Genomic DNA, 109,720 nt, shown 5'->3' with positions numbered 1-109,720 from the left:
GCTCACCATTGGTGATGACGTGGCTGAAGGGTTCAGGGTGAATCTGATCCAGGCGGCCGCCGGCAAGGTCAACATCGCCGTATCAAGCAGCCATGTGATCTACAGCAATGCTGGGAGTCGCACACACACGCTCAACCCACTGGATGAGCTGGAAGTCAGTACCTTCCCATTCGGCCCGGTGTTCCTGGCCTTCCGGGTCAGACCTACTGCCTAACGATCCATTGCGCGCTGGCAGAGGTGGTTCTTACTGCCAGCGCCGTAATCACCGACAGTCCTGGCTCGCACTGCCGGCCAGCGGAATAGAAGAGGCAGGCTAGTTCGGGAAATTTCAGGGAGGAATGCCGCCCATCCTTCCAAGTATCTGCTGATCAACAAGCAGGGAAAAAGGATGACGAAGGGGATGCTGCGCTTGCGCTGGGACAAGGCACGAGAGATGGCTTGCGAGAAAGCTATCGAACAAGGAGATCCGACGCTCGCCGCGAAGATCGGCGGGTTTCAGTTGCGAGATATTCGACCCAAGGCGGCGTCGGAAATCGTGGATATCGGCGACGCAAGCCTGCTGCTGGGGCACAGCAATCAGGAAATCACAAAATGCGTTGACAGAAGGCTCGGCGCCACTACGAAGCCGTCAAAATAGAAAAGTTATGGAACGGTTCCGTAAAAATACAAGCCAGCCACAGCCGAACCCCAGAAACACAAAAGCCCCGCATAAGCCGGGCTTTTGTCTGAATCTTGGCGGGAAACCAGGGACTCGAACCCTGGGAGCGCTGTTAACGTTCGCCGACTTTCAAGACTGGTGATTTTTTTCTTTAAATTCAGCAAGTTAACCATTTTAGCGCTTTCGCATCCCTCCATATTTCGATACGCTGAAAGCCCCATAACTCAAGGGGTGCACATCAGGTTGCGGAAATGATTTACTCCCCGCCCCGACGTCCTGCCCACCAGCACACAAACTACCAAATTGCCCACGATTCGTGGCCTTTGTCCTATGGCCCCCCAGCGGCGTTTGTAAAAGGCAAAGGGGTAAATACGTCTGAAAGGTAGGGTTGATCGGTCAGTCAGCAAAATGAGGGTAAAAATCGCCTCATGAAACGCCCAAGGAGTTATCGCCTGGCCCTCCCGCACCACCTCTATGCATTTATTTTGTGAATAACGCTGCATTCCCCACGTTTTACGTAAAAAATCCTACAACTGATGTAGCAGACAGTTTAATGATGGCTCAACTGTGCAAGATCCCTGAGTTCACCGTTTGGCTAGGGGTATGGATTGTGTGTATTTCTACGTTAAGGATGTCGAGTGCCGAATCAGCCCTCAACCCAACGCCTGTGTTGTATCCAGAGCCTGGGCGTCGCCCTGCTCTGCCTGTGCGCGCTGCCGGCCGCCGCCGATGGGCGGCAAGCGGGCCAGGAAGCGCTGCGCTTGCAGCAGCAACAACAGCGCGACTTGCAGCAATTACACCTGGAGCAGCGCCAACGGCAGATGCAACGCGGTAGTTTCAGTACGCAAGCGGCCACGCCGGCCTTGCCAACAGACATAGCCAAAGACGAACGCTGCTGGCCGCTAAGTGGCACGCGCCTGGCCGGGGTCACGCTGTTCAGCAAGGCTGAGCTGAACCAACGCATCGAACCCTACGTGGCGCCGTGCATGGGCGTCACCCAGATCAACCGCCTGCTGGCCGAGATCACCCAGCTGTATGTGCAAGCCGGCTATATCGCCAGCCGCCCGTACCTGATCAGCCCGCCAGCGGCCGGGCAGTCGCTGGATATTCACGTCGAAGAGGGCTACCTCGAAGCCATCGAACTGGCCGACCAGAGCCTGCCGGTGTCGTTAGGCGGCGCGTTCCCCGGGATGCTCGGCAAGCCGCTGAACCTGCGCGATTTGGAACAAGGCCTGGACCAGCTCAACCGCCTGCGTTCGGTGGACCTCACCGCCGACATCGCCCCTGGCAGTGAAGCTGGCGCCTCGCGCATCATCCTGCGCTCGCGCAGCACGGCGTCACGCTGGGGGCTGGGGCTTGGAGTGGATAACCTCGGCAGCGCCGGCACGGGGCGTGATCGCAATGCCATCAACCTGAGCCTGGACAGCCCGCTCACGCTCAACGATTCGCTCAACCTGAGCTTCAGCGACACGCTCAATCACGGGCCGCGCTACAGCCGCAGCAACAGCCTGTTTTATTCCATCCCTTACGGGTACTGGACCTACAGCCTGTTCGCCAGCCACAACGAATACCGCTCGCCGTACAAGCTCAGCCGCGCCACGTTTTACAACAGCGGCCGTACCGACCAGGTCAGTTTGCGCACCGACCGCGTGCTGTGGCGCGACCAGGGCCATCAACTCAGCGCCAACCTGCAACTGGCCTACAAAGACGTCGACAGCTACCTGCAAAAGGTTCGCTTAGGCATCCAGAGCCCGACGCTGACAGTGGCCGAGGCTGGCCTGAATCTGTTCTGGCTCAACAGCGCAGTGTGGAACCTCGACGTCAATTACGCCCAAGGCCTGACATGGTTCGGCGCCGACCGTGATGCTGACCACACGCAAAAAAACCTGCCCCAGGCGCAATTCCATAAGTACCGCGCCAACCTCACCCAATGGCGCAACGGCCAATGGCTGGGGCAACCGTGGCAGTGGCAGAGCCAGCTGTCGGCGCAATACAGCCCGGATGCGTTGCCTGCCATCGAACAACTGCTGGGCACCGACGATTCGGCGGTGCGTGGCTACCGCGAAAACATCGCGTCCGGGGCCATCGGCGCGGTATGGCGCAACACCTTGCGCCTGCCGCTCACCAGCGACCTGCCGGTAACAATCACCCCGCGCCTGGGCCTGGACAACGGCTGGATCAAGCGCGAACACGGCGCTCAAAGCCAGCGCCTGAGCGGTGCCAGTGCAGGGCTCAACCTGAGCTGGAAAAACGTGCAACTGGACCTCGATTACCAACGCAACCTCAACACGCCCACAGGGTTTGGCCAGGAGCGGGAGGTCTGGCTGACGCGCCTTAGCGTGCAGATTTGAGCAACACCTGTTTAGCCTGAGTTTACCGCCGTACCTGACCACCACAGCAGCGTTGCAACGAACAACGCACGTCGCGGATCAGCCAACACAGAGCGAATTTATTTATGCCGACTGACACCCATACGTTTCACCTTTCACCCCAGGGCAAACTGCGCTGGGCCATCGCCAGCCTGTTCCTGCTACCGCAGCTGGTACTGGCCGGTGGCTTAACCGTCGTCGAAGGGCCTGGCGGTACGCCGCAGCTGCAAAACCAGGGCGGCGTGCCCATCGTCAACATCGTCGCGCCGAATGCCGGCGGCCTGTCCCATAACCAGTTCCTGGACTACAACGTTGACCGCCAGGGCGTGGTGTTGAACAACGCCTTGCAGGCTGGTCAATCGCAACTCGCCGGGCAGCTGGCGGCCAACCCGCAGTTCCAGGGCCAGGCGGCGAGCGTGATCCTCAACGAAGTGGTGAGCCGCAACGCCTCGGCCATCAACGGCGCTCAGGAGATTTTTGGCCGGGCTGCCGATTATGTGCTGGCCAACCCCAATGGCATTTCCGTCAACGGCGGCAGTTTCATCAACACCCCCAATGCCAACCTGGTAGTGGGCCGCCCTGAGCTCAACGACGGCAAGCTGCAAGGCTTGACCACTCGCGATGCAAGCGGCCAACTGACGGTGCAAGGCCAGGGCCTGCAAAACGGTGCGGGTTCGATCAACCTGATCGCGCCGCGTATCGACAGCGATGGGCGCCTCAGTGCGCGTGACCAATTGAACCTCGCGGTCGGCCGCAATCAGGTCGACTACGCCAGCGGCCAGGTGCGCCAGGTCGACCCGGCGAGCAAAGCCCAGGACCAGCGTATCGACGCCCGCCTGTTCGGGGCAATGCAGGCCGGCCGTATCAACATCATCAGCACCGCCGAAGGTGCCGGGGTGCGCGTGGGTGCGGTGCAAGTCGCGGGCCGTGATGGGGTGAAGGTCAGCTCGGCCGGCAACCTCGATATCAGCGGCCAGGTCTACGCCAACAGCCTCGACGCCACCCGCGCCGGTGTGCAGAGCCGCCAGGGCGATGTCGACTTGCACAGTGCCAAAGACTTGAGCCTCGCCGCCACCGACGTCGGCGGGCGCAACGTCAAGCTCGACGCCGGCCGCAACCTCACCCTCAGCAGCCTGGAAAGCAAAAAACTTCAGGAAAAACGTGAGCAGTGGAACAACAGCAACTTCCTGTTCACCTACGAAACCTATGACCGCACCACCACCGACAAGGACTCGCGTCAGCACGGCAACAACGTCGTCGCACAACAACAGGCCACGCTGTTGTCCGGCGCCAACACCCAGATCAAGGCCAGCAAGGTCGAAGTAGGCGACGCACTGCGCATCAACAGCGGCGCCGACCTGCAACTGAGCGCCGCCACCGAAACCCACGAAACCCGCGACCAGGGCAACCACCGCAAGCACCTGTGGAAAGCCAACTGGGACAATTCCAGCAGCGAACAGCGCAGCGTCACCAGCAGCCTCAAGGCCGGCAAAGCCCTGGAGCTGACCAGCCAGCAAAAACTGCAACTGCAAGGCGCCGAACTGAAATCTGCGGGCGACATTCAATTGGCCGCTCGGCAAGTCGACATCACCAGCGCCAGCCGTACCCAGCGCAGCAGCGACAACGCTTACTCCGGCGACCTGACTGGCGGCAGTTTCTTCGGCAAGAACGGCGATGGCGATAAGGGCAAGACCCTGAACACCGGCAGCAAGGTCAACGCCGATGGCAAGCTGATCGTCAAGGCGGACGACGTGCGCATCAATGGCAGCCAGGCGCGTGGTGGCCGACAGGCCAGCGTCATCAGCGACAAAGGCTCGCTGGTGATCGACGGCGTGCAAAACACCTCCCACGACAATAGCTACAGCAACGACAGCAAGTTCTTTGGTATCACCAAGGATGAAAGCCGCAAGAACCTCAAGGACAGCACCGTCGTCGCCAGCAACCTGCGCTCGGACAGCAACCTCAAACTGCAAAGTGCCAAAGACATCAGCGTCAGCGGCTCCAAGGTCTCTGCGGCAGGCGAACTGCAAGCGAATGCCAAGGGTGACATCAAAGTCGCGTCGGCTGAAAACACCTCTCACACCACTACCAGCACTCACACGCGGGGTTTCGATGGCTACGCCAAGGAGACCGCCGACGGCACGCGTCAGTACCGCGCGGGTGTGAACTATGCAGACCAGCAGCACGCCAGCAAGACCGACACCACCCAGCAGCAAGCTTCCAGCCTCAGCGGCGGCAGCCTGGCCGTCACGGCCGGTGGCGACGTTAGCATCAAGGGTTCCGAGCTGAAGGCGACCCAGGGCGATGCGACCGTGAGCGGCAAAAACGTCGAGCTATTGGCGACCGATGACAGCACCCGGAGCCAAACCGACACCACCACCACCGCTGGCGGCGTGTATTACACCGGCGGCCTGGACCGAGCCGGCAATGGTGCGCAGTTCAGCCACCAGAGCAGCAATGACACCAGCCACAAAACCACCGCGCAAACCAGCAGCGTGGCGTCGGCCGGCACGCTGACGATCAACGCCGGCAACACCCTGACCAGCCAGGGCGCGCAGGTGAAGGCCGGTTCTGAGTTGCAGGTCAACGCGGCGCAGGTCGATAACCAGGCGGCGCATAACACCGAGACCGGCACCCACAAAGAGAACGGTTGGACCGCCGACGTCGGCGCCAATGTTGAATACAAAGGCATCACCCGGCCGATCGAAAAAGCCGTCAACGGCGTGGCCCAGGCCAAATTCCATCAGCCCGGCCTGCTGGATGCCTTCGAGCAACCGAATGTCGGGCTCGATGTGGAAGTCGGCCATACCAACAAGACCCGCACACAGCAGGACAGTACCGCCGTGGTCAGCCAGTTCAGCGGTGGCACGGTGCAGGTCAATGTCGCCAACACCGTGAAAGATGAAGGCACCCAGTACCGCGCCAGTGAGGGCGGGCTGAAGATCAATGCCGGCGAGCACCTCGCCACGGCGGCCGCCAACACCCACACCAGCAGCGAGCAAAGCGTTGACGCCAAAGTGGGCGTGCGCGTCTACACCACCACCGGTGAAGACTTGAACGTGCGCGGCAATGGCGCAGGCGGCAGCAGCGATGTGCGCGAATCCAGCAGCACGGCGGTGGTCGGCAGCTACGCCGGGACCCAGGGTGTGAACATCGAGACCCAAGGCGACGCGCGTTATGAAGGCAGCCAGTTCAACGGCGGCCAGGCGGGCGTCAACCTCAAAGCCGGTGGCGAATTGGCGCTGAACCAGGCCAGCGATACCCAGAGCAGCACCAATACCAGCCTGCGTGGCAGCGGTTCATTGACCGTGGGCACGGCGCCGGGCAGCAACGGTACGAACGTCAACCTCGGTGCCGGTGTGCAACTGGACGACAAGCGCCTTAACACCCAGGACAGCCAGGCGCGTGTCGCGACGCTGCAGGGCAACGGCCCGATCCAGCTCAGCAGCGGTGGCGACATGACCCTGCAAGGCACCAAGGTCGGCAGCAGCACCGCGAAGACCGGTGACATCAGCCTCAACGCTGGCGGCAAGCTGAACCTGCAAGCAGCCACCGATACTCATGTGAGCAGCGGCAGCAACCTGGGCGGCGGCCTGACGGTCGGTGCCGGCAAGACCAGCAGCGCTGAAAGCAGCGGCACCACCGGCAGCCTGAGCGCCAACTTCAACATCGGCAAAGTCGCCGAAAACGACCAAGGCGTTAGCGTCGGGCAGTTGCACAGCAACGGCAAGGTGAGCCTCACCAGCGGCGCCAACGCGGCGGATGCGATCCACCTGCAGGGGACTCAGGTGGTGGCTGACAGCGTCAATCTGGATGCGCAAAACGGCGGCATTCTGCAAGAGTCGGCGCAATCGACCCAGGCGCATAACAGCTGGGGCGTGACCCTGGGCGCAGGCGGCAGCGGCGGCAAAACCACCCTGGCCGACGCCGGTGAACATGACACCCCCAAGACCCAGCACGGCATCAATGCGCGGGCCAAGGTCGACGTGGATCACCTGCAAGGCTCCACCCAGCACGACAGCCTGATCAAGGCGAATAAGGTGGTGATCAACAGTGCCGGTGACACCCATCTGGCCGGCGCGCGGATTGAAGCCGAGCAGGTCAGTGGCAATGTCGGCGGCGACCTCGTCATTGAGAGCCGCAAGGATCAAGTCAGCAGCACCCAAGTCAACGTCGACGCCAAGCTTGATGTCGAGAAAAACCAGCCCGGTGTGGTCAACAAACTGGCCAAGGCTAGCGGCCCGCTCAAGGACAAGGTGCAAGCCAAGGCCGAGGGCGCGTTTGACAAGCACCGCGAAAAGCTCGAGAACGCCGTGGACAAGGGCACCAAGCACCTGGCCTCGGCCAAGGACAGCGTGGTCAACAGCGTTGGTAACGCCAAGGAACGCCTGGGCGAAAAACTCACCCGCAGCGGTAGCTACGACGTGAACCCCGAGCCCCGCGGCGCCTTCGGTACGAGCGTGGACAAAGCCAAGGCTTACCTGGCGGACAAGAAGGATGCCGTGGGCACTCGCCTGTCCGACCTCAAGGAAAAGGCATGGCCAAAATCCACTGACAGCTACGCCGTCAGCGGCAAAAACACCACCGGCAGTTCGGTGGCCAATACCACCGAAAACGTGCTGTTCGGCGACAAGAGCGGCAACACGTCCTACACCCCGACGTTGAACCTGGACGTCAGCCATGTGGTGAAAGATAGCGTCACTCAAGCGTCGGGCATCCGCACGCAAGGCGTCAACCTGCAGGTGAGTGGCGAAACCCACCTGACTGGCGCCCGGATCAGCGCGGACCAGGGCAAGGTCGACCTGGGTGGTTCCAAGGTGACGGCAACGACGTTGGCCGGCAGCGATTACCGAGCGGATGTCGGGCTGAACCTGTCGAAGTCACCGGTCAACTTGGTGCTGGGCGCCAAGGACGAATTGACCCAGAAACAGGACGACGCCATACGTAAGGATCAAGCCTTCAACCTTGGACCGCTGAGAGTCGGCGGGCACAGTGATCGCCAGGCGTTACAGGCCGGGATTGATCAGCAAACCAATTAACTAGCAATCCACTCGTGGAAGCAGGAGGCTATCCTGCTTCCACTACTGATCGCGTAAACACCAAAATCCGTATGCGTGAATTAGAGTTTTTCTATGTTAACCAACCCTCGCTGAAATCCATCGACTTCCACGAAAAGCACATCTGCGCCATCATCAGCCTACGCTGTTCACTCAAAGGAGGAACACCGATGCCGAACGCTGACTTACTCCCTTCCCTGCTGTCCAAAATCAACGAAAACTAACTCGCCCTTGAAGCAGCCATCATGGAGCTTAAGAACTGGGTTGAGCAGCAAGGCGGCACCGAAATGGCCGACAACGTGCGTGGTGCACTGGATACCATCGACCGCAACGAAGAGTTCAACAAGCTGACCCTGGCGGTCCTTATGACGCCTGACTAATCAACAGAGACCGTTAGCTCTTAACGCCCCCACTCCCCGGTCAGAAAGGTGGGACTCTTTCGAGCGCAGCGCTGCGAGAAGCTCATTATCATCAGGAGGGTTGCTGACCTTCCGGGTCAGACCTACTGCCTAACGATCCATTGCGCGCTGGCAGAGGTGGATCTTACTGCCAGCGCCGTAATCACCGACAGTCCTGGCTCGCACTGCCGGCCAGCGGAATAGAAGAGGCAGGCTAGTTCGGGAAATTTCAGAGAGGAATGCCGCCCACCCTTCCAAGGATCTGCTGATCAAAAAGTATGGAAAAAGGATGACGAAGGGGATGTTGCGCTTGCGCTGGGACAAGGCACGAGAGATGGCTTGCGAGAAAACTATCGAACAAGGATATCCGACGCTCGCCGCGAAGATCGGCGGGTTTCAGTTGCAAGATATTCGACCCAAGGCGGCGTCGGAAATCGTGGATATCGGCAACGCAAGCCTGCTGCTGGGGCAGAGCAATCAGGAAATCACAAAGCGCGTTGACAGTAGGCTCGGCGCCACTACGAAGCCGTCAAAATAGAAAAGTTATGGAACGGTCCCATAATAGTTATGGAACACCGAGCAAATACAAGCCAGCCACAGCCGAACCCCAGAAACACGAAAGCCCCACATAAGCGGGGCTTTCGTATGAATCTTGGCGGGAAACCAGGGATTCGAACCCTGGGAACGCTATTAACGTTCGCCGGTTTTCAAGACCGCTATGCAAACTCCAGCGGGCTGTGGCTTTGAGGGCTCGCGGAGTTCCATTACTCAGCATTAGCGACCAGGCTGGAGGCCCCATTCTACAAGGGGTTAGTTTTTAGTTTAGGAACTGTTCTCGCCCCCATCCCCGGCGTCCTGCCGACCGAACACAAACTACCAAATTGCCCACGATTCGTGGCGCTTGTCGTATGGCCGCGTTCGGCCGCTAGCGGTCATGGCGTGCCTGTAAAAGGTGGGGCCATTTGTAGCCTCACTCGCGCTGAGGGAATACAAATCTTTGATGCAGACAAGAATCGAAATATTCCGTAATACATTATAGATGCTTTTCCCCCTAAGTTTTCTCCCTCCTCGTTTGTCCTGTATCTGACCGGGACCAAAAGTCACGACTGCTTGAATTGTGTGAATGAAAACTGTAACGCAGTGAAGCCAATTACGGCATTTCAACCAGAGGGATGCACGATGTCGGAGCATTATATTAGTGTAAGGGGTGAAGAGGGATTAACCACGATAACAAACCCTACCCCAGGATTTAACAGCTCACACCGATCTTCATTTACTATACATGCCGCAAAGTCAGGATCTAGTTACGGAAACAGTACAACTGAAACAGGTCATGTATTTTTAGAGATCAATACTCCGTCCTACAGAGGATCCATAGGATTTAGTCCTGGCGAGAGAACCGACACCTCACGAGACAACATTTCAACAACCGATCACTTACTATACACAGAAACAAGCTCTCACCGATTTGAAGTCCCTAACACACCTAGATTTCAAAGTATGATGGATAATCTGTCTGCGCAAGCCAACGGTTACGCAAACGGATCCGTAGACCCTGGAAACTACAATCTAGTATTTAACAATTGTATACATTTTGTAGAGCGCGTACTTTCAAAGGCCGGTGTAAGCATCGAACTTTCCGCAACACCAAATGGTGTTGCAAAAACAATAAAAAAATGCCCTGAGCCATTCAAAACACCACTTCTCATTGATTTGAGTGGTGAAGGCATAACTACTTTGTCAATCGAAGATGGTGTGAAGTTTGATTTCAAAGGAGAGTCAGACCCGATTCATACAGGGTGGGCGGGGAAGAACACTGGATTTCTGGTTATGGATAGAAACAATGACGGATTAATAAATGATGGCAGAGAGCTTTTCGGTGATCACACTCCTCTGCCGAATGGCGGTACAGCTTCAGATGGTGCAATTGCTCTCACCGCACTAGACAATAACCAAGATAGGCGGATCGACAGAAATGATACCGTGTGGGAGAATTTGAAAATTTGGCAAGACATCAATAGCAATGGAGCTTCAGAACACAATGAGTTGAAATCACTTATCGACATAGGGCTGAAAAGCATTAATCTTTCATTTGCGAAAGATTCATCATTAGATCAAAGTGGAAATATCCATGAGTTGAGCTCAACGGTAGAATGGCATGATGGTCGAGTAACTGACATAACAGATGTTCTATTTAGAACATCTGATTCGAGGCCAAATGATGATGCTGGAGCTTTTATTTTCCAAGATTCCTCTGTCGAGCTCGTCGGTTCAAGATACAGTGCAGATGAGGTATGGTCATGAGTAAATCAACCTACTCGTACCCTATTCAATTTGTTGCGCTTTTACTGTTGTCACTGTCAACGCCAGTAATCTCGGATGAAAATATGAAAACCACTAGCTCAACGTTGCCCCCAGCTATTTTTAAGCAACTCGACTATCCACCTGACTCAACACCAAACTATTACCCTAAAGATAGCGAAGAGTTTTCCAATCTACTAAATTTATCCAATGCAGGCTACGCACAATTTAACTATATTCTTGGTAAAATTTATAGTGACTATAGACTGACCGAGTCAGAAAAAGACTATAAGACCAGCTTATTTTATTACGAGAGAGCAATTAAATTATATGCGCGCCACGCGGACGCACTTACAGATCTAGGCTTTCTTTATCAGCGCGGATTAGGAACGACAAAAGATATCAACAAAGCAATTGCGCTGTATGAAACAGCCGGCGCAGCCGGATCAATTAGAGCCTACAACAACCTAAGTTCCATTTATATTGTAGGCGATGACATCCCACAAGATTTTTCAAAAGCAAAAATATACAATCAGTACGCCGCACACATGGGGCATGCGAACAGCATCGAAGTGCTGGAGCACTGGGATTACTTTGTCGAAATATCTTCAACGCAAGACGAAAAAGAAATGGCTAAAATTGTAGAAAAATACAAACAAATCGAACTGAAAAACATGCAAAAAAAATAAATGTGGCTTTATATAAAAAAATAGAAAAATTAGCCCCCTCATCAAAATAACGAGAGGGGGCTAACAAATAATTACAACTCCGGACTTGCTTGAGTCCTAGCTTGATTACTTGCCTGTAGGCTGACTGCTCTCGACAGATTCTGTTGAAAAAGTCGGCCTTGGTTTCCATGGCAGAAAAGTGCGCATCTGAGATTGAAATTCTTACTTTTGGCTGAGGCTTCCGGGCTCAGATTTCACGTAGCAGCGTGCAAAAATTGCGTTTTCCCGGTCATTTTCCGGGCAGTTTGAGCGGAGCGACTTTTTCAACACTATCGGCCGACTGCTGCCCTTCGCGAAGGACACCTTAGGGTCGAAAGTGGACACCCTTAGAGCAGCCGTACCGAACATCAACTGCTACGCTGTTCACTCCAAGGAGGAACACCGATGCCGAACTCTGACCTGCTCCCTTCCCTACTGTCCAAAATCAACGAGAACCAACTCGCCCTTGAGGCGGCCATCATGGAGCTTACGAACTGGGTTGAGCAGCAAGGCGGCACCGAAATCGCCGACAACGTTCGCGGCGCGCTGGACGCCATCGACCGGAACGAAGAGTTCATCAAGCTGACCCTGGCCGTTCTCAATGCTCCCTAACTGATCGTCGGGAACACCTGCAGTTCGTCGCCTCGCAAACTCAGTCCGCACAAATCTCGATTACTGTACATATATACAGATTCGGGTTACCCCTCCATGAACATCGACGAAGACACCTGCGAGTGGCTTGGATGCCCTACGCCTTTAGAAATGCACAAGCAACACGCCCTGCTCCTGGAGAACGAGATTCAGGAACTGCACCTGCTGCTTCGCAAAGCCCGAGAGGACATCTACGGCCTGGTACGAATGCACGCTGAGCTGTCTATCGAACGCGACAAGCTTCGGACAGAGCTCAAGGCCTCCGATAGCGCTCTTGCTAGTTGCAAAACTGACCTGAGCTTTGTCACAAGCAAGCTCAACTCACTTGAATGGGCGCTTGCGCGGGCTACAAACGGGGCCTGGGGAAGCAAACCCGTAGAAATTTTGCCGCGTGATCTAAGCTGAAATTTCTACCGAGGGCTTGCCGATGTGCGGAAGACTTTCACAGTACAGCGGAATTCATGACTTCGTTGCAGCACTGAGCATGCCCAACGCCCTGGCAAACTCAGTGGGTGAGGCTCCGCTTGAGCGGTACAACGTAGCACCAACCACCCAGGTCGCCCTGCTCCACCAGCAGGATGAAACGCTGCACGCAGACCTGGTGCGGTGGGGTTGGCGGCCGCACTGGGCCAAGGACCGTGCCGCGGCGATAAACGCTCGAGTCGAGAAAGTGGCCCACGGCCCATTCTTCCGAGCTATTTGGCCACACCGGGCAATCACGCCCGTGGACAACTGGTTTGAATGGGTTGATGAGGGCGGGCCGAAGAAACAGCCCTACCTGATCCGCCGCCGGGATGGCGCGCCTGTGCTGTGTGCGGCCATAGGCCAGCTACCCGACGCAGATGAAGGCCCAGGCGAGCATGACGGCTTTGTGATCATCACCGCCGACAGCGCCGGTGGCATGGTGGACATTCACGACCGGCGGCCCGTGGTGCTGACGCCCGAACTGGCCAGGGAATGGCTGGACCCGGCCACGCCCAAAGAGCGTGCCGAGCAGATGGTGTTTCACCAGGGTGAGCCGGCCGAGGCTTTCGAATGGTTCAAAGTCGGCACGGCAGTGGGAAATGTGCGAAACAACGGGCCTGAATTAATTGCACCAAGGCTCTAGTCACAACCTGATACTGCAACAGTATGTACTTGAGCAGCGCATAGGCCACACAGTGCTTGGCTTTGAGAGATTCGCTGTCTAAAACCTCAATCGCCCCGGGTTCCGTAGACACCTCTTTGCCTTAAACTGGACTGCCCCGACATCGTAGACATCTCCAGACTAGCTCGTCTGCTTACCGATACCACTTTGAGCCAACGCGGAAGGAGCCAGACTTTTGGCAATCACAGAAGCATTTTGATTGTTGAGCGTTTCCGCGGCCAACGTGGCCATATTTTCGGAGGTTTTCTTGATGTTCGTACTCATGGTGCATTTCCTTTGCGATGTAGGAATTTCCACCTGAGAAATCGTCGAGACCGAAAGATAATGCGTTCCATACAGGGAGCGCAATTCGCTACCTGTATGGAACGTTTTGGAAGTGTGTATGAAAAGCGTGACGGTCATGTAGTGCCCACTTCACACCGCTTCAAATCAGATTATTGCGCCTGGCAATGTCCGCCAAGTCCACCACCGACTTCACGTTCAGCTTCGCCAACAGACGCGCCTTGTAGCAACTCACCGTCTTGCTGCTGAGCAAAATATTCTGCGCAATGTCCTTATTGCTCATGCCTCGGGACAGTTGCTGAAACACCGACAGTTCGCGATTGGACAGCGAGGAAATAAGCTGCGCTTCATCCACTGCCAATTTGTGCTTCTTCGAAAACGCCACCACTGTTTCCGGGTAGTAGACGTAGCCCTTCATCACGGTTTTCATCGCTTGGGCGAGTACGCTCAACTCATCGGTCTTGCTGATAAAACCCGAGGCGCCGGTACCGATGCAACGCGTGGCGTACTGCTCTGAGCTGAGGGACGTGAGCACGATAATCCGGGTGTTCAACTCCAAGGCTCGGATCCTTTCGATCACCGAAATGCCGTCCAAGCGCGGCATGGTGATGTCCAGCAACACCAGGTCCGGGACCAGTTGACGCACCAGGCTGATGGCATCGACGCCGTTGTCGGTTTCGCCCACCACTTCATAGCCTTCCTCACTCACCAGCGTGCGCAGCGCGGTCCTGATAAAAGGGTGGTCATCGACTAGCAGGACTTTATACATCTGCAGCCTTCCTCGGTTTTTAGTAGTGCATCGTCGGCAATAATGGCGACAATGTACCATAATGCCTTAATGCCACTACTAACTTCCGGGCGAGTTACGCCCGAGACTACAATGGCGTTATGCTGATGCCACCATCGGTTTTCGACCTCTCTGCACCGCATTAAGGACCATTGATTTGAAGCTGTTCGCCGCCATGCTGTTGTTATGGACAAGCATTCACATGGTGTGGGCGGGTGATGCGCCAGTCACGTTAACGGTGCTGGGAAGATCCTCCCTACAAGACAGTCAACTGCCATTGAGCCCCGCCGATTTAAAGCTGCTGGGCGCTAAAAAAAAGCTGCGCGTGGGCACGTCCGCCCCCGACTATCCTCCGTTTGACATCACTAACCATAACCATGAGTTCGAGGGCATCAGTGCGGATTACCTGGCACTGATTGGCCAACTGCTGACGGTACGCATACAGGTACTGCGTTATCCCAATCGCACCGAGGTGATCCGGGCGCTCAAACATGGTGACATCGACTTGCTGGCGTCTGCCAATGGCTTTGAGGCCGCAGACCCGGACCTTCGGCTGTCGCAACCCTACACCCTGGATCAGCCGACGCTGGTGGCGCACAGCAACGATTCGCCGCTGGTCGACCCGACTCTGGCTGGCAAAACGGTTGCCATGGTGGATCACTATCTGCCCCTGAACACGGTGCAAGCGTTCTACCCCGACGCCACCTTCAAGCTGTACCCCTCGATTCTCAACGCGGTGGGCGCAGTGGCGTTTTCCAAAGCTGACCTTTACCTGGGCGACTCGGTGACGGCCAGCTATCTGATCAACAAGAGCTACCTGAACAACGTGCAGCTGGTGGACTTCTCGCGCATGGAGGTCAACAACTTCTCGTTCGCCGCGACGCGCGGCAACACGCAGCTGTTGCACCTCGTCAACACCGCCCTGCAAGCGATTCCCGCCAGTGAACAGATGACCATCGCGCGCCGCTGGAATGCCGGCGGCGTGAGTATTTCCGGTACCCATCAAGTGCAGTTCAGCGTCGAGGAACAGCGCTGGCTGGCGCAGCATCCCCGATTGAAAGTGGTCGTAAACGAAGACTTTCTGCCGTTTACCTTTTTTGATGAACATGAACGTTTCAGGGGCCTGAGTGCTGACGTGATCGCCAAAATCAGCCTGCGGACCGGGTTGAAATTCGACCCGCAAAAAGGCGCTTCGGTCGATGCGATGATTACCCGCGTCAAACAGGGCGAAGCCGATTTGCTGGCAGCACTGACGCCCAGCATCGACCGGGAACGCCGCGTCAGTTTCAGCCGCCCCTACCTGTCAACGCCCTTTGTACTGGTGACGCGCAACGTGCCCGAAAGCCCGAACAGCCTTCAGGACTTGTCGGGAAAGCGCCTAGCTATAATCAGTGGCAACGCCAGTCAGGAGATGATTGAACGCGAGTTTCCAGAGGTGCAGATCGTCGAGGCGAAGAATCTCGCCGATGCGTTTTCGCTGCTCGCCAAAGGTAGTGTGGATGCCAGTGTCAGTACGCTGATCAGCGCACGTTACCTGATTTCCCGAAATTACCCTGACCAACTCAAAATCAGCGCAACGGTCGGTGCTCGCGCAGCCCAACTGGCGTTTGCGGTTGATTACAACTCGCCGCTTCTGCTCTCGATCCTTAACAAGGCACTGCTCAGCATCTCGCCCGAGGAAATGGACGAATTGACCAATCGCTGGCGCAGCCCGGTGGTGCTCGACGACAGCTACTGGAGTAAACACCGCGCGGCAATCCTGAAGGGCTTTGCGTTGGCGGCCGTGCTATTGCTGAGCGCCTGTGTGTGGATTGTGTTGCTGCGACGCCAGGTGCTACGCCGCAAACGCGCCGAACGCGCACTCAGCGCCAGGCTGGAATTCGATCGTGTACTGATCAACGGCACGCCCCATCCCACCTATGTGCGGGACCGCGAGGGGCGCCTGCAGCTGTGCAACAAGGCTTACCGGCAGGTGTTTGGTGTCGAGGACGAGCGACAATTGCTGGGGACCACGGTGATGGAAAGCCTGCTCTCCGGCGAAGAGCAGGCCCGGGAATATCACCGCGACTACCTCGCCGTGATGGCCGCCGACGAACCGATGTTACGTGATCGCCTGATTGTCTTGCCAAGTGGCGAAGTGCTGACGATCTATCACTGGATCCTGCCATTTCGCGGCAGTGAAGGCCGTGTCGATGGCTTGATCGGCGGCTGGGTCGACGTCAGCGACCGCCAGCGCCTGGTGGAACAACTGCACGCGGCAAAGCAGGAAGCAGACAACGCCAATCGGGCCAAGACCACGTTTCTGGCGACCATGAGCCATGAGATCCGCACGCCGATGAATGCGGTACTGGGCATGCTCGAAATGGCCTCGCGCAAATCCGAACAAGGCATCTTCGACCGGGCCGCCATCGATGTTGCGTCGGGGGCCGCCAAGGAGCTGCTGGCGCTAATCGGTGACGTACTCGACATTGCTCGTATCGAATCCGGGCGACAGTGCCTGGCACCCGAGAGTGCAAACCCGCACCAGCTAGTGACCTCGGTGACGCGGGTGTTCGATGGCCTGGCACGCGAGAAGGCGATCGCACTGAAGCTGGAGATCGATCCAGCCCTAGACCGCAACGTACTGATCGATACGATGCGTTTCAAACAGATTATCGCCAACCTGCTGAGCAATGCGATCAAGTTTACCGCTGTAGGCGAAGTGCGTATCACCGCGCAAGCACGACAGGCTGAAGCCACTCAACCTATGCAGTTATCGGTGAGCATCGTCGACACCGGCGTGGGCATCTGCAAAGCCGATCAGCAGCAGTTGTTTTCGCCGTTCAGCCAGGCTGGCAAACAGCAACAGGGCTCGGGACTGGGGTTGGTCATCAGCCGGTCACTGATCGAAATGATGGGCGGCAGCCTGGAGTTGATCAGCACCCCAGCCACAGGCACGAGGGTCACCGTAACGCTGGTTCTGCCCGCTGCGGACGTACCGTCACCGCAGATCTGCGAACCGCTCGACAGTCTGCCGGGGATGCCGTTGAGCGTGTTGGTCGTCGATGACTACGCCGCCAACCGCCTGGTGCTTTCACAGCAACTCGCTTACTTGGGCCATGAGGTGCGGGAGGCTTGCGACGGCGCCCAAGCCTTGGCCTTGTGGAACGAGCAGCCTTACGATGTGGTGGTGACAGACTGCGATATGCCTGGCATGAACGGTTACCAATTGGCCCGGGCGATTCGACAGGCTGAGGAGGCGAGCGGTGAACCCAGCTGTTTACTGCTGGGCTTCACCGCCAACGCCGTCGCCGAAGAAAAACAGCGCTGCCTGGATGCCGGCATGAATGACTGTCTCTTCAAACCCATCAGCCTGGACCAATTGAGTGCACGGCTTCAGCAACTGCAAACGGACTACTTTAGCGACCAGACGAGCACCGAGCTGACGGGCGAATCACTCGACGCGCATTTGAAAGCGCTGACCCTGGGCAAGTTATCGGCGCTGCAGTCGTTGCGTGAAGAATTGGCGTCAAGCACCCATGCGGATCTGCAACAGCTCGCCGAGCTGCTTGCCCGCGATGACCGCCAAGGCTTGGCCCACTTCGCGCATCGAGTGAAAGGCGGGGCAAGGCTTATCCGCTATGAGCAACTGATCCTCACCTGCGAGAATCTTGAGGCTGATTGCGCAAAGGAAGCCGAGCGAACCGTACTGGTTGCCTCGACGACAGCAATGGAAAATTGCATGCAGCGGCTTCTGGATCTGCTGCAGGCGAGTGCCGGTGGAAAATCATCTTAAGAAATTTCTTGCAAAGACGTAAGGGATTTCGAGATTAAAAGGCGATCAGTCTTGGGCAAGCTAGCGCCTTAGCCTTTAGATGAGCCCTTCTAATGTCAATGTCCACACTTCGCGTCCTGGTGCTGGAGGACCAGCCAGTACAGCGTCGTTACGCAGTCGCGCTCCTCGCGCAGCTTGGTTGTACACGCATTCTGGAAGCCTCGGACGGTTGTGAGGCGCTGCAACTCCTGGAAACCAGTGGGCCGGTAGACATCGCATTTTGCGACATCTGCATGGATGGCATGGACGGCATTACCTTCATGCGACGAGCGAGCCAACGGCACGCACTCAAATCGGTGGTGATCACCAGCAGTATTGCCCCCGAGTTACGCCAGGCCATCAGCGGCATGGCGACATTGCTCGGCCTGCGCGTGCTTGGTCAGCTCTGCAAACCCTTGTACGAGCAGGATGTGAAAAGACTGGTCGGTAAGTACCTCGACCACAACCCGCGCAATCCCTACCCGCTGCACGTCGCCGATGAGAGCAACGAACACCAGGTGCTTAGCGCCTTGGAAAACGGCGAGCTGGAAGTTTATTTTCAGCCAAAATTCGATATTCGGACATTACAGGTTACCTCCGTAGAGGCACTTGCACGCTGGAACCATCCTGAGCGGGGCATCTTGGCGCCCACTGCATTTATCCCGGCGCTCGAACGCCATGGCCTGCTCGACAGCTTGCTCTATCGACAGGTGGACCAATGCCTGACGCTGCGCAAGGCCGCACTGGCCAAACAGCTGTCAATTACCTTCGCGGTGAACGTCAACGCAGGCCAGTTCGCCAACCCGCAGATGAGTGCGCACATAGCCCTGTTGCTCAAACGCTTCGACGCACCCGGTTCCAGCCTGTCATTTGAGATGACCGAGACCGGCACGCTCGATCCCGGCTCGCTCAGCGTGGAGAACATGGTGCGCCTGCGCATGATGGGCTGCGGGTTGTCCATCGACGATTTCGGTGGTGGGTATTCCTCCTTGCAACGCCTGTGCAGTTTGCCGTTCAACGAAATAAAAATAGAGGCTGAATTCATCCGCGACCTATCATCGGAACCGCGTAGCCGCGCGGCGATCTCCAGCGTTTTGTCACTGGCTCGCGAGCTGAACATCGGCGTGGTTATCGAAGGCATCGAAACCACTGAGCAACGCGACATCCTGCTCAACCTGGGGTGCGAAACCGGCCAGGGCTACCTGCTTGCTCGCCCCATGCCTGCATACCAACTGTTGCCATGGCTGATCGACAGAAACGTCGCCACACAGCGCTCGCCCATGACGCACAGCACTGGCCATAGCCCCTTACCGCATCATTAAAACAACCAAACCAACAGAGTGACGCACCCGTTGCCCCTGCGATTTCGCGCGGACAAACCAACACTGCGGCCACTTATTTTTCCTGTCACCGGGGGAGTTCATGAGTTTAAGAAAGATGAAAATAGCGTTGCGGTCGGCCTTTGGCTTTGGCCTGGTCGGACTGCTCGTGGTGTTACTGGGCTTGTTCTCTTTAAGCCAGATGCGCGACATGGCCAGCCAGTCGGATGAAGTCGACAAAAACTGGCTGCCAAGCATCTTGGCCCTGGGCGATCTGCAGACCACCATGTCCGAGATCCGTGTCGCAACCTACCGGGTCATGTTGCTTGACAGCCCGGAGCAGGTAAAGGCCAGCCAGCGCGTTTTTTCGCAACTGCGCGAGAAGGTTCAAGCAGACAACGCGCTGTACACCAGCAAACTCACAGTGGATGCCGAGCGGGATACGTTCGAACGTTTCAAGTCGGTCCAAGCGCAATACCTGCGGGTACAGCAACAGGTATTAGCCTTGGCCGCAGAAGGGGAGCGACCACAAGCACTCGCGCTGCTCAATGGCGAGCTGATCGCCCTGGGCGACAGGCTAGGGTCAGAGTTGGCGAGCCTGCTCGTCATCAACATCCAGGAAGCCGACGACGCGGCGACGAGCTCCGACGCAACGTACACCAGCGCAGTGAAATGGGTGTTCATCGCCATGCTGCTGGCAACACTGCTCACCGCCCTCCTCGCCACCCTGTTTACCCGCAGTATCGTGGTGCCGTTGCACCAAGCGGTAAGCATCGCCGAACAAGTGGCTAAGGGCGACCTCACCGTGCAGATTGTCGTCGAGGGCCAGGACGAACCTGCCCAGCTATTGCGCGCCCTGGAAACCATGCAATCGGACCTTCGCGAAACAATCCACCAGATAACCGACTCGTCCAATCAACTGGCATCGGCTGCAGAGGAGCTGTCGGCGGTGACCGAAGAGTCGACCCGTGCCTTGCACGAGCAGAACGGTGAAATCGAACAGGCCGCCACGGCGGTCAATCAGATGACCGCCGCGGTTGATGAAGTGGCGCGCAACGCAATCAGCACCGCCGACGCCTCCCGCGACGGTGACACCTTGGCAGGCAACGGCCGCAGTCATGTCATGGACACCGTGGCGTCGATCTCGTTGCTGGCAGAGGAAGTGACGACGGCAACCGGGGAAATCCAGAGCCTGGCCGACAGTGTCCAGGACATCACCAAGGTTCTAGATGTGATCCGCGCGATTGCCGAACAAACCAATCTGCTGGCCCTGAACGCCGCCATCGAAGCCGCTCGCGCCGGTGAAGCAGGGCGTGGTTTCGCCGTGGTAGCCGACGAAGTCCGCGCGCTGGCCCATCGAACCCAGCAATCGACCCAGGAAATCGAACAAATGGTCAGCGGCGTGCAAAAAGGCTCGACGCAGGCAGTCTCGGCGATGCACAGCAGCAATGAACGCGCACGCTCGACACTGACCGTGGCCCATAGTGCGGGAGAGTCCCTAGAGCAGATCACCCACGCAATAACCCGCATCACCGAAGGCAACCTGATCATCGCCAGCGCCTCCGAGGAACAGGCCCAAGTTGCCCGGGAGGTGGATCGCAACCTGACGAATATCCGCGACCTGTCGGCCCAAACCGCCGCTGGCGCAAACCAGACGACTGCCGCTAGCCAAGAGCTGTCGCGTTTGGCGGTGGACCTGAATACGATGATTGCGAAGTTTGTGGTTTAAAGCTTAAAGCCATTACATAGAAAAAGCCCCGCAGCTGAATAAGCTGCGGGGCTTTTTCTATGTAATGTCGAAGAGATAGGTAGCTACCTGCCAACTGCCCGACACTGATGAAGGCCCAGGCGAGCATGACGACTTCGTGATCATCACCGCCGACAGCGCCTGCGGCATGGTGGACATCCACGACCGGCGGCCCGTGGTGCTAGCGCCGGAGTTGGCCAGGGAATGGCTGGACCCGGCCACGCCCAAGGAGCGTGCCGAGCAGATGGTGTTGCACCAGGGCGAGCCGGCCGAGGCTTTCGAATGGTTTAAAGTCAATACGGCCGTGGGCAACGTTCGAAACAAGGGGCCAGAGCTGATACAGCTAACGTGATCATTTGCTGAAAACCCACATCACGAAGATCACAGAGGCAACCCAGCTAAGCGTGAGAAATAGTGAAAGACCTGCCAGCTGCTTGTCCATAAGAGCCTGTCAGTTTTAATGGAAAATTGTTGTCCTGAACATCCAAGCCAAAAGAGTAGCTCATCATCCTTAATGCACAATGGCTCTTACATACGCCTGGCACGCCCGCAGCGCGATCAATCCTTGGTCGCCGGCATCGGTGATGGCGACAATTCGTTGAGCATGCGCTGGGTCAAGTTGGGCTCTACGGGCTGCATGAACCAAGCCGACGGCGCCGGAGGCGGCAGGCACGTTGCAGCCACTGGCTGAATCCGTGGCGTCGAGAAGGACTGACAGCCGCAAATCAGTAGTAGCAAGGCGGTCACGCAGCAGAACCTGGTTGCGTTGAGCATCGGAAAGCTCTCGGGTGTGTTGTTGATCGGAGGTGGCCAGCGTCTGCTCCAGGGCCAGGCGCCTGCCCTGCTCGGCGCTCACCTGTTCGGCGGCGGCCGCGCTGACGGCAGCCAGTTCGCCCTGGTGCAGGCCGGCCTGCTCGGCCAGCATCTTGCCCATGCGCCATTCCTGCACCTGCCAGGTGACGCCGGCGGTGCTGGCCATCAGCACCAGGATCAGCACCACCAGCCCGGCCAACTTCTGGACGGGCGTCATCACGGAACATCCTTGAAAAAGACGTGGTGCCCGAGGCGCAACGTCTGCTTGGCCTTCGCCGCCCAGGCCGGGGCCTTGGGCATTGTGGTTGCATAGTAGTGCGTGGCCCCGCCGGTTGGATCCGGTACCGCGCCGGCCATCACCTGGTCAGCAGCACGCTGGGCCTGGGCGAGCTGCGCGGCCGGGATCGGCTTCGCACCGCTGAGGTAGGCGTAGTTCGGGTCGTTCTGGTTCCAGCAGCTGAACTGCCATGGCTTCAGGCACACACCGGCGTAGCCCTCGCCCCACCAGGACTTGGCCTTGCCGTCGAACACACGGTTGCGGATGGTCCATGCCACGGCTATCTGGCCGGCCAGACCTTCCCCGCGGGCCTCGCCCCACAGCGTGCGCGCTAGGATGTCCCGGTCTTTATCGGAAGTGGTCATGCTTTTCTCCAGGCAAAAATAAACCCGCTCGACGGCGGGTGTGGTCGACTGCGGCGCGACGCTATGGCGCGGCGGGCCAATCAATGGCGAGTGGGTACCCGTCCTGCTCGGGCACTCGGTTCAGGGCCACGCGGTATTTCTTCCAGGCCTTGAGGGTCGCCAACTCTGCCTCGGTCCCTTCGTCGATATCGACGGCGTCCTGAAGTGGCGCGATTGCGTAATCCGCCTCGGCTCGCAGGTGCACGATCTGGGTTTGTGCAGCCACCACAGGATCAAGCGCCGGCGGCGGCAGCTCTTCCTGTGGGGGAAGATCCGGCACCAGGATGTGCAGCGTGATCATGACCTTCAGATCGTACGGCTCGCCCTCTTTGGTCACGGTGACCGTGAGTAGGTCGCCCTCAAACGAGATGTTCACCTCGGCGGGATTGTCCGAGGGGTGGAGCCCGTAGCCCCAGCCCTGATCGATGGGCGGGAACGGGACCATGCCCTGGGTGCCGGTGACGCAGTAGACGCCAACGTCCTTGCGATAACAGGTCACATCCACCCCACCGAGCGAGACGAAATCAAACTTTTCACCCGCGCCGGTGATGTTAATTGCTGCTCTTGCCATGATCAGATCGCCCTTAGTGTGTTGTCGGCCATGCGGGTGGTGTTGCCGGTGTGGTACATCCGCACCCACGGAAGGAACCCGTTGAATGCCGAACGAAAGAGGAACTGGTTATCACCGTTGTAAATCATGATCTGAGCGCCAACGCGGCCAGAACGCCTCAAGGTGATACCTGTTGCGTTGATCGACTCCCCGGTGCCGCCGGGAAAGATCGCATTACCGGCGATAAGCGCGCCGCCAAGTTCATCGTAGGCGGCAGTCCAATCTGAAATCCCTACACAGTCTGCACCAAGGCCAAGGTCTCCATTTTTCAGCACTCGCCCTGGTGTGGTATCCGCATTGCCCACGGTCAGCGCCGCTGTTGCAGCAGTGCCCAGCCCCAGGCCTGAGCGCCCCTCAGCCGGGTTTCTGCCACCGGTACCGCCCATGGCCACCGGCACGACATCCTGAGTGGACACATCACCCAGGCCCGCGAGTGTTGCGCCCCACTGCTGAACAAATTGGTTCACCGCGTCGGCCAGGGCTTTGGGGTAGCCATTGACGGGCACGATCCCGTACCCGGCGCCGCCAACGGCCGGCCCACGGTACGCCGGCGAAATGGCAAGCGACGTATCGCTGGCTGGGTTGATCACTTGATAGATGCCCTGGTCAGGGCCGACGAACATATCCCCGGCACGGCAGTTCGAGAACTTGGTGCCGACGCCCGTTATTGTCGGGCTCCCGTTCTGCACGCTCACAGTCCCTTCTGAAAACCAAGAAGCCATAGGTTTCTCCAGTTGAGTGCCCACATCGGCACTTGAAATTAGTTGTAGTAGCGTTCTATTGGAAATTTACAGACGGGAATACTTAGGCAGAAGCCATCCGATCCTTGCCAGTAGAATCGCTCCAAGTAGTGCTTCTGATTGAAAATATGCAAAACCTGAACTCCGCCCTCTAAAATTGTGATGCCCGCATATTTCGAGGCGTTTGCAAACCACATGATTCCTCGATCAAGACTTGACACACTTATAAAATCATCAGCATCAACCGTTACATCGCTGTAGTAGATATCGACAAAAGTCCCTCTGCCAATAGTCCAGTTCTTTGAGAACTTCCCATAGCGAACCACCCTGTCGCTGGACACAAACATTATTCGATTTTGCGCATCGCGCACTTCAAGTCCGTATTCAGATGAACTGCTTTGGTCGGAATATTTGCAAGACACAAACTCCATTAAATAGTCTTGCAACACGCTTCCGCCCCGAACTGCTGATGTGACATGAAACCCGGTCCAGTTACCGGAAGATCCTTCAATGGAGGTATACAGTCCAAGGCTGGCGTGTGATGCCGATATCGTCCTCAAAAATATTTGGGGGGGTTCCACGGTGCGAATAGGTTTGGCAAAGGTAAACTGACCTTTGCCTTCCTTATCAGTGTAGCGAGACTGGATTCTGAACTGCCCTCGCTCGGAGAACACCAGAACTTTGTACACGCTGCTGATGCTGACAGATCCGTGATCGTTTACAGCGACAAAACCGTAGTCATCCATATCAATTTACCTTGACCACTTCTACGACGCTCTCCACAACATTGCGCGTCCACATCTCGCGGTTTTTCCCGCCGCCACCACCGTCCGGCTCGCGGTAATTGATTTGTGTGTAAATCGCAATTCTTGTCCCGCCCAAGTTTGTGTAAGTCGGTAAGCCACCCCAAGTATCAGGGTAACCACGCTGATCATACGGCGCGTAAACTTTGGGGGTGATCGTGACAAAGCAGGTGGCGGGGTCATAGCCTGGAACATCCATAAGGATGTACTCATAGTTAGAACCTCTTCCACCACCAGTTGCCGCCGGAACTATCAACACCGCCAACTTCTGTAGCGTGAAATCCTCCATACCTAATGTTTTAACGCCGTTAGCGTCAAACACACTTAAACCAAAGTCCATGCCCGCACCTCCCCTGCAACTTCAATCCAGTCAAAGTCTTAGATTGCCGGTCATTGTCCGACGTACGTCATTACCGTCATACACAGCAAGGCCGTTGTTATTGAGCAAGATCGAGCCGCCAGTACCATCGCCGCGCAGCACGAATGTGCCCGCCTTCACATTGATCTCCAGCAGCGGGCGCCCCCTGGAGTCGATGGCCTCAGATCGCAGCGTCATGCCCAGGATGATCTCCTGGATAAATGCCTTGTTGATCACCGCCTGGTTGATGAACACCTGGCCGCCGCTCACAACGAACGGCGTAATCAACTGCCCACTGACCTCGTCGACAATCGCAAAGCGCTGCGCAAACGCCAGGATCTCCGACGTTTCCCCGTCACTGCCCAGCGCCAGACCGGCCATCACCTTCTTGCCGTTGGCAATGGTTTGGGCCTTGATCGTCGTTTGGGCAGATACCTTGCCGTTGAGATCAACAACCGTCTCGCTCACTTGCTGAACCGAGGCGTTGGTCTCGCCGATACTCGACTGCAGGGTTTCCGATGTTCTGGCCAGCGCCTGATTAGCGGAAGCCTGCACCTTCTTCTCGACCTCAAAGCTGGTTGTCGACTCCCAGGCCTTAATCGCACCGGCAAGATCGCCGGAACCATCATCGCCGCGCACCGAGGCCCGCAGCGCCTCATTGCTGGACGCTTGAGATGTGACCTTGCCGTCGAGGTTGGTGACCTTGGTGTCGAGGCCGGTAATGGCCTGCGCATTCCCAGCGACCTTCCCTTCGGTCAACTCCAAGTCGCTTTTGAGCTGCGTCAGTTGGGTGGCTGCCGTCTGCTTGTTGTTGGCCACCACCTGCTCCAGCACGGTCAGCCCGGACTGGTTCGCCCCCACCCGCGCCTCCATCGTGGTGAGTTGCCGCGCCATTGCATCGCTTTCCGTGGCCCAGGTGCGCTTCTCAATCCCGAGATCAGCGGTCGATTGCCACCCTTTCACAGCGTCCGCCAGGTCACCCGCGCCATCATCACCACGGGCGGCCGAACGCAGCGCCTCTACCGATGTAGCCGTGGCCACCACCTGGCCCTCGATCTCCTCGATCATGCTGGTAACCAGTTGAACCTGCTGGGCCAGCGCGTTGGTGGTTTGCAGGATCGTGCCGATATCCTTCCAGTACAGCGGGTTTGGCGGCGCTTCGCCGGCGGGTACCGGGCCAGTCGCCTGGTACAGGTGCCCATCCTTTTGCGTGAATGCGCCAGCGGTGAAGTGCTCGTTCGGATTGTACGGCTCTGCCCCGGTGATCTGGCCCAGTAGCCCCTCCAGCTCTGCCTTGGCCTCTTTCAGCCGTTCGTTGACCGACCCGTCGCTGTCCCCCGAAATCAGCGCGATCTCTTCTCGCAGCCCTGGATACAGCGCACCCTTGCCGATCTTGTCGGCAAAGTACTTGTCGTACTCAGTCTGGTCCGAGCTGGCCTGGCCATTGACCGCGCCAGGGATCGGGAAGAACGGGCCAACGTTGCCAGTACGGTCCACCAAGCGCGCCCAGAAGAACAGGCTCGCACCTGCTAGCAGGCTGTGCATTTCATGCTTGGCCTGCGGATAGCTGAAGTCGCTCAGCTTCGCGGCCGTTGTCAGGTCCGGCGATTCGCTATACCAGACCTCCGTGCACTGGGTGTCCTCAGCACCTAGTGGAAAACCCCACTGGATGCCGATGCCGTAGACCAGGCTGGTGGTGGTCAGGAATGCCACCGCCGGCGGCAGGCCTACCTTACCTTCCAGGTTGGTCAGGTTTGAACTCTTCCAAATCGAAGATATCTCGAATGCACTCACCGAACGCACCCGGGCCAGATAGGCGCCCGAGTAGATTCCCGTAACGTCCACGCTGGTCGAACCAGTGCGCTGCAGCTTGATCCAGTTGCCGCTGTCCTTGCGCCACTCCACGTCATACGCGACAGCGCCAGCCACGGCAGGCCATGAGATGTTCATGGTGCTGATCGCCAGGCCCTGGTCAACGGAGTAGTTCGACGTGATGTCGACGCTCGCCGGCGCCGGAACCACGGTGATTGGCACAACGCTGATCGGCCGTTCTTCCAGGCGCGCGCCAGTGTCGATGTGCGCGAATTTGCTTGGGTCGTACTGCACGGCCGAGATTTCAAAGACGCCGGGCTCCGGCCGGGCCACGCTCACCACCCTGTACAGAGGGATTGCGAGGTCATCGGCATCCAGCGCCCACACCAGCTCAGGTTCCGGCACCACGGAGTAAGCAACAGTCACGGTGACCTCCCGGCCGCTGACCAACTGCACGGTGCGCCCCTCGCACTTGCCGTCGGGCAGGTTGAGGATCAATCGGTCACCGGGCTTGGCCTGGGTGTCGCGGTCCAACTTGATGACCTTGCCGTTCACCGCCGAGATGCGTCCGCCCACCGGGCGTCCAGCCAGAAGCTCGTCGGCGATCGGGATCACGTACCCAGGCAGCGGAATGCGCCCGTCGAGGCCGACCTTGAAGGTGACCGCCCGATCCTTGGAGTTTGTGAGCAGCGCCCATTTACCGCGGCGCTGGGCCTCCGACTCGCGGGTACACCCGATTGCACTGATCTCCAGCGGGTTGTCGCCGTAGCGCCGCTGTAGCTTCTGGTCAGTCACTGCTGTGACGTCGGTGTCGTAATTATTGAGCGGGTTGTCGTAGCTGATCAGCGCGCGGGTGTAACGGGTGCGCTCCGACGCACTGGAGTACGTGAACTTGCCGTCGATGACGTTTGCCCGGGTGTAAGCGAAGTCGAAGTCAGTAGCGCGCGGCATATCCGAAAGGGTGAACACCTGGCCCTGGGCCCAGTAAGTCATGCCCCGGTAAATCGCCGAAATGTCGCGCAGCAGCGACCAGGCATCAGCCTTGCTCTGCAGGTTCAGGTTGCAGATGAAGCGCGGCTCCTGACCGCCCTTCCCGTCCGGCACCAACTGGTCACAGTACTGCGAGATCCGGTACAACTCCCACTTGTCCACCATCCACGGTTTGATGCGTCGCCCCAGGCCGAAGCGACCGACCGTAGTGATCCCGTACGTGGCCCAGACCGGGTTATTGGTGTAGGCCTCTTTGAGCGTTCCGTCCCAGATGCCGTTGTATGTCCGCGACACTGGGTCGTAGTTGCTTGGTACCTGCCATTTGCGAGCCTTACAGCCAACGGTGACGGCCGGAATGCTGCGGAACTGCTCGGCCGAGAACTCGATGTAGAGCAGCGCGGTATTGGGATAACGGATCTTGGCGTCAATAACCTCGGTGAAACCCGCTATCTGCATGATGTCGGAGAACTTGCCCGGACTGTTCTGGTTGACGGTCAGTCGCGTTATCCGCATCAGCCAGCCGCTGGCTGCCTTGGGCAAATCAATACGTCGGGTTCGCTCGTAAAGATTGGTTGTCTTGCCGTCGACTACCTCACTCAGGACTTCCTGATAGGCCCCACCATCGGTTGCCAGTTCGACCTTGTACTGGATCCGGTAACCATTGATGTTGTTGTTCGCGTCCACGGACTGTAGCGCCGGCCAGGCGAAACGTACTCGCACGGCAGAAAGCTGGGTGTTGCTGATCGCTCGAACCCACGGTGTACCGCTACGCAGCTCGGTGCTGATCGTGGTTTCGTTCTCGATCGAGGGGATGCCCTGGATATAGGTCTGATCCACCGCCCCGGTGCGCCACTCCCACTTTACGTTCGGGAAGTTCATGTTGCCCTGAGGGTCTTGCAGCGGAGTGTTGTCGAGGTAGATGTCCCGCGCAGTAGGCGTGCCTTCGAACTCGCCCTCGCCGATAGCAATGAGCATTTTTGCGATAGCGACAGAGCGCAGGCTGTCCGGTGCTTCGGTTGGAGTCTTGGGCTTCTCGGAGCCGCCCTTCGCGCCATAGACATCAATCTTGCGTGCTGCGCCCATGCTTTCCTCCAGGCAATAAAAAACCGCCTCTGGGGCGGCTGCTGTAATTCGGGTGATAACTACATCTGGTCTTCGGCGTAGATCGCGGCGCTGATAATCGCCCCGCCCCAGCGGCGTTCGCCAATACAGAGCGGTACTGGGTTGCCGGAGGCGGTGGTGTTCTTTGCGCTGCCGAAGGCGTACCCAGGTGTGTTTTCAGGTGCTGCACTGGTCTTGAGGCCCCCTGCCTGCGGGCTGAGCATTTGGATCACGCCGCCAGCGACAAGGGCGATACCAGGCGCAGCGAGAACCTGAAAACCAGGGATGAAAGAAACAGCGATTAGGATCGCGCCGATGATCGTTTGAAGGATTCCGGCGCGCTTGCTGCCGGTGATGACTGGAGCTATTCGAATTTCACCATTACCGGCAAATCCAAGTTCCCCCTCCCCCAAAGCCTTCTTGCCCCGGAATACAGCGAACTCAATGCCTCTTGACTTCGCATTGGACAGAAACCGCTCGAAGCCTGGGATTTGCACGCAGAGCGCTTTTATTGCTTCCGCCGGCGACCGCACGGACAGCCTGAACGACCTTCCGAACTGCCTTAGCTGCCCGTACAGCAAAATCGTGGTCATGGGTTGGTAATTGATCGCGAGCGCTGACATTCTTTTCTCCAGGACAACAAAAAGCCCGCTAAAGCGGGCTGTATATTCGATTTAATTTACAGGCAGTTGCGGACTGCGGCCTCGATCGCTGTGCGGCCAACTCCTGGCGCCCATGCAGATCGTTGATAAAAAATTACTGAGCTGCCGCTGGAGGTCTTGTTGATCTCAAGTAGCTCATCGGTCAACTGCATCGCGCCGATCACGAGGCGGTAACCGTTCTCGGTTTCCGACATGGTCGCCTCTGATCTTGCATCCTGCCAGTGAGGAAATACGCACAGGGCATACTTCTTCGGTTCTTTTTTCGTCGTCGCGCTGACGGTAGGTGTGTTCGTACGCAGGTCGCTGGGTGACACGCACCCCGCCAGCATCGCCACCGCTACCGCCGCTATCAAAATCCGCATGTCGTTCCCTCTTTGGTTTGGCGGGACTGTAGTATTTCCGGCATCGAAATCTCTCAAGCAGTAACTTTGTCCAATGCGTCGTCGGTGCTGAAGGCTAGCGCTTCAGAGCATCACACTGCGCACGCAGGTCGCTGTCGGAGATAGAGCCGCAGCTACCGTTGTTGGTTTTGGCGTTACACAAATAGCGCTTATCACTGTCATCGATGCTATTGCAGCTCCCACCATTGGTTTCAGCATTGCAGGTATAGCGAAGGTCGCGGTCGGAGATCGAATTGCAGCTACCATGATTGGTCTTGGCATTGCAGTAATAGCGCTGGTCACTGTCGCTGATGCTATTGCAGCTACTCCCATTAGTTTCCGCGTTGCAGGTATAGCGCAGGTCGCTGGAGGAGATCGAATTACAACTACCACGGCCTTCCTTGGCTTTGCAGTAGGCGCGCTGGTCCGAATCACCAATGCTGTCGCAGCCGGCAAAGGCATAGCCGCTGATCATCATCAGCAATACAAAAAACACTCTCATCGCTTTCTTCCTTGGTTTGCCGGGAAACTACCCGCTATTCTCGGCCCGCTTTGGCGCGCCTCATTCATCGTAGACGCCGTGCACATCGCCAACTTAGCTACCGCTTCCGCTACTGCCATATCAAAATCGCATGTAGCTCCATTGGTTTGGCGGGACTGTAGCACTGAGGGGTAGGATGTAAAAAGCATCGCGCACAACCTCTGCGCATTACAACCGAGCAAGGGCACATGACTCAAACTCTTGAGCTGGAAATCAACGGCACACCTCCGGACATAACAGGCCTGGTATGCGACTCCTTCATCTGCGAATCATTTGCCTGTGACGGGAAAGTGATCGCCCCGGCGAACGTGAGTCACATTAGTTTCGGTGGTCGACGGTACCGGGCCTATTTTGATTGCGGCATTATCTTCTGGCGATCGTCCTCAACACCACCGGAACCGTGGAGCGATTCGGAAGAAGGTTGGGATTGCCCACATATCGATGTTGGTACGCTCGCAGGCGTTGTGGGCGTAGCGTTAAACGGATACGTCATGGCACCAACCGTCACCGGAAGCGTCATAGCATTTCACTTCGAAAATGGAGTGCAGATCAAGCTAGAAGATGTGAACGATGAAACCCATTTCAGCATCCTGTGAATGCTGTTCGCCGATTCAGGCGAATCACACTGAAAGCGCGAGTTTGGCCTGGCATCCACTTCATTGAGGGGCGGATGCAAAAAGCCCAGCGCGAGCTGGCTACAAATGGTCGAAACTCCATTTTTCTAGCGTAATTCATAAACCAAAACTGCTTCGGCTAGCTCGACGTCACTAACTGAGCTTGTTTCATTCTGAGTACGCAAAACTTCGAACGCAGCCTCCAGGCTCGCGCCTCTAATAACTCCATCACTCGCGACGAAAGCTGCGGCATCATTGCGAGCGGCAAGTATCTTTCGGTCCCCCCTCTTTGAACTATTCTGGCTACTTTCTTGACTGTCTTCGGTAAGCGTGACGGGGGAAAGAGTCACAGCAAGGCTCGATGAGACAATCGCTCCAAAGGCCGAAACCTTGACCGGCCTGCCATCACCAGCGATTACGGGAAAACTGCACGGAAAACCGAGCATAAGCACAACAATCAGTTTGCGCAAAATCCACTCCACGGGCGTTCATCATCCTTTGGAGCTGAATCTACAGTCTTCCTGTCTAGGCATCCAGTGTGGATGGAAAGCCAGTGGCGGATGCGCAGCGCAGCGTAGTAGCGTTATGCCTTCTTCAGCCAATGCCTCGCTGAGGAATATCGGACAACTAATCAAGGAACGAATATGCAATATCACAGCGAAGAGCATTTAGAGCGAAAGGCCGAATTTAATAGAGTTCTGATCATTGCCGCTCAAGGTGCTCAACAGCTTCTTATTGTTACACCAGACAAAATGGACACCTTGGAAGACTACCTCAAGGTTGCATTTGGCGAAAAACCGGCTAAAGAGCTGAGAAGTAAAAAGCTACTCAAGGTGAATGAAGGCCTCACCGTATTCCTTGAGGGGAAAAAAGACGCATCAGGTTTCTCGAAAGGGAATGTTTTTTTGCCTTGGGCATCGATGACCACAGTGGATCGGGCAGTTAAAGATTACCGTGCCACGAACACGTTTTTCATTCCGCACTCCGGCCCGGACTCAGGTCCAGGAACGAAAGACGAGCTAGCCCTGTACCTCAGTAACTATCCATCTTCACAGCCTGTTTGATGCTGAACGGTCCTAAGCCTGCCAGCCTAAGGACGGATTGCGCCAATTTCGGCGCGTTTATGACCTGGAGGTCAACGTGAGCAACGAAACCAACATTCAAGATATTCTGAATTACACAGGATCATCTCTCCTGAATCTGAACTGCATTCTTTCGGGACTCGCAAATCAGCTAAAGGAGACACAGGGCACTAGCGCTATCGAGGCCGCCCAAGCTTACGCCGTTGAATTAGCTAAGACCCATCCGGCCGGCCCCGTCAAACCCGATGTTGCGGCTATTGCAAAGTTCTTCAACGATCACAAATAGCATCAAATCCCAAGGCATCCTCCAGCCTTGAAAGCCGACGCTCAAACAGGTCGGCGTTTTCTTGGGGCCTCGCGGCAAGATCTTCTGGTAAACCCACGCCAACTCCAGCGAACCGGCCGGCATCAATAATTACACAATGCCGAAGGCTCGTTTTGCTGTCTCCTATTTCAAATGGCTGATTCATAACTTTCTCCTGCGGCCATGCCGCGTCATGTTGGTTGTATTGCGTCTTTATGCCTGAGGATCAAACATGTTCTGTCATGCCACGGGCCGCCGAAAACGATGATCTCGGACGGCCTTCCGTAAAGATGGTGCAACAGGAACGGCCCGGGGCCAAACGCGCCCGACTCTTCCCCTGGTAACGCCAGGTCGGTACCCAGATAAATCCCCGCGTGGTTGGGATGAGCAGTCCGCCCGACGTGCATGACGATCAGGTCGCCTCGTTCTGGCCGGTCGACGCGCACAAAGCCGGCAGCCTCGTAGTGCTGCTCGTACAGGCTGACGTTCTCCGCACTCTCCCACCAGCCATCGACGCGCTGGAAGGCTTCGAACTCAAGCCCCCATTCCCGCGCGTACCAGTCAGCGCAGACCTGCCAACAGTCCCAGGCGCCGTGCACGAACGGGCGCTTGAGCAGCGGAGTGCTGCCGGTCGGCGTGATCGTGCGCAGGTCGCCCTCTGGCCAGCTGAGTATGTGCCATGGCAGCGCCGTGGCCTCGCACATGGCCATGTCGTGCGGTGACGGCCTGCTGGTAGCGTCCGGGTGGGAGTGAACGATGCCAATCACCTCACCCATGTCTTCCGCCGCGGCGTAGTCCTCGGGGTCAAGCCTGAACTCTTCGTTCGGCTCCGTGGCGATGTTCTTGCACGGGAAGTACTTCTGCGCGCGGCCCAGGGCAAGCAACAGACCGCAGCACTCCTTGGGGTACTCGGCGGCCGCATGCGCCTGGATGGCCGCGATGATGTGCTTGCGCATAGTCAGCTCCGGGCAATCAAGGATACGGCGGGGAATCCACCGAATGAGAGTTCGTTGTTCTCGCCGAAGCGCAGTTTGCAGGACGATAGACAGCCCTTGCACTGATCCTTTGCAGGGTCATCCGTAGGGTTGTCCTCGTCGTCAAACATGGCTGCGCCGGTGTAGCCGCAGTCGGGCCCGCGATAACCGTTGGTCATGGCCCAGTGGCAGAAGGTCGTCATTTGCCGGCCGGGCAGCCCGTGGTTGTCGATCTCGCCCGGAGAGGACAGCTCCCAGACCACCGCCTCGCCGTCCTCACTAGTTTTCTGGTCGATGTACCAGATCTCCATCGCTTCCTGAGTAGGATCAGCAGTTGGGTTTCCCTCCGGGAAGTTCGCTGCATCCAGGTACTTGGCCAGCGTCTCGCGAACCGTCAGCTTGAACTTCAGCAGGTCCTCGAAGGCCAGGCAAAGCGCCGTGACGCGCCCATTGACGTTGCCGGCGGCGAAAGTCGGTCGAGAGGCGGCGCCGTCGCTGCTCGAGGAAATGCCCTCAATCTGCACTGGCCAGGCCGCATACTCCTCGCCCTGCCACCAAATCGACTTGGCCGGGAGCTCCTCATCGGAATGCTCGTAGGCCAGCAGTTCTTCGGATGTATGCGGAATAGCATGCCCATGGAAGCGCAGGTAATCGGCGCCGTACTCGGTCCCGTCAATTTCAAACAGGCGAATTTCGCCGCCGGGCTCCAGTTTCTGGATGTCCGTAATCAGTGCCATGGGCGGTTATCTCAGGGGTGAAAGGTTTGCTGAAAGGTGGCGGTGATGGCATAGACCTGGCCGCCGCGGTGCACAGGCTTGTAGCCGTTGCATTTGTAGAGGCCCAGATCCCCAAGGGGAGGCGTCCAGAGAAACGCCTTTGCCCCCTTGTGCCGATCAAGGAACGCCTTGATCAACATCACCCGAGGCTTGGCGCCAGTGAAGACGAGCGGCCAGGACTGGGACTGGTTGTTGAGGCCGTCCTCGACCGACTGCTCGTACCCGTCCCCGAACTGCTTGGTTCGGACGCGCTGGGCGACATCCCCTTCCGCGCCCTTCTCCGTCTCCCAGATGAATCGTTCGATGGCCATCAGCGCCCCTTGATTGCTTTGTTGATGACGCCGCCTTGGCCCATGTCCTTGTTGCGCATCTGTTGGTACTTCTGCTCAACGAACGCGGCCAACTCCTTGCCGAACAGGTCATAGCCGGGAGCATCAGCCGAGGACGAAGCGTTGCCCTCGCCATCGATGTGCACTTCGACGTTGATCTGCGTTACACCCGCCCCGCCGCCGCCCATGGCTATAACACCCAACTTGCCGCTGGAGGTTCTGGTCAGCGGCATAATTGCCTCTTCTCCAGCCTCCCCCATGACGCCGGTCTTGCCATTGACCATGCCAAAGGCCGTGGGCTTGCTGACGATGGAGTTGGTAAACGCGCCGCCGTCGGCGAACATCTGAACGCCGCCGGACCAGGCACCACCCTTTGCCTGGGTCACACCGGACCAGCCAGCCAATACTTCAGGGCTATACCCGGCAGCTGTCGACCCTGCTGATGTCGCGGCGCCGCCGCCAAAGTACGAGCCAGCAGCAGACACACCGAGCCCCACAAGGGAGCCGAGAAGACCAGAAGCTGCTTGACGTGTCGCGATGCGAGCCATATCCGCCAAAATCGACTTGGTGAAGTCAGCAAACGAGAGCTTCCCGGTCATGGCGAAGTTGACGATTGAATCCTCCATCGAGCTGAACGCGTTGCCGAACAGGCTCTTGGTCTGCCCGGCGATGTTTTGCGCCGAATCCAGGTAGTTGGCCCAGGCCGATGTTGCGCCCTTCGTCCAATCGCCCTGGGCGGCCTCCACATCAGCGTAGTTTTGCCGGATCTGATCGGTCGCCTTCTTATTCGCATCGGCGAGCGCCTGCGATTTTCGGGTGAACTCTTCGTCCGACATATTGCGCGATGGATCGGAGCGCTGGTTTTCCAGATCAAGCGACTGCTGTGCAAACCGATCTTGCTGACTGTTCAGCTCCCCGTTGAGCGCGTTTTGCCGATCTCCCTGGCCAACGCCGAGCACCGCACGCTGGCCGGCAAGCTCCAGGGCTCGCTGTTGCTGCCCTAGCGCCTGCACGTACGAGCTGACCGCCCGCTCCTGCTTGGCGAGTCGCCCGGTCTCATTGGTAGCCAACACTTCAAGTTGGCTATCGGCGTCCTTCTGCGCCTTTACCATCCCTGCTCGCGCGTCTGCGATCTTCTGGTCCAGCTGGATGCTCTGCGCGGCCGAGGTGGTCTTCTTGCCCTTGGCGGCCTCCAGCGCGGCGATCTCAGCCTCGTAAGCGGCCGTCACCTCGTCGCGTTCATTGCCGATCATGGCTTCGCGCTTCAAGGCGTAATCCGACTGCGATACCAAGCCAGCCTTCTGTGCGGCGTCCAGTTCCTTCTGGGCGTTTTTGTACTCTCCAAGGATCCCCGACAGGGTGTTCTTGGCATCGTTGAAGCCGGTCAGGTCGATTTGATTGCTGGCCGCTTTCGGATCTTTGAACTTGGCATTGATGTTGGAGATGTTTTTGTCGATCGCCACCTGGTTGAGCCGGGAGTCGTTCGGATTCTCCTTGCGGATATCGTCGAGCTGCTTCTTGTACTCCTTCAGGGCGTCCGTGCGTTTCTGCTCGCTGGTCCAGGAGGACTTGGTGAGAGCATCGACCTTTTCCATCGCTGTGACGGCGGCCTGCTGGGACTTTCTCCGCTCGCCGACATATTTTGTCTGCCGCTTTTCGATCTCGATGTACATTTCGAGCAAATCGAGCTGCTTTTGATCCTCGGCAGTATTTCGGGTTTCTATGCCCAGTGCCGCTGCCCTGCCTCCCCGCCCCTTGTTATTTGCGAGCCGTTCGCGAATCTCCTGGGCTTGCTGTTCAAGTGTTAGCTGGCGGCCAACAGAAAGAGTTGCGTCAAGAGCCTCTTTCGCTGCATCGCGGACGAAATTCCATCCTCGTTCAATCAGTCCAAGATTCTGGGTGATTTCTCCCGCACGAGTTTCAACCGCGCCGGCATAGGTGTCAGTCAGCAGCTTTACGGCGCCTACCGTATCGCCCTGCTCCTTCAGCGCGACAATTTGCGAATAGACCGATGCTGTAAGGAAGTGGTACTGGTCGTTCAGCTCTTTGGCAGCAGCTACTGGGTCCTTAGCGATCTTTTCGAACTCGGCAACCGTCTCGCTGACGGCCTTGCCTGTGGACTTCTGCATGGAGACCGCAGCCAGAGTGATATCGGCAAAGCTTTCGCCAGCGATTTTTCCATTGCCCGCCAGCAGAGCCAGAACCTCGGCTGCTTGCCCGGTCGTGCCAACAGTGGCACTCACCTGACGGGCCATATCGCCAAGCTGCCCAGCACTGATACCAGCGTAGTTACCGGTGAGGATCAGTGATTTGTTGTAGCGGTCCTGCTCATCGCTACCTTTGTAGTAGGCAACAGCTAGGCCGCCCACGGCTGCTGTGGCCAGGGCCAGCGGCCCCAGAATGGCAAGCAGCCCCGCGGCACCCGCCCCGGCGCCCGCGCCCAACTGAGCCACGGCGCGTACGCCGCTACCCCAGTCGCCAGAGGACAGCGCATTACCCAGCTGCACAACGTTTTCCTGCGCCTGACGGGTGCCGAGGCGCAGCTTGTCGAATCCCGTGGCGGTCTTTTCGAGCTTGGCGTAATCCTTGTCGATCTTGCCCAGGGCCTTGTTGTAGTCCTCCTGGCTCAGGCGCCCCTCGTCCAGGTGCTTGCCAAGTTGCTCGACCTGGGTATCCAGCTTCGCCAGAGCAGCGCGGGCGGGGTCGATTGCACCGAGAAGGCTGTTCAGGGCCTTCTGCTCATCAAGGGCAGACTTGGCCAGAGCCACCTGCTGCTTGTCGAGCTGCGCGGAGATCTTCGCCGCCTCGGCCTCGCCATAGGCGCCGGTCTTTGTGAGTTTGGCGAGTGCATTACGCTGCTTTGCCAGGTCCTGTGTGGTCTTGGCACTGGTGGAAAGCGATTTCTCCAGCGCCTGCATTTCGTTCATCAGCGAAACGGCGGACTGCTCGGCCCGGCCGCCGGCCTTCGCCATTTCATCCAGGCTCGTTTTTGCCTGGATCGCATCGGCCGAGTCGATCTTGACGCCGAGTTCTGCAATGTTCATCGACTCACCTTGAATAAGTGCCCGTGGTTACGGGCTGTTTTCCCTTTCCTCCGCCATGACGCGCAGGGCTTCGCCTTCCAGGACTTGAAGGTCAGGGAAGATTTCAGCGAGCTGCTTTTTTTTGATGCCGAGGAACCCGGCCACGTCGCGGATGCAGCTGTAGTCGAGACCGATCGCGCCGCCGGCGCCTGCTCGCCACTGAGTGGACATTCGGTTGAAAAGAAGGAATGCAGGCCAGTTACAGGGCCAGACCTCCACCTCCTCAACCAGATCTCCCGGGGCAAGGCCGAACATCCCGATAATCGCGTCGGGCACGCTCGGCGAGTACATCGCGCGGGCGGCGTCAGTCAGTTTCCCAGGCGGGCCTGGTTGTATGCGCCTTCATGGGCTTTAACGACCGCCTCAGCGGCGCCCTGGCAGGACTTCACGAATGCAACGATGTTGTCGTCGTTGTATTCGTCGTCGAAGCCCCAACCGACTACCAGGTCCTTGATTTGCTGGGTTTGCTGCTCGGTGTCCACGGCGACCACTTCCGACCAGGACGGTTTATCGCCAAGTGCGGTGCGTGCCTTGTCCCGCTTCTCGTTCCATCCATCGAACAAAGCGGCAAGCTCGGCGCGATCCCGGTACTTGAAGGTGAACTCAACCTTCTCAGGCGCGCTGCCGACGATTGGAATCAGTACTGGCGCAGTGAAGGTGGCGTTCTGCGCGATACGGATCTTGGCCATGGGTTACACCACCGCAGTCAGATAGCGAGTCGGCTCGGCCTGCAGCGCCAGGTTGACGGTGCGGGTCAGCAGGTTGTTACGGGACACCGCCGGCTGTTTGGAGAACGACGTGTAGGCGCCGTACAGCAGCGTGTCATTGCCCGGCAGGTTCAAACGTGCGGCCTCGACCTGCTTGCCCGCATCAGCCTTCATCAACACCTTGTTGAAGTCTTGAATCGGATCGTCGGCGAGGGTCAGTACCATGCTGGCAGCCGACTTATCGGTGGGAATCTGCTTGCCCTGGTCGTCTTCGAGAAAAACCACGTCGAGGTAGTTCTGCTCGCCACCGGAGAAGGCCACATCGGAGATTTGCGGGATTTGAACCCAGGTCAGCACCTTGCGCATGGTCCCGGCGCCACCACCGACAGGGAAGGCCTGGGTGTCGGTAGTGTCGATACTTTCCAGGGTGATTGCAGTAGCAGTCGCCGCCTTCACGCGCACGACCTTGCTATCCAGCTTGCTCCAGCCGGAAGTGAGCAGGACGATGTCGCCAGCAGCCAGGGTGCCGCCGACAACGGTGGCCAGGGCCTCAGCGGCGTTGGTGATAGTGGCAAATGCCAGCGCAGCGGCATAGGTCGCGGCGTGCTGGAAGGTGCCGCCGTTCGGGATTTTGTAGCCCATGGGTATTTCCTCTTTGCAGATATGAAAAAACCCGCTTAGTGGCGGGTTCGTGGGGTTGCCCAATGGGCGGTGATAGTGCTAATCCGATAACCTCGGAATGGGGCGCAAGGGAAAACCAAGATGACAGAGGCCACGCTACTCAATCTGCTTCAAAACTTGGAGGTCAGCTTGCATCAGGCGAGCGTGCGAAATGACCATGATCAGCTGGATATTCTATTGCACAAGGAATTTCATGAAATTGGTCGGTCGGGGACCTTCTATACAAAAGCCGATACGGTTGAAAGCTTGCCCCTCCAAGAGTCTCACCCTGAAATCCTAGCGCGAAATTTCAAACTGACCGTGATATCCAAGGATGCTTGCCTGCTGATATACGAAGCGGCCCAATCCACCCGTATCGGTGAGCCAACGCAATACGCGCGGAGATCGTCAATCTGGAAACTTGAGGATGGCGAGTGGAAAATGCTATTCCATCAAGGGACACCTACTCACCCCTTTGGTCCTGCCTAAATGGTGTCGGCTCGGTACGAAAACGAAACTGGAACGGTGTAGGTGGAGTCGCCGGCGATACCAGGCCCAGGATCTACCGGCGACATGGTCACCGCGGTGACCGCCCCCTTCGTGTCCCGCGCGTAAAGAGGGAACAGCTCGGTCAGTTCGGCTGCTATCGGGTTCGTCTTGGTCTTCCCGGTACCCGCCGGCGCGATGATGCTCACCTGGAAAACGCCGGTGAACAGCCGATGATCGCCGCCGAGCGTATTGCTCGCGGTGTCGCCCGGGATCGTGTACGCCCGCAGGTAGGTTTCGCCCGCCACCGGCGTGTAGGCTGTGTTCTCGAAGACGATCTTCAGCTTCTCCGGCCTGGCAGCGTTCCAGGCGATCAGCTTTGCCTCATAGATCGAGGTGATGATTGCATGGCTCATACTTGGTTGTTCCTGATGGCCTCCAGCACGATCTGCTGAAAGCGAGCCACGGTTACCCGAACCATGCCGCCGGGGGCCTGGGTCGAGTGGCCGAACTCCAGCGGGATCGCGTAGGGCAAGTTGTTGATGATGTAGGCCATCTGGCCCGCGGTGAAGTCGCTCATTGCGGCGACCAGTGCGGCAGTGGTTTCGGCGCCGCTCGGATCCACCTCGTCGAAGGTAACGCTCTCGACCACGCCCAGCGAGATGTGCCAGTTCGCGCGGAACCGGCCGCCGACGTAGCCTTCGGGCGCCTTGATGTCCATGCCGTCGTTGAGCTTGCGGCCCTTCTTCAGCCTGCCACCTTTCGTGAGGTTGGCCGGATCGCTGCGCAGCGCGCTGTTGTGGTCGTCGACGGCCTTGTTGTACTGGGTCGCTACGGCGTTCTGTGCCCATATCTCTGGGTTGCCCACAGGAGACATGCGGATCAGGCTGCTGCCAACCTCGATGATGATCTCACGTACGCTCGCGTCGATGGCTTCGCTGGCCTGGGTGGCGAATTCGGCCAGGCTCAAGGCGAAGCTGCCGGACTGTCCGGCGCCGGCCAGGCTCACGACCGTACCTGCAGTTCATACAGGATCGGAGTGCCAGCAGGGTTGACCTCTTTCAGCGGAGGGACGATTGACCAGGTGCGGCCCTGGGCCACAACTTTGTCGAGTAGGCCGGGGACCCAGGCCAAACCCTGCGCGGCGATCTTGAGCTTCTTGTCGCCCTGTTTGATCAGGCTGTTGTTCTGGAATTCGAGACCGGTGAAGTCGAGCAGGATACCCTGGGCGATTTGCTCGACAGTTGCTCCCGGCGCTTCGCCGCCCGTCTCCGGGTCGTACTCGCCCGGTTCAGTCTTGCTGATAGTCACAGGCTGGCCGAACTCTGTGATCATCTCCAGAGCCATCACGGCCATTTCGTCGTAGAAGGCCATGGTGGCTCCAGTAGGGCTTAAATGTTGAATGTGCCCAAGTGATATTCGGGTACCGGTTTACGCTTGCGACGCTCATCAATCATGTTGTCGGCGATGTTCGCTGCTTGTTTCAGCACCTCGGTCCATGACCCGGCGACATTATTTCCAGTCGCCTCACCCTCTGCCTTGGCAAGCGGAAGCGCAGCAGAGAAATAAACATCCCAAGCTTTCTGCTCATCATCGCTGTATTTGTCGGACATGTTCAAACTCCCTATAAGTGAGTCTTCACGCTATCACTAAGCCCTGACTGCGAACAGACCGCGCTTTTGTAGGTAGTCGGCAAACTGCGTAGCACTTGGCCGATCCGGTGCCGCTGGCAGTAGCCGGTTGCTGGTGCTTGGGATCGCCGCGTACTGCCGGGTCACCGCCCCTTCAACACGATCAAGCAGAACCGCGCCCTTGCGTTTTTCCACCGGGTCGATATCGTCCTGATGGATTTCGGCGGCCAGGGCCATCTGGCCGTACTGAATCCGCGCCGGCAGGTAGTTGTTCGGCTTGATCTCGTGATCAAGCAGCACTTCACGGCGCGGCCAGGACAAGCCCTGCTCGCTATTGGTCTTGCGCCCTTTCCAGGTCATGCCATCCATAGCCAAAGCGGCCCGGCGCAGCAACGCTTCCTGCGCTGGAACACCCTCAGGAATGACCGTGCCGAACTTCACGGCATACATGGCCAGGTCCTCGGCGCTCGCGTAGCTTTCAGCGTCAGGAAGTCCCTGTCCGGTCTCGATGATGAGTGTCATGCGTCAACTCGCTGGAATGGCTTGAAGATTAGCCGCCGGATAACCGACAGCCAGCAGTATTACTCCTTGGTCAGCTCAGCGACGAGCTTTTCCAGGGATTCTTTAGAAGCGTTGGCCCGGTACGGAACCTTGGCCTCATCGAGCTTTGCTTTCAGCGCGGCGATTTCACCAGCCTCTCCAGCCGGCGGCATGACGGCGGCCTCCTTCAGCGCTTCAACCTCATCACGCAGCCCGTCGACAGTAAGAAGCAGGCCGTCACGCTCGGCGGTCAGTTCGCCAACTGAGGCATGAATGGTGCCCAGTAATTCATACAAACGCACCGCCAGCTCGCCCGACTCGGGACGGTGAATCTCGCCAGCTTCCAGGCCGTCAACTAGGATCTGGATCGATCCATGTTCAGCCCGCAAAGCCGCGATGATTTTTTCCAGTTCGACCTGATTGGCGGCGCCAACAATCTGCACCCGCTTGGCCTCCTTCACCGACACGTCAATGCCGGCCGCTTCATACGCATCAACAACGCTCGGCCAATGGCCGATTACCAGCACACTGGTCACTCCCGCTTCTGGCTTGTCGAAGTGTTCCGGGTTGCGGTAACGCTTCTCCGGGTCGAAGCCGGAGAGTTGGTTGCTGTAAGTCAATTCCATGTGTTTCTCCAAGGCGGCCATCGCTGACCGCGCGTTGAGTTTCAGACTTAGTCGCCAGAGGCAGGAGGAGTCGCAGTGAGCTTGATCATCACGCCGGCGGTGACCTTGTTGCTGCCTGCGTGTTTTACCCAGTTGGCAGCGGAGCCGACGGCAGCCAGTGTTGGGTTGGATCCGCCAGTGGTGGCTTTCCAGCTGTAGCCCAGCACGTCGATGTTCACGGTGCCCTCCGCGCGGTAGCCAATGCTCAGGTTCTCTTCGTCGTTAACTTCGTACGAACGGAAGCCCGGAGCCTGCGACTCGGTGATTGTTACGGCATTCGGCAACAGACCGAAGATGACATCCGCCGGCGCGGTGTCGGTTACCAGTACAGGCTTGCCCAGGGTGCCAGGAAGGCCGCCGTAGATCACGACGCCCGCTTCTTCATAGATCTTGTTGGTGATCGCTTCGTCGACAATGTCGAAGTAGGCGCTGGAATGCATGACCCACAGGGCGATCCGGCCGAACTTGTCGCCGAACTTGCGCATGCCGCGAGTCAGGGTCTTCTTGCCGTCGGTTTCGATGTTGGCCGAAACCACCATGTCAGCGTTGGAGCCGATGGCGGCACGCAGACCAGCAGTTGCGTACTGGATGAAGCCTTCCAGGGTCGCGTCAGCAACATCGGCACCGACGATCTGGGAGAATTCCTCAACCGGACGACCGCGGCGCTTGAACGCCTCTTCGGTGGTCTGGTACGGGCCGTACTTCCAGGGAGCCTTGACGCCGACAGCTTCACCAGCGCTGATCTTCTTGGCAGTTACCTTGCCTTCGGAGTTGACGTCACGGTGTTCCAGGGAGCCGTTCAGCTTGTAGAGGGCGCGCTTGCGGAAGTCGCCCTCGATCAGTTCGTTGTCCAGCACCATCGCGCCATTGGAGGATGCGTTGAACACATCCAGGTTGTCCTGGACTCGCTCCAGGTATGCGGTCTGCGCCTCATCGTTGTAGATGATCAGGTCGCCGTTAACGGTTGTAGCCATGGGTTAATCCCCTTACTTGGGCAATTGCAGATATGCGGTCTGGCCGTGCTTGCGCTGAAAGTCGCGCTTCTGCTCGGAGGTCATTTCGGAGCGCTTGAATGCAGCCTTGCCGCCACCCCCGCCCGGGGCAAATGTCCCTGAAGCCCTTGGCCACAGGTGAGGTGCGCTTTCACGCAGAGATTCCGCCCATTCGAGCGGAGTCAGAGGGGTCTTGCCGTCTTTACCGAGGATGACCTGGCCGGATTCATCAACGGCGACCGCATCGCCATCTTCGTTAAGGGTGAACACGCCTTTGGCGCGCAGGATGATGTCGTCTGTTGCTTCGGGGAGAGCGCCGGCCTTCAGTGCTGCGCCGCGCACCGAGTCGCCCAGGACTTTGCCCTTGAACTTGGCGGCGAAGGATTCGGCCTTCTCGGCGCGCTCGCTGATGGCCTTCAACTGCTTGTCGTAGTCACCGCGCAGGCGCTCAGTGCGGCGGTTGAAGACCTCGTCCACCTTGCCCTCGGTCAGCAGCTTGGTTTCTTCGTCCTGGCCGGCACGACTGAGCAAGCCTTTGACGGCGTCGATGTCGATGCCTTCAAACTGGGTTTCGAACTGGGTCAGCTTGGTGGAGGTGTCCTTCAGCTTTCCCAGCAGCTCTGTATTCTTGGTTTTCAGCCCGGTAACAGAGGCTTCAACGGCAGTCGCGATAGCGGCCTTGATTGCCGGGTTTTCCAGGTCGATTTCGTTTTCTTCTGCCACGTTGATGCACCCCTTGGGTATGTTTCGCCCGTTTTGCAGGCATAAAAAAACCCGCCGAAGCGGGTTATATTCATAATCGTTTATTCTAAATACATCTCTAATGTCTCAAGTGTTTCATCATCTTGAGCGAACTCGCATATAAGGTCTGTGATCGCAATTAAGCTGCGTCGCGCCTCAACTTCCTCATTGCTACCAGAGAGGGCAAAAATAAAAGTGTGGGCTTGTTCGCGTACGTGCAATCTTAACCATCTATTATTCCGAATACTTGCCAGCACCAGCAAAATATCATCCTTATACTGGTGGGAATGGGCAAACACTTTAATGCAGAAAATAGCATTGCGTTGATTCCACAGCCGATCACCAAAACTATGAAATCCTGCTAACCCAAAAGCTCGCACAAAATCATTGAGAAGGTCTCCTTGCTCTTGTCCTTGGAGTTTACCCAGCATCCTAAACCTTCCTTGATATAGCGCTAAAACAATCAGATTAGCAGACCAGCCCTTTCAAATGATAACGGTTCTAGAGCGCGCATCTGTACCAGAGTCAACGGGGCGAAGTTGCGATCAAGCTGCAGCTCGGCGAAGCGCTCTACGGTCAGCCCGCCCTCCCGGAACAGCTTGGCCCGGACTGGGCCGATAGCAACGTCCTGGAACGAAGCTGGCTGCTGCTGGAGCCAGTGGTAGTAATCCAGGCTTGCACTGACCTGCTGGCCGCCATTGGCACCCACCGAAGCGCGGGTAGCTCCCTTGGCGAACATCTCGCTAAGTTTGGTTAGCAGAACGAACGTCGTACGGCAATTCGGGTGAAACGGCGGCCGTGGGCCTGAATCGACTGGAAACCGGCGTTTGTCCATCGAGCGACATAGCTGGCTGGTCTTGCTGTCCAGCGTGGCCACCATCTGGATCTCTTGCACGATATCCGTGTTGGCCTTGGCGACCTCCATGCGCGCCTGGGACGACACATGCTGAATCGCGGTGTGCACAACCGTGCTGGCATTGCGGTTGGTGGTGGCAAGAATACCGTCCTTGTAGCCGGCCGCCTTGGTACCGCGAATGTTGCGGATGATCTGGAAATTCGTCTGCCCTTCGAAGAAGCCCTGCCGGATGGTGCCGGTGACGCGCTCACGTTCGGCGCCAGTCCACCCCTTGATGAAGGCCTTGAGCAGCTTCCCGCCGCCGGTGCCGCGCACACTGAGCGGGTTCGTCAGCACTGCGGTGCGGATTGCAGCGGCCGTTGGGGCGACCACATCCAGCGACACGCCAACCGGCGCTGATCGGGCCAAGCTCGTCGCTTCGAACTGCGCTTCGTAGTTGGCGATGTCCACTAGGTCGAGGTTCAATTGCGCGCTGTAACGGTCGAAGATGCCCAGTAGCAGACTGTCGACCTCTTTCAGCAGCGCTTCCAGGCGCTTGACGTTGTACTCGGTCAGGTCCGACTGGATCAGCCGCTCACGGATAGACCGGTCAATCTCCTTGAGGAAGGGAGCGAACTTGCCCACCTCCCCAACCTTGAGCTTTTCGAGGAAGACTGCGTGCCGGATGGTCGCATCAAGTATCGCCTGGTTCACCGCCATCTACTTTGCCCTCGTCGTCCAGTCCCAGGCCATCGCCCTGTTCTTCCAGCTCGCCGTCGATCTGTTGGTCGGTGCGCTCTGGTGCGATCAGTCCAAGTTTGCGCAGATATGCTCGAAGATCCGCTTTCGCAAAGCCGCCGTTCTGCCACAGGCCCACCAAGGCCGTGATCATCTGCGGATCTGCCGTCAGCTCGACGAACTCTTGATTGACCTGGTAGGCGACCTTCTTGTCGGTGATGCCCATGTAGGCGCAGCACCACATGATTGCCCGGGTGTATGCCTCGCTGACGTTGGCCACGCAGCCGGCCAGCACCGAAGTAGACGCCGATTGATCGCCGCGGGACTCCGTAGCGGTCTTGGTAGCAAGTGACGCAACCACCATCCGGGCGCCCAGCTCGATCATCATCTGGTTCTTGTCGGCCATGGCCTCTTTGACCAGGGTGTTCGGAGCAGGCTGGGCATAGGCGAAGGCGCCGCCGGCAGGAAGCAGCATTGGCGCCCGGGACCCGACGTAAATGCCGTTTTTCTCCATGTGGTCACGCCATTGCTCATCGAGCCCAGAGATATAGGGCTGAGCCTGCCCACACCAGAAAACGCTATCTTCGTAGTCGGCACTGTTCCGGTAATGGCCCAGGTTGATCATGGCGATGTCGTAGAGCGGCGACTCGTCGATGCTTGGGTCGTTGTTCTGTGCGCCGACGAAGGTGAACGGGATCTCCTTGAGGCGACCGGTTACACCCTCGGGCTTGAACTCGTCGATGACTGCCAGTGGACCACCACCTTTCGGCCCAGACCGTCGCCAAACGCGGCAAACGAAACCGTCGTCTTCCAGCGCCAGCTCCCGGTACTGCTCAACCGTCTTGAAACCAAAGCCTTCAGGTATCTCGGGCGACTCGCGCAGCACCACCAGGGTCAACACGCTATGGCCGTTAACCATTCCCGTGCGCCAGTTGATGATGTCCTCGGCGCAGTAGGAAAGGATCACCGAGTGCCCGCCGACACCATTGTCCTGGTGATAGTCGACGTACAGACCGTGGCGACCAGCCTCAAGCACCTTCTCCAGAGTGCCCTGCGAGTGCTGGTAGATGCTCACGCCCGAGCCATTGGCGTTGTCCTGCAGGTACTCCAGCTTCTTGGATACCGTCAACGTTGGGTCTTTGTGGAAGGCCAGGCCGAGCAGCCCGTTACGGGTGTGCCCGGTGGCGTTCTTGAATACCGCACGCTCGCGATAGGCCTTGTTCCGGTCTACGTTCTCAGGCGACTTGTCGTGTGAGTTGATGTACGGCAGTCGGTCGACAACCCGGTGCTGACCGGCGCAGACGTCGCGAACGGTCGCCCAGCGATCCAGCACAGCTATGTATTCCGCCCGCTTGAAGGAGACGTCGTTGCTCATCGGGCGTATCCCATTTTGATGGAGGTGACGATTGCTTTGATCGGGTAACGCTTGGCGATGAAGTAGCCCGCCGCGTCGTTCATGTGGTCATGGCCCTTCTTCGGGTCTTTGTCAGGCTCACCCTTGTCGGTGTAGGTCTGTCGCTCCAGGCACAAGGTGAGCTGAGGGCACTGGTCGATATTGACCTTCAGTCGTCGCTCGCCGTAGGCGTTCAGGAACATGGCGTTCACCGAGTTCACGCGGTCTTTCACCCCAGGGTTTGTGGAGTCGACGATCACCGTGAATTTTGCTTTTTTCAGCAGCGACAAGTCGGACTCGCTCGCGTTTTTGCTGCTGGTGTTCTGCCCACTGGCGTCGGGATAGACCGCCACCGAGTGACCAGGGAACCGTGCCTGGATCTTCTCGATCATCTCAGGCGTATCCCGAACACCATGAAATTCATCCAGAGCCATCGGCAGATCGTTACGCACGACATAGACAACGGCCGCCATCTTCATGACGTTGAAGTCCATGCCAATGTGCAACGCCTCGCCCGGCTTGATTCGCTCGCTGGTTCGGCACTCATCTCGATTGAACGTGTAGTAGACGACGCCCGCATAGTTCTCGAAGCCGGCTTCGTACTCTTGCCGGAAGGTGCGCGGGTCCATCTTCCGGCGTGCCGCCTCAAGCTCTTCAGGAGGAACGTTGCCGCCTTGTAACGAGGTGTACTGCCAGCTCTTGTGGTCTGGCTCCCCGCCTGGCCTGCCGTCCAGATAAGTGTCGTAGCAGTGGTTGAAACCCTTCGGAGTGCCAATGCGTAGCGCATGGCCGCCCTTTCGCATGCCAACGCCTGGAATCTGGTACTGACAAGTCGATAGCATCGGCCGCAGCACTTCTTCCCACGCCGCCCACGGACAGTCTGCCCATTCATCCACCAGGACGAAGAACAGGCCGGAGCCGCGCAGGTTGTCATAGTTATCGAGCCCCACCACGCGCATAACGTGGCCGGACTTGAGGGTGATCGAGCATTCCGTCTCGTTCGGGCGGTGTGCACGCCATGCTTCGGGGATAGCTTGCTTCAGGCGACGCCAGAACACGCGCTTTGCCTGTTTGAACGTCGGCGCGCCGTACCAGATCTCGTCCTCAACGCTCACGCCCCACTCCGCAGCAAGGCGAGCGGCACGGCGCATTTCGGCCTTGCCCAGGAATGTCTTGCCGAACCGACGGCCACACACCGCATCGCGGAAGCGGGCCTCAGGCTGGAAGCCCCAGCAGTAAATGTTCGCCTGTTTGGGCGTCAGCTTCACCGGCGGGTCAAAGGTACGGGGTAGCGGGGACATTCTCATCAGGCTCCAAGGTGTACTCAGCAACGGCGTGCTGCTGGTCCGCTTGGGAGCCCAGAGGTTTCTCAGGTTCGAGGCGGCGATTCACGTAAACGTCGCCCACCTCCTTGGCGGCCTGCTCGTACAGCTGAGCGGTCAGCGCCAGGTTGCGCATGCTCTCGGCCTTCTCAGCCATTCGCCCCAGGCCACGAAGCCGATAGGCGCGGTTGGCGATGGGTATCTCGGCAGTCTCTTCGCGGAATCGCTTACGGGTGTCGTGGAACAGGGTCTCCCACTTCACCGCAAGCCCCTTCCCCGCAGCCTTGGTTGGGTCGTGCGTCTCCACCTGCTGGCGGCTCACCACAACCCCGTATTCGTTCTTGACGGCTTCCACCACCTGGGAAGGGGTGTCAAAGCACGCAAGCGCCTGAACGATGAAGCTCTTCACCTCATTTTTCAGGGCTGCCATAAATTCTCATCCGTCTAGAGCCTGTCAAGAATCAGGCCGATCTCAGCAGACAGGTTCCGCAGGCCCTCGCAATGTTCAAATTCCCCACCTCAGCGGGACTGTTTGCAGCATCCACCAACGCTTGAACGTTAGGGCTCGCACCATAGCGGCGGACCACACCGACGAACTCTTCCACGTCGTGGCCCTGCAGCTTGATCTTCGGTGCACCGTCTTGGGTGAATGCTGGTTGACCGTACTTGTCGGTCGCGTGAGCCAGGTGATAAAGCTCATGTTCGATCAGGGCGCAGAACTCAAGGTCGCTGCACTCGGCGCAGTAGTCAGCAGCAAGAGTGATGATGAAGGCCGGCACGTCGCCGAACCAATCACGCATCTGTTGTTCCATGCGAGCTTTCTGCCAACCACCGGCGCGGAACGCTACCTGCTCGGCCTGGCCCAGGACTGTACGGCCCTGTTTGGAGAAGCTCGACGACGCCCACATGATCCGGATGTCTGCATCCAGTAGGTGGGCATGGTCTTCGTTGTGAATGCTGCCTGTGTCGGCAACGATCTCAGTTTGCAGCCATTCCCACACCTCAGGCGCTGGAGTAAGGCGGATACCGAAGTCGGAGAGGTCAGACAGCTCAAGCAGTGACGATGGAGGGTATGGCCTGTCCATGAATCACCTTGAGCTTGAAATAGTGAAGCGTTGACGGTATTGGTGATGCAAATTAAAAAGTAAGGAAGCTCAATTCAATGTCCCGCACCAAATCCACTTGCGTTATTGCTATCACTGCTGCAGCTCTGTCCGGGTGTATTAGCACTCCAACATGGACCAATTTGGGACCAGTGGATCTGGATGTCTCAAATGGTCTGACCGCCTGCCATGTTGACGCCAACATTATCGATGGAGAGCGTATTGAGGGCATACTCTGCTCTACATACGAATCCGGTTTTTTTGGCGGTGGAGAACCAGAAATTTACTTCTCACCACAGAACCGAAAATTCATGCGAGAGCCGGTGAGCACAACCACCACCGGAGTTACTAAAGACTGGAAGGGGAAGAAAGCATTTTTACAATGCGCCCCTACTTTCGCCGTTGATGGCAAAACAGTTGAGAAGCGCTTTTGTAAGGTCACCATCAATGATCAATTGCTGGTAAGTGCGACCTTCAAATACGTGAAGTAAAGGCCTCCCCACCTCATAGCAACCCAGCGAGCACCTACGAGCTCCGGAACTGGGTTCACTCAAACGGCCCCAGCTGAAGGATACTGCCCCTAATGAAGTCAATCGTTAATGCTGCCGCCTTACTCTTGGTGGCTGGCCTGATCACAGCCTGCCAGAGCGGGCCGCACACACCACCGGCAGTGAAGACAGAAGTCCCCACTCATAAAATGAGCGTTGGCAACTTCATTTCACCGAAAGCGTGTACGAGTGGCAGCAATACGCTGAATGGCAAATTGATTGGGGCCAGCCTATGTATCCGATCGCAGAAATATGAAGTCTTCGGCGGCCCAGATATCACCCTGAGCTTCAATCGTGAGCTCGTTACGGTGCTTACCCCTGAGGAGGCAGTCAAAGGATTCACAGCTACAAAATACGGCATCACTGTTTCATTCAAGTGTGAAGATATTCCGAAAAAAGACACCGATGATGGGCGGTCGTATCATTGCTCCTACGATGCAAGCAATCTTCCTTTGATCAGGGCCGACATCACATTTCCATAGACGAGCATGAACTCCAATCTCGCGCCACGATTTAGCGCATTCGAAAACGTGGCGCGGATTAACTGGTAGAACCAAACACATACCCGCGCCTTGCCCAGGCATAAGCCACCACGCCAGCATGAAGCATCACGCCGAACGGGTTAACCCAATGCCACTGGATGGCGGTCACGAAGGCGCCAAACGCGCCAATCGCCACCAAATAGAAGGCCGTGCAAAGAAGTGGCTGATCGACCGGGCGAATCCGGCGAAGGTAGTCACACGCAGCCAGGGCCACCAATACGCACAGAAGCGCATCGAATACCCCTAGCGCTGAAACAAGGATGCTGTTCATGTCAGGCACCTCGCGCAGTCGGGAACGATCCCGCTACTGCTTTGATTGCCGGGATGATGTTCATCGCTGTCAACCCAAGCACGAATGCCACGCCACACAACAGATCTTCAGTCACTGCCATCTCAAGCTTTGGGGCGAGCCAGATCGTTACGGGCTGCGTCAGGTACACCGAGAACAGGAAGCCAGTGAGGACAGCTGAGGCCGCCTGCCACCGGGTCAAGTCCCTCAAGAAACCCAGGGACAGGATCGATGACCACGCCGTATTTGACCAGCACTACGCTGGCGGCAGTGCTCGCGGGTTCTGCCATTGCTGTTACTCCGTAAATTATTGTTCTCCCATGCAGGGAGCGAGGCCATCAAATGCCCGATGAATAAACAGGGACTTTCCGCAGTAAAAAACAGGAAATTTCCTACATCTTTTATGCAAAACGTATGCGATGAGTAGCATCTCTCTCGGTATAAAAGCCCAAAGAGAAAGACACGCACAGAGTGTGATGGTGACTTGATAGGAATGGACCGCCATGAAGCATGTAATTTTTCTCCTTGCAACCGTAATCCTTGGCGGCTGCTCTGCATTTAGCAAAGAGCAAAAAGCCATTGACACAGACTCAGAAGAGCCACCTGTCTTCTGCGATACCGCACCTATAAACCAGCCTGGCTGCTACCCGGGATCGTCAGGGCCCACTAAACGCTACCGTGTCGGACGCGCAGCAAGCTGAGCTAAGGATCACACCGGAAAAGGCCATAAGTAGCCCATCCCCCAAGAGGCCCACACGTGATATCCATCACTCGAAAAATAGGTCAATCCCTCCATATTGGCGATGAAGTTCTGATTAAGGTGACGAAGATCAACCGCAACTATGTGTCGTTGGGCATCGAGGCTCCGCGCCACATCAGAATTGAACGGGCAAACTCGTGCCAAGAAATTGAAAGCTTGGCCGGGGAGAAAAAGGACGAGAGCACTCTCGACTTGCTTAACTCCGTGGGACTTGTTTGAAATAGGTCAACCCCAGCAGCACTCCCAGCTCAGAGCGATGGGTGTGGCGGGGCCGAAAACGAGTAAGCCCAACACGATGACTGGGCTGACAATAAGTGGGCGGCGGTCGCCCACGAGGTATAACTCATCGCGAATTTTCAACGCGCTACGGACAGGTAAATGAAGGGATCAGAATATTTTGCAGTACTGTTGGCATTACTCTGCCTCCCATTGCATGCAAGTGAGAGCGACCACGAGATCATGTTCAAGATGCAACGATGCACGCTTGCCTATGCGTATGGCGTCCATTCCGATATGAAGGTTATCGACAAAGCTGGTATTGCAACTGCCATATACATGCGAGATCACGGCGTTAAGAGCTATTCAGAGATATCTGCCATTGGCGACAAAGCCACAAAAGAGATATTGGGCGCCCCCGGTTCCTCAGCTGAAGAGCGAGAGGAACGGGCCAAGGGAATCAACGAGTCAGAATTTTGCAAAAAATTCATGCGCAGCATTCAGTCGAATTAGGTGTGCGGTCTTTCCTGCCGTCCGCCGAAGACCTTCTCAGTGTCGACGCCCTAATGCACTGATCGCGCTGATCTGGTCTCGCGCTACCCTGGAAGCACAGTGAGGTCAGGGTGCGCGGGCTGCCGGTGTTCTTTCGTGACGCGTGACTTCCGGCGATACCGCGTCCAGGGGTTCCCGAAGGCTGTCCTGGCTACAGGTAAATTCATTTATTTCGCCCACAAAAAAGCCCGGCGCAGTGGCCGGGCTATTTCAGCAAACAAATATCAAGCCTCTCCTAAGCACCGCCAGCCTTCGCCTTATCCGCTCTGGACTTATCGCAAGCCAGCCTGAGCGCCTCATGAGCCCTTGGCGCCATCGGGGCAGTTGCCATGGATCTGTACGTTTCGCACTCGGGAGTATCTGAGACAGGCCCAACGTACTCGGCTGGCTTCTCAGATGATGCGCACCCTGCTAGAGCGGCCAACGCTACAGTTCCGATTAAAGTTCGCATGTGATCCCTCCAGCTAAAAATATGACTGTAGCACTGGAAGGTGACCAATAAAAAACCCGGCGCTTGGCCGGGCTCTTATTATTCAGTCCTACACACGCAGGAATGACAGGATGCGTGAATAATGGCTCACTGGATCAGTCGTCGTCAAGCGACTTCTGATATCACAAGGCCTTCCCGCTCAAGGATGTGCTGAGCCTCGACCAGGGCCAGGTCTACACAACTCTCCAGCGCCTTGCGAATATCCCGTCTCCACCGCTCCTGGGTCTTGATCGGGTGCGGCTCATTCGACCAGTTGTCCATCTCGTACCAGCCGGCCGGCAGGACGTTCGTTGAGCGCTTCCCGTCCACGCCTGGCAACCGGGGCAAGGCCCAGGTCACCACAGCGCAATGCAGGAACCGCTCCGGCGCGGGCGATCGCATCACACGGGTCAACTCAGCAATAGCCGCGTGTTTGCGCTCGGTGTGAGTGGAAAACTTCGCCACGAGTGCCCGCCAGTGCGCCGGGGCCAACGCCTTGTGCAGCCGCCCAAACACCCAGCAGTCGGTTAGGAATGCTGCCTCCTTGCCTACGATTTCCCCCTTCTGCTTGGCGCACTGCACCTTGGGCTCGAAATCGAAGCCACCGGCAGAACTGATGGTCTCGGCCGCGAGGGCTCGAACTACAGCTGAAACAACGTTGCGATAGGTCATGCTGCGAGCCCCTTCTTCAGTTCTCTGGTCTTTGCCCGGTAGTCGGCCTTGATGGCCTTAATTTCATCCACGGTGTACTTGCGAACGCTTTGGTCGGATTCCAAGGCGTCTACGGCCTCCTGGCCAATGCGCGCGATCAAGCCGATCCGATAGTCCACGGCATTCCCAGACAGGAACCGGTTGTCCTGCTTGCTCTGGGCATGGCAGTTGCGCTCATCAAAGCGCAGGTGCGGCGCAGAACCGACGCTGCGGTAATGGCCGGCATCTACTGCGTTGCCGCTCCAGTCCAATGGCTTGCCGCTGGATATGCATAGGTGGCCGGCGGCCTGGTCCCGGGTGCGGATGTACTCGTTGAATGCCTGCTGGGCCTCGCGCATGTGATCGCCGCGACTTTTCAGGGCCTCCTTGCGCACCTTGATGTCCCGGCGACCAACATCAGCTAGGGCCTTCTTGGCGCTCGCCTGCCCCTTCTCCGACTTGCCGTAAGCGATGGCGCACTCGATCTCGCCGCATACCGCCTGCGAATCGCGCGTTTTCGTGAACATTACTCGGCACACAGGGCAGCGCTTGCGGCGTGACCCACCGGACGTGAGCGGGGTTTTGCGTTGTAGTGGGGTGCGCTTCATGCGGCCTCCTTGAATGCTTCAAACTCTGCCATTTCGGTCAGGCGCTCTTCCGTGAGCGTCGGCCAGTCATGCAGCACCAGGTACGCACAGCACTGGCGCCAGAAGTCTTGGAATGTCTCCTCCCCCATCGAATCGTAGGAAAGGCTGCGGGGTGTCTTGCGGGTAAGTTGGCCCAGGCCAGGGATGTCGAACTGCTCCTCGTCGCAGTACACGCCCGACTCAAGTTGCAGTGCCTTGATTGCGTCGTGGGACTGCTTGCCAGAGAACCGATCGATGTTCTGGCTCAGTACCCGGCCCAGGCCGTGGACCAAGCCATTGAACCTTGGGTTGCGCGGCTGCTTCAGGTCGGCGCGGATCTTGGTATTGATCCGGAAATCACGCTCACGAAGGATCGACCGGTCAGCGTCGGAGGACGGCACAAACGCGGCCACCTCCCTGCCGGTGGCAGGATCAATCAGGCGGCGCAGCACCAGGTACACGGGCATAGGGCGAGGCTTAGCTGGCTTGGTCATTGCGCCGCCCTCTTCTCTTCCAGTTCCTGGACCTGTTTGATCAGCAGCGCCCGGCGATCCGCCAACTTGTTGGCCGCTGCAATCCGCATCTCATCCTTCCGTTCTGCGCTGGCCTTGCGCATTTCCAGCATCGAGCTCTTAACGATCTCAAGCTTTTCGCGAATAGCGGGTTCCGGCCGGGTGACGGTACCGGTGAGCAAGCCAGCGATCGCGCGACCGTCTTCGGTGACCGGCTCGACGCTCAGGTCTGCCAGGTACTTTTGGCCGTGCTCGCGGGGAATACGCTTCAGCTCCATGGCCTTGGTTACGGCCTGGATTCGACGGTTGGCGTCGAAGCCCACGGATACATGCCAGTTGACCGGCTTCGCATCCTCACGGGCCTGGCTGACGAACCGCTGGTAGGCGTCGATGAACGCCATGCGAGCACCGATCTTGTCGCCACCATCCAAGATGGGTTTCGCAACAGCCAGAGCCAGCTGAATTTCATCAGTCAGCACCACAGTTTCGAATTCATCGTTGGTCATCATGGCGATGGCCCAGGCCTCGTCCTTACCCGGACGTCCGTCGGCGGTCTGGACGCGCTGCAGGATGTCAGCCATAGCCAGCTTGCCCTTCACCTCGAAACGGCAGGCCTTCAGGGCGGCTTTTACGACGGGCACCGAGTAAGCGCAGAGGTCTTCAGCCATCATCGCGGCGGTACCGGGGTTCATTTCCTGGCTCATGGCCTCGGCCGTTGCGCAGATGGCAGCAGCCAGTCCGGCAACCTGCTGGTCGTTCATTTCAGAGGTATTCATTGCGGTCACCTGCTTGGCGTTTGGCCAAGACCATCTGGGCGGCCTGCTCCGCTGCGGAGTGGTTCGCATCTGTCCGTTCCATCTGCCGGGCGGTCGTGCCGTTGATGCGCTGCCCGGTCACCCACTGGGTGTGGTAGCTCTCGGCGTTGGCCAGTAGCTCGTTGAGGCTGTGGCATTTGCGCAGGACGGTGGCATCGCTGGTTTTCAGGTAATGCGCGGCGACGTGGTGGGCTACGTCGGCACCCAGTCTGTCGACGAGCAACGCCATCTGCTTGCCAGCCTTGGCGTTCCACACCGGCCAGGCGCTGTAGCGCTTGCGGTAGGCCATGGCGTAGTTCGCCCAGACCTTGAAGGTCTTGCAGGCCTGGTCCTTCGGCCCCGGCATGTCGGCAGGAATCTCAACTCGTGGTTGCTGCGGAACGAATTGCACGACCTGCCCCGTCACGACCTTAGCGGTAGCCTGGGGCGTAATTGGTTCAATGACCGGTTCCATGACTGGTTCAAGAGAGTTACTGATTCTGGGTGCAGCTCCTGCACTACCCCCTAGTGCAGGAGATTCACTAGGGGGTGAACCTGCTGCACTACCCTGATGAATTTGCTGCACTACCCCTGGTGCAGGAGGTGCACCACCTCCCTCAAGGGTGAGGAAGTAAACGTTCGACGAATTCCCCTTAGGTCCGCCCTTACGAATTTCCTTACGCAGCAACCCCGCATCACACAGGGCTGTGATGTGGTTCATGACAGAGCGCTTGCTGATCTCGCACTGATCGGCGATGTGCTGATAGGACGGCCAGCACTCGCCTACATCGCTGGCGTTGTCGGCAAGCTTGATCAGTACCAGCTTGCGCAATGGATTCCCGACGCGAAGCTTCATCGCGGCGACCATAAGGCCCATGCTCATGCTGCACCTCCGACAAAGGCAAACAGCAGGGCCTGCTGAGAATTCAGCCCCCACTCCAGCGCCTTCACCTGGCTAATCGTGACGGTGTATTGCATGTCAGGCCGACAGTCGAACTGAATACGAGCATTTGCGCGCCACGTTTTCAGACTGCGAAAAACGTGGCGCGAGATTGGTAGAGCTATTGATACATGGCTGGGTTTGCATATAATCGGCCTCACAAAGTGTTATCGAATTAGCCGACCTCGACCGTCGGCTTTTTTGTGCCTGTAATTCAGCGCCGAAGCACCAACCTCCCCACCCTGCTCCCCGCTTCGCCTCTCTTAAAACCCACTGGATAAAACTCCAGCGACTTCAGGTTTCTTACTTCGCAAGCCGTCTGAGCCGATACTGGGTACACAGATTTGCGGATAGATATCTCGCTTAGGCGGCCATCTCGGCCCAGGGAAACGACGGACAAAGGGACTCTTTTTTGAAAGCACCTCCGGTCACCGCCTCTGCTCGCTTGGCAACCACTGGAGACATGCCGTGCTTCCCGCGAACCCAACCGGAAACGGTGCTTTGATCAACCTTGAGCTTTTCAGCGGTGACCTCCTGAGTACCAATGAAGGCAACGAGGTCCTTGTAAATACTGTTCATATCGCCCCTCCATACGGGAATACCCATATAGTAGGTTATGGGAATACCGATTTGCAAGGATATGGGAGCACCCGTAATACTCGCGGAATGGAATTCAAAGACCGTTTAAAGACAGCGCGCCGGCACGCCAAGCTCAATCAGGGCGAATTGGCCGCTAAAGCTGGTATCACGCAGACGTCGATTTCTGACCTTGAGCGTGGAAAATCGAAAGCCACCGCGCACGTCGTGAAGATCGCCGATGCATGCGGGGTGAGCGCCAAATGGCTTTCCGATGAGATCGGGCCAATGCTGGCCCCGGAGTCGAGTGCAGGCTCTGCTGAATCGAACATCTCCCCCGCTGCCCAGCCCACCAAATCATTCCGTTACCCAGTAATCAGCTGGGTTGCTGCTGGCGCCTGGGCGGAGGCCGTCGAGCCCTACCCGGCCGGTTTCTCGGACACCTACGAGTTCTCAGAGTACGACTCCAAGGGCACAGCTTTTTGGCTGAAGGTGAAAGGTGACTCGATGACAGCGCCCGCCGGCCAGAGCATCACCGAGGGCACTCTGATCCTGGTGGACACAGAGGCTGAAGTTGCACCAGGTAAGCTGGTGGTGGCCAAGCTCCCGGACAGCAATGAAGCCACATTCAAGAAGCTGGTCAGCGACGGCGGCCGACTATTCCTGAAACCGCTGAACCCGAGCTACCCGATCGAGGCAGTAGACGAGAACTGCCGGATCGTGGGCGTGGTTGTTCAGGCGCTGCAGAAGTTTTACTGATCAAGGGATTTGATTCAATTTTGCAGAACATCTGAAAAGGAAATCGAGATGCGAATGCCCGCAGTTCTAATCCTGATAGCAGCGCTTTCTGGCTGCGCCGACTCCCATCAATGGCTACCAAGTCAGTCTGGCTCTACTCAGCAGCTCAATCGAACAGACAAGATAATCATCGCTACTCCGGTAGATGGTGAATACGGCGACAACGTCTACAAAGGCTCCGGTCGTAACACAGCGCAAATCCTCTACGCGGCTTTTGCGCGGCGGTCGGCAGCAGTAACGGTGGATTCAGAAGCCTCGAGCTATGATCTGGCCTTGGAAAAAGCGAAGCGCACCGGGCAAGACATCCTAATTCTTCCGACCATCCTGCATTGGGAAGATCGCGCAACTGAATGGTCGATGATCCCTGACCAGGTAGAGGTCAAGATAAGCGTAATTCAGGTTTCTTCAGGGGCTGTAATCAGCTCCGGGATCGCGTCCGGTGAAAGCGGTATTGCAACATTTGGAGGGGATCACCCACAGGATTTGCTGCCCGAGCCGATTGAGGCTTTCGTCTCATCTTTATACTGAGCAGGCGCCAATATCCAGCGCCTATCACCTCGGAGGTCTCCATGCCCCTCACCAAGCCCAACCAGCAACTGCGCCGCGATCTCAAGGCGATCGCCTCAAACCTTGAGGAGTCCTGTATCGACCTGAGCAAGCTCGCAGAAAAACTCAGCGATGCAGACGCCATAGCCCTGATGGGGTTAGTAGGTACGCTTTATGAGGAAGCTGACAGGCTAGTGGGTTACGCGGATGAGGTGAAGACCGGCCTGATAAGCCGGGCTTCGAAACAGACAAAATGACTGCATGGCGAGAGCAGTCCTTCTGGAGCAAGGTTGGGGTCATTGCTTGCCTGGCTTTCCTTATGATGCTCCCAGGCTATTCCGACGTCGCTGGACTGGGCGGAGACTCATCCGGCCGCAAGCGAGTGTTCAGCCCTAATTTCATTGCTCTGTGCGTTTTCGTGGCGGTGATTGAGCTGATAGCGCTGAACCACTTCTACGGCAGCGGATGAGGTGAAGGGGGGAAGGTTTGAAGGCCTTCACAAGAGTACTTTTTTCGCATGAAAACATAGAGTCTTCTGTTTTTTTAACATCAAATGATGTATAAAAAGCGGAACACCCCTAGCTTTGGCGGTCACCATGCAAACAAACCAGCTTTCCTCGATTCCTCATTTACCCCCGGAGCAGGCGATTGAGCTCCTTCTGGGTGTGAGCATGAGTGATCTTTACGCTACCGCTACCCAGTACTATCAAAAGGTACTTTCCGCAGGGAAACTGCAACCAAACGGGTCAGGTGGCACCTTGGGATGGATTTATGGCACTGAGGCTATTCGGGCTCATCTGATCGGTAAGGGCTGGACGCCAAGTGACCCAAGCAATCAGCCACGAGTCGTCTCGCCAGATGGGAAACACGCTATTACCGTGATGCGCGGTGACATTCACACGGGTAATCCACATCGCACACCGTTGACTCGCAATAAGCGGGGCAACCGCACGGTTAAAAGCGTCCACTTTAACTCCCGTCAACAGGATATGTTCCCTGTCAGCCGTAATGAGCGACAAGCGTTAGTAGAGGCGACGGAGCAAACACTTTGGGTTCTTCTATTTCATGCTGACATCAAAAACAAAGTTGTTAACTACGAACTATCTCGACCAGTAAATATGGGCACCAATGGAAAAGTAGACGACTGGAAACCGAGATTTATTTTGCCACAGATCAACTTTAATGCACCTATTGACGACCTAGTACCAGAACCAAGTCCAGATCTAGACATTATGGTTACACCAAAAGCATGAGCAACACAGAAAACTTCAACCCTGCAAGGCTATTAATGGCTCGACAGAGACGTGGCTGGTCAAAAAAAGTCCTCGCTGATCTTTCCGGACTAACAAGTAAAACTCTTTCATCGTATGAGAGCTCAAACTCAACACCGACTGAAGAAAGTCTTGAAAGACTAGCCAATGCATTAGGATTCCCAGTCAGCTTTTTTAGTGGGGATGATGTAGAAGCGCCTACAGATCAAAATGCAAGCTTCAGATCTTTTTCGCGAATGACGGCAAGTCAAAGAGACGCTGCACTGGCAGCAGGCGGCATTGCATATCTTTTGAGCGACTGGATAGACAGCAAATTCAATTTGCCGGCACCAAGTGTGCCTGACTGTACGGGATTGAGCCCCGAAATGGCTGCCGAGGCAGTTCGGGCGGAGTGGGGTCTAACTCAGGCCCCTATAAAAAATATGATTCACCTTTTAGAGTCAAAAGGTGTACGTGTTTTCTCCTTGGCGGAAGAAACAAGCCAGGTTAACGCCTTTTCTTGCTGGAGACGTGGCACAACACCCTTCGTATTTCTGAACACAAAGAAGTCTTCCGAATCTAGTCGATTTGATGCTGCACATGAGTTAGGACACCTTGTTCTTCATCGGCACGGCGAAAATAAGGGAAAAGAGGTTGAGGGCGAAGCAAATGCATTTGCATCAGCACTGCTTATGCCCAAAGAAAGCATTCTCTCTAATGGCTGGAGATGTCGTTCTACTGAGGACATTATAAAGTTTAAAAAAATCTGGAACGTTTCAGCTATGGCGCTGGCATACAGGCTTCATAGCACGGGAATTCTTACCGAATGGCTATATCGTAGTATCTGTATAGATTTATCTACCCGCGGAGCGAGAACAAGAGAGATCGATCCCGCACCAAAAGAAACATCTCAGATACTCCAGAAAGTGTTTGGAATATTAAGGGATCAGGGTAAATCGATGCGCGCTATCGCAGATGAGTTGAATGTCGGCGGCGATGATTTGACACCGATTATTTTTGGACTAGCACCAGTCTCAATTTCCAATACGTCCAGCTTGCCTCCAACTGCAAAAAAAGGAGCTCTCCGCCTCGTTCAATGATTTCTCAGATTGCATTTCGATGCCCGGCCCAGCGCCGGGCTTCTGATATCTACCCTTCCACACTCCCTCTATTGTCATATATGATTGCTCTGCGCTCCCGGAAAGCACGCCGTCCGCAATGGCAAAGCTCACGCATCCGGTCCTTTCTCAGAAACTCATAACCCTTGGAATGCTTCGATTGCGGACGTCTAGCTAAGAACCTAGGAGTTATGCATGAATACCGTCTCATTCCAGCTGGAAGCCAATCGCCGCAATGAGTTCATCGACGAACTCAAGCGATCGATAAAGACCCTGCGCAAAAAGTCTGATAACGGCCTGTCGCTCACCCAGTATCAAAATTTAATAGCCCGGAGCCTGGGCTACCCTGCCTTTAACCTTCTGGCAGCGGATATCCCTTCCTGCAAGCAGGAGACGTTCTGGAGGGTGCTAGACATGGCCAGGCTGAAGGGCTTAGTCAGCGAAGACGTGGAAGATGAGCTCGATTTTTTCGACGATTATTGGTTTGATGCTTCTGGCGATTAATATGATCGTGAGCTACACACAATAGCCCGGCAAAACGCCGGGCTTCTTGTTTCTGGTAAGCGCCCTGCTCTGCTAAGGTGGCCCCCCCTGGTCGCAATGGAAGCATCGAAGAATGGACTCATGGAAGGCTCTGGCCATCGCCCTATTGGCATCGGTCAGCACGCAGGCCGTATCAGGTGATGGCGCCAACCCTATCGCTGCCGCGATATTTCTCACAATTTCCGCGCCAACCATTTTAATTGGGGCGACCACATCCCTCACGACCGAGCCGCCTGAGATTTTCAAGTCAGCCAAGACTGACGCCCTGGCGTTCATAGGTTCGGACGGCGAAATTCGCGGCGCCCAGTTTGAGCAAGTCTCCAGGTACTACCGCTCGACCAGCCCGCCGCCGCTGATGTCAGACACTCAACTGGCCCGGGCAATCGCGACGTCCTACTGAGCGCAATATTTCACATCCCTTTCACAGTCGGGCATTTATGGTTACCCCAGCTCCTAAAGAACATCCCTTTAAGCCCGCTACTCCCCATCGCGGGCTTTTCTTTGCCTGCGATTTGGAGGGCCGACTCTCGCCCTCCCCGACTTACCCGACGACGGCTATACACCCCCACCTTCAAAATGACACGATAACCCCTCGCCTTCGTAAGTAGGAATATAGGATGTTCAGTCACGTAACCGTTGGGACAAACGATCTTGATAAGGCATCTACCTTCTATGACGCGGTGCTGATCCCCCTGGGGCTCTGTCGCAGGCCTGTGACGCCTGATGGCGGACCACCTGCGGCATGCTGGATTAAGCCAGATAGCGTTCTCCCTCGCTTTTATGTGTACAGCCCTTATGACCGCAATGACGCCGGAGCAGGGAATGGAAGCATGGTGGCTTTCACCGCACCATCTCCAAATGCGGTAGACAGCGCCTATGCAGCTGGGCTTCTTGCGGGCGGATCTGATGACGGTGAACCGGGCCAACGTCCCCACTATGGTGACGGTTACTACGGTGCGTACCTACGTGATCCAGATGGCAACAAGGTACATATCGCTCATCGTGGTGATTTGGACTTGGCGCGGTAGCTGCCGCTCACCGTATTTGCTTGAAGCCCGCCCAACGCGGGCTTTTTCATGCCTGCCGGAAAGCACTCATCATAAAATATGCATTTATGCATGAAACTTCTTGCTGCCCTCTTGCCAATACATGACAGCATCAATACTGTGTATGCATACAGTACTCGCAAGGAGCGACGCATGATCCAGTCACCCTACTCCACACCGAAACCGAGAAATTCCTACGAGCTTGTTGGTCACCGCCTGCAACGCATAATTGCCTCCCCCAGAGTGCAGAGGATTCAGTTGGTTGAGGTGTCCAGGCGCGACGACGAAAGCCCTGAAGCCTGGCATCAGGTCATCCAAGACATCGGCGACACAGCCGGAATAAGGATTGAACATTTGGATGATGGCACCGTCCGGATCGGCTGGCGCGAGTACTGCGACACTTAGAAGAACCCGCCAGTGAGCGGGCTTTTTATTGTCCCCAATAAATAATATGGGAATACCCATTGACGAAAAATATGGGATTGCCTATATTTGCATCCAGGCCAGCAACAAACATCGCCGGTCAGTAGCGAAAGCTGCGCCGCTCTTTAACAGTCAGCGAAATACAGAAATACCAACAGACCGCATTGCCTCTACCGGCGACCGGCGATCAGACGGGTCAGATAGCCCGCCCACGACAGGAACACCCTGTACGGCTGATCGAGAGCGAAACGCTCGAACCGTGCGAATGACCTGGCAAGCAATGCGCCCCGCGAATCCCAGCGGAAGAAGGGAGATTCAACTGAACAGAATTAGCGGTCCCGATAGCCACGGCTGGGAACGCCGGACCTCATGCACCCTGCCCCACTCAACCAGGGCATTCAGAGCTGTAGCGTGCATGTTGTAAGGACCTGTGATCCACGGCGAACAGGTGCTGTTTGACGCCGTGAGGAGGAAGCTCGACGCCCACCCACGAAGACGACCGGCCAGCCCTGCAATCAGCAGCGGGCAACGAGCCACACCGCTGACGCAACAACCCCGGCCTGTCGCCAGTAGCGAGGCCGGGGGTTTCACCGATAGTCCTTGGCAACAGGGCCTAACGGGAAACCAACTGGGAGAAATGTATGGCCAAGAAAGTTGGCAGAACGACCAAGACAGAGCCGATCGGGGCCCGGGGCAACCCACGAACGCGGTACCTCATGGATGTAATGGGGCGAATTCAACGGCGATCTTTGACGGCGGTCATCGAAGCGGCTGTAGAGAGCTACGCGACAGAGGCGGAAAGCTCGCTAGCCGCCCACACCTGGTCAACCGATGAAGGCGAGCGCCTGCTTAATTTGTACTCGAAGGCACCGCACCTCTGCTCATTTGACGAGGAGATTGATGCCAAAGCAGCCCTAGCCGCGCGCAGCGAGTAATCGGAAATTTTCACTTCTGCCACCGCCTCGGTGGCAGCGGGAAACCAACCGAGGGTTACAACGATGGAAGCAACAATCATCAACGGTTCATGGAAAGGCCACCTCGGACGTGGCCTGGCGCCGCGAGAACTTCAGTTCCTGCTTTGGATTGCCCAGGGCTTCACCTCGAAAGAGATCGCCCGGGAAGCAGGGATTGAGGCAGGCACCGTCAAGAAGCGCCTGACCAATGCGATGTTCAAACTGGGTGTGACGAAGCGCACGGCCTTGGTAGCAGAGGCCATGAAGCGCCAGATCATCACGCCGGTGTGCTTTGTGCTGGCGGCGCTGATCGCCATGCACTCGATGGTCAGTGACGACTCCCTGCGTCGTGATCGCCGGGTGCCGGAAAGGCGAATGGCCCAGGTGCGGATGGTGCGCCGGGCTGAGTGCGCAAAACTGGCTGTGTGAAGACCATTATCGACGAGCGTCTTCATCTGTGTATGGCTTCTCCAACATCGATGTTTTTGCTTCCGCACCTACAGACAGGCACGAGTGCATCGGATCTTTTCCGATAGTACTCGTAGTCATTTGCGGGAGTGGTATCAAAGCCTTCCCACCACTCTTCGGTACGCCCCCAGTCATCTGAGCTCCTGACCTGAACACCCTCATGACCACAAGCACTGCAAGTTGCTTTGTACCTGCTTTCATCCCTGCTCATTTCGCTCTCCTTTGCGCCGAACACCTGGATCAAATATAGCAGCGATATTCCTGCACCCTTCCCCTCCTCTATTACGTCAGCACTCCTCCCCCGCGCCCATCGGCAACCAGCGGGAGGCATGAGTGTTGACGAATACAGGTGAACAACCCGCCACCTTGGAGGCGACCATGTCAGCACTACGTAAGGCTCAGTTTGAGCACGACGAACAACTGCCGCCTCCGGTGAGCGAAACCTCTCAGCAATTGGCCCGCAGCGAATGGCTGTACAACGCAGCCGAAGAGCTGGCCAGAGGTGGCAGTGTGGTGTTCAAGCGACACCTACACCCACAGCAAGGCGTCACGGCCTACCAGTTCGCACTGGCTGTCGATGAGTACGCCAACAACCTACTTGCCGACTGCGGCGTCGACGCTCCAGCCCTGGGCTACTTGCTGATCGCTGGGATGGCGGGCTCAAGGGTGAAGCCGGAGGCACTGGAGCTACTCGGCCGGAGCGACCACCCACTTGGGAAGCTCGGCGAGATTGCCGAACGCCTACTTCTGCCTTTGGCTGATGACGCACTGATCGCCCAGGGCGAGGACAACGAACTGTGAGCCCATACGTTGAGATCGATAAAGCGCTGTTTGCGCTTGAAGATCCAGATAAGCCCGCCATCGAAGAGATCTTGGCCGAGGGTTTGATCGTGCGCCACTTCACCTCGGGCGCCATCAACGCAGAAGAATTTCATTGGTATAGCGCACGCCTCCTGGATGTCAGCCGGCGGCGCAAGGAGAAGGCATGACTACCGCACCGGTTAAATCACTGATCGACGAGCAGCTCGAAGATATCAGCGCTCATAACCTTCGCGAGGCCTACAGCCTGGCCGAACGCCGCGGCTTCTTCGGTGCGCCAGTTGAGCAGTACGCAGAACCTGGTTACGACGGTCGAGTGCTTCAGGTACTTCGCTATCGGGTTCAGCAGCAGCGCTGACCTTACGCCCACCCCCTTCAATTCCCCCACCCACTCAGTCACTTTGAACGCTGCGATCAACGCGGCAAGGACTCCTCATGTCGACGAACATGCAGATTTGGGAAAAGGTCTGCACGACCGATACCCGCTATACAAAACCTGCCGAGGTTGGCGGTCAGAAGATCACCAGTCTGAACGGTACCGCGATGATCATGAAGGCAACCGAAGTGTTCGGTCCTGTAGGGATCGGGTTCGGCTGGTCAGTCATCGAGGAGCGCTTCGACGAAGGCGCTGAAATGGTCAGCGGTGAAGGAGACAAGCGCCTGGTACTGGGTCGCGAACTGAACCACACCATCAAGATCCGATTCTGGTTTGAGTTGGATGGCAAACGCGGCGAGATAGAGCAATACGGCTGCACGCGCTACCTCTACAAATCGAAGTTCGGCACGACTACCGATGGCGAGGCGCCAAAGAAGTCGCTCACCGATGCAATCAAGAAATCACTCTCAATGCTTGGCTTCAGTGCCGACGTGTTCCTTGGGATGTTTGACGACGCCGAGTACGTCAACCAACTGAAGGATGAAGAACTGATCGAGCAAGCTGAAGATCAAGAAGCTGAGAAAGCTCGCCAACAGCAGGAGCGCCTGGACTACATCAAATCAGTCATCGACACCATGGCCGGTGCCCAGTCTCCTCAGGAACTGAAAAAGATCCATGACGTGGCGGTGCGCAAACTCACCCTACGCAAAGACACCAAGGGCGCCGAGCGCGTCTCGCTGGAATGGAAGCGAATCACCGACGCCGATAAGGAGGCTGCAGCATGACCCAGCTCTACACCCTCACCGGCAAGCTCGCCGAACTACAAGCGATGGCCGACACCGACGACGAAGGCCTGAAAGAAGCTTTGCAGCACGCCATGGACGAGATTCAAGGTGAGTTCAGCGACAAAGCGGAAAGCGTTGTCATGTTGAGTCGGAACATCCAGGGAGATATCGACGCAATCGAAAAAGAGGTCGACCGGCTGAACGAGCTCAAGCGCATCCGGAAGAACACCGTCGGCAAGCTCGTCGAGTACCTGCGCAAAAACATGGAGGCCACCGATATAAAAACGATCAGGCGGCCCTTGTTCACGATCACTTTGGCTCTAGCGCCCGAAAAGATCATCGTCGATAAAGAGGACGATATCCCGGACGACTTCATCGACACTAAAACCGTGTTCTCTCCCGACAAGCGCACCATCACGGCCAACCTCAAGGAAATCCGAGAGCACAACGTAGCCGTACGAAAACGCATGGCCGCCGGTGAAGATGCAGAACACGAACTACTCGAAGAGCCGATCTGGGCACACCTCGAGCGCGGTGACAGTTCCATACGGATCAAGTAAGACAACAGGGTTTTGTAGCAAAAGTGGCGTTATGACGGCGATCATACGCTTCGGGCCAGTTCGGCCTGCACTCATAAGCACTTCACTTAAGGATGAGTAACATGAACGATGATTTGAAGCAGTCAGGCTCTACTACCACCTCGCAAACCACCACCTCGTTAGAGCAGGTTAAAACCGGCAGGGTCTTGGATTTCACCTGGGCGCCAAACGCCAACACAACGACCACCACCGTCTCGGCGGACTTTGTCGACTACAAGGTCGACACCTCCCAGGGCAGCCCTACTGGAGACAGCCACTCCATTGCGCGGTTTACCTATGTCCAAGGTAAGGGTGGTGGCCAGATCAGTCAGCTGTTCCTTGAAGAGATGCGTGCCGGCGTACGTGCCAACACCCAGATCGGGCTGATGGTAGGACGCAAATGGGTTCTGGATCCCAACGCTGAAGTATCAGGCAGCATCGGCACCTACGTGGTCGAGCAATTCGATGACATGCGCGCCAGTGTCAATTATGTCGGCGCCTTCGCCCGCGTCTTCGCCGACCCACGAATGGTCAGCTACCACGCCGGGGGCCACGTACACACAAACGTCTCCATCACCGGCAGCAGACCACTGACTATGGCGGACTCAGGTAAGTCGATTCTGGTTATCAGCGATACAGACGTCACGCTCACCATTGGTGATGACGTGGCTGAAGGGTTCAGGGTGAATCTGATCCAGGCGGCCGCCGGCAAGGTCAACATCGCCGTATCAAGCAGCCATGTGATCTACAGCAATGCTGGGAGTCGCACACACACGCTCAACCCACTGGATGAGCTGGAAGTCAGTACCTTCCCATTCGGCCCGGTGTTCCTGGCCTTCCGGGTCAGACCTACTGCCTAACGATCCATTGTGCGCTGGCAGGGGTGGGTCTTACTGCCAGCGCCGTAATCACAGACAGACCTGGCTCGCACTGCCGGCCAACGGAATAGAAGAGGTAGGCCATGGCAGCCGAACAGAAGGATCGCACAGCCAGGCTTGCCGAGAAGCGGCAGGAACTGGGCGAGCAGGAGTTACGCCACACGGTACCGCACGGCACCCGGCAGATGCTCGACGAGTTGATGCTCTGGCATGAGATCGAGGAAGCAAGCGAGGCCGTTCAGCTTCTGGTGCTGAATGGCCGGGCCGAGGATCTGCCCCTGGCGCCGCCGAGAGTCAAAGGGCCATCCGCCATCATCCGCCACTACTTCCGCCAGGGAATGCGTGACCGGTTGGCAGCGCTCACCGCCGACCTGGGCGAGACGAAAGACCGATCCACCATTTGGCGGTTAATCGCATACGCCCACTCGCTTGGCGCCGAGAAATCCGCCGACCTGCTCGCAATTCCGCGCCACGATATGACCGTATCTGAAACCGTGGCGCGGAAATTACGACAGGCAGGTTTCGCCGAATCGCTTCAGATGAATGCCAAGAACGATAGCGCAACTGGTTGAAAAATCATACTATCGAACAATCAAGGTCATAATTTTGACAAATGAACTTGATAGATGCCAGGTAGTTGCTCTCCAATTAAGATTTAAAATATCACCACAAGCCCTTGGTCAATATTGGGCTCAGCACATAACCTGCCATTGCAGTCGCAAGAGATATAACAACGACGGCGGAAGTCATTTTCAAGACCCTAAACGACTTCTCACCTGCCTTTACTCTTTCCCACTCTTTCTTTAGCTCTTCCTGTATCCTTACAACTAACGTCTCGATCTTCTGCAGCATCTCTTCTTTCGTGCCTCCGGTAGTTTCGTCCTGAAGCCAAGCGATCGCCTCTAATATGTCTGTATGCTCATCCACATTCAGGCGAAGTCTAATTCTTGACAAAAGATAACTTGTCTCCGCCAAATCACGAGATATCGATAGCACATAATCTTTAATTTCATCATTGGACTTTTTATTTACTATATCTGCCGCACCAACTAAAGAATGAGCCGTTCCAACAAACCTCGATATATCATCTCGAAGCGCATCTATCCAAGCCTGGCGAAATTCTGATGTTTTTTGATCCTTAGACAAAATGGCCATTACCAGAGATACGATGCCAGCAATGAGCGCAGTCAGTATTGCACCCACAAACGGTACGATTAACTCCTCCTTCATATTACAGATCCTTAAAAACTCTAGAGACTAGATATCCGTGTCGATTTCTAGGGGGAACGTAATACCCCAACCCAAACCAAATTGCCACCACCGGTCACCGGAGGGCGGCGCCTACCTGAGGTAAACGCAATGCCCGTACTTCACAGCGCGATCCACAAGATCGACAAGAAGCCCGACGGCACCCCGGCCGTTCTGTTCCTTGGCAGCTCCGAGCAAGTAGAGAGCCAGGCCCGCGACGATCTGATGCACCAGTTCAACGAAAGCTACAACAGCACCGCCGGCAAGGGTTGGGGCTTCTTCCATTCTGAATCAGGCGCCTTCCCACTCAGCGGCTGGCTCGGCAAGTACCTAGCTGGAGTCGGTGACTTCCTCAAGTTCAGCACCATCGCTGTCGAGCACCTGGTCAGGCTGATGGAAGAGTCAAACCTGACCACCGGCGGGCACGCCCTCTTCTGCCACTATCAGCAAGGCCTGACCGAGTACCTGATCATCGCCCTGGTGCAGGAAACGGAAGCGGTGACCATGACCGAAGAACTCAGCCTGCTGACGATCAAGCGCCTCGACTTGGACCACATCCGCCTGGCCGCGCGCATCAACCTCAGTGAATGGAAAGGCAATCCGCAGTCGAAGCAATACATCTCGTACATCAAGGGCAAGCAGGGCCGCAGGATCAATGAGTACTTCCGCGACTTCATCGGCTGCCAGGAAGGGATCGACGGCCCAAGCGAAACCCGGACCTTGCTCAAGGCGTTCAGCGACTTTGTTGAAAGCGAGGATCTGCCAGAAGAGTCGGCACGCGAGAAGACACACACGCTTGTCAGCTACTCCATGGCCCAGGCCAAGCTTGGCGAGCCGATCACCCTCAACGAACTGTCTGGCCTGATCGACGAAGAGCGCCCAAAGAGCTTTTACGACTTCGTCAAGGCGAAGGACTATGGGCTTTCCGAGAGCCTTCCACCGGACAAGAAGACCCTCAACAAATTCCGGCGCTACACCGGCCGCGCTGAGGGTCTGTCGATCAGCTTTGAGGCGCATCTGCTGGGTGACAAGATCAAGTTTGATGAGGAAGGCGGCACGCTAACACTACGCGGGCTTCCCACTCAGCTCACCGAGCAGCTCAAGTGCGCCTCAGACTGAAACTGTCGCGCTACTCGCCAGCAGCTCTCAATCTGCATCACTTTTTCAGAGCGACAGCACCGAGCAGGCCAATAGTGACGCCCGCTAGAGCGACAACTGCACCCGCGATTACTTTTCCATTCTCCTCAAACCAGGAATCAAACGCCTCCTGTGATGGTCCGGGGGCTTCAATCTCAACATCGCGCCATTTGACTTTAATTTTGTCACCCTTTTGGGAGACATCAATGTCTTCAAGTCGGACCAGATTTGGATCGAGGCCCAACCTTTTAGCCTCAGCTTTCAGTTGCTGAAGTAGTGCTTCATTGACAGTTGTTGCCACGGACCAGACTCCCTTCTCGAAAGATAAGCTTGCTTCTAGTGGCAGGATGCCACCCTATCAAATATGAAGCAATTCGCCCGTACCTCAGACGTTGCACCCTGCGCCCCCTAATAGAACCGAATCACGCCAGCCGGCGAGGCAGGCGCACGCTTGGAGATAACCCATGAGCACCTTTGCAGTGTTTGGAATGACCCTCGATGTCGCCAAGACAGAGGCCCGCAAGAAGACGGCTGGCACCAGGAAGAACGCCAAGGCCCCTGGCGGCGTAGAGCCAATCCCTGAAGTCGAGTGGCTGGAGTTGGTCGCCAAGCGCACCGAGAAGATTATGGGGGGGGTACGGTTCGCCAGCTCTCACCGCTCTTCGACGCGCCGCAGTACGCCGAGCAGTTCATTGAGCTGGCCCGCAAGACGCTGAGATGCCGTGACATGCAGATCAGGGCCAAGGCCGTACTGGTAGACGCTAAAGGAAAGCCGATCATCAACCCGAAAACGAAGGCGCCCCGCGTAGGATTTTCGGAGTGGCCATCAAAGCAGGAGATTCAGGCAGCCTAATCAAAAGGCAGATAGGTACCGGCTACTGGCGGTCTTCTTCAGGAGTGCAGAGATAGCTCCTCCCCTCAATCACGCGGTTGATGTACTTGATGGTTAGTAAAACCTCTTCTGGCACCAAATAGGGTGACAGGAGGTTTGATGACGTTAAGGCAAATGCTCTCCAGCGAGGCAGGGAGCGATTCAATATTCGAAGAGTTACAGGGTAGTACTCCGGAAAGTTTCGAAGTTCGAAAATTATTGCCATCTGCCGGTCTACATATTGGGCGTCCTTATCCTTCCCGATGTTCAGATCTTGAATAAGGTTGTGGTAGGTGGAAAAGCGCCGCGCCTCCTCTTCCGACCTTTTGATACTGATGTAGTGATATAGAGCAAATCCACCGGTGATTAAGGAAATAAGAACAGCAACTGTTCCATTGTATTCCTTGAGCCATTCCCAAACAGACATCCCTACCCCTCCAGAAAATTGATGTCGCAATATACCGGCGAGGAGCCATCATGCCCATCACTTACGGAAGCGTGTGCAGCGGCATTGAAGCCGCGACCCAGGCCTGGCACCCGCTGGGCATGCGCGCCGCCTGGTTCGCCGAGATTGAGCCGTTCCCCTCGGCGGTCCTGGCCCACCACTACCCGGACGTGCCGAACCACGGCGACATGACCAAGCTGGCCGCCCAGGTGCTTGCCCGCAAGATCCCTGCGCCGGACGTGCTGGTCGGCGGCACCCCGTGCCAAGACTTTAGCGTTGCCGGTATGCGAGCGGGTCTCGGTGGTGAGCGAGGGCAACTGACAATCAAATTCGTGGAGTTAGCAGATGCAATTGACCATGTTCGAACCGCAAGAGGAGAAGCTGAGTGCGTCCTTACCTGGGAGAACGTCCCCGGCGTCCTCAGCGACAAAGGGAACGCCTTCGGATGCTTTCTTGGCGCGCTTGCTGGGGAAGACTGCGAGCTGCAGCCTTCAGGGAAGAAATGGCAGGACGCTGGTTGTGTGTATGGACCCAAAAGAACAATCGCGTGGCGGGTTCTGGACGCCCAATATTTCGGCCTGGCCCAACGACGCCGTCGTGTGTTCGTTGTCGCAAGTGCTCGAGACGGATTCGATCCCACTGAGGTACTTTTTGAGCGCGAAGGCGCTCGCCGGGATAGCCCGCCGAGATGGCCGGCGAAGCTTGCACTTCACCCTACTCTCACGGCACAAGGGGGAGGCTCTCTCGATGATCGAGAGGCATATGTGCTGGAGCCCGAAGGCGTCCGCCGGACCAGTGTGATCGAGTGGGAGCGCTGCCAAGGCTTTCCCGATAACTACACGCAAATCCCCTGGCGCGGCAAGCCTGCAAGTGAATGTCCTGACGGGTCCCGCTACAAGGCAATCGGTAACAGCAAGGCCATCGCGGTGGTTCACTGGATAGGCGGGAGAATCGTCAAGTTTGTTGAGCTAAGCGGCGCACGATCACCTCTTTAATTACTAAGTAGTCCTCGGTGCCCGATCGCATATGAGCGTGCACGGCAGAATGACAATTCGAACACAGTAATGCTAAATCTTCTAAAACCACATCTACCTTCACAGCCTTCGTAGAGACTGGCACTTTGTGATGAGCCTCGATATATTCAAATCCGTATCTAACTTTAAAATCATCACTGCAAATTTCACAGACGCATGATCCGGACGATTTTAGCAGCTTAACTATTTGAGAGTTCCTCTCATACAACAGATGCGTAACATAACTTTTTCCACCCTCCATAAATCCTTGGCCGACCTTGCTCGTAACTACAAGAGTTTCGGCTTGACGACCAAGAACAACATATTCGTCAGCGCATTCAACCAAGCCAAACAACCCTTCAAAAAACCAGCCCTGCTTTTGCTCGCTATAAAGGAGTACTGGGTAACCGAACTCAGGCTGATTCAGCAACGAAAGGTTCGCCTTTTCCTTAAGTGATACAACACCTTTTCTGGCTTTAAAGGAATAGCGGTAAAAATTTCTTTCAGCATCTACCCAACCATCGTGACTATAACTTCCCGGGTACACTTTAACTATGACCCCTGCAAGAGCAGGAAGTGAACCAATCCAGTTAATACCCTGTTGCGGAGTATTATTTATCACGAAATTTTCACCACCCCAATATTCAGATCCTTCTACCTTTGAATACTGAATTAATTCATATAGCTCTTTTTTTGAAACCATTGATCCAACTGGAGCATTTAGCAGATCATGAACGCTTATATTTGCCATCGTTGTCCCTAACAAAATTCCCGTGTACTCACCTCTCATTATGGCACTGCGTATTTAAAGCGCGAAGTCTTCAATTTCAACGTCCCCCCAACTCTACTTCCCGGGCATCACCCGGCAAGAGCTCCCCGTGAAACGGATTTACCTCAGCGGCCCCATCAACGGCCTGCCCGACCTCAAATTCGCCGCCTTCCACGCCATGACCACCAACCTGTGCGCCGGCGGCCACACCGTCACCAACCCCGCCGAGATCAACCCAGATGGCGGCACATGGAGCGACTGCATGCGCCGCGACATTGCCGCCCTGATGGACTGCGACACCGTCGCCACCCTGCCCGGCTGGCAAGAATCGAAAGGCGCCCAGCTCGAAGTACTGATTGCCCAGCACCTCGGCATGACTGTTGTGAATGCCCATGATTTGGCTTCGGGTAATTTAAGAAGCAAGCTTTTTCAAAAGTAAACGAGAACTATCTTCAAGTTCTCGATATTTTAACGCAATAATTTCCGCACCACTTGCAGCGCGACGAGCAAGCTTCAATCGACGATTAGTCTCGGCCTCCTCGTAGGCAAGATCCATAACCTCGCTAACAAGGTCCTTTGTAAGATTATCTATGATTCCCGGAGAAGTCGTAAAAAGCTTAGCCTCTTCGTCGCTCAACAAGTCATTCATATTTCGCCATGCGTACTGCATTGAGTCCATATGTCGCCACCACGCTCTCATTTCCTCTCCCGGTAACGGGGCATGGGGCAGAGGCGCTCCAGAATGCTCGGCGTCAATGACTTCGATCAACTTATCTTTGAGAGTATAAATAAACTCTCTAACCAAATCAGACTTTGCCGTTACATGTTGGAATTCTTTTATGAGCTTGTATTTTTCTGCGTGCTTAAACTGTGGATACCAAGCATGCAATGCATAAATTGCCGTCAATGCAGCGCCAACTGTAGCCAAACTCGATGCCGCGCTAAGGAAGACAACGAAGCCGACCTCGCCCCCCTTAGTAAATAGAAATCCGAAAATAATCCCCGCAGAAAACAACAAGCAACAGTAGCAAAAAATAAGGTAACCATTTGCTCGACTCATAACCAGTGTCGCCATCCATTGGTGAGGCATTGAGTTTAGCTCCTCAACCCTCCCCCTTCAAAGTCAGCCGCTATAGCGGCAAGGACGAAGTCATGACCACTGAAAACCAAAGCCCTGAATTCGAATTGGACGGCTCCCAGACTGCACGCCTTGACCTGCGTTGCTACAGCGTCGGCGATCAAGACTGGGTTGCAGCTACAAGCGAAGACGAAGCCCGGCGTGTACTGGCGGAGATGAACGGCGATGACCCTGCCGACTACGAAGACTGGGACGTCGAGTTGACCAGCGAAACCATGCTTGATCGGCAGTGGACAGACGAGGATCCGCCGCACGTTGAATGTGGGTGCCTTCGCGACTGGCTGGCTGAAGCAACCGAGCCCACCTACTTAATGGGTACGGAGTGACGCCATGAAGGCTTTATCAATTCGCCAGCCCTGGGCCTGGCTGATCGTCCATGGCGGCAAGGACGTCGAAAACCGCAGTTGGCACACCAAGTTCCGAGGCCGGTTCCTGGTGCACGCATCCCAAGGCATGACCAGCAACGAATTCACCCAGGTGTTGCTGTATTGCGCGGAGCGTGGCCTACCAATGCCGGACCGGGACGAAATGCAGCGTGGCGGCATCATCGGCTCGGTTGAGCTGGTCGACAGCCTCGATACCAGCAGCTCGCCCTGGTACATGGGACAGAAGGGGTTCTTGTTGCGCGATCCCAAGCCGCTGCTCTTCACGCCGTGCAAGGGGCGACTGGGCTTCTTCGAAGTGCCTGACGAACTGGTGACGCCATGATCGCCCCCTCTGGTTCGCCTACGTCTTCATCGACAGGTGACTGGACAAGGATGTGACCAGCGGACCAAGGCGTTGAGTTACTAGCCCAGAGGAAGGGAGTTGTTTAACTCGCAGCTAACTACTTCGGTCCACTGATTCACTGCCCACTGCTTCAAGAGCACGCTCCAATGACTTGATAGAGCGCCAGTCGGCGAAGTACTTCAACAACACATATCTGAAATACATGCGCGACATGTCATTTCTAGCACACCTCTGGATCTAGTCCAGGGTCGACTTCAAATAAATCCTCCCTTCAAAAGAAGCCGCTATAGCGGCGATAACCCAATTCCCCTTCATGCCTGCCGGTGAGCGGCGGGCAGCGAATCACGCAAAAGAGTTCACCCAGCCATCTGAGGCCACTCAGCGTTTGCTCTGAAACATCTGGCTGGGCGAACAACAGAAGACTAGCTGCCTTTGATGGCCGCGTCCCTATCCACTTTCTGAACAATTCACCCTCACCTTCTGCCGTCCAGCGCGGCAAGGACACCCCATGTACGCAACGAAATTCACCCTGCTCATCACGGCCATCGTGTTGTACGTGGCGGGGTCCACCTTCTGGTTTTTCTGGCAGGTGCCGGAGCTGATCTCCACCGGTACCGATCAACCCCTGATCGCAGCATTCGCCGGCACCGTCGCCTGGATGCTGCTCACCTTCGGCTTCATCATCCACATCATCAAGACGGCGCGGCCCACTGCGGTCGACGGGAGGTAGGTATGCAAGCAGAGATCCTGTCGGACGACGAGCTCGCCGACCTAACTGGCTACAAGCAGCGCGCTCACCAGCGCAAATGGCTGAAAGACCGAAACTGGGTATTCATCGAGAGCCGTGGCGGCCGCCCTCTGGTAGGCCGGATGTTCGCGCGCATGAAGCTTGGCATGGTTAACGCCGCGATCGCAGATCCAAACCCGCAGCCGACGCGTCCGGCTTGGACGCCTGATTTCTCCAGAGTGAACTGATATGCGCCCCCGGAACACGGAAAACAGGGACTTGCCGCCAGGCATGGTGCGCCGTAAGCGCCCAAGGAAAAATGGCAAGGTCTGGATCGGCTACTACTACCGTGACTCAGCGGGAAAAGAGATCCCGCTTGGAACAGACCTGAGCAAAGCCCGTTTGAAGTGGGCCGAACTGGAGGCCAAAGAAAAGCCGGCGGATCTGACAACGATGAAGGGCATCTTCGACCGGTACGTGCGCGACGTCATCCCAAAAAAGGGAGAGCGGACCCAGAAGGACAACATAGCCGAACTGAAACAGCTCCGCCCTACGTTTGATGAGGCGCCCATCGATTCAATTACGCCGTTCAACATCGCCGGTTACCGTGATGCCCGCTCAGCGAAGGTTCGTGCCAACCGCGAGATCGCGCTCCTGTCCCACGTTTTCAACATGGCCAGGGAGTGGGGGCTCACGGAGCGGGAGAACCCTTGCCAGGGCATCAGGAAGAACAAGGAGGCGCCGCGTGATTACTACGCCAACGCGGCTGTTTGGGATGCCGTCTACGCGGTTGCCGAACAAGAACTCAAGGAAGCCATGGACCTGGGCTATTTGACCGGTCAGAGGCCTGCTGACGTGCTGATCATGCGCAGCGACGATACCGAGGGTGACTACTTCTTGGTAACGCAGGGCAAGACTGGGCAGAAGCTCAGAATCCTGATGCGTACGGAAGCCGGGGAAAACAGCTTAGGGAGATTGGTTAGGGAGATCAGCGAAAGGAATGTCGGTCATTCGTCCAAGTACCTGTTGATCAACAGACACGGAAAGCGGATGACGAAGGGGATGTTGCGCTTGCGCTGGGATAAGGCGAGGGAAAAAGCCAAGCAGAACGCCATCGAACAAGGCGACCCGCTGCTCGCTACCAAGATTGGAGGGTTTCAGTTCCGCGACATCCGGCCGAAGGCCGCGTCGGAAATCATCGATATCGGGGATGCCAGCCTGCTACTGGGACACAGCAAACAGGAGATCACAAAGCGGGTTTACAGGAGGATTGGCGCCACCGCGAAACCCTCCAAATAGGCAGAGTTTCGGAACTCCTACCCGAAAGTTTCGGAACTCCAGCCAAAAGCAGGAGAAACCTTCTCAAACCCCAGAAACACAAAAGCCCCGCAATCGCGAGGCTTTCGTCTGAATCTTGGCGGGAAACCAGGGATTCGAACCCTGGGAACGCTATTAACGTTCGCCGGTTTTCAAGACCGGTGCATTCAACCACTCTGCCAATTTCCCTTGTGCAACACAGGATTATAGTAGCCCATCCTGTCTCAGCGGGCGCCATAATACCCGAATGAAACACACTGTCAAACTCTCTGCATAGCTTGTTACAGAGCGTCTGTTATGATCTTTGCGACTGAACGTTTCAAAACTGAAGGAGTGTCGCCATGCGCGAACAGGATTACGCAGTTAATAGCAACGTGCAGGCTGAGCAGCTAGAGGTTAGCCGCGTCCTGCGCAATACATACGGCCTGCTCGCCCTCACCCTCGCATTTAGCGGCGTGATGGCGTATGTGGCGCAACAGATGCGTGTCGGCTACCCGAATATCTTCGTGGTACTGATCGGTTTCTACGGCCTGTTTTTCCTCACCAACAAGCTGCGCGATTCGGCCTGGGGCCTGGTGTCGGCGTTTGCCCTGACCGGTTTCATGGGGTTCCTGCTCGGCCCGATCCTTAACCGTTACCTGGGCATGCAGGGCGGCGCGGAAGTGGTCAGCTCGGCATTTGCCATGACGGCCTTGGTGTTTGGTGGCCTGTCGGCGTATGTGCTGATTACCCGTAAGGACATGAGCTTCCTCGGCGGCTTCATCACTGCTGGTTTCTTCGTGTTGCTGGCGGCTGTGGTGGCGAGCATGTTCTTCCAGATCAGCGGCCTGCAATTGGCAATCAGCGCAGGTTTCGTGCTGTTTTCCTCGGTCTGCATTCTGTTCCAGACCAGCGCTATCATTCATGGCGGCGAGCGTAACTACATCATGGCGACCATCAGCCTGTATGTATCGATCTACAACCTGTTTGTCAGCCTGTTGCAGATCTTCGGCATCATGAGCCGCGACGACTGATCCCTGCCTTACCAAAAAGCCCGCTTCGGCGGGCTTTTTGTTGCCTGCGGCTTTATCATTGGCAAAGGTTTGCCAACAGAGTGTTCCATGAAGTTCGCGATTGCGCTTTTTTCCGCCGCCCATGCGCCCTCCTCGCGCCGCGCCCTGCAGTTTGCCCAGGCTGTGCTGGCCGGTGGGCATGAGATTGTGCGGCTGTTTTTCTATCAGGACGGCGTCTACAGCGCCGCCAATTCGGTGGTCACGCCCCAGGATGAGCAGGATATCGCCCAACAATGGAGCGCCTTCGTCAGCAAGCATCAGCTTGATGGCGTGGTCTGTATCGCTGCGGCGCTGCGCCGTGGGGTGTTGAATGCTGAAGAAGCTGCGCGCTACCAGCGCAGCGCGGTGAATCTGGATGCGCCGTGGGCGCTGTCAGGCCTTGGGCAGTTGCATGATGCCATCCAGGATGCCGACCGCCTGATCTGCTTTGGAGGGCCATGAAATGTCCAGATCCTTGTTGGTAATCAGCCGTCAGGCGCCGTGGTCCGGACCCAGTGCGCGAGAAGCGCTGGATGTGGTGCTGGCCGGCGGCGCATTCGACTTGCCGATTGGCCTGCTGTTTCTTGATGACGGGGTGTTTCAACTGGCAACCGCCCAAGATGCCAAGGCCGTGCAACAAAAGGACGTGACGGCCAACCTGCAGGCACTCTCGCTGTTTGGCATCGACGACGTGTTCGCCTGCAGCCACAGCCTGGCGGAGCGTGGATTGACCGCCCCTGATAGCGCGCAGCCACTAAGCAGCGCACAGATTTCCCAGATGATTGACCGTTACGACCAGGTGATGACCCTCTGATGTCGACCTTGCATGTGTTGTCCCACTCCCCTTTTTCCGACAGCCGCCTGGACAGTTGCCTACGCCTGTGTGGCGCGCAAGATGTGATCTTGCTGTGCGGCGATGCAACCTATGCCCTGCAAGCCGGCAGCGCGCCCTTCCAGGCCCTGCAAGCCAAGGCCCTGGGCATCTTTGTACTGGCCGAAGATGCCCAGGCCCGCGGCCTGGTGTTGCCGCAGTGGGCCAAGAGTGTCGACTACCCGGGGTTTGTGCAGCTGTCGATCGAGCATGACAAGGTCAACACCTGGCTATGAACACCTTGACCGTAGGCACACACACCCTTGAGCTGGACAAGGATGGTTACCTGGTTGACCTGGATGCCTGGTCGACCGAGGTGGCCAACGCCCTGGCGAGCACCGAAGCGCTGGAGCTGACTGACGAACACTGGGAAATTCTTGAGCTGCTCAGGGGTTTTTACCAGGAGTTCCAGTTGTCCCCGGCCACCCGCCCACTGATCAAGTACACCGCCCTGAAGCTGGGCCCGGAAAAGGGCAACAGCCTGCACCTCAACCGACTGTTCAAAGGCACTCCCGCCAAACTTGCCGCCAAGCTGGCGGGCCTGCCCAGGCCGACGAATTGCTTATGACCGACTTTGCTCCGTTGATCACCGAAACTCCCGCCGAACACCCCTTTGCGCCGTTTGTGCGGATCCTCGGCAAAGGCAAGCGCGGGGCCCGCAGCCTGACGCGCGAAGAAGCCCGGCAAGCCATGGGCATGCTGCTCGACGAGAAAGTCGAGGACTCCCAGCTCGGTGCGTTCCTGATGCTGCTGCGCCACAAGGAAGAAAGCCCGGAGGAACTCGCAGGCTTCACCGAGGCCCTGCGCGAGCGCCTCAACCCGCCATCTCTGAGAGTGGATGTCGATTGGCCCACCTACGCCGGGAAAAAGCGCCACCTGCCGTGGTACCTGCTGGCCGCCAAGTGCCTGGCGCAGAGCGGCGTGCGGATTTTCATGCACGGCGGCGGCGCACACACGGCCGGCCGGCTGTACACCGAACAGTTGCTGGGTGAACTGCAGATTCCACTGTGCCGCAATTGGCAACAGGTCGAGACCGCCCTGGAGCAAGGCAGCCTGGCGTTTATGCCGCTGGGCGACTGGGCCCCACAGCTGCAACGCATGATTGACCTGCGCAATATCCTCGGCCTGCGCTCGCCCATCCACTCCCTGGCCCGCATCCTCAACCCGCTGGGCGCACGCTGCGGCCTGCAAAGCATCTTCCATCCCGGTTACCAGGGCGTACACCGCGATGCCAGTGGTTTGCTAGGTGACAACACCATTGTGATCAAGGGCGATGGCGGCGAGATCGAGATCAATCCCGACACCACCAGCCACTTGTACGGCACCACCGGCGGCGCAAGCTGGGATGAGGAGTGGCCTGCCCTCTCCGCCCAGCGCCACGTCAAGCCGGCCAGCCTCGACCCCGAGCATTTGAAGGCGATGTGGCGCGGCGAGGTGCAGGACAGCTACCCGCAATTGGCGCTGATCGCCACCATGGCCCTGGCCTTACGCGGCCTTGGGCAACCACGGGAACAGGCCTTTGTACTGGCCCAACAGTACTGGGACGCGCGGGATAGATCGATTTAATCGATCATTAACTCTGACCCTTTGCGCTATTTGTTCGAACCCAGACGATTAGACTGCACTCCAACGCTTAATAGCCAAGGAGTCAGTCATGGGTTTGCTGATTGAAGGACGCTGGCACGACCAGTGGTACGAAAGTAGCGCAGATGGCGCCTTCCAACGGGAACAGGCGCAACGCCGCAACTGGGTCACCGTCGACGGCCAACCTGGCCCGAGCGGTGATGGTGGCTTCAAGGCCGAAGCCGGCCGCTACCATCTCTATGTTTCACTAGCCTGCCCGTGGGCGCACCGCACCCTGATCCTGCGCAAGCTCAAGGGCCTGGAAAGCCTGATCGACGTGTCGGTGGTCAGTTGGTTGATGCTGGAAAATGGCTGGACCTTCGACAAGGCCCATGGCTCAACCGGTGACAGACTAGACGACTTTGCCTACATGCACCAGCGCTATACCGCCGATACCGCCGACTACACCGGGCGTGTCACGGTGCCGGTGCTGTGGGACAAGAAGCTCAAGCGCATCGTCAGCAATGAATCGGCGGAGATCATCCGCATGCTCAATAGCGCGTTCAACGGGCTAACTGGCAATAACCTGGACTTCTACCCCGAACCACTGCACCCCACCATCGATGCGCTGAACGAGCGGATCTATCCCGCCGTGAACAATGGCGTGTATCGCGCAGGCTTTGCCACGTCGCAGCAGGCGTATGAAAGCGCATTTGATGAGGTGTTTGCCGAACTGGATCACCTGGAACAACACCTGGGCAAGCATCGTTACCTGGCCGGTGAATACCTGACCGAGGCCGATGTACGACTGTTTACCACGCTGATTCGTTTTGATGCGGTGTATTACAGCCACTTCAAATGCAACCTACGGCGGATTGCGGATTATCCGAATCTGTCGAATTGGCTGCGGGAGCTGTATCAATGGCCGGGGGTGGCCGAGACCGTGGATTTTGCGCATATCAAGGGGCATTACTATGCCAGCCACCGGACGATCAATCCGACAGGGATTGTGCCGAAGGGGCCGTTGCAGGTGTTTGATAGCAAACATGATCGAGAAGGATTGAGCGGTAAAGAGATCTGGCGCTGATGCGCCAGCCTCATCGCGGGCAAGCCCGGCTCCCACAGTGGGTCTGTGTGCAGCCGGGCGAACAGGTTATACCTGGGACTGGGCGCCTTCAAACCACTTCAGCTTCTCACGCAACACCACCACTTCGCCTACGATCACCAGCGTCGGCGCATGCACTTCATGCTCCGCCACCAGGCGCGGCAAGTCGGCCAGGGTGCCGGTAAACACACGCTGGTTGGACGTGGTGCCTTGCTGGATCAGCGCAGCCGGGGTGTCCGCCGAACGACCATGGCGAATCAATTGCTCGCAGATGACCGGCAAACCGATCAGGCCCATGTAGAACACCAGGGTCTGCGACGGTCCCACCAAGTCATTCCAGGGCAAATCCGAGGTGCCATCTTTCAGGTGGCCGGTGATGAAGCGTACCGATTGCGCATAGTCGCGATGGGTCAAAGGGATGCCAGCGTAAGCCGCGCAACCACTGGCCGCGGTAATCCCCGGCACCACCTGGAACGGAATGCCATTGGCCGCCAGCTCCTCGATCTCTTCACCGCCACGCCCAAAAATAAACGGATCGCCGCCCTTGAGGCGCAGCACACGCTTGCCTTGCTTGGCCAGGTTTACCAGTTGCTGGTTGATCTGGTCCTGCGGCACCGCGTGATCGGCGCGGCGCTTGCCGACATACACGCGCTCGGCGTCGCGCCGGCACAGTTCAAGAATCGCTGGCGCCACCAGGCGGTCATACAGCACCACATCGGCTTGCTGCATCAAACGCAGCGCGCGAAAGGTCAGGAGGTCCGGGTCACCAGGGCCTGCGCCCACCAGATACACCTCACCTGGTGCATGGGGCGGCTTGCCGTTGACTTTTTCCACCAGCAAACGCTCGGCTTCATCGCCTTGCCCAGCCAGTTGCCGATCAGCAATCGGGCCCTGGAAAACCTCTTCCCAGAAAGCCCGGCGTTGCTGCACATCAGGATACAAACCCTTGACCTGGGCGCGAAAGCGCGCGGCCAGCCCGGCCAATTGGCCGTAGGTGGACGGAATCCATGTTTCCAGCTTGGCGCGAATCAAGCGCGCCAGCACCGGCGCATCGCCGCCGCTGGACACTGCAATCACCAAGGGCGAACGGTCGACAATCGCCGGGAAGATCACGCTGCACAGTGCCGGCGCATCGACGACATTGACCGGTACGCACCGGCGCCGGGCATCGCTGGACACTTGCGCGTTCAGCGGCTCGTCGTCGGTTGCCGCGATGATCAGGGTGCAGCCATCAAGATCCGCCTCCTGGTAACCACGCACAATCAGCTCACCGCCACTGCCCTGCACCAGTTCACGCAACTGGTCTTCGATCAGGGGAGCAACCACCCGCAACAACGCGCCGGCATCGGCCAGCAGCCGGGATTTGCGCAAGGCAATCTCCCCGCCACCGACGACCAACACACGACTGCCGCGCAGGTTATGAAACAGTGGCAGAAATTCCATTTAGCCGATGACCTCAACGCCCGCCATGTACGGCTTGAGCACTTCAGGTACGCGGATCGAACCATCGGCCTGCTGGTAGTTTTCCAGCACCGCGACCAGGGTCCGCCCTACCGCCAGGCCCGAGCCGTTGAGGGTGTGGACCAGCTCCGGCTTGCCGGTTTCCGGGTTGCGGAAACGCGCCTGCATACGTCGGGCCTGGAAATCACCGCAGTTGGAGCACGAGGAAATCTCGCGGTATTTGTCCTGGCTCGGCACCCAGACTTCGAGGTCGTAGGTCTTCACCGCGCTGAAACCCATGTCGCCGGTGCACAGCGCCAATACGCGATACGGCAGCTCCAGCAGTTGCAGGACGCGCTCGGCGTTGGCGGTCAGGCCTTCCAGGGCTTCCATGGAGGTCGATGGCTCGACGACCTGCACCATCTCGACCTTGTCGAACTGGTGCTGGCGGATCATGCCGCGAGTGTCACGCCCCGAGGCACCGGCTTCGCTGCGAAAGCACGGGCTGTGGGCGACGAACTTGATCGGCAATTGCTTGGCGTCGAGGATCTCGCCGGCCACGATGTTGGTCAGCGACACTTCGGCGGTCGGGATCAGGTACAGATCGGCCTCGCCGTCGCGGCTGATCTTAAACAGGTCTTCTTCGAATTTCGGCAGTTGACTGGTGCCCATCAGCGCCGGCGCCTGCACCAGGTACGGGGTGTAAGCCTCTTCGTAACCATGCTCGCCGGTGTGCAGGTTGAGCATGAACTGCGCCAGGGCACGGTGCATGCGCGCGATCGGGCCGCGCAGCAAGGCAAAGCGCGCGCCGGACATTTTGGCCGCGGTTTCAAAATCCAGGCCGCCGGTCAATTCGCCCAGGGCGACGTGGTCCTTGATCTCGAAATCAAAGGTTTTTGGCGTGCCCCAGCGGCGTACTTCGACGTTGCCGTCTTCATCTTCGCCAACCGGTACCGACTCGTGCGGCAGGTTGGGAATACCCAGCAGGATCGAATCCAACTCGGACTGAATCTTGTCCAGCTCGACTTTACCGTCGGACAGCTCGCTGCCCATGCGCTCGACGTCCGCCATCAACGGCGCGATGTCTTCACCACGCTGCTTGGCCTGACCGATGGATTTGGAACGTGCATTGCGCTCAGCCTGCAGTGCTTCGGTGCGGGTCTGGACGGTCTTGCGCTGTTCTTCCAGCGCTTCGATGCGCGCAACATCCAAGGCAAAGCCACGGGATGCAAGGCGGTCCGCTACGTCCTGAAGGTTGCTACGTAACAGTTTGGAATCGAGCATGTCGGTCTCTCGTTTATCAAAGTTTGGTCAAGGACAGGCCAGCCCAGGTGGCAAGCAGCCCGCCGAATACACTGATGGCCACATAGCTTAAAGCCAGCGGCACTTGCCCGCTTTCCAGCAGGCGCACGGTATCCAGTGAAAAGGATGAAAAAGTCGTCAGGCCGCCAAGGAAGCCCACCATCAACCCGGCGCGCACTTCAACAGGCACTTCCGGGCGTAACAGGAACAGGCCGTATAACACCCCGATCAGCAGGCAGCCCACGATATTAACGGCCAGCGTCGCGGTATAGAAGTGTTTCGGCCAATTGGCGTTGATCCAATTGCCGGTGGCAAAGCGCAATAGGGTGCCGGCCACACCGCCTACGGAAACAGCAATCACCAAGGGAATCATGGTTTTCTCCGCCGTTTGGGACTCAAGCGGTCAAGTTGCGCCAGGTGGTTGAGCTTTTCCCCGATCTTCAACTCCAGGCCACGAGGCACCGGCTGGTAGAACGGTTGCGGCTCAAGGTCGTCGGGAAAGTAGTCTTCACCGGCGGCATAGGCATCTGGTTCATCGTGGGCGTAACGGTATTCGTCGCCGTAACCCAGTTGTTTCATCAGCTTGGTCGGCGCGTTGCGCAGGTGCAGCGGCACTTCCAGCGAGCCATGCTCGGCCGCCGCACGCAGCGCCGACTTGAAGCCCATGTAAACTGCATTACTTTTCGGCGCGCAGGCCAGGTAGGTGATGGCCTGCGCCACCGCCAACTCGCCTTCCGGGCTGCCCAGACGCTCCTGGACCTCCCACGCCGCCAGGCACAGGCTCAGGGCCCGCGGGTCGGCGTTGCCAATGTCTTCGCTGGCCATGCGCACCACACGCCGGGCCAGGTACAACGGATCGCAGCCACCGTCGATCATGCGCGCAAACCAGTACAGCGCGCCGTCCGGGTTGGAACCGCGCACGGATTTGTGCAGCGCGGAAATCTGGTCGTAGAAGGCCTCACCACCCTTGTCGAAACGCCGCCGGGTATCGCCCAGCAGGCTTTGCAGCAGGTCGACGCCAATCTCGCTATTGTCTTCAGCCAGGTCAGAGGCGTTTTCCAGCAGGTTGAGGAAACGTCGGCCATCGCCGTCAGCCGCCGCCAGCAGGATCTTGAAACCCTCGTCACCTAGGCTCAGGTGGCGCTTACCCAACCCCTTGTCCTCGCCCAGCGCCCGCTGCAGCAACCTCTGCATCGCGGCTTCGTCGAGGCTCTTGAGCACATACACCCGTGCCCGCGAGAGCAAGGCGTTGTTCAGTTCAAACGAGGGGTTTTCCGTGGTGGCGCCGATAAAAATCAGCGTGCCATCTTCCACGTAAGGCAGGAATGCATCCTGCTGCGACTTGTTGAAGCGATGCACTTCGTCGACGAACAGGATAGTGCGCCGGCCATACTGCCCCGCCTGCTGCTTGGCGACTTCCACCGCCTGGCGGATCTCCTTGACCCCGGCCAATACCGCCGAGACCGTTTCAAAGTGCGCATCCGAGACTTTCGCCAGCAGCCGCGCCAGGGTGGTCTTGCCCACGCCCGGCGGCCCCCAGAAGATCATCGAGTGCAGGGCACCCTGCTCCAGGGCCTCACGCAGGGGCTTGCCGCGGGCCAGCAAGTGCTCTTGCCCGACATACTCATCCAGGTTGGTCGAGCGCAAGCGCGCGGCCAGGGGCTGGGCAATCGGGTCACTGCGAAACAGGTCCATGGGCAGCGATTTACTCCTGGATCACATCGGCACCCTTGGGGATGTCGAACTTGAACGTGGAGGCCGGGACCGGCTCATTGGCCTTGACCCCGGTGAACAAGATATTGGTGCGCTGGCCGACGCTGTCGACCAGTTGCATATCGTTGATCACGCCATTGCGAAACGACAGGCGCAGGCTGTCGAACAACGTGTCCTTGGACTTGGGCTTGAGGGTGAAGTCGATCACGTTGCTTTGTTGCTTGGAGGTAATCTCGAAACTCTCGCTGATCTGCGACACATCACCCGACAGCAGCAAGGCCGGGGTCTGGCTCAGGCGTGGGTCGAGGGTCTTGATGGTCGCCTGCTCCAGGTCCGGGTCCCACAGCGTGACTTTCTTGCCATCGGAGACGATGGTCTGCTCGTTGGGCGCGTCGGTCTTCCAGAAGAACAGGCCTGGGCGTTGCACGGCCATTTCACCGGCTGTTTCCTGCAACTGGGTGCCGCCACCGTCCAGGGTCAACTGGGAGAAGCGCGCAGTCAGGGTCTTGGATTTGTCCAGCAGGTTGGTCAGGCTCGCGACGGATGCCTGGTCTGCGTGGGCCGAAAACGCGGTCAGGGCCAATGCCGGCAACAACAGCATGCGGATAAGACGCATGGGAGTCCTCATAGAATAATGTGAAAGGCGCGCCGCATGCTGCCACGCGGCACGAGGTCAGTCGCGCATCGGCCCTGGCGCGATCACTTCGCGCGAGCCGTTGGTGTTCATGGCCGTGACGACGCCGGCCATTTCCATGGATTCGATCATACGCGCGGCGCGGTTGTAGCCGATCTTCAGTTTACGTTGCACCGCCGAGATCGAGGCGCGACGGCTTTCCAGCACGAACGCCACCGCTTCGTCGTACAGCGCGTCGGTCTCGGCATCATCGTCGCCGCCGCTGCCACCGTCGAAGCCGCTGCCGGCCTCCTCGACACCGGCCAGGATATCGTCGTTGTATTCCGGCGCGCCGCGCAGTTTCCAAGCCTCGACCACACGGTGCACTTCGTCATCGGAAACGAAGGCGCCGTGAACACGGATCGGCAGGCTGGTGCCGGGCGGCATGTAGAGCATGTCACCATGGCCCAGCAGTTGCTCGGCGCCGCCCTGATCGATGATGGTCCGTGAGTCGATCTTGCTCGATACCTGGAACGCCATACGGGTCGGGATGTTGGCCTTGATTAGGCCGGTAATCACATCCACCGACGGCCGCTGGGTCGCGAGGATCAAGTGGATCCCGGCCGCACGGGCCTTCTGCGCGATACGCGCGATCAATTCTTCGACCTTCTTGCCGACGATCATCATCATGTCGGCAAATTCGTCGACCACCACGACAATGGTCGGCAGCTTGGTCAGTAGCGGCGCTTCATCGTGAATGCTTTCGCGCTTGTACAGCGGGTCGGTCAGCGGTGTGCCGGCGTCCTGGGCTTCCTTGACCTTGGCGTTGAAGCCAGACAGGTTACGCACGCCCATCTTCGCCATCAGCTTGTAGCGCCGCTCCATCTCGGCCACGCTCCAGCGCAGGGCGTTGGCGGCGTCCTTCATGTCGGTCACCACCGGGCACAGCAGGTGCGGGATGCCTTCGTAGATCGACAGTTCAAGCATCTTCGGGTCGATCATGATCAGCTTGGCGTCTTCCGGGCCGGACTTGAACAGGATCGACAGGATCATTGCGTTCACACCCACCGATTTACCGGAACCGGTGGTACCGGCAACCAGCAGGTGAGGCATTTTCGCCAGGTCCGTGATCACCGGCTTACCGCCAATGTCATGCCCGAGAGCCAGGGTGACCGGCGATTTGAAGTTGTCGTATTCCGGGGTCGACAGCACTTCGGAGAAGCGCACGATCTGCCGGTCTTCGTTGGGAATCTCGATACCCACGGTGGTTTTGCCGGGAATTACTTCCACCACGCGCACGCTGGTCACGGCCAGGGAGCGCGCCAGGTCTTTGGCCAGGTTTGCAATACGGCTGACCTTGACCCCAGCGGCCGGCTGGATTTCGTAACGGGTGATCACAGGGCCCGGGTGAATCGAGTCCACCGACACCTCGACGCCAAACTCCTTGAGTTTGATTTCCAGCAGATGGCCGACCGCCGCCAGGGATTCCGGGGAATAGTTGAGCTGTTTCTTTTCTGCCGGATCGAGGATCGAGATCGGCGGCAAGGTGCCTTCGACGGCGCTGTCGATAAATAGCGGCGCCTGCTTTTCCTTTTGCACGCGATGGCTTGGCTCGGGCGCCTTGACCGGAACCGGGGCGATAACCGGCGGCACTTGCTTCTCGCGGTCGGACATGTGCTTGGTCAGGGCCTGCTCGCGTTCGATCAGGCGCTCCTTGACCTTGGCCTGCTCACGGCGGTCCGGCGTGCTCGGGGCCACTACTTCGTTGACCCGGGTATCGACTTCACGCAATTGCGCAACCATGCGCTTGCGGTCCACACGGGCGGCCCACCAGCGGTTGGCGGCACCCTGGAACAGCTCGAACAGGTCGAGGGTGATCTTGCCGGTCACATCCATGACCTTGAACCACGACAAGTCGGTAAATACCGTCAGGCCGAACAGGAACAGGGCGATAAACATCAACGTGCTACCCTGGATATTCAAGGTCTTGCGCGCCAGGTCACCCAGGCTTTCGCCCAGGGCACCACCCGCACCCGCCGGCAGGCCAGTCGGCGCATGGAAATGAATATGTGCCAGCGCCGCGCCCGACAACACCAGGAACACCAGGCCGATCAGGCGCCAGGAGAACAGCCAGCCGCTCCACTGCCACGGTTCATGGCGCTGGCGGAAGATCTGCCAGGTCTTGATCGCCAGCAGCAGCGGGAAGATATAAGCGAAATAGCCGAGGATCATGAACAGGATATCGGCGCTGTATGAGCCCACGGGCCCGCCGAAGTTCTGCACATCGTCGATCTTGCTGTTATGGCTCCAGCCTGGATCATCCTTGCCATAGGTCAGCAAGGCCATCATCAGGAACAGGCATAAAGCACCGATGGCAATCAGCGCGCCTTCCTTGAGCCGATAGTGCAGGTGCTGGCGCCAGGCCGGTACCACTGCTGTTTTGGGTGCTGCGGCGGATTTCTTCAAAACGGGTCTTTTCCTGCGCCTTAAGCGCGTCCAACAGTTGAATGACTATAAAAATACTGCCCAATCCGGGCAGATGAAAAGTGAACGAGCGTCGTCAAACGTCCTTTAACACTCCGTGACTCATTCATGAACGGGCGTTAATGCCGGCCCACAAGGACATAGTGCCGCCATTGTACGGGTTTGTGTGCCCGTTGCCACGCCGCCGGCCTCGCTCATGGAGCATAGACAAGCGCATTGCTCATACGCTTCAATTTGAGCATGCATTGTCTTTACTGACAAAGGCTTATGAGCTGTTTTTATCAGACTGGACAAGCTTTACCCAGCATTCCCGCCCAACGGATGGCGACATGACGCGATTACGACCGCACCACCGCTATAGAGTTGCAGAAACACGCGCTCATGCATCAAGGCATTGATTACATGATCGGGCTGGCCGAGTGGCGCCGGGTCGACAATAATCACTGCTTACACGACGGTCCCTGGCCTGTCACCGCCCTCCCCTTCCGTAAGCCTGACTACCCATGCTCACCTGGCTGCAACGCAACACCCTGACGTTTCCACCGCTGGCCAAAGCCATGCGTGAACCCAACGGCCTGCTGGCTGCCGGTGGCGACCTGTCTGCCGACCGCCTGGTCCAGGCCTATCGCCATGGCTGCTTCCCCTGGTTCTCCGAAGGCCAGCCCATCCTGTGGTGGTCGCCAGACCCGCGCACGGTACTGTTCCCCACAGAGCTGCACGTGTCCCGCAGCCTCGCCAAGCTGCTGCGCCAGCAACGCTACGAGGTGACCTTTGACCAGGACTTCGCCGCCGTCATCCAGGCCTGTGCTGCGCCTCGCAGCTATGCAGACGGCACCTGGATCACCGAGGCCATGCAGAATGCCTACCTGCAACTTCACCAACGGGGCTATGCCCATTCCGTCGAGGTATGGGACCAGGGCGAACTGGTCGGCGGCCTGTATGGCCTGGCCATGGGCCAGCTGTTTTTTGGCGAATCGATGTTCAGTCGCGCAGACAACGCCTCGAAATACGGCTTTGCCACGCTCGTCAGGCAGTTGCAGGCCTGGGGCTTTGTGCTGATCGACTGCCAGATGCCCACCGATCACCTGCACAGCCTCGGTGCCCGCGCCATTCCCCGCAGCGACTTTGCCGGTTACCTGCGCGACCATCTTGATCAAGCCAGCAGTGGGCCATGGGTTTCTTAGGCGACTTGCGCGCACCTGGCTTACACTTATTTCAAAGCTTATCCGAGGGTTGATCATGACCGAGTTGGCGCGCTTGAAGTTTTATGCCACTCAACCCCACTCTTGCAGCTACCTGCCCGAAGAACAGGCCACCACGCTGTTCCTCGACCCCAGCCAGCCGATGGACGTGCATGTGTATGCCGATCTGTCAGAGATGGGGTTTCGGCGCAGCGGCGACCACCTGTACCGGCCGCACTGCCAGAACTGCAACGCTTGTGTGCCGGCGCGCATCCCCGTAGCGCAATTTTTGCCGGATCGTAATCAAAAACGCATCCTCAAGCGCAATGCCGACCTGATCGTGACCCCCGCCAAGCCCGGCTTCAGCGAAGAGTACTTCGATCTTTACCAGCGCTATATCGAACAACGCCACGCCGACGGCGATATGTTCCCACCCAGTCGTGACCAGTTTTCCACGTTCCTGGTGCGCGATCTGCCGTTCTCGCGCTTCTACGAGTTCCGCCTTGAGGGAAGGCTGCTGGCGGTCGCGGTCACCGACCTGCTGCCCAATGGATTGTCGGCGGTCTATACCTTTTATGAACCCGCCGAAGAGCGTCGCAGCCTAGGGCGTTTTGCCATTTTGTGGCAGATCGGTGAAGCATCCAGGCAAAATCTGGAAGCGGTGTACCTGGGATACTGGATCAAAAACTGCAAAAAGATGAACTACAAGACCCAATATCGGCCCATTGAGCTACTAATTAATCAAAGATGGGTCACGCTTAACTAGAACCCCTTGGCTTAAACACCCTTTTTCGGGCACAATGCACGCCGCTTTTGCCTGGCGCAGTTGCACCGGGCCATTCACTGGATACCGAGGGCTTTACTGCATGTCGAAAGAAGACAGCTTCGAAATGGAAGGCACTGTCGTCGACACCCTGCCCAACACCATGTTTCGTGTGGAGTTGGAAAATGGGCACGTCGTAACCGCGCATATCTCCGGCAAGATGCGCAAGAACTACATTCGTATTCTTACCGGTGACAAAGTGCGCGTCGAGCTGACGCCCTATGACTTGAGCAAAGGGCGCATCACTTACCGCGCCCGCTAAACAAGTCAATACAAGACGCCCGGTTATGCCGGGCGTTTTTGTGTGTGTGGGATTTAACCAGCACCGCAGAATGAGTGTGGGAGCAGGCAAGCCAGCTCCCACATTTGATCTTCATTGACTGGGATTTGGCGGGCAGCAAAAAGGCGCCTTTCGGCGCCTTTTCTACTGCTGTGAAGCATCAGGCCATTTCAGCAGTGGTCTCGAACTCGAAGGTCAGCTCGCCGTCCTTCAAATCGATATGCACCACGCCGCCATGGTCGGAGAGCTCGCCAAACAGGATCTCTTCGGCCAACGGCCGCTTGATCTTGTCCTGGATCAGACGCGCCATTGGACGAGCGCCCATTGCCGCGTCGTAACCACCCTCGGCGATCCAACTGCGTGCCGCTTCCGTCACCTCCAGCTGTACGCGCTTGTCTTCCAACTGCGCCTGAAGCTCGGTAAGGAACTTGTCCACCACGCTCTTGATAACCTCATGACTGAGGCGACCAAACTGGATAATGGTGTCCAGGCGGTTGCGGAACTCCGGCGTGAAGCTCTTCTTGATCACTTCCATGGCGTCGGAAGAGTGATCCTGATGAGTAAAGCCAATGGAAGCCCGCGCGGCCGTCTCGGCACCGGCGTTAGTGGTCATGATCACGATCACGTTGCGGAAATCCGCCTTGCGCCCGTTGTTGTCGGTCAGGGTCCCGTGGTCCATCACCTGCAACAGCAGGTTGAAGACTTCCGGGTGAGCCTTTTCGATTTCATCGAGCAGCAGTACGCAATGCGGCTGCTTGGTGATCGCCTCGGTCAACAGGCCGCCCTGGTCGAAGCCGACATAGCCCGGAGGCGCACCGATCAGGCGCGACACAGTGTGGCGCTCCATGTATTCGGACATATCGAACCGCACCAGCTCAATGCCCATGGCCTTGGCCAACTGCCGCGCGGCTTCGGTCTTGCCGACGCCGGTAGGGCCGGCGAACAGGAACGAACCCACCGGCTTGTCCGGCGACTTGAGGCCGGCCCGGGACAGCTTGATCGCCGTCGACAGCGAATCAATCGCTGCATCCTGGCCAAACACCGTCAGCTTGAGGTCGCGCTCCAGGTTACGCAGCAGCTCCTTGTCGGAACTGGTGACGTGCTTTGGCGGAATACGCGCGATTTTCGCCACGATATCTTCGACCTGGGCCACTTCGATGCGCTTCACGCGCTTCTCTACCGGCTGCAGGCGCTGGTAGGCACCCGCTTCGTCAATCACATCGATGGCTTTGTCCGGCATGTGCCGGTCATTGATGTAGCGCGAAGCCAGCTCGGCGGCTGCACGCAGCGCCTCATCACTGTATTCGATGCCGTGGTGTGCTTCGAAGCGTCCTTTCAGGCCGCGCAGGATGCCAATAGTGTCTTCAACCGAAGGCTCGGACACGTCGACTTTCTGGAAGCGCCGTGCCAGGGCACGGTCTTTTTCGAAGATCCCGCGAAATTCCTGGAACGTGGTCGAGCCGATGCAGCGGATATCACCCGAAGACAGCAGCGGCTTGAGCAGGTTGGACGCATCCATCACCCCACCGGAAGCCGCACCGGCGCCAATGATGGTGTGGATCTCATCAATGAACAGGATCGCCTGCGGACGCTTTTTCAGCTCGCCAAGCAAAGCCTTGAAACGCTTTTCAAAGTCGCCACGGTACTTGGTCCCGGCGAGCAGCGCCCCCAGGTCCAGGGAGTAGACGACACTGTTGGCCAGCAGGTCAGGCACCTGGTTATCAACAATGCGCTTGGCCAGGCCTTCGGCAATCGCGGTCTTGCCCACGCCCGCCTCGCCCACCAGCAAAGGGTTGTTCTTGCGACGACGCGCGAGGATCTGCGCAACACGCTCAACTTCCATCTCGCGCCCCACCAGCGGATCGATCCGCCCCTGGCGCGCCAGTTCGTTGAGATTGCTGGCGTAGGCATCCAGCGGGTTGCTTGAAGAAGAAGACTCACCGCCCTCGTCGTCCTGCATATCCTGCTCACCCTCGGAGTGATCGCCATGCCCTGGCACTTTCGAGATGCCATGGGCGATGTAGTTGACGACATCGATACGCGCCACGCTCTGCTGCTTGAGCAGGAATACCGCCTGGCTTTCCTGCTCACTGAAGATGGCAACCAATACATTGGCGCCCGTCACTTCCCGCTTGCCGGAGCTCTGCACGTGGAAGACAGCACGCTGCAACACCCGCTGGAAGCCCAGAGTTGGCTGGGTCTCGCGGTCCTCGTCATGCACGGGGATCAGTGGCGTGGTGGAGTCGATAAACTCCTGCAAATCATGCTTGAGCTTGTCGAGGTTGGCGCCGCACGCACGCAGGACCGTGGCGGCAGCTTCGTTATCCAAAAGTGCCAGCAGCAGGTGTTCGACGGTCATGAATTCATGACGCTTCGAACGGGCCTCCTTGAAGGCAAGATTGAGGGTGACTTCGAGCTCGCGGTTTAACATAGCTTCACCTCATACCCAAGTGGTCGGAGTTAACCGTCCTTCTCGATTTCACAGAGTAGCGGATGCTGGCTTTCCCTGGCGTACTGGTTGACCTGCATGGCCTTGGTCTCGGCGATGTCGCGGGTAAACACTCCACATACTGCCCGTCCTTCTGTGTGAACGGCCAGCATTACCTTGGTCGCCAACTCGCGGTTCAGATTAAAAAACACCTCGAGCACTTCGACGACGAAATCCATCGGCGTGTAGTCATCATTGAACAAAACCACCTTGTACATCGGCGGCGCCTGTAAAGCAGGCTTGGCCTCCTGAACAGCGATGCCTGCAGAACCGTCATCGTCTTCTAGATGATCCGGGCGATCCTGATTGAATGTTAGTCGAATCTGGCTGAATGCATGCATGGAAAGAAAGGTTCGTCTGTTGTGCATTTACAGTGATGGGGGCGACCTGTCAGAAATTCAACTCCGACCGACTGGTCACCTTGACTATCGGCAAAACGGTGTTACAACCAATAGAACCCACAGTGGGTAAAAAAGGTCCGCGCAGTCAACCTTATTTATTCGGGTTAGGACGGATAAACTGGATGATACTCCAGTGATGGAGTCTGGTGCAGAGGGATATGGGTATGTCTGGCGTCAAGATCAGTGGCAAGGTCAAATGGTTCAACAATGCCAAGGGGTACGGCTTCATTAATGAAGACGGCAAGGAAGAAGACCTTTTTGCGCATTATTCGGCAATTGCCATGGAGGGCTATAAAACGCTGAAAGCAGGTCAATTGGTGTCCTTTGAAATCATCCAGGGGCCCAAGGGCCTGCATGCTGTAGCTATCAGTGCAGCAGGCGCGACCGCACCCGGGAAACAGCACGAAGACAAGCACAACAATAAAGGTAAACCTGCTCATTCCAAAGAGCAGCAAACGGCCTGATCAGCCACTGCGCATAAAAAAACGGCCACCCTGAGTTATCAGGATGGCCGTTTTTTATAGCCTTCGACTTACATATGTGAAATCAGCGCATCACCGAAACCCGACGACGACACCAACTTGGCGCCGTCCATCAGACGCTCGAAGTCATAGGTCACGGTCTTGGCCGAAATCGCCCCGTTGGTGCCCTTGATGATCAGGTCGGCCGCCTCGGTCCAGCCCATGTGGCGCAGCATCATTTCCGCCGACAGAATCAGCGAACCAGGGTTGACCTGGTCCTTGCCGGCGTATTTTGGCGCAGTACCGTGGGTGGCTTCGAACATTGCCACGGTGTCGGACAGGTTGGCGCCCGGCGCAATACCGATGCCACCCACTTCTGCCGCCAGGGCGTCGGAGAGATAGTCACCGTTGAGGTTGAGGGTGGCGATCACGTCGTATTCGGCCGGGCGCAGCAGGATCTGCTGGAGCATGGCATCGGCAATCGCATCCTTGACCACTACATTGCGGCCAGTGCGCGGGTTCTTGAACTGCATCCACGGCCCGCCATCAAGCAGGGTTGCGCCGAACTCTTCGGCCGCCACTTCGTAGGCCCATTCCTTGAAGGCACCTTCGGTGAACTTCATGATGTTGCCTTTGTGCACAATGGTCAGCGACTCACGGTCGTTATCCACTACATATTGCAGGGCTTTGCGCGCCAGGCGCTTGGTGCCCTCTTTGGAAACCGGCTTGATGCCAATCCCGCAATCCTGGTCGAAACGAATCTTGGTAACACCCATCTCTTCCTTGAGGAACTTGATGACCTTGATGGCCTCAGGCGAACCGGCCTTCCACTCGATGCCGGCGTAAATATCCTCGGAGTTCTCACGGAAGATGGTCATGTCCACATCGCCAGGCTTCTTGACCGGGCTTGGCACACCTTCGAACCAACGCACCGGACGCAGGCATACATACAGGTCCAGTTGCTGGCGCAGGGCCACGTTCAGCGAGCGGATACCACCACCGACCGGCGTGGTCAGCGGGCCCTTGATGGAAACTACGTAGTCCTTGACCGCGTCCAGGGTTTCCTGGGGCAGCCAGGTGTCCTGGTCGTAAACTTGAGTCGCCTTCTCGCCGGCATACACCTCCATCCAGGAGATTTTGCGCTTGCCGCCGTAAGCCTTGTTAACAGCTGCATCGACCACCTTAATCATCACCGGGCTGATGTCGACGCCAATACCGTCACCTTCGATGAAGGGAATGATCGGGTTGTCAGGAACATTGAGAGAATGGTCTGCGTTGACGGTGATTTTGTCGCCGACTGCCGGAACCTGAATCTTCTTGTATCCCATGCTGAACTCCGTTTGTGGATTGAACATCTGGCTGTGCCCGAGCCTACTCCAGTTGTATGTGGACTGGAACCTTGCACCCGGCACATTTGCTGCGAAAACCGTAGATTTAGTCGCCTACAACCTTGAAACAAAAGGGAAAAACGCCAAACTTGAGCACTGTGTGCGACTTTAGGCGCAATCCGGTCCCTGCGACCTTTAGACCAATGGACGACCCACCTTTTGTATGAAGGCTCGGCGTAAGCATAGCGACCTATGTATAATGCCGCCGCTGACCAAAGAGTCACGACGGCCGACCGCTCTATATCGAGCACCTGCGCCTGAAAAAGCCGGGCTGCCACCGTAGCCCACCCGCTTGACGCTCGACTGATGCAACCCAACATCACCGCGAAGAAACATCGACATTCGGCTCATGGATGACTTTGAACGAACGCGCTTTACCCGGCGCATCTCGAGTTTCCGCGCACGCTTTTAGCAAAGAAGAGAGTTAATCCGAATATGCCCACCCGCTCGAAGATCATCTATACCTTCACCGACGAAGCCCCAGCCCTCGCCACCTATTCACTGCTGCCTATCGTAGAGGCCTTCACCGCTTCCGCTGATATTGAAGTGGAAACCCGCGACATCTCCCTCGCAGGGCGCATCCTCGCAAGCTTCCCCGAGCAACTGGGCACCAAGGCCGTTGCGGACCACCTCGCCGAACTGGGCGCCCTGGCCGTTACCCCTGAAGCCAATATCATCAAGCTGCCTAACATCAGCGCCTCGACCCCGCAGCTGCAAGCCGCGATCAAGGAACTGCAGGCCCAGGGCTACGCCCTGCCAGACTACCCGGAAACCGTAACCACCGACGCGGAAAAAGAAACCCGTGCACGTTACGACAAGGTCAAGGGCAGCGCCGTGAACCCGGTCCTGCGCGAAGGCAACTCTGACCGCCGCGCGCCACTGTCGGTCAAGAACTACGCACGCAAGCACCCGCACAAAATGGGCGCTTGGGCTGCTGACTCCAAGTCCCATGTGGCTCACATGAGCAACGGCGACTTCTACGGCAGCGAAAAAGCCGTACAGATCGAAGCCGCCGATGCTGTCAAAATCGAGCTGGTCGGCAAGGATGGCAGCACCACCGTCCTGAAAGAAAAAACCTCCGCACTGGCCGGCGAGATCCTCGACAGCGCCGTGCTGAGCAAGAACGCCCTGCGCGCGTTCATTGCCGCCGAAATCGAAGACGCCAAGAAACAAGGCGTGCTGCTGTCGGTCCACCTCAAAGCCACCATGATGAAGGTCTCCGACCCGATCATGTTCGGCCAGATCGTTGCCGAGTTCTATAAAGACGCCCTGGCCAAGCACGCCACTGTGCTGGAGCAGATCGGCTTCAACCTGAACAACGGCATCGGCGACCTGTACGCCCGCATCAAGGCCCTGCCGGCCGACCAGCAAGCGCAGATCGAAGCTGACATCCAGGCGGTCTACGCCGCTCGCCCTTCCCTGGCGATGGTCAACTCCGACAAAGGCATCACCAACCTGCACGTGCCGAGCGACGTAATCGTCGACGCCTCGATGCCGGCCATGATCCGTGACTCCGGCAAGATGTGGGGCACTGACGGTCAGTTGCACGACACCAAGGCCGTGATCCCGGATCGCTGCTACGCCACCATCTACCAGGCGGTCATCGAAGACTGCAAGGCCAATGGCGCCTTCGATCCAACCACCATGGGCAGCGTGCCAAACGTTGGCCTGATGGCGAAGAAAGCCGAAGAGTACGGCTCCCACGACAAGACTTTCCAGATCAAGGCCGACGGCGTAGTCCGCGTCACCGACAGCCAGGGCAAGCTGCTGATGGAACAGTCGGTTGAAGCCGGCGACATCTTCCGCATGTGCCAGACCAAAGACGCGCCGATCCAGGACTGGGTCAAACTGGCCGTCAACCGCGCCCGCGCCAGCAACACCCCGGCCATTTTCTGGCTGGACCCGCTGCGCGCCCACGACGGCGTAGTGGTCGAGAAAGTCCAGGCCTACCTGAAAGACCACAACACCGAAGGCCTGGACATCCGCATCATGTCGCCGGTCGACGCGATGAAGTTCACCCTGGAACGCACCCGCAAGGGCCTGGACACCATCTCGGTGACCGGCAACGTACTGCGCGACTACCTGACTGACCTGTTCCCGATCATGGAACTGGGCACCAGCGCCAAGATGCTGTCGATCGTGCCGCTGATGAACGGTGGCGGCCTGTTCGAAACCGGCGCTGGCGGTTCGGCGCCAAAACACGTGCAGCAACTGCTGGAAGAAAACTTCCTGCGTTGGGACTCCCTGGGCGAATTCCTGGCCCTGGCAGCCTCCCTTGAGCATTTGGGTGTGAACTACAACAACCCGAAAGCCCTGGTACTGTCCAAAACCCTGGACCAGGCTACCGGCCAGTTCCTCGACAACAACAAATCGCCATCGCGCAAAGTCGGCAACATCGACAACCGCGGCAGCCACTTCTACCTGGCGCTGTACTGGGCACAAGCCCTGGCCGCCCAGACTGAAGATACCGCGCTGCAGGCGCAGTTCGCTCAACTGGCAAAAACCCTGGCCGAGAACGAGGCAACCATCGTTGCCGAACTCAACGCCGTACAGGGCAAGCCAGTGGACATCGGCGGCTACTACGCGCCGAATGCTGAGCTGACCAGCAAGGCCATGCGTCCGAGCGCTACTCTCAATGCGGCCATCGCTGCACTGAAGTAATGCTGTAGGGCGACATCACAAACCCCGGCCATGTGCCGGGGTTTGTGTTTTCAGCGAAAGTGAGTTTAGTCACACCGAAGCATTGGCGTACTCTGAAATCCATACGGAGCGAATCAACTCAAGCACCTCGCTTCTGTAAACAGGATTCCAACCGGCTCGCTCTTTAGACATCACAGCAAATTGAGGTAGCACCGGCAAACTGGAAATGCCTTCGAGACTCTTTAAACCCGAAACCTGTGCGACAAAAGGCAGCAATGTAATACCGACTCCCGCCTGCACGGCAGACCGCAGCGACATCAAGTCTTCCGACTCATAAACGCAATGCCATTTGATACCGCACTCCTCTAAACTCCGAATCGCCAGACTGCGAAACCCACAGGGCGGCTTGAACAAAGCGAGCGGGACATCATGTGGCTTATCGATCACGTCAGCGCTATCGCCAGCAAACCACCTGACCGACAATGTGTGCCAAGGACGCTCATGCATTTTTTTCAGTTCATCTATCACAAGACATAGGTCGATCTTACCCTCACTTACCGCATCCAATAGCAAACCAGACCTAGCGACCTTCACCACCATCTGTATTGTTGGAAAGTAAGTGGCCATGCTGGAAATGATTTTTGGGAGCACCCTCTCACAAAAATGTTCTGGCATACCCACTATAATCGTTTCCCTCTTTTCAACCTTTTCAAATAGCCTGCCGACTTTATCGTTACAAACAACAATATCCTTGGCATAAGCGAAAAGCTTTTCCCCCTCCAATGTCAACAATACCTGCCGATTTTCCCTTGTAAATAATTCCACACCCAATAAATCTTCTAATCGTTTGATCTGTTGACTAATAGCAGGCTGAGTGAGGCTTAACGCTTCGGCCGCGCGCGTAAAACTTTTGGCCTCACCTACTTTGATAAAGCTTCGCAACGACTGAATATCAAGATTGACCCTCACGATACGCCACCTACCGAAATTATTAATCCGATTGTGGCAAATCAAGGCCTCACACACCACTAGCTATTCGGCTAGGCGCGAGACAAATCCAGGTGTAAAAATACAAACAAAATGTTTAATTAGAGACCTCTCGGTCATCCTACGCCAACAATCTAGCTTTAAGGCTATTGAGATAACTATCGGAGGTTAGTGCCAATCTTGCCAAAACGTACTCTGCACGCATCGTCGAATGGCGAGCATTTATTTCTAAAGCGCTGGTAAAAAAGAAAGCGCCGCTTGTCAATTCTCCCAAAACAGTAATTCTTTCATCCACATACCCCAAATGATTTATCAATCCGCCTGACTCTGTAGACACCTTCACTCCGCCGAATGGGTCTGGACACCCAATTCCCTGCTGAAGCATATTTTGTACTAAAGGGTTATCAAACTTACTCACATCACGGGGCGTACCTGTAGCCACCACAACGGAATCGTAATTTCGGCAACTTTTATCCGACTTGTTAACCACTTCCAGGATAAATCGCCCATTGTACTCTATCGTTTCAAGCTCACCTTTAACGATTGATAGCTGCCCAGATTCGAGTAATGACTTAATTTTTAATGCATTCTCAACCGGAATTGAGACACGGTAGACCATCCACCAACTCGAGTAACTCAGAAATATTTTCTTGTCCTCATCTGGCATTGCGGGCCAAATCAAATCAAGTACAGCATTTGTGGAATAGAGAACGGATTGCCAAAACCGCGCGTGATGGGCAGCAGCTATTTCCGCCTCAAGAAATTCCGCTGCTGGTCTTTGGGAACACATTGTAGGCCAATCCGCCATACCAATCGGCTTGCCCCCCAAGGCCAATTCCTGCGCCGTCCAACGAAGTACGTCTTCAAGTCGCACTACGCCAACTCGAGAAATACAAGATTTAACAGTTTCCGGCGTCAGTATCCTCGGTTTATAACGCCCCTGAGCCCCTCTGACACTAGGCAGGGCTCCCGTGCGTGAATGCAGCGTAATGGGCCCTTCATGACCATTAGCAGTAAGCCCGATCACCGCATCGATAGCACTCAATCTTGAACCGACAATTGCAACACTCGCTTGCTTTTTAATCAGCCGGCATGTGCGCTTGATAGGGTAAGGGCTGGAGAAGAAACCTTCAGCACCAGCAAGGTGCCGATGCTCCAGACTGCACGCATTTCCACAACTTAACACTACATGATCACTGGGGAACGATAGATTCCCCTTTGTCGAAACCACGACCCTCCCGTCATGCGAGAAACTCATATTGACGACCTCGTCATGGACTGGAATCAAATGGCAACCAAGCTCTACAGCTTTTTTGACTAGAAACTGAATCATGTACGCAAGATATAACCCAAACAAGGACCGAGGCAGAAAGGCCTGTGGGCACAGTTCAGTATCGGGAAAATCATCCTCCCAAACCTCACGATTAGCCAATAACCACCTGTAGAAATGTCCAGACTGATCAGGGAAAGGCGAAATGAATTCCGCTCGCGTATTTAAAATATTTGTGCTGCAATCTTCAGAATAGGCTAGTCCTCGGCCGCATTGAGATTGCTTGTCGACCAAAAATATCGACACATTCGAACGGCAGCCATATTTCTCCAGGCCATTTAAAATCGCGTAGATAAAAGAGACACTTGAGGCGCCACCACCGATTACCGTAATTACGCTACCAGACATAACAACCTCCCACAAAATTTGTTTTTCGGGATGCAATATCTTATTGGTCAAGAAATTTAATCCACCCACCTACAACAAAAACACGTCCTCCGACATAGACTTGCAGCTGCCAGACACTACAAATCCACCCTCTATGAACGGCATAATATCCTGTTCTATACTTATACCTGGGGCAACCTCTTCCAAATAGACCACACCACCCCTTAATGCAAAAACAGCACGCTCTGTAACAAATACAACTCTTTGCCCCAAGATTTGAGAATAGCCACCGTTAAACGTCAAGTGCGAGACCTGACGAACAAATTTATTTACACTGCCCTCCCTGACTATGCAGACCTTCCCTTCACTTACATTCACAACCAACCCTTCCGCTGTAAAAGTCCCACAAAAAACAATACATCGAGCCGACTGAGAAATATTTATGAATCCACCTGCACCTTTTAACTTACTACCAAACTGCGAGACATTGACATTGCCAAAGCTGTCCATTTCGGCAAAGCCCAAGCAGGCCACATCAATTCCACCACCTTCGTAAAAATCAAACAAAGCTGCCTGCTCAATGATACTGACTGGACGATAGCTGGCCCCAAATGACAATCCGGTTGCCGGCCGACCACCTATAACGCCGGACTCAACAGTAAAGCTCATCGACTCAGCACAGCCCAACTCTTCTGCCACTTGAGCAACGACTACCGGTATACCAATACCAAGATTGATAACCAGGGCATTTTCATGTCGAATTTCCTGCAAAGCTCTTTTAGCAATAATTCTCTCAGCACATGAAATCGAACGCTCACCGGGAGTGACCACTCCTGGACGTGTAAACGCTGAATTATATGCAACACCGTAAGTTTGAGGATGCTCACCAGGACGCGACACTGTCACATAATCCACCAATAGTCCGGGCACCTTCACATCCTGCGGCTCAATCTCATAAAAGCCTACTAAGCTTTCAACCTGCACAATCACTATTCCACCACAGTTCTTAACTGCCATTGCCTGCGCAAGTGCGTCACTATGAGAGACTTCCCGCTCCATCGAAATATTCCCTAAAGGGTCACAAGATGTCCCTCTTAGTAACGCACAATCAACCTTAAGTGCAGGGTAAAAAAGCGTCGACTCTCCATTAATGACGATCTTCTGAACGAGCGTGCGCGCTCCCCGCAGGTTTAAGCGTGCCCCCTCATGATCAGGATCAACGAAGGTATTGAGGCCAACATTTGAGATCACACCCGGCTTCTTCGCCGCGATCGCGCGGAATAACTGGCTGATAACCCCCTGCGGCCAGTTATGCGCCTCTATCTCTCCTAGGCGTGCCATAATTCCCAGCCGCGGTACAAGCCCCCAGAACCCTCCAATTGCTTTAGCCACCAGCCCACTCTGGGCCAGAACATCTACTCCCCTTTTTTCAAGATCCCCAGAAGCAGAAGCGAAGAGCAGACCAAGCTTACGAGGCCGCCCCTCCCGCTTGAAACGCTCACTGATTGCTCGAGTAAGTCCATCAGGATGTCCGCAGCTACCAAACCCTCCCGGAATGATTGTCCATTCATCTTCAATCAACTCTGCCGCTTGCTGTTCGTTGATGACTTTCATGCTGCAGCCTCTGAATCCTGACATGGGGCGGGCTGAACTGGCTGCTCCCAAACGACTAAAAACGTACAACCCGTAGCAGAAGAAAGTTGGTGAGTAGAGCCAGGCGGGTAAATTTGCAGCGCACCTACAGTATGTCGCCCTCTGTCATCGACAAGTTCACCTTCGACCACCAGAACTAACTCCCATCCTAGATGCCTATGCCTCGGCGTTAGAGCTCCACCGGCGTAACGAACCAATGCGGCTACTGGCCCTTGCGCATTATTCCGCGCATCATAAAGACAAAATATTGAAACACCTTTGCGCCCATCCACTTCATAAGGTTCAAAATTTAAACAATCAATATCATCAACGTGTAGCCCCCCTCCGCACCGGCAAATTTCATCGCTATATAATTTTTTATCAACCATTTCGTGCTTAAACATTATTATTCTCCTGATAAACAGCCTTCAATATTCGATACTTACTTTGCTCTCGGTTGATTCATCAAATAAACTCCCATCCCCGACACGATAAAACCCACAATCGCCACCACACTCGGCACTTCACCCAACACTAACGACGCCATGATCTGCGTAACAGCCGGAATAACATGAAACAAGTTCGTCGCCTTACTCGCCTCCCCTCGCCGAATCATCAGGTACAGCAGGGTCAGCGCGCCGACTGAGTTCATTACAGTGATCCACGCCACCGAAGCAGCGAAGGGCACCCATTCTGTGACGTGCATGGTTTCTGTGGTGTAGGCCAGCGCCAGCATTACCAACGACGCGGTGACCATCTGAATGAAGCAGCCCACCCACAGGTTGACCCCACCCAGAAAGCGCTTTTGATAGAGCGTGCCAAGCGTAATCCCGACCAGCGCTAGACATACTGCGCCGTAACCGCCCATTGACGCCCCGGAGCCAAAAAAACTGTTGGCCACAACGATGGCGACACCGCCCACGCCCAGGATCGAGCCCGGCAGATCACGCCAACTTAATTGTTCACCCAGGCAGAAATAGGCACCGATTACCACGAACACTGGCATCAACCCGACAATCAGCGCAGCTTGCCCAGCCGGGACGCCCTGACTTATCCCGGTGTATAGGCCGCCAAATTGCAGAGCCTGCAAGAGCAAGCCCACGGCTGCCGCGTGAAGGTAAGGTGTAAGCCGCCTGGGCCACTCAGCCTTGATGGCGAGCGCAACCCCCAGGAAAACCAAGGCCGCCAGAGCAAAACGGTAGAACGTCATGGTGAAAGGCTCGCCATAACGCACACCAAAAGCGCCACCGATATAACCAGAGCTCCACAGCAGGATGAAGGCAATGGGCAGCGGGGAGGTAAGACGCACCTCGTAGCTTTTGTGGGCAATCGGCTTCATGACACTCTCCAATAACGACTGTTCTGGAGAGGTAAACTGCGCCCCGGCTTGCCAGCGGTAAAATCATATAATGTGCGGCGCAGCATGCATTTTGCTTATGCACCACCTGCCCACTGCGCAAACCGAATCAGAATGCGGGAGCTGGCTTGCCGCTCCCCCATTGATAGCAACCCTGTCCAAAAACAGCGCCATCCCTTGAACCGAGGCACTCCATGACCTGGCAACCCCACATCACCGTCGCCACCATCGTCGAAGACAATGGCCGCTTCCTCATGGTCGAAGAGCTCAAGGGCGGCCGCGCCGTGCTCAACCAGCCTGCCGGCCATCTCGACCCGCACGAAACCCTGACCGAAGCCGCCGTGCGCGAAACCCTCGAAGAAACCGGCTGGGACGTCGAAGCCACCGGCATCGTCGGCATCTACCTGTACACCGCCCCCAGCAATGGCGTGACCTACCAACGGGTGTGCTTCATCGCCAAGGCCCTGCGACACCACCCGGACTATCAACTGGACGAAGGTATCGTGCGCGCCCGCTGGCTGAGCCGTGACGAGCTGATAGCCTTGCGCGACGACTGGCGCAGCGAGTTGATCATCCGCTGTATCGATGACTATTTGGCCGGTCAGCGCCATAGTCTCGAGCTGATCCGCCCTTCTCTTTAGCCTTGCGGGCTCGGGCCTGCTAGAATCGCGTCCTTTTTAAAGACACCCGTTGAAATCCTATGCGTGATCCAGCCCCTTCTGACACACAAAAGAAGCGCGTCATCGTCGGCATGTCCGGCGGCGTGGATTCTTCCGTTTCCGCCGTTCTGCTCATGGAGCAGGGTTATGAGGTGGAAGGCCTGTTCATGAAGAACTGGGAAGAAGACGATGGAACGGAATACTGCACCGCCATGGACGACCTGGCGGACGCCCAGGCCGTGTGCGACAAGATTGGCATCAAGCTGCACACCGCCAACTTCGCCGCCGAGTACTGGGACAATGTGTTCGAGCACTTCCTGGCCGAATACAAGGCCGGTCGTACGCCGAACCCGGACATCCTGTGCAACCGCGAAATCAAGTTCAAGGCATTCCTCGATTACGCCATGATCCTCGGCGCCGACCTGATTGCCACTGGCCACTACGTGCGCCGTCGCGATATCGATGGCCGCACCGAATTGCTCAAGGGCCTGGACCCGAACAAGGACCAGAGTTACTTCCTGCACGCCGTGGGCGGTGAACAGATCGCCAAGACCCTGTTCCCGGTGGGCGAACTGGAAAAGCCCGAAGTGCGCAAGATCGCCGAGAAACATGGCCTGGCCACCGCCAAGAAAAAGGATTCCACCGGGATCTGCTTTATCGGCGAGCGCCGCTTCAGCGACTTCCTCAAGCAATACCTGCCAGCCCAGCCGGGCGAGATCAAGACCACTGAAGGCGAAGTCATCGGCCGTCACCACGGCCTGATGTACCACACCATCGGCCAGCGCCAGGGCCTGGGTATCGGCGGCTTGAAGGACGCCGGTGAAGAGCCGTGGTACGTGCTGGTCAAGGATCTGGAGCACAACGTGCTGATCGTCGGCCAGGGCAACGAGCATCCCCTGCTGTTCTCCGGCGCGCTGCTGGCTTCAGAGATTTATTGGGTCAACCCGATCGACCTGAGCAGCCCACGCCGCTTGACCGCCAAGGTGCGCTATCGCCAGAGCGACCAGCCCTGCACCCTGGAAAAAACCGCCAATGGCTACCGTGCCACGTTCGATGACCCGCAACGCGCGGTCACGCCCGGCCAGTCCGTGGTGTTCTACGACGGTGAGATCTGCCTGGGGGGCGGTGTGATTGAAGTCGCCGAACCCTGGAGCACCCTGGCATGAGCCCGACCCAGGAGCAATTGACAGCACTGGGCGGGGTGTTTCTCGCCGCCGTGCTGGTGGACAAGATCGCCAAGACCGGCCAGGTGACCGAGGCAGGCCTGACCTGCATGCTCGGCAGCCTGCTGGTGGTTGACCCGAAGGACACCCTGGATGTGTACGGTGGCGATGACCTGAGCCTGCGCGAAGGTTATCGCGCGCTGATCGGCGCCCTCGAGCGCGACCCCAGCACCCTGCAGCGCGAGCCGCTGCGCTATGCGTTGTCGATGCTCGGCCTTGAGCGGCAACTGGCCAAGCGCGACGACCTGCTGGAAACCATCGGCAAGCGCCTGCCGCAGATCCAGTCCCAGGTAGAGCACTTCGGCCCGGCCCACGAGAACGTGATCGCGGCCTGTGGCGCCTTGTACCAGGACACCTTGAGCACCTTGCGCCAGCGGATCCAGGTCCACGGCGACATGCGCAACCTGCAACAACCCAACAACGCCTCGAAAATCCGCGCCCTGCTCTTGGCCGGTATCCGTTCAGCGCGGTTGTGGCGGCAGTTGGGCGGTCATCGTTGGCAGTTGGTCATCAGCCGTCGCAAATTGCTCAAAGAGCTTTACCCGTTGATGCGCAACGAATAAGTCGCAGCCGCGGGCTATTTTCAAGCCGTTACGCGTAATACGCCGGTCAGTTGGCAACGGACCGGCGGATTTTTTCATGTATGATACGCGCCCCATTTCGTTGCCCGACTGTCCGAGAACACCCCATGCAGCTCTCTTCGCTCACTGCGGTTTCCCCTGTTGACGGCCGCTACGCCGGCAAGACCCAGGCCCTGCGCCCTATTTTCAGCGAATACGGCCTGATCCGTGCTCGCGTACTGGTTGAAGTGCGCTGGCTCCAGCGCCTGGCCGCTCACCCTGCCATCAGCGAAGTGCCGGCGTTCTCCGCCGAGGCTAACGCTGTACTGAACACCCTGGCGGAAAACTTCTCCCTGGAGCACGCCGAGCGTGTGAAAGAGATCGAGCGCACCACCAACCACGACGTCAAAGCCATCGAGTACCTGCTCAAAGAGCAAGCGGCCAAGCTGCCGGAACTGGCCCAGGTCAGCGAGTTCATCCACTTTGCCTGCACCAGCGAGGACATCAACAACCTGTCCCACGCCCTGATGCTGCGCGAAGGCCGTGATGACGTGATGCTGCCACTGATGCGCCAGACCGCCAACGCCATCCGCGAACTGGCCATCCGCTTCGCCGATGTGCCGATGCTGTCGCGCACCCACGGCCAGCCGGCCTCGCCGACCACCCTGGGCAAAGAACTGGCCAACGTGGTGTACCGCCTGGAGCGCCAGATCGCGCAAGTGGCTGCCGTGCCACTGCTGGGCAAGATCAACGGCGCCGTGGGCAACTACAACGCGCACCTGTCGGCCTACCCTGAGATCGACTGGGAAGCCAACGCCCGCGCCTTCATCGAAGACGAGCTGGGCCTGGGCTTCAACCCGTACACCACGCAGATCGAACCCCACGACTACATCGCCGAGCTGTTCGACGCCATTGCGCGCTTCAACACCATCCTGATCGACTTCGATCGCGATATCTGGGGCTACATCTCCCTGGGCTACTTCAAGCAGCGCACCATCGCTGGCGAAATCGGCTCCTCGACCATGCCGCACAAGGTCAACCCGATCGACTTCGAAAACTCCGAAGGCAACCTGGGCATCGCCAACGCCTTGTTCCAGCACCTGGCCAGCAAGTTGCCGATCTCCCGCTGGCAGCGCGACCTGACCGACTCCACCGTACTGCGCAACCTCGGCGTGGGCTTTGCCCATAGCGTGATCGCCTACGAAGCCAGCCTCAAAGGCATCAGCAAACTGGAACTCAACGCGCAGAAAATCGCCGCTGACCTGGACGCTTGCTGGGAAGTCCTGGCCGAGCCGATCCAGACCGTAATGCGCCGCTACAACATCGAAAACCCCTACGAAAAGCTGAAAGAGTTGACACGCGGCAAAGGCATCAGCCCCGAGGCGCTGCAAACTTTCATCGACGGCCTGGACATGCCAGCCGCGGCCAAGGCCGAGCTGAAACTGCTGACCCCGGCCAACTACATCGGCAACGCTGTAGACCAAGCCAAACGCATCTGATTGCGGCTTGATCCCTTGAGACGCCCGGCAGCGCCGGGCGTTTTTATTCCCGTCTGAAAAGTGCTTTTTTTCAATAGGTTACACATGAATCCTGATATTCCTCTTCAACTTCTGGGCGGCATCACGGCACGGGAATTCCTGCGCGACTACTGGCAGAAAAAACCGCTGCTGATCCGCCAAGCCATCCCTGATTTCGAAAGCCCGATCGACGCCGACGAACTGGCCGGCCTGGCGCTGGAAGAAGAAGTCGAGTCACGCCTGGTGATCGAGCACGGCGAGCGCCCATGGGAACTGCGCCGCGGCCCGTTTGCCGAAGACGCCTTCAGCACCCTGCCAGAGCGCGAGTGGACCCTGCTGGTGCAGGCGGTCGACCAGTTCGTACCGGAAGTGGCCGAGTTGCTGGAGCAGTTCCGCTTCCTGCCAAGCTGGCGCATCGACGACGTGATGATCAGCTTTGCCGCCCCCGGTGGCAGCGTAGGCCCACACTTCGATAACTACGATGTGTTCCTGCTGCAAGCCCAGGGCAAGCGCAACTGGAAGATCGGCCAGATGTGCAGCTCGGAAAGCCCGCTGCTGCAACACGCCGACCTGCGCATCCTCGCCGAATTCGAAGAGAGCGCCGAATGGGTGCTGGAGCCGGGCGACATGCTCTACCTGCCGCCGCGCCTGGCGCACTTTGGCATCGCTGAAGATGACTGCATGACCTACTCGGTAGGCTTCCGCGCACCGAGCGCCGCTGAAGTGCTGACCCATTTCACCGACTTCCTCAGCCAGTACCTGACAGATGAGGAGCGCTACACCGACGCCGACGCCCAGCCTGTCAGCGACCCGCACCAAATCCAGAGCGACGCCCTCGACCGCCTGAAAAGCCTGCTGGCCGAGCACATGAGCGACGAACGCATGCTGCTGACCTGGTTCGGCCAATTCATGACCGAGCCACGCTACCCGGAACTGGTCGCCGGCCCTGAAGAGCTGGCGCAGGATGAAGTCATCAGCAGCCTGGAAGACGGTGCAGTCCTGATCCGCAATCCGAGCGCACGCCTGGCCTGGTCGGAAGTGGACGACGATGTACTGCTGTTCGCCAGCGGCCAGAGCCGTTACCTGCCGGGCAAACTGCGCGAGCTGCTGAAGCTGATCTGCGCGGCCGACGCCCTGCACGTCGACAACCTGGGCCCGTGGCTGGCCGATGAA

At 57.2% G+C, this 109,720-nt stretch carries 126 protein-coding genes, 1 tRNA gene and 5 pseudogenes (2 of these 132 cut by a window edge); 69 read left to right on the top strand and 63 right to left on the bottom strand.

Features of this window, described 5'->3' with window-relative positions; translation table 11 throughout:
- The 11 genes and pseudogenes from ACSSVH_RS10915 to ACSSVH_RS10865 all read left to right on the top strand — a co-directional run.
- Positions 1-214: the end of a hypothetical protein gene (locus ACSSVH_RS10915; RefSeq protein WP_492634466.1), read on the top strand. It extends 563 nt beyond the left edge of the window; the window shows 214 of its 777 coding nt (coding positions 564-777); its start codon lies beyond the left edge, outside the window; the stop codon is at positions 212-214.
- A gap of 174 nt (positions 215-388) precedes the next feature.
- Complete coding sequence (locus ACSSVH_RS10910) at positions 389-637, top strand: site-specific integrase (RefSeq protein ID WP_492634526.1); 249 nt, start codon at positions 389-391, stop codon at positions 635-637.
- A gap of 686 nt (positions 638-1,323) precedes the next feature.
- Entirely contained in the window at positions 1,324-3,009 is a 1,686-nt protein-coding gene (locus ACSSVH_RS10905; protein WP_492634709.1) for a ShlB/FhaC/HecB family hemolysin secretion/activation protein, read from the top strand.
- Between the two features lie 104 nt (positions 3,010-3,113).
- Positions 3,114-8,066: a hemagglutinin repeat-containing protein gene (locus ACSSVH_RS10900; protein WP_492634525.1), complete on the top strand. Its 4,953-nt coding sequence runs from the start codon at positions 3,114-3,116 to the stop codon at positions 8,064-8,066.
- Between the two features lie 188 nt (positions 8,067-8,254).
- Positions 8,255-8,464 (top strand): annotated as a pseudogene (locus ACSSVH_RS10895) (hypothetical protein).
- A gap of 307 nt (positions 8,465-8,771) precedes the next feature.
- Positions 8,772-9,020: a site-specific integrase gene (locus ACSSVH_RS10890; RefSeq protein WP_492634524.1), complete on the top strand. Its 249-nt coding sequence runs from the start codon at positions 8,772-8,774 to the stop codon at positions 9,018-9,020.
- 962 nt (positions 9,021-9,982) lie between these two features.
- Positions 9,983-10,786 (top strand): SPM autocatalytic domain-containing protein, encoded by an 804-nt coding sequence (locus ACSSVH_RS10885; protein ID WP_432755586.1) that lies wholly within the window; start codon positions 9,983-9,985, stop codon positions 10,784-10,786.
- Entirely contained in the window at positions 10,783-11,472 is a 690-nt protein-coding gene (locus ACSSVH_RS10880) for a tetratricopeptide repeat protein (protein WP_432755585.1), read from the top strand. The genes ACSSVH_RS10885 and ACSSVH_RS10880 overlap by 4 nt, the downstream gene beginning before the upstream one ends.
- Positions 11,473-11,895: 423 nt before the next feature.
- Entirely contained in the window at positions 11,896-12,102 is a 207-nt protein-coding gene (locus ACSSVH_RS10875; RefSeq protein WP_070996059.1) for a hypothetical protein, read from the top strand.
- A 96-nt stretch (positions 12,103-12,198) separates the two neighbouring features.
- Positions 12,199-12,546 (top strand): hypothetical protein, encoded by a 348-nt coding sequence (locus ACSSVH_RS10870; protein ID WP_492634523.1) that lies wholly within the window; start codon positions 12,199-12,201, stop codon positions 12,544-12,546.
- Between the two features lie 22 nt (positions 12,547-12,568).
- Positions 12,569-13,249 carry an SOS response-associated peptidase gene (locus tag ACSSVH_RS10865; RefSeq protein ID WP_492634522.1) on the top strand — a complete coding sequence of 227 codons (681 nt, stop codon included), beginning with the start codon at positions 12,569-12,571 and terminating at the stop codon, positions 13,247-13,249.
- 159 nt (positions 13,250-13,408) lie between these two features.
- Here ACSSVH_RS10865 and ACSSVH_RS10860 read toward each other — a convergent pair whose 3' ends face one another.
- Together ACSSVH_RS10860 and ACSSVH_RS10855 are read right to left on the bottom strand one after the other, a co-directional pair.
- Complete coding sequence (locus ACSSVH_RS10860) at positions 13,409-13,552, bottom strand: hypothetical protein (RefSeq protein ID WP_492634521.1); 144 nt, start codon at positions 13,550-13,552, stop codon at positions 13,409-13,411.
- 160 nt (positions 13,553-13,712) lie between these two features.
- Positions 13,713-14,339 carry a response regulator transcription factor gene (locus tag ACSSVH_RS10855; RefSeq protein ID WP_133714827.1) on the bottom strand — a complete coding sequence of 209 codons (627 nt, stop codon included), beginning with the start codon at positions 14,337-14,339 and terminating at the stop codon, positions 13,713-13,715.
- 175 nt (positions 14,340-14,514) lie between these two features.
- On the opposite strand from ACSSVH_RS10855, the gene ACSSVH_RS10850 reads away from it, so the two are divergent.
- The 4 genes and pseudogenes from ACSSVH_RS10850 to ACSSVH_RS10835 all read left to right on the top strand — a co-directional run.
- The gene (locus tag ACSSVH_RS10850; RefSeq protein WP_492634520.1) at positions 14,515-18,132 is read left to right on the top strand and encodes a transporter substrate-binding domain-containing protein; all 3,618 of its coding nucleotides are present in this window, start codon (positions 14,515-14,517) and stop codon (positions 18,130-18,132) included.
- A gap of 98 nt (positions 18,133-18,230) precedes the next feature.
- Complete coding sequence (locus tag ACSSVH_RS10845) at positions 18,231-19,472, top strand: EAL domain-containing response regulator (RefSeq protein WP_492634519.1); 1,242 nt, start codon at positions 18,231-18,233, stop codon at positions 19,470-19,472.
- Positions 19,473-19,572: 100 nt separating this feature from the next.
- On the top strand, positions 19,573-21,198 hold the full coding sequence (locus ACSSVH_RS10840; protein ID WP_492634518.1) for a methyl-accepting chemotaxis protein: 1,626 nt from the start codon (positions 19,573-19,575) through the stop codon (positions 21,196-21,198).
- A 91-nt stretch (positions 21,199-21,289) separates the two neighbouring features.
- Positions 21,290-21,568, top strand: a pseudogene (locus tag ACSSVH_RS10835) (SOS response-associated peptidase family protein); the annotation flags it as partial.
- 159 nt (positions 21,569-21,727) lie between these two features.
- Here the strand turns inward: ACSSVH_RS10835 and ACSSVH_RS10830 are convergent.
- From ACSSVH_RS10830 to ACSSVH_RS10785, 10 genes are all read right to left on the bottom strand, one after another.
- The gene (locus tag ACSSVH_RS10830) at positions 21,728-22,246 is read right to left on the bottom strand and encodes a lysis system spanin subunit (RefSeq protein ID WP_492634708.1); all 519 of its coding nucleotides are present in this window, start codon (positions 22,244-22,246) and stop codon (positions 21,728-21,730) included.
- The gene (locus ACSSVH_RS10825; protein ID WP_252117206.1) at positions 22,246-22,671 is read right to left on the bottom strand and encodes a cell wall hydrolase; all 426 of its coding nucleotides are present in this window, start codon (positions 22,669-22,671) and stop codon (positions 22,246-22,248) included. Before ACSSVH_RS10825 ends, ACSSVH_RS10830 begins: the two co-directional genes overlap by 1 nt.
- Positions 22,672-22,732: 61 nt before the next feature.
- Complete coding sequence (locus ACSSVH_RS10820; RefSeq protein WP_492634517.1) at positions 22,733-23,281, bottom strand: tail fiber assembly protein; 549 nt, start codon at positions 23,279-23,281, stop codon at positions 22,733-22,735.
- A gap of 2 nt (positions 23,282-23,283) precedes the next feature.
- Entirely contained in the window at positions 23,284-24,042 is a 759-nt protein-coding gene (locus ACSSVH_RS10815) for a hypothetical protein (protein ID WP_492634516.1), read from the bottom strand.
- A gap of 38 nt (positions 24,043-24,080) precedes the next feature.
- Positions 24,081-24,806: a hypothetical protein gene (locus ACSSVH_RS10810; RefSeq protein WP_170044696.1), complete on the bottom strand. Its 726-nt coding sequence runs from the start codon at positions 24,804-24,806 to the stop codon at positions 24,081-24,083.
- A 1-nt stretch (position 24,807) separates the two neighbouring features.
- Positions 24,808-25,203, bottom strand: a complete 396-nt coding sequence (locus tag ACSSVH_RS10805; protein WP_492634515.1) for a hypothetical protein — start codon at positions 25,201-25,203, stop codon at positions 24,808-24,810.
- 30 nt (positions 25,204-25,233) lie between these two features.
- On the bottom strand, positions 25,234-29,106 hold the full coding sequence (gpJ, locus tag ACSSVH_RS10800; RefSeq protein ID WP_492634514.1) for a TipJ family phage tail tip protein: 3,873 nt from the start codon (positions 29,104-29,106) through the stop codon (positions 25,234-25,236).
- Between the two features lie 59 nt (positions 29,107-29,165).
- Complete coding sequence (locus ACSSVH_RS10795) at positions 29,166-29,747, bottom strand: tail assembly protein (RefSeq protein ID WP_492634513.1); 582 nt, start codon at positions 29,745-29,747, stop codon at positions 29,166-29,168.
- Between the two features lie 56 nt (positions 29,748-29,803).
- Positions 29,804-30,148: a hypothetical protein gene (locus ACSSVH_RS10790; protein ID WP_492634512.1), complete on the bottom strand. Its 345-nt coding sequence runs from the start codon at positions 30,146-30,148 to the stop codon at positions 29,804-29,806.
- 94 nt (positions 30,149-30,242) lie between these two features.
- Positions 30,243-30,668, bottom strand: coding sequence for a hypothetical protein (locus tag ACSSVH_RS10785; RefSeq protein ID WP_432755569.1), 426 nt, complete (start codon positions 30,666-30,668; stop codon positions 30,243-30,245).
- Positions 30,669-30,895: 227 nt separating this feature from the next.
- Here ACSSVH_RS10785 and ACSSVH_RS10780 point away from each other — a divergent pair, with 227 nt between their 5' ends.
- Positions 30,896-31,303, top strand: a complete 408-nt coding sequence (locus tag ACSSVH_RS10780; RefSeq protein WP_432755568.1) for a hypothetical protein — start codon at positions 30,896-30,898, stop codon at positions 31,301-31,303.
- Positions 31,304-31,428: 125 nt separating this feature from the next.
- Here ACSSVH_RS10780 and ACSSVH_RS10775 read toward each other — a convergent pair whose 3' ends face one another.
- On the bottom strand, positions 31,429-31,791 hold the full coding sequence (locus ACSSVH_RS10775) for a DUF2388 domain-containing protein (RefSeq protein ID WP_432755567.1): 363 nt from the start codon (positions 31,789-31,791) through the stop codon (positions 31,429-31,431).
- 174 nt (positions 31,792-31,965) lie between these two features.
- On the opposite strand from ACSSVH_RS10775, the gene ACSSVH_RS10770 reads away from it, so the two are divergent.
- Positions 31,966-32,385 (top strand): hypothetical protein, encoded by a 420-nt coding sequence (locus ACSSVH_RS10770; protein ID WP_492634511.1) that lies wholly within the window; start codon positions 31,966-31,968, stop codon positions 32,383-32,385.
- Positions 32,386-32,461: 76 nt separating this feature from the next.
- A complete protein-coding gene (locus ACSSVH_RS10765) occupies positions 32,462-32,689 on the top strand; it encodes a hypothetical protein (protein WP_492634510.1) in 228 nt (75 codons plus the stop codon).
- Here the strand turns inward: ACSSVH_RS10765 and ACSSVH_RS10760 are convergent.
- From ACSSVH_RS10760 to ACSSVH_RS10725, 8 genes are read right to left on the bottom strand one after another with little or no spacing between them, the layout of a single operon-like run.
- Positions 32,673-32,873 carry a hypothetical protein gene (locus ACSSVH_RS10760; protein WP_492634509.1) on the bottom strand — a complete coding sequence of 67 codons (201 nt, stop codon included), beginning with the start codon at positions 32,871-32,873 and terminating at the stop codon, positions 32,673-32,675. The two genes, ACSSVH_RS10765 and ACSSVH_RS10760, sit on opposite strands and share 17 nt — an antisense overlap.
- Positions 32,874-32,898: 25 nt before the next feature.
- Positions 32,899-33,663: a C40 family peptidase gene (locus ACSSVH_RS10755; protein ID WP_492634508.1), complete on the bottom strand. Its 765-nt coding sequence runs from the start codon at positions 33,661-33,663 to the stop codon at positions 32,899-32,901.
- 2 nt (positions 33,664-33,665) lie between these two features.
- Entirely contained in the window at positions 33,666-34,418 is a 753-nt protein-coding gene (locus tag ACSSVH_RS10750; RefSeq protein WP_492634507.1) for a phage minor tail protein L, read from the bottom strand.
- A gap of 11 nt (positions 34,419-34,429) precedes the next feature.
- Positions 34,430-34,768: a phage tail protein gene (locus ACSSVH_RS10745; RefSeq protein WP_154907523.1), complete on the bottom strand. Its 339-nt coding sequence runs from the start codon at positions 34,766-34,768 to the stop codon at positions 34,430-34,432.
- Positions 34,768-37,830: a phage tail tape measure protein gene (locus ACSSVH_RS10740; protein WP_492634506.1), complete on the bottom strand. Its 3,063-nt coding sequence runs from the start codon at positions 37,828-37,830 to the stop codon at positions 34,768-34,770. The genes ACSSVH_RS10745 and ACSSVH_RS10740 overlap by 1 nt, the downstream gene beginning before the upstream one ends.
- Positions 37,831-37,857: 27 nt before the next feature.
- The gene (locus ACSSVH_RS10735) at positions 37,858-38,160 is read right to left on the bottom strand and encodes a DUF1799 domain-containing protein (RefSeq protein ID WP_492634505.1); all 303 of its coding nucleotides are present in this window, start codon (positions 38,158-38,160) and stop codon (positions 37,858-37,860) included.
- Between the two features lie 17 nt (positions 38,161-38,177).
- A complete protein-coding gene (locus ACSSVH_RS10730; RefSeq protein ID WP_492634504.1) occupies positions 38,178-38,558 on the bottom strand; it encodes a phage tail assembly chaperone in 381 nt (126 codons plus the stop codon).
- Between the two features lie 3 nt (positions 38,559-38,561).
- Positions 38,562-39,218 (bottom strand): phage tail protein, encoded by a 657-nt coding sequence (locus ACSSVH_RS10725; protein WP_492634503.1) that lies wholly within the window; start codon positions 39,216-39,218, stop codon positions 38,562-38,564.
- 120 nt (positions 39,219-39,338) lie between these two features.
- Between ACSSVH_RS10725 and ACSSVH_RS10720 the strand changes: the two genes are divergently transcribed.
- Positions 39,339-39,725: a nuclear transport factor 2 family protein gene (locus tag ACSSVH_RS10720; RefSeq protein WP_492634502.1), complete on the top strand. Its 387-nt coding sequence runs from the start codon at positions 39,339-39,341 to the stop codon at positions 39,723-39,725.
- Here ACSSVH_RS10720 and ACSSVH_RS10715 read toward each other — a convergent pair.
- The 14 genes from ACSSVH_RS10715 to ACSSVH_RS10650 all read right to left on the bottom strand — a co-directional run bounded on the left by ACSSVH_RS10715 (position 39,722) and on the right by ACSSVH_RS10650 (position 49,664).
- Positions 39,722-40,138: a phage tail terminator-like protein gene (locus ACSSVH_RS10715; RefSeq protein WP_492634501.1), complete on the bottom strand. Its 417-nt coding sequence runs from the start codon at positions 40,136-40,138 to the stop codon at positions 39,722-39,724. The genes ACSSVH_RS10720 and ACSSVH_RS10715 overlap by 4 nt on opposite strands.
- A complete protein-coding gene (locus ACSSVH_RS10710) occupies positions 40,135-40,731 on the bottom strand; it encodes a hypothetical protein (RefSeq protein ID WP_492634500.1) in 597 nt (198 codons plus the stop codon). Before ACSSVH_RS10710 ends, ACSSVH_RS10715 begins: the two co-directional genes overlap by 4 nt.
- The gene (locus ACSSVH_RS10705; protein WP_232565782.1) at positions 40,728-41,096 is read right to left on the bottom strand and encodes a hypothetical protein; all 369 of its coding nucleotides are present in this window, start codon (positions 41,094-41,096) and stop codon (positions 40,728-40,730) included. The genes ACSSVH_RS10710 and ACSSVH_RS10705 overlap by 4 nt, the downstream gene beginning before the upstream one ends.
- A 17-nt stretch (positions 41,097-41,113) precedes the next feature.
- On the bottom strand, positions 41,114-41,335 hold the full coding sequence (locus ACSSVH_RS10700; protein WP_492634499.1) for a hypothetical protein: 222 nt from the start codon (positions 41,333-41,335) through the stop codon (positions 41,114-41,116).
- Positions 41,336-41,371: 36 nt separating this feature from the next.
- Entirely contained in the window at positions 41,372-41,875 is a 504-nt protein-coding gene (locus ACSSVH_RS10695) for a DnaT-like ssDNA-binding protein (protein WP_492634498.1), read from the bottom strand.
- Between the two features lie 59 nt (positions 41,876-41,934).
- A complete protein-coding gene (locus tag ACSSVH_RS10690; RefSeq protein WP_492634497.1) occupies positions 41,935-42,519 on the bottom strand; it encodes a hypothetical protein in 585 nt (194 codons plus the stop codon).
- Positions 42,520-42,566: 47 nt separating this feature from the next.
- Entirely contained in the window at positions 42,567-43,532 is a 966-nt protein-coding gene (locus tag ACSSVH_RS10685) for a major capsid protein (RefSeq protein ID WP_492634496.1), read from the bottom strand.
- Positions 43,533-43,544: 12 nt separating this feature from the next.
- Positions 43,545-44,273 carry a hypothetical protein gene (locus ACSSVH_RS10680; RefSeq protein ID WP_492634495.1) on the bottom strand — a complete coding sequence of 243 codons (729 nt, stop codon included), beginning with the start codon at positions 44,271-44,273 and terminating at the stop codon, positions 43,545-43,547.
- 80 nt (positions 44,274-44,353) lie between these two features.
- On the bottom strand, positions 44,354-44,722 hold the full coding sequence (locus ACSSVH_RS10675) for a hypothetical protein (protein ID WP_492634494.1): 369 nt from the start codon (positions 44,720-44,722) through the stop codon (positions 44,354-44,356).
- Between the two features lie 32 nt (positions 44,723-44,754).
- Positions 44,755-45,846, bottom strand: a complete 1,092-nt coding sequence (locus ACSSVH_RS10670; RefSeq protein WP_492634493.1) for a minor capsid protein — start codon at positions 45,844-45,846, stop codon at positions 44,755-44,757.
- Positions 45,821-47,239, bottom strand: coding sequence for a DUF4055 domain-containing protein (locus tag ACSSVH_RS10665; RefSeq protein ID WP_492634492.1), 1,419 nt, complete (start codon positions 47,237-47,239; stop codon positions 45,821-45,823). The genes ACSSVH_RS10670 and ACSSVH_RS10665 overlap by 26 nt, the downstream gene beginning before the upstream one ends.
- Entirely contained in the window at positions 47,236-48,558 is a 1,323-nt protein-coding gene (locus ACSSVH_RS10660) for a phage terminase large subunit family protein (protein ID WP_492634491.1), read from the bottom strand. The genes ACSSVH_RS10665 and ACSSVH_RS10660 overlap by 4 nt, the downstream gene beginning before the upstream one ends.
- Positions 48,533-49,009, bottom strand: coding sequence for a DUF2280 domain-containing protein (locus ACSSVH_RS10655; protein ID WP_273872766.1), 477 nt, complete (start codon positions 49,007-49,009; stop codon positions 48,533-48,535). Before ACSSVH_RS10655 ends, ACSSVH_RS10660 begins: the two co-directional genes overlap by 26 nt.
- A gap of 31 nt (positions 49,010-49,040) precedes the next feature.
- Positions 49,041-49,664: a putative metallopeptidase gene (locus ACSSVH_RS10650; protein ID WP_492634490.1), complete on the bottom strand. Its 624-nt coding sequence runs from the start codon at positions 49,662-49,664 to the stop codon at positions 49,041-49,043.
- A 77-nt stretch (positions 49,665-49,741) separates the two neighbouring features.
- On the opposite strand from ACSSVH_RS10650, the gene ACSSVH_RS10645 reads away from it, so the two are divergent.
- A complete protein-coding gene (locus ACSSVH_RS10645; protein WP_463989915.1) occupies positions 49,742-50,173 on the top strand; it encodes a hypothetical protein in 432 nt (143 codons plus the stop codon).
- Between the two features lie 92 nt (positions 50,174-50,265).
- Positions 50,266-50,712: a hypothetical protein gene (locus ACSSVH_RS10640; RefSeq protein ID WP_492634489.1), complete on the top strand. Its 447-nt coding sequence runs from the start codon at positions 50,266-50,268 to the stop codon at positions 50,710-50,712.
- 58 nt (positions 50,713-50,770) lie between these two features.
- On the opposite strand, the gene ACSSVH_RS10635 is transcribed toward ACSSVH_RS10640, so the two are convergent.
- Entirely contained in the window at positions 50,771-51,043 is a 273-nt protein-coding gene (locus ACSSVH_RS10635) for a hypothetical protein (protein WP_492634488.1), read from the bottom strand.
- A 775-nt stretch (positions 51,044-51,818) separates the two neighbouring features.
- Between ACSSVH_RS10635 and ACSSVH_RS10630 the strand changes: the two genes are divergently transcribed.
- The gene (locus tag ACSSVH_RS10630; protein WP_492634487.1) at positions 51,819-52,040 is read left to right on the top strand and encodes a carbon storage regulator; all 222 of its coding nucleotides are present in this window, start codon (positions 51,819-51,821) and stop codon (positions 52,038-52,040) included.
- Positions 52,041-52,199: 159 nt separating this feature from the next.
- The gene (locus ACSSVH_RS10625; RefSeq protein WP_492634486.1) at positions 52,200-52,550 is read left to right on the top strand and encodes a hypothetical protein; all 351 of its coding nucleotides are present in this window, start codon (positions 52,200-52,202) and stop codon (positions 52,548-52,550) included.
- A 634-nt stretch (positions 52,551-53,184) separates the two neighbouring features.
- On the opposite strand, the gene ACSSVH_RS10620 is transcribed toward ACSSVH_RS10625, so the two are convergent.
- The 7 genes and pseudogenes from ACSSVH_RS10620 to ACSSVH_RS10590 form a co-directional block, all read right to left on the bottom strand.
- Positions 53,185-53,730, bottom strand: a complete 546-nt coding sequence (locus ACSSVH_RS10620) for a hypothetical protein (RefSeq protein WP_492634485.1) — start codon at positions 53,728-53,730, stop codon at positions 53,185-53,187.
- Positions 53,727-54,356 carry a recombination protein NinG gene (locus ACSSVH_RS10615; protein WP_492634484.1) on the bottom strand — a complete coding sequence of 210 codons (630 nt, stop codon included), beginning with the start codon at positions 54,354-54,356 and terminating at the stop codon, positions 53,727-53,729. The genes ACSSVH_RS10620 and ACSSVH_RS10615 overlap by 4 nt, the downstream gene beginning before the upstream one ends.
- The gene (locus tag ACSSVH_RS10610; RefSeq protein ID WP_057959970.1) at positions 54,353-54,868 is read right to left on the bottom strand and encodes a hypothetical protein; all 516 of its coding nucleotides are present in this window, start codon (positions 54,866-54,868) and stop codon (positions 54,353-54,355) included. The genes ACSSVH_RS10615 and ACSSVH_RS10610 overlap by 4 nt, the downstream gene beginning before the upstream one ends.
- Positions 54,865-55,662: a hypothetical protein gene (locus ACSSVH_RS10605; RefSeq protein ID WP_463989921.1), complete on the bottom strand. Its 798-nt coding sequence runs from the start codon at positions 55,660-55,662 to the stop codon at positions 54,865-54,867. Before ACSSVH_RS10605 ends, ACSSVH_RS10610 begins: the two co-directional genes overlap by 4 nt.
- Positions 55,649-56,563 carry a helix-turn-helix domain-containing protein gene (locus tag ACSSVH_RS10600; protein WP_492634483.1) on the bottom strand — a complete coding sequence of 305 codons (915 nt, stop codon included), beginning with the start codon at positions 56,561-56,563 and terminating at the stop codon, positions 55,649-55,651. The genes ACSSVH_RS10605 and ACSSVH_RS10600 overlap by 14 nt, the downstream gene beginning before the upstream one ends.
- Before the next feature lie 11 nt (positions 56,564-56,574).
- A pseudogene (locus ACSSVH_RS10595) lies at positions 56,575-56,709 on the bottom strand (phage replication protein); the annotation flags it as partial.
- A gap of 274 nt (positions 56,710-56,983) precedes the next feature.
- Entirely contained in the window at positions 56,984-57,199 is a 216-nt protein-coding gene (locus ACSSVH_RS10590) for a helix-turn-helix domain-containing protein (protein WP_176992367.1), read from the bottom strand.
- Positions 57,200-57,286: 87 nt separating this feature from the next.
- Here ACSSVH_RS10590 and ACSSVH_RS10585 point away from each other — a divergent pair, with 87 nt between their 5' ends.
- The 19 genes from ACSSVH_RS10585 (at position 57,287) to ACSSVH_RS10495 (ending at position 68,349) form a co-directional block, all read left to right on the top strand.
- Positions 57,287-57,955 (top strand): LexA family protein, encoded by a 669-nt coding sequence (locus ACSSVH_RS10585; RefSeq protein WP_492634482.1) that lies wholly within the window; start codon positions 57,287-57,289, stop codon positions 57,953-57,955.
- Between the two features lie 54 nt (positions 57,956-58,009).
- Positions 58,010-58,522, top strand: a complete 513-nt coding sequence (locus tag ACSSVH_RS10580) for a DUF4823 domain-containing protein (RefSeq protein ID WP_492634481.1) — start codon at positions 58,010-58,012, stop codon at positions 58,520-58,522.
- A 41-nt stretch (positions 58,523-58,563) separates the two neighbouring features.
- Positions 58,564-58,797: a hypothetical protein gene (locus ACSSVH_RS10575; RefSeq protein ID WP_492634480.1), complete on the top strand. Its 234-nt coding sequence runs from the start codon at positions 58,564-58,566 to the stop codon at positions 58,795-58,797.
- On the top strand, positions 58,794-59,009 hold the full coding sequence (locus ACSSVH_RS10570; RefSeq protein ID WP_492634479.1) for a hypothetical protein: 216 nt from the start codon (positions 58,794-58,796) through the stop codon (positions 59,007-59,009). The genes ACSSVH_RS10575 and ACSSVH_RS10570 overlap by 4 nt, the downstream gene beginning before the upstream one ends.
- Before the next feature lie 127 nt (positions 59,010-59,136).
- Positions 59,137-59,793, top strand: a complete 657-nt coding sequence (locus tag ACSSVH_RS10565; protein WP_492634478.1) for a hypothetical protein — start codon at positions 59,137-59,139, stop codon at positions 59,791-59,793.
- A complete protein-coding gene (locus ACSSVH_RS10560) occupies positions 59,790-60,890 on the top strand; it encodes a helix-turn-helix domain-containing protein (protein ID WP_492634477.1) in 1,101 nt (366 codons plus the stop codon). Before ACSSVH_RS10565 ends, ACSSVH_RS10560 begins: the two co-directional genes overlap by 4 nt.
- A gap of 213 nt (positions 60,891-61,103) precedes the next feature.
- Positions 61,104-61,412: a hypothetical protein gene (locus ACSSVH_RS10555; RefSeq protein WP_133714872.1), complete on the top strand. Its 309-nt coding sequence runs from the start codon at positions 61,104-61,106 to the stop codon at positions 61,410-61,412.
- Between the two features lie 112 nt (positions 61,413-61,524).
- Positions 61,525-61,851 carry a DUF2388 domain-containing protein gene (locus ACSSVH_RS10550; RefSeq protein ID WP_492634476.1) on the top strand — a complete coding sequence of 109 codons (327 nt, stop codon included), beginning with the start codon at positions 61,525-61,527 and terminating at the stop codon, positions 61,849-61,851.
- A gap of 217 nt (positions 61,852-62,068) precedes the next feature.
- Positions 62,069-62,479, top strand: coding sequence for a VOC family protein (locus ACSSVH_RS10545; protein ID WP_492634475.1), 411 nt, complete (start codon positions 62,069-62,071; stop codon positions 62,477-62,479).
- Between the two features lie 171 nt (positions 62,480-62,650).
- Positions 62,651-62,902 (top strand): DUF1654 domain-containing protein, encoded by a 252-nt coding sequence (locus tag ACSSVH_RS10540; protein ID WP_492634474.1) that lies wholly within the window; start codon positions 62,651-62,653, stop codon positions 62,900-62,902.
- Positions 62,903-63,561: 659 nt separating this feature from the next.
- Positions 63,562-63,855 carry a hypothetical protein gene (locus ACSSVH_RS10535; protein WP_492634473.1) on the top strand — a complete coding sequence of 98 codons (294 nt, stop codon included), beginning with the start codon at positions 63,562-63,564 and terminating at the stop codon, positions 63,853-63,855.
- A 63-nt stretch (positions 63,856-63,918) separates the two neighbouring features.
- Positions 63,919-64,302, top strand: coding sequence for a response regulator transcription factor (locus tag ACSSVH_RS10530; RefSeq protein WP_492634472.1), 384 nt, complete (start codon positions 63,919-63,921; stop codon positions 64,300-64,302).
- Positions 64,303-64,719: 417 nt separating this feature from the next.
- Entirely contained in the window at positions 64,720-65,142 is a 423-nt protein-coding gene (locus ACSSVH_RS10525; RefSeq protein ID WP_492634471.1) for a hypothetical protein, read from the top strand.
- On the top strand, positions 65,139-65,330 hold the full coding sequence (locus tag ACSSVH_RS10520; protein ID WP_492634470.1) for a hypothetical protein: 192 nt from the start codon (positions 65,139-65,141) through the stop codon (positions 65,328-65,330). The genes ACSSVH_RS10525 and ACSSVH_RS10520 overlap by 4 nt, the downstream gene beginning before the upstream one ends.
- Entirely contained in the window at positions 65,327-65,518 is a 192-nt protein-coding gene (locus ACSSVH_RS10515; protein WP_492634469.1) for a hypothetical protein, read from the top strand. The genes ACSSVH_RS10520 and ACSSVH_RS10515 overlap by 4 nt, the downstream gene beginning before the upstream one ends.
- A gap of 77 nt (positions 65,519-65,595) precedes the next feature.
- Positions 65,596-66,321 (top strand): hypothetical protein, encoded by a 726-nt coding sequence (locus ACSSVH_RS10510; protein ID WP_492634468.1) that lies wholly within the window; start codon positions 65,596-65,598, stop codon positions 66,319-66,321.
- Positions 66,318-66,881, top strand: a complete 564-nt coding sequence (locus tag ACSSVH_RS10505) for a siphovirus Gp157 family protein (RefSeq protein WP_492634467.1) — start codon at positions 66,318-66,320, stop codon at positions 66,879-66,881. Before ACSSVH_RS10510 ends, ACSSVH_RS10505 begins: the two co-directional genes overlap by 4 nt.
- Positions 66,882-66,982: 101 nt before the next feature.
- Complete coding sequence (locus tag ACSSVH_RS10500; protein ID WP_492634466.1) at positions 66,983-67,759, top strand: hypothetical protein; 777 nt, start codon at positions 66,983-66,985, stop codon at positions 67,757-67,759.
- A 101-nt stretch (positions 67,760-67,860) separates the two neighbouring features.
- Positions 67,861-68,349, top strand: a complete 489-nt coding sequence (locus ACSSVH_RS10495; RefSeq protein ID WP_492634465.1) for a hypothetical protein — start codon at positions 67,861-67,863, stop codon at positions 68,347-68,349.
- Positions 68,350-68,440: 91 nt separating this feature from the next.
- On the opposite strand, the gene ACSSVH_RS10490 is transcribed toward ACSSVH_RS10495, so the two are convergent.
- Positions 68,441-69,007, bottom strand: coding sequence for a hypothetical protein (locus ACSSVH_RS10490; RefSeq protein ID WP_492634464.1), 567 nt, complete (start codon positions 69,005-69,007; stop codon positions 68,441-68,443).
- 129 nt (positions 69,008-69,136) lie between these two features.
- Here ACSSVH_RS10490 and yejK point away from each other — a divergent pair, with 129 nt between their 5' ends.
- Positions 69,137-70,144, top strand: coding sequence for a nucleoid-associated protein YejK (gene yejK, locus ACSSVH_RS10485; protein WP_492634463.1), 1,008 nt, complete (start codon positions 69,137-69,139; stop codon positions 70,142-70,144).
- Positions 70,145-70,181: 37 nt separating this feature from the next.
- Here the strand turns inward: yejK and ACSSVH_RS10480 are convergent, their stop codons facing one another.
- Positions 70,182-70,463, bottom strand: a complete 282-nt coding sequence (locus ACSSVH_RS10480) for a hypothetical protein (protein ID WP_186765259.1) — start codon at positions 70,461-70,463, stop codon at positions 70,182-70,184.
- Positions 70,464-70,626: 163 nt separating this feature from the next.
- Between ACSSVH_RS10480 and ACSSVH_RS10475 the strand changes: the two genes are divergently transcribed.
- Positions 70,627-70,878 (top strand): hypothetical protein, encoded by a 252-nt coding sequence (locus ACSSVH_RS10475; protein ID WP_492634462.1) that lies wholly within the window; start codon positions 70,627-70,629, stop codon positions 70,876-70,878.
- 159 nt (positions 70,879-71,037) lie between these two features.
- On the opposite strand, the gene ACSSVH_RS10470 is transcribed toward ACSSVH_RS10475, so the two are convergent.
- Complete coding sequence (locus ACSSVH_RS10470) at positions 71,038-71,460, bottom strand: hypothetical protein (RefSeq protein ID WP_492634461.1); 423 nt, start codon at positions 71,458-71,460, stop codon at positions 71,038-71,040.
- A 50-nt stretch (positions 71,461-71,510) separates the two neighbouring features.
- On the opposite strand from ACSSVH_RS10470, the pseudogene ACSSVH_RS10465 reads away from it, so the two are divergent.
- Positions 71,511-72,167, top strand: a pseudogene (locus tag ACSSVH_RS10465) (DNA cytosine methyltransferase); the annotation flags it as partial.
- Between the two features lie 63 nt (positions 72,168-72,230).
- Positions 72,231-72,473 (top strand): annotated as a pseudogene (locus tag ACSSVH_RS10460) (DNA cytosine methyltransferase); the annotation flags it as partial.
- Here ACSSVH_RS10460 and ACSSVH_RS10455 read toward each other — a convergent pair.
- Positions 72,433-73,242, bottom strand: coding sequence for an HNH endonuclease (locus ACSSVH_RS10455; protein WP_492634460.1), 810 nt, complete (start codon positions 73,240-73,242; stop codon positions 72,433-72,435). The pseudogene ACSSVH_RS10460 and the gene ACSSVH_RS10455 overlap by 41 nt on opposite strands.
- A gap of 127 nt (positions 73,243-73,369) precedes the next feature.
- Between ACSSVH_RS10455 and ACSSVH_RS10450 the strand changes: the two genes are divergently transcribed.
- The gene (locus ACSSVH_RS10450; protein ID WP_492634459.1) at positions 73,370-73,699 is read left to right on the top strand and encodes a DUF4406 domain-containing protein; all 330 of its coding nucleotides are present in this window, start codon (positions 73,370-73,372) and stop codon (positions 73,697-73,699) included.
- Here the strand turns inward: ACSSVH_RS10450 and ACSSVH_RS10445 are convergent.
- Positions 73,673-74,350, bottom strand: a complete 678-nt coding sequence (locus ACSSVH_RS10445; protein WP_492634458.1) for a hypothetical protein — start codon at positions 74,348-74,350, stop codon at positions 73,673-73,675. The two genes, ACSSVH_RS10450 and ACSSVH_RS10445, sit on opposite strands and share 27 nt — an antisense overlap.
- 62 nt (positions 74,351-74,412) lie before the next feature.
- On the opposite strand from ACSSVH_RS10445, the gene ACSSVH_RS10440 reads away from it, so the two are divergent.
- The 5 genes from ACSSVH_RS10440 (at position 74,413) to ACSSVH_RS10420 (ending at position 77,153) form a co-directional block, all read left to right on the top strand.
- Complete coding sequence (locus tag ACSSVH_RS10440) at positions 74,413-74,724, top strand: hypothetical protein (RefSeq protein ID WP_492634457.1); 312 nt, start codon at positions 74,413-74,415, stop codon at positions 74,722-74,724.
- Positions 74,725-74,728: 4 nt separating this feature from the next.
- Entirely contained in the window at positions 74,729-75,106 is a 378-nt protein-coding gene (locus ACSSVH_RS10435; RefSeq protein ID WP_492634456.1) for an ASCH domain-containing protein, read from the top strand.
- Between the two features lie 529 nt (positions 75,107-75,635).
- Entirely contained in the window at positions 75,636-75,857 is a 222-nt protein-coding gene (locus tag ACSSVH_RS10430) for a hypothetical protein (protein WP_492634455.1), read from the top strand.
- A gap of 2 nt (positions 75,858-75,859) precedes the next feature.
- Positions 75,860-76,102: a DUF4224 domain-containing protein gene (locus ACSSVH_RS10425; RefSeq protein ID WP_432755498.1), complete on the top strand. Its 243-nt coding sequence runs from the start codon at positions 75,860-75,862 to the stop codon at positions 76,100-76,102.
- A gap of 1 nt (position 76,103) precedes the next feature.
- On the top strand, positions 76,104-77,153 hold the full coding sequence (locus tag ACSSVH_RS10420) for a tyrosine-type recombinase/integrase (RefSeq protein WP_432755497.1): 1,050 nt from the start codon (positions 76,104-76,106) through the stop codon (positions 77,151-77,153).
- A gap of 116 nt (positions 77,154-77,269) precedes the next feature.
- Here the strand turns inward: ACSSVH_RS10420 and ACSSVH_RS10415 are convergent.
- A tRNA-Ser gene (locus ACSSVH_RS10415) sits at positions 77,270-77,360 on the bottom strand.
- A gap of 152 nt (positions 77,361-77,512) precedes the next feature.
- Between ACSSVH_RS10415 and ACSSVH_RS10410 the strand changes: the two genes are divergently transcribed.
- From ACSSVH_RS10410 to ACSSVH_RS10380, 7 genes are all read left to right on the top strand, one after another.
- On the top strand, positions 77,513-78,184 hold the full coding sequence (locus tag ACSSVH_RS10410; RefSeq protein ID WP_492634454.1) for a Bax inhibitor-1/YccA family protein: 672 nt from the start codon (positions 77,513-77,515) through the stop codon (positions 78,182-78,184).
- An 87-nt stretch (positions 78,185-78,271) separates the two neighbouring features.
- Positions 78,272-78,664 carry a sulfurtransferase complex subunit TusD gene (gene tusD / locus ACSSVH_RS10405; protein WP_170043090.1) on the top strand — a complete coding sequence of 131 codons (393 nt, stop codon included), beginning with the start codon at positions 78,272-78,274 and terminating at the stop codon, positions 78,662-78,664.
- Position 78,665: 1 nt separating this feature from the next.
- Complete coding sequence (gene tusC / locus ACSSVH_RS10400) at positions 78,666-79,016, top strand: sulfurtransferase complex subunit TusC (protein ID WP_076963832.1); 351 nt, start codon at positions 78,666-78,668, stop codon at positions 79,014-79,016.
- Positions 79,016-79,309: a sulfurtransferase complex subunit TusB gene (gene tusB, locus ACSSVH_RS10395; RefSeq protein ID WP_432755496.1), complete on the top strand. Its 294-nt coding sequence runs from the start codon at positions 79,016-79,018 to the stop codon at positions 79,307-79,309. Before tusC ends, tusB begins: the two co-directional genes overlap by 1 nt.
- Positions 79,306-79,641: a TusE/DsrC/DsvC family sulfur relay protein gene (locus ACSSVH_RS10390; RefSeq protein ID WP_432755495.1), complete on the top strand. Its 336-nt coding sequence runs from the start codon at positions 79,306-79,308 to the stop codon at positions 79,639-79,641. Before tusB ends, ACSSVH_RS10390 begins: the two co-directional genes overlap by 4 nt.
- Positions 79,638-80,639, top strand: coding sequence for a glycosyl transferase family protein (locus ACSSVH_RS10385; RefSeq protein WP_492634453.1), 1,002 nt, complete (start codon positions 79,638-79,640; stop codon positions 80,637-80,639). Before ACSSVH_RS10390 ends, ACSSVH_RS10385 begins: the two co-directional genes overlap by 4 nt.
- Before the next feature lie 88 nt (positions 80,640-80,727).
- The gene (locus ACSSVH_RS10380) at positions 80,728-81,723 is read left to right on the top strand and encodes a glutathione S-transferase family protein (RefSeq protein ID WP_170043094.1); all 996 of its coding nucleotides are present in this window, start codon (positions 80,728-80,730) and stop codon (positions 81,721-81,723) included.
- 66 nt (positions 81,724-81,789) lie between these two features.
- On the opposite strand, the gene cysG is transcribed toward ACSSVH_RS10380, so the two are convergent.
- From cysG to ACSSVH_RS10350, 6 genes are read right to left on the bottom strand one after another with little or no spacing between them, the layout of a single operon-like run.
- Positions 81,790-83,184, bottom strand: coding sequence for a siroheme synthase CysG (gene cysG / locus ACSSVH_RS10375; RefSeq protein ID WP_170057971.1), 1,395 nt, complete (start codon positions 83,182-83,184; stop codon positions 81,790-81,792).
- On the bottom strand, positions 83,185-84,465 hold the full coding sequence (gene serS / locus ACSSVH_RS10370) for a serine--tRNA ligase (RefSeq protein WP_076963826.1): 1,281 nt from the start codon (positions 84,463-84,465) through the stop codon (positions 83,185-83,187).
- A gap of 16 nt (positions 84,466-84,481) precedes the next feature.
- Positions 84,482-84,856, bottom strand: coding sequence for a fluoride efflux transporter CrcB (gene crcB, locus ACSSVH_RS10365; protein WP_169954338.1), 375 nt, complete (start codon positions 84,854-84,856; stop codon positions 84,482-84,484).
- A complete protein-coding gene (locus tag ACSSVH_RS10360) occupies positions 84,853-86,178 on the bottom strand; it encodes a replication-associated recombination protein A (RefSeq protein ID WP_492634452.1) in 1,326 nt (441 codons plus the stop codon). The genes crcB and ACSSVH_RS10360 overlap by 4 nt, the downstream gene beginning before the upstream one ends.
- A gap of 10 nt (positions 86,179-86,188) precedes the next feature.
- On the bottom strand, positions 86,189-86,812 hold the full coding sequence (gene lolA / locus ACSSVH_RS10355) for an outer membrane lipoprotein periplasmic chaperone LolA (protein WP_029293564.1): 624 nt from the start codon (positions 86,810-86,812) through the stop codon (positions 86,189-86,191).
- Between the two features lie 57 nt (positions 86,813-86,869).
- On the bottom strand, positions 86,870-89,275 hold the full coding sequence (locus tag ACSSVH_RS10350; RefSeq protein WP_170043097.1) for a DNA translocase FtsK: 2,406 nt from the start codon (positions 89,273-89,275) through the stop codon (positions 86,870-86,872).
- A gap of 521 nt (positions 89,276-89,796) precedes the next feature.
- On the opposite strand from ACSSVH_RS10350, the gene aat reads away from it, so the two are divergent.
- From aat to infA, 3 genes are all read left to right on the top strand, one after another.
- Positions 89,797-90,477, top strand: coding sequence for a leucyl/phenylalanyl-tRNA--protein transferase (aat, locus tag ACSSVH_RS10345; RefSeq protein WP_169954341.1), 681 nt, complete (start codon positions 89,797-89,799; stop codon positions 90,475-90,477).
- 55 nt (positions 90,478-90,532) lie between these two features.
- On the top strand, positions 90,533-91,240 hold the full coding sequence (locus ACSSVH_RS10340; protein WP_169954342.1) for an arginyltransferase: 708 nt from the start codon (positions 90,533-90,535) through the stop codon (positions 91,238-91,240).
- Between the two features lie 100 nt (positions 91,241-91,340).
- Complete coding sequence (gene infA / locus ACSSVH_RS10335; protein ID WP_002553999.1) at positions 91,341-91,559, top strand: translation initiation factor IF-1; 219 nt, start codon at positions 91,341-91,343, stop codon at positions 91,557-91,559.
- Positions 91,560-91,737: 178 nt separating this feature from the next.
- On the opposite strand, the gene clpA is transcribed toward infA, so the two are convergent.
- Positions 91,738-94,008 carry an ATP-dependent Clp protease ATP-binding subunit ClpA gene (gene clpA, locus ACSSVH_RS10330; protein ID WP_070995983.1) on the bottom strand — a complete coding sequence of 757 codons (2,271 nt, stop codon included), beginning with the start codon at positions 94,006-94,008 and terminating at the stop codon, positions 91,738-91,740.
- 29 nt (positions 94,009-94,037) lie between these two features.
- A complete protein-coding gene (gene clpS, locus ACSSVH_RS10325) occupies positions 94,038-94,406 on the bottom strand; it encodes an ATP-dependent Clp protease adapter ClpS (protein WP_029293391.1) in 369 nt (122 codons plus the stop codon).
- A gap of 224 nt (positions 94,407-94,630) precedes the next feature.
- On the opposite strand from clpS, the gene cspD reads away from it, so the two are divergent.
- Positions 94,631-94,930, top strand: coding sequence for a cold shock domain-containing protein CspD (gene cspD / locus ACSSVH_RS10320; protein ID WP_169954343.1), 300 nt, complete (start codon positions 94,631-94,633; stop codon positions 94,928-94,930).
- A 68-nt stretch (positions 94,931-94,998) separates the two neighbouring features.
- On the opposite strand, the gene icd is transcribed toward cspD, so the two are convergent.
- Positions 94,999-96,255, bottom strand: coding sequence for an NADP-dependent isocitrate dehydrogenase (icd, locus tag ACSSVH_RS10315; RefSeq protein WP_169954344.1), 1,257 nt, complete (start codon positions 96,253-96,255; stop codon positions 94,999-95,001).
- A gap of 495 nt (positions 96,256-96,750) precedes the next feature.
- Between icd and ACSSVH_RS10310 the strand changes: the two genes are divergently transcribed.
- Positions 96,751-98,976: an NADP-dependent isocitrate dehydrogenase gene (locus ACSSVH_RS10310; protein WP_492634451.1), complete on the top strand. Its 2,226-nt coding sequence runs from the start codon at positions 96,751-96,753 to the stop codon at positions 98,974-98,976.
- Positions 98,977-99,045: 69 nt separating this feature from the next.
- Here the strand turns inward: ACSSVH_RS10310 and ACSSVH_RS10305 are convergent, their stop codons facing one another.
- The 5 genes from ACSSVH_RS10305 to ACSSVH_RS10285 form a co-directional block, all read right to left on the bottom strand.
- A complete protein-coding gene (locus ACSSVH_RS10305) occupies positions 99,046-99,924 on the bottom strand; it encodes a LysR family transcriptional regulator (RefSeq protein ID WP_492634450.1) in 879 nt (292 codons plus the stop codon).
- Positions 99,925-100,063: 139 nt separating this feature from the next.
- On the bottom strand, positions 100,064-101,671 hold the full coding sequence (locus tag ACSSVH_RS10300; RefSeq protein WP_492634449.1) for an FAD/NAD(P)-binding protein: 1,608 nt from the start codon (positions 101,669-101,671) through the stop codon (positions 100,064-100,066).
- An 18-nt stretch (positions 101,672-101,689) separates the two neighbouring features.
- Complete coding sequence (locus ACSSVH_RS10295; protein WP_492634448.1) at positions 101,690-103,213, bottom strand: acyl CoA:acetate/3-ketoacid CoA transferase; 1,524 nt, start codon at positions 103,211-103,213, stop codon at positions 101,690-101,692.
- Positions 103,210-103,635 carry a cupin domain-containing protein gene (locus ACSSVH_RS10290; RefSeq protein ID WP_492634447.1) on the bottom strand — a complete coding sequence of 142 codons (426 nt, stop codon included), beginning with the start codon at positions 103,633-103,635 and terminating at the stop codon, positions 103,210-103,212. Before ACSSVH_RS10290 ends, ACSSVH_RS10295 begins: the two co-directional genes overlap by 4 nt.
- 38 nt (positions 103,636-103,673) lie before the next feature.
- Positions 103,674-104,570 carry a DMT family transporter gene (locus ACSSVH_RS10285; RefSeq protein ID WP_492634446.1) on the bottom strand — a complete coding sequence of 299 codons (897 nt, stop codon included), beginning with the start codon at positions 104,568-104,570 and terminating at the stop codon, positions 103,674-103,676.
- 212 nt (positions 104,571-104,782) lie between these two features.
- On the opposite strand from ACSSVH_RS10285, the gene ACSSVH_RS10280 reads away from it, so the two are divergent.
- From ACSSVH_RS10280 to ACSSVH_RS10260, 5 genes are all read left to right on the top strand, one after another.
- Positions 104,783-105,229, top strand: coding sequence for an NUDIX hydrolase (locus tag ACSSVH_RS10280; RefSeq protein WP_169954346.1), 447 nt, complete (start codon positions 104,783-104,785; stop codon positions 105,227-105,229).
- Positions 105,230-105,288: 59 nt separating this feature from the next.
- Positions 105,289-106,413: a tRNA 2-thiouridine(34) synthase MnmA gene (mnmA, locus tag ACSSVH_RS10275; RefSeq protein ID WP_432755486.1), complete on the top strand. Its 1,125-nt coding sequence runs from the start codon at positions 105,289-105,291 to the stop codon at positions 106,411-106,413.
- Complete coding sequence (gene hflD, locus ACSSVH_RS10270; protein ID WP_005789104.1) at positions 106,410-107,033, top strand: high frequency lysogenization protein HflD; 624 nt, start codon at positions 106,410-106,412, stop codon at positions 107,031-107,033. Before mnmA ends, hflD begins: the two co-directional genes overlap by 4 nt.
- Positions 107,034-107,158: 125 nt before the next feature.
- Positions 107,159-108,529 carry an adenylosuccinate lyase gene (gene purB, locus ACSSVH_RS10265; RefSeq protein ID WP_029293372.1) on the top strand — a complete coding sequence of 457 codons (1,371 nt, stop codon included), beginning with the start codon at positions 107,159-107,161 and terminating at the stop codon, positions 108,527-108,529.
- An 84-nt stretch (positions 108,530-108,613) separates the two neighbouring features.
- Positions 108,614-109,720 carry the 5' portion of a ribosomal protein uL16 3-hydroxylase gene (locus tag ACSSVH_RS10260; protein WP_029293370.1) on the top strand. The gene runs 63 nt beyond the window's last position, so 1,107 of the gene's 1,170 nt are visible here — the first part of the coding sequence; it begins with the start codon at positions 108,614-108,616; its stop codon lies off the right edge, out of view.

Source organism: Pseudomonas sp. HC1(2025) (assembly GCF_058742075.1).
Note: the sequence above shows the minus strand (reverse complement) of the source record. Positions and strands in the feature narration are given on the sequence as shown.

Excerpts from the sequence above, each read along its gene's own strand:
- ACSSVH_RS10900 (WP_492634525.1), top strand. The coding sequence starts at position 3,114 with ATGCCGACTGACACCCATACGTTTCACCTTTCACCCCAGGGCAAACTG.
- ACSSVH_RS10875 (WP_070996059.1), top strand. The coding sequence starts at position 11,896 with ATGCCGAACTCTGACCTGCTCCCTTCCCTACTGTCCAAAATCAACGAG.
- ACSSVH_RS10665 (WP_492634492.1), bottom strand. The coding sequence starts at position 47,239 with ATGAGCAACGACGTCTCCTTCAAGCGGGCGGAATACATAGCTGTGCTG.
- ACSSVH_RS10285 (WP_492634446.1), bottom strand. The coding sequence starts at position 104,570 with ATGAAGCCGATTGCCCACAAAAGCTACGAGGTGCGTCTTACCTCCCCG.
- ACSSVH_RS10340 (WP_169954342.1), top strand. The coding sequence starts at position 90,533 with ATGACCGAGTTGGCGCGCTTGAAGTTTTATGCCACTCAACCCCACTCT.
- ACSSVH_RS10745 (WP_154907523.1), bottom strand. The coding sequence starts at position 34,768 with ATGGCCATCGAACGATTCATCTGGGAGACGGAGAAGGGCGCGGAAGGG.
- ACSSVH_RS10770 (WP_492634511.1), top strand. The coding sequence starts at position 31,966 with ATGCAATATCACAGCGAAGAGCATTTAGAGCGAAAGGCCGAATTTAAT.
- ACSSVH_RS10310 (WP_492634451.1), top strand. The coding sequence starts at position 96,751 with ATGCCCACCCGCTCGAAGATCATCTATACCTTCACCGACGAAGCCCCA.
- ACSSVH_RS10390 (WP_432755495.1), top strand. The coding sequence starts at position 79,306 with ATGAACACCTTGACCGTAGGCACACACACCCTTGAGCTGGACAAGGAT.
- ACSSVH_RS10840 (WP_492634518.1), top strand. The coding sequence starts at position 19,573 with ATGAGTTTAAGAAAGATGAAAATAGCGTTGCGGTCGGCCTTTGGCTTT.
- ACSSVH_RS10410 (WP_492634454.1), top strand. The coding sequence starts at position 77,513 with ATGCGCGAACAGGATTACGCAGTTAATAGCAACGTGCAGGCTGAGCAG.
- ACSSVH_RS10830 (WP_492634708.1), bottom strand. The coding sequence starts at position 22,246 with ATGACGCCCGTCCAGAAGTTGGCCGGGCTGGTGGTGCTGATCCTGGTG.
- ACSSVH_RS10475 (WP_492634462.1), top strand. The coding sequence starts at position 70,627 with ATGAGCACCTTTGCAGTGTTTGGAATGACCCTCGATGTCGCCAAGACA.
- ACSSVH_RS10635 (WP_492634488.1), bottom strand. The coding sequence starts at position 51,043 with ATGAACAGCATCCTTGTTTCAGCGCTAGGGGTATTCGATGCGCTTCTG.
- ACSSVH_RS10515 (WP_492634469.1), top strand. The coding sequence starts at position 65,327 with ATGACTACCGCACCGGTTAAATCACTGATCGACGAGCAGCTCGAAGAT.
- ACSSVH_RS10755 (WP_492634508.1), bottom strand. The coding sequence starts at position 33,663 with ATGCGCAAGCACATCATCGCGGCCATCCAGGCGCATGCGGCCGCCGAG.
- ACSSVH_RS10670 (WP_492634493.1), bottom strand. The coding sequence starts at position 45,846 with ATGGCGGTGAACCAGGCGATACTTGATGCGACCATCCGGCACGCAGTC.
- ACSSVH_RS10675 (WP_492634494.1), bottom strand. The coding sequence starts at position 44,722 with ATGCTGGGTAAACTCCAAGGACAAGAGCAAGGAGACCTTCTCAATGAT.
- ACSSVH_RS10470 (WP_492634461.1), bottom strand. The coding sequence starts at position 71,460 with ATGTCTGTTTGGGAATGGCTCAAGGAATACAATGGAACAGTTGCTGTT.
- ACSSVH_RS10650 (WP_492634490.1), bottom strand. The coding sequence starts at position 49,664 with ATGGACAGGCCATACCCTCCATCGTCACTGCTTGAGCTGTCTGACCTC.
- ACSSVH_RS10825 (WP_252117206.1), bottom strand. The coding sequence starts at position 22,671 with ATGACCACTTCCGATAAAGACCGGGACATCCTAGCGCGCACGCTGTGG.
- ACSSVH_RS10855 (WP_133714827.1), bottom strand. The coding sequence starts at position 14,339 with ATGTATAAAGTCCTGCTAGTCGATGACCACCCTTTTATCAGGACCGCG.
- tusD (WP_170043090.1), top strand. The coding sequence starts at position 78,272 with ATGAAGTTCGCGATTGCGCTTTTTTCCGCCGCCCATGCGCCCTCCTCG.
- ACSSVH_RS10585 (WP_492634482.1), top strand. The coding sequence starts at position 57,287 with ATGGAATTCAAAGACCGTTTAAAGACAGCGCGCCGGCACGCCAAGCTC.
- ACSSVH_RS10740 (WP_492634506.1), bottom strand. The coding sequence starts at position 37,830 with ATGAACATTGCAGAACTCGGCGTCAAGATCGACTCGGCCGATGCGATC.
- ACSSVH_RS10620 (WP_492634485.1), bottom strand. The coding sequence starts at position 53,730 with ATGACCTATCGCAACGTTGTTTCAGCTGTAGTTCGAGCCCTCGCGGCC.
- crcB (WP_169954338.1), bottom strand. The coding sequence starts at position 84,856 with ATGATTCCCTTGGTGATTGCTGTTTCCGTAGGCGGTGTGGCCGGCACC.
- cysG (WP_170057971.1), bottom strand. The coding sequence starts at position 83,184 with ATGGAATTTCTGCCACTGTTTCATAACCTGCGCGGCAGTCGTGTGTTG.
- ACSSVH_RS10615 (WP_492634484.1), bottom strand. The coding sequence starts at position 54,356 with ATGAAGCGCACCCCACTACAACGCAAAACCCCGCTCACGTCCGGTGGG.
- ACSSVH_RS10695 (WP_492634498.1), bottom strand. The coding sequence starts at position 41,875 with ATGACACTCATCATCGAGACCGGACAGGGACTTCCTGACGCTGAAAGC.
- yejK (WP_492634463.1), top strand. The coding sequence starts at position 69,137 with ATGCCCGTACTTCACAGCGCGATCCACAAGATCGACAAGAAGCCCGAC.
- ACSSVH_RS10445 (WP_492634458.1), bottom strand. The coding sequence starts at position 74,350 with ATGCCTCACCAATGGATGGCGACACTGGTTATGAGTCGAGCAAATGGT.
- gpJ (WP_492634514.1), bottom strand. The coding sequence starts at position 29,106 with ATGGGCGCAGCACGCAAGATTGATGTCTATGGCGCGAAGGGCGGCTCC.
- ACSSVH_RS10640 (WP_492634489.1), top strand. The coding sequence starts at position 50,266 with ATGAAGTCAATCGTTAATGCTGCCGCCTTACTCTTGGTGGCTGGCCTG.
- mnmA (WP_432755486.1), top strand. The coding sequence starts at position 105,289 with ATGCGTGATCCAGCCCCTTCTGACACACAAAAGAAGCGCGTCATCGTC.
- ACSSVH_RS10805 (WP_492634515.1), bottom strand. The coding sequence starts at position 25,203 with ATGGACTTTGGTTTAAGTGTGTTTGACGCTAACGGCGTTAAAACATTA.
- ACSSVH_RS10505 (WP_492634467.1), top strand. The coding sequence starts at position 66,318 with ATGACCCAGCTCTACACCCTCACCGGCAAGCTCGCCGAACTACAAGCG.
- ACSSVH_RS10525 (WP_492634471.1), top strand. The coding sequence starts at position 64,720 with ATGTCAGCACTACGTAAGGCTCAGTTTGAGCACGACGAACAACTGCCG.
- ACSSVH_RS10560 (WP_492634477.1), top strand. The coding sequence starts at position 59,790 with ATGAGCAACACAGAAAACTTCAACCCTGCAAGGCTATTAATGGCTCGA.
- ACSSVH_RS10280 (WP_169954346.1), top strand. The coding sequence starts at position 104,783 with ATGACCTGGCAACCCCACATCACCGTCGCCACCATCGTCGAAGACAAT.
- icd (WP_169954344.1), bottom strand. The coding sequence starts at position 96,255 with ATGGGATACAAGAAGATTCAGGTTCCGGCAGTCGGCGACAAAATCACC.
- serS (WP_076963826.1), bottom strand. The coding sequence starts at position 84,465 with ATGCTCGATTCCAAACTGTTACGTAGCAACCTTCAGGACGTAGCGGAC.
- ACSSVH_RS10430 (WP_492634455.1), top strand. The coding sequence starts at position 75,636 with ATGTACGCAACGAAATTCACCCTGCTCATCACGGCCATCGTGTTGTAC.
- ACSSVH_RS10860 (WP_492634521.1), bottom strand. The coding sequence starts at position 13,552 with ATGAGTACGAACATCAAGAAAACCTCCGAAAATATGGCCACGTTGGCC.
- ACSSVH_RS10440 (WP_492634457.1), top strand. The coding sequence starts at position 74,413 with ATGACCACTGAAAACCAAAGCCCTGAATTCGAATTGGACGGCTCCCAG.
- ACSSVH_RS10580 (WP_492634481.1), top strand. The coding sequence starts at position 58,010 with ATGCCCGCAGTTCTAATCCTGATAGCAGCGCTTTCTGGCTGCGCCGAC.
- ACSSVH_RS10645 (WP_463989915.1), top strand. The coding sequence starts at position 49,742 with ATGTCCCGCACCAAATCCACTTGCGTTATTGCTATCACTGCTGCAGCT.
- ACSSVH_RS10575 (WP_492634480.1), top strand. The coding sequence starts at position 58,564 with ATGCCCCTCACCAAGCCCAACCAGCAACTGCGCCGCGATCTCAAGGCG.
- ACSSVH_RS10720 (WP_492634502.1), top strand. The coding sequence starts at position 39,339 with ATGACAGAGGCCACGCTACTCAATCTGCTTCAAAACTTGGAGGTCAGC.
- ACSSVH_RS10750 (WP_492634507.1), bottom strand. The coding sequence starts at position 34,418 with ATGGCACTGATTACGGACATCCAGAAACTGGAGCCCGGCGGCGAAATT.
- ACSSVH_RS10715 (WP_492634501.1), bottom strand. The coding sequence starts at position 40,138 with ATGAGCCATGCAATCATCACCTCGATCTATGAGGCAAAGCTGATCGCC.
- tusC (WP_076963832.1), top strand. The coding sequence starts at position 78,666 with ATGTCCAGATCCTTGTTGGTAATCAGCCGTCAGGCGCCGTGGTCCGGA.
- purB (WP_029293372.1), top strand. The coding sequence starts at position 107,159 with ATGCAGCTCTCTTCGCTCACTGCGGTTTCCCCTGTTGACGGCCGCTAC.
- ACSSVH_RS10490 (WP_492634464.1), bottom strand. The coding sequence starts at position 69,007 with ATGAAGGAGGAGTTAATCGTACCGTTTGTGGGTGCAATACTGACTGCG.
- ACSSVH_RS10540 (WP_492634474.1), top strand. The coding sequence starts at position 62,651 with ATGATCCAGTCACCCTACTCCACACCGAAACCGAGAAATTCCTACGAG.
- ACSSVH_RS10380 (WP_170043094.1), top strand. The coding sequence starts at position 80,728 with ATGGGTTTGCTGATTGAAGGACGCTGGCACGACCAGTGGTACGAAAGT.
- ACSSVH_RS10435 (WP_492634456.1), top strand. The coding sequence starts at position 74,729 with ATGAAGGCTTTATCAATTCGCCAGCCCTGGGCCTGGCTGATCGTCCAT.
- lolA (WP_029293564.1), bottom strand. The coding sequence starts at position 86,812 with ATGCGTCTTATCCGCATGCTGTTGTTGCCGGCATTGGCCCTGACCGCG.
- ACSSVH_RS10550 (WP_492634476.1), top strand. The coding sequence starts at position 61,525 with ATGGACTCATGGAAGGCTCTGGCCATCGCCCTATTGGCATCGGTCAGC.
- ACSSVH_RS10910 (WP_492634526.1), top strand. The coding sequence starts at position 389 with ATGACGAAGGGGATGCTGCGCTTGCGCTGGGACAAGGCACGAGAGATG.
- ACSSVH_RS10655 (WP_273872766.1), bottom strand. The coding sequence starts at position 49,009 with ATGGCAGCCCTGAAAAATGAGGTGAAGAGCTTCATCGTTCAGGCGCTT.
- infA (WP_002553999.1), top strand. The coding sequence starts at position 91,341 with ATGTCGAAAGAAGACAGCTTCGAAATGGAAGGCACTGTCGTCGACACC.
- ACSSVH_RS10760 (WP_492634509.1), bottom strand. The coding sequence starts at position 32,873 with ATGAATCAGCCATTTGAAATAGGAGACAGCAAAACGAGCCTTCGGCAT.
- ACSSVH_RS10815 (WP_492634516.1), bottom strand. The coding sequence starts at position 24,042 with ATGGCTTCTTGGTTTTCAGAAGGGACTGTGAGCGTGCAGAACGGGAGC.
- clpS (WP_029293391.1), bottom strand. The coding sequence starts at position 94,406 with ATGCATGCATTCAGCCAGATTCGACTAACATTCAATCAGGATCGCCCG.
- ACSSVH_RS10535 (WP_492634473.1), top strand. The coding sequence starts at position 63,562 with ATGGCCAAGAAAGTTGGCAGAACGACCAAGACAGAGCCGATCGGGGCC.
- ACSSVH_RS10890 (WP_492634524.1), top strand. The coding sequence starts at position 8,772 with ATGACGAAGGGGATGTTGCGCTTGCGCTGGGACAAGGCACGAGAGATG.
- ACSSVH_RS10880 (WP_432755585.1), top strand. The coding sequence starts at position 10,783 with ATGAGTAAATCAACCTACTCGTACCCTATTCAATTTGTTGCGCTTTTA.
- ACSSVH_RS10610 (WP_057959970.1), bottom strand. The coding sequence starts at position 54,868 with ATGACCAAGCCAGCTAAGCCTCGCCCTATGCCCGTGTACCTGGTGCTG.
- ACSSVH_RS10455 (WP_492634460.1), bottom strand. The coding sequence starts at position 73,242 with ATGGCAAATATAAGCGTTCATGATCTGCTAAATGCTCCAGTTGGATCA.
- ACSSVH_RS10705 (WP_232565782.1), bottom strand. The coding sequence starts at position 41,096 with ATGGCCTTCTACGACGAAATGGCCGTGATGGCTCTGGAGATGATCACA.
- ACSSVH_RS10495 (WP_492634465.1), top strand. The coding sequence starts at position 67,861 with ATGGCAGCCGAACAGAAGGATCGCACAGCCAGGCTTGCCGAGAAGCGG.
- tusB (WP_432755496.1), top strand. The coding sequence starts at position 79,016 with ATGTCGACCTTGCATGTGTTGTCCCACTCCCCTTTTTCCGACAGCCGC.
- ACSSVH_RS10785 (WP_432755569.1), bottom strand. The coding sequence starts at position 30,668 with ATGAGAGTGTTTTTTGTATTGCTGATGATGATCAGCGGCTATGCCTTT.
- ACSSVH_RS10605 (WP_463989921.1), bottom strand. The coding sequence starts at position 55,662 with ATGAATACCTCTGAAATGAACGACCAGCAGGTTGCCGGACTGGCTGCT.
- ACSSVH_RS10425 (WP_432755498.1), top strand. The coding sequence starts at position 75,860 with ATGCAAGCAGAGATCCTGTCGGACGACGAGCTCGCCGACCTAACTGGC.
- ACSSVH_RS10865 (WP_492634522.1), top strand. The coding sequence starts at position 12,569 with ATGTGCGGAAGACTTTCACAGTACAGCGGAATTCATGACTTCGTTGCA.
- ACSSVH_RS10660 (WP_492634491.1), bottom strand. The coding sequence starts at position 48,558 with ATGTCCCCGCTACCCCGTACCTTTGACCCGCCGGTGAAGCTGACGCCC.
- ACSSVH_RS10360 (WP_492634452.1), bottom strand. The coding sequence starts at position 86,178 with ATGGACCTGTTTCGCAGTGACCCGATTGCCCAGCCCCTGGCCGCGCGC.
- ACSSVH_RS10385 (WP_492634453.1), top strand. The coding sequence starts at position 79,638 with ATGACCGACTTTGCTCCGTTGATCACCGAAACTCCCGCCGAACACCCC.
- ACSSVH_RS10545 (WP_492634475.1), top strand. The coding sequence starts at position 62,069 with ATGTTCAGTCACGTAACCGTTGGGACAAACGATCTTGATAAGGCATCT.
- ACSSVH_RS10295 (WP_492634448.1), bottom strand. The coding sequence starts at position 103,213 with ATGAAAGTCATCAACGAACAGCAAGCGGCAGAGTTGATTGAAGATGAA.
- ACSSVH_RS10420 (WP_432755497.1), top strand. The coding sequence starts at position 76,104 with ATGCGCCCCCGGAACACGGAAAACAGGGACTTGCCGCCAGGCATGGTG.
- ACSSVH_RS10685 (WP_492634496.1), bottom strand. The coding sequence starts at position 43,532 with ATGGCTACAACCGTTAACGGCGACCTGATCATCTACAACGATGAGGCG.
- ACSSVH_RS10565 (WP_492634478.1), top strand. The coding sequence starts at position 59,137 with ATGCAAACAAACCAGCTTTCCTCGATTCCTCATTTACCCCCGGAGCAG.
- ACSSVH_RS10820 (WP_492634517.1), bottom strand. The coding sequence starts at position 23,281 with ATGGCAAGAGCAGCAATTAACATCACCGGCGCGGGTGAAAAGTTTGAT.
- clpA (WP_070995983.1), bottom strand. The coding sequence starts at position 94,008 with ATGTTAAACCGCGAGCTCGAAGTCACCCTCAATCTTGCCTTCAAGGAG.
- hflD (WP_005789104.1), top strand. The coding sequence starts at position 106,410 with ATGAGCCCGACCCAGGAGCAATTGACAGCACTGGGCGGGGTGTTTCTC.
- ACSSVH_RS10795 (WP_492634513.1), bottom strand. The coding sequence starts at position 29,747 with ATGTCAGCGCTCGCGATCAATTACCAACCCATGACCACGATTTTGCTG.
- ACSSVH_RS10500 (WP_492634466.1), top strand. The coding sequence starts at position 66,983 with ATGAACGATGATTTGAAGCAGTCAGGCTCTACTACCACCTCGCAAACC.
- ACSSVH_RS10790 (WP_492634512.1), bottom strand. The coding sequence starts at position 30,148 with ATGCGGATTTTGATAGCGGCGGTAGCGGTGGCGATGCTGGCGGGGTGC.
- ACSSVH_RS10625 (WP_492634486.1), top strand. The coding sequence starts at position 52,200 with ATGAAGGGATCAGAATATTTTGCAGTACTGTTGGCATTACTCTGCCTC.
- ACSSVH_RS10530 (WP_492634472.1), top strand. The coding sequence starts at position 63,919 with ATGGAAGCAACAATCATCAACGGTTCATGGAAAGGCCACCTCGGACGT.
- ACSSVH_RS10700 (WP_492634499.1), bottom strand. The coding sequence starts at position 41,335 with ATGTCCGACAAATACAGCGATGATGAGCAGAAAGCTTGGGATGTTTAT.
- cspD (WP_169954343.1), top strand. The coding sequence starts at position 94,631 with ATGTCTGGCGTCAAGATCAGTGGCAAGGTCAAATGGTTCAACAATGCC.
- ACSSVH_RS10885 (WP_432755586.1), top strand. The coding sequence starts at position 9,983 with ATGATGGATAATCTGTCTGCGCAAGCCAACGGTTACGCAAACGGATCC.
- aat (WP_169954341.1), top strand. The coding sequence starts at position 89,797 with ATGCTCACCTGGCTGCAACGCAACACCCTGACGTTTCCACCGCTGGCC.
- ACSSVH_RS10870 (WP_492634523.1), top strand. The coding sequence starts at position 12,199 with ATGAACATCGACGAAGACACCTGCGAGTGGCTTGGATGCCCTACGCCT.
- ACSSVH_RS10510 (WP_492634468.1), top strand. The coding sequence starts at position 65,596 with ATGTCGACGAACATGCAGATTTGGGAAAAGGTCTGCACGACCGATACC.
- ACSSVH_RS10590 (WP_176992367.1), bottom strand. The coding sequence starts at position 57,199 with ATGAACAGTATTTACAAGGACCTCGTTGCCTTCATTGGTACTCAGGAG.
- ACSSVH_RS10600 (WP_492634483.1), bottom strand. The coding sequence starts at position 56,563 with ATGAGCATGGGCCTTATGGTCGCCGCGATGAAGCTTCGCGTCGGGAAT.
- ACSSVH_RS10555 (WP_133714872.1), top strand. The coding sequence starts at position 61,104 with ATGAATACCGTCTCATTCCAGCTGGAAGCCAATCGCCGCAATGAGTTC.
- ACSSVH_RS10570 (WP_492634479.1), top strand. The coding sequence starts at position 58,794 with ATGACTGCATGGCGAGAGCAGTCCTTCTGGAGCAAGGTTGGGGTCATT.
- ACSSVH_RS10845 (WP_492634519.1), top strand. The coding sequence starts at position 18,231 with ATGTCCACACTTCGCGTCCTGGTGCTGGAGGACCAGCCAGTACAGCGT.
- ACSSVH_RS10780 (WP_432755568.1), top strand. The coding sequence starts at position 30,896 with ATGACTCAAACTCTTGAGCTGGAAATCAACGGCACACCTCCGGACATA.
- ACSSVH_RS10735 (WP_492634505.1), bottom strand. The coding sequence starts at position 38,160 with ATGTACTCGCCGAGCGTGCCCGACGCGATTATCGGGATGTTCGGCCTT.
- ACSSVH_RS10730 (WP_492634504.1), bottom strand. The coding sequence starts at position 38,558 with ATGGCCAAGATCCGTATCGCGCAGAACGCCACCTTCACTGCGCCAGTA.
- ACSSVH_RS10690 (WP_492634497.1), bottom strand. The coding sequence starts at position 42,519 with ATGGAATTGACTTACAGCAACCAACTCTCCGGCTTCGACCCGGAGAAG.
- ACSSVH_RS10290 (WP_492634447.1), bottom strand. The coding sequence starts at position 103,635 with ATGTTTAAGCACGAAATGGTTGATAAAAAATTATATAGCGATGAAATT.
- ACSSVH_RS10725 (WP_492634503.1), bottom strand. The coding sequence starts at position 39,218 with ATGGGCTACAAAATCCCGAACGGCGGCACCTTCCAGCACGCCGCGACC.
- ACSSVH_RS10810 (WP_170044696.1), bottom strand. The coding sequence starts at position 24,806 with ATGGATGACTACGGTTTTGTCGCTGTAAACGATCACGGATCTGTCAGC.